The organism is Sphingomonas insulae (assembly GCF_010450875.1).
Taxonomy (GTDB): domain Bacteria; phylum Pseudomonadota; class Alphaproteobacteria; order Sphingomonadales; family Sphingomonadaceae; genus Sphingomonas; species Sphingomonas insulae.
Genome location: NZ_CP048422.1, coordinates 475,997 through 591,339, shown reverse-complemented (window position 1 = coordinate 591,339; position 115,343 = coordinate 475,997). Strand labels below are relative to the sequence as shown.

Below are 115,343 nucleotides of genomic sequence, written 5' to 3'. Positions count from 1 at the left end.
GTTGGCCTGTGCCGGGGCGAACACCACGCGGGTCGCCGGCTTCGATTCCACCGCGCGCACCTCGACGAAATCGCCTGCGCCGACGCCGGCATTGGCGCGTTGCAGGCCGTCGATGCGCAGCACCTCGATGCCCTCGTCCTCGGGATAGGGGCCGACGCAGCGCGCCGGCGTCGACTGCTTGCCGACGATCTCGATCACGTCGCCCTCGCCCACGCCCAGCGCCGCCATAAGGCTGCGCGGCAGGTGGGCGAGGCCCCGGCCGGAATCCTCCGGACGGCTGTTCGCCACCTGGATCTTGCGGGTAGGGGTGTCGCTGTCGGCCATCAAATTCGTTCCTCGAAGGTCCTTCGAAGCGCGCGAGATAGGGAGCGGGTTCCGGCTGTGCCATGGCGCGCGGCGATCGGCCGGCGCAAAAAAAGGGCCGGTGCATGATGCGCCGGCCCGTGAAAGTTTTAGGAGAGGATGCCTGAAAGGCACGGACTTTTTGTCGTCGGCAGCTTTATGTTGCAAGTGCGAAAAGATGCAGTACGATTGCAGAAGTTGCATTCGCTAGCCCGCAAGAGGGACGAGGAGGAGAGTGATGCGCAGGCTGCCGCCGCTGGGCGCGATCGAAGCCTTCGTACAGGTGGCCCGGCTGGGATCGGTGAAGGCCGCCGCCACCGAACTGGCGCTGTCGGCCCCCGCGCTCAGCCGCCGCGTCCAGGCCCTCGAACGCTTCATCGACCGTCCGCTGTTCGAACGCCGGCACCAGGCGATGGTGCTCAACAGCGACGGCGAACGCCTGCTGGCGCAGATCGCGCCGGTGCTCGACAGCCTGTCCGACGCGGTGGAGGCGATGACCGGCACCATCGACGTGCTGCGCCTGCGGCTCGGCATCCTGCCATTGTTCGCCTCGCAGCGCCTGTTTCCACGTTTGGGCGAATTGCGCAGTACGCATCCAGAACTACACCTGGACATAGACACCGCCGGCCATGGCGTCGCGCGATTGGGCGAGGGGCTGGATGCGGTGATCGCCCTGTCGCGCGAGATCGAGCCGTCGCTGTACGCCAAGCGGCTCGATCGCAATTCGGTCTATGTGATCGGTGCGAAGACGCTGCTCGACGGGCCGGACCCGGTCACCCGGCCCGAACAGCTCGCCGGCCTCACCGCGCTGATCCATCGCGAGATGCCCGACAATTTTACGGCGTGGCGCGACGCGGCGGGAATCGATCCATCGATCGAGCCGCTGGCGATAGACTATTTCGATTCGGGTGCGCTGATGCTGGAGGCTGCGGCGCAGGGCATCGGCGTCGCCTTCATGCACGAAAGCCATTTCCAAGACGCTCGCGACCCGCGGCTGGTGCGCCTGTTCGATATCGTCGTGGAAAGCCCGTACAGCTATTGGTTCGTCTGCCGCCCGCGGGCACTACAGCAACGCCCGGTGCGGATGTTCCACGACTGGCTGATCAAGACATTGGGCGAGGTGTGACGTCGCCTGCCCCGTCATCCCGGCGAAAGCCGGGATGACGGAAGTCCAGGCGATTATTCCGCCTTCGCCTTGACGATCTTGCCCGGGCTGCGCGGCGGCTCGCCCTTGGGCAGTGCGTCGATCAGCTCCATGCCCGACGTCACTTCGCCCCACACGGTATATTGGTTGTCGAGGAAGCGCGCATCGTCGAACACGATGAAGAACTGGCTGTTCGCCGAATTGGGATCGCTGGTACGCGCCATCGAACAGATGCCGCGCACGTGCGGCTCCTTGCTGAATTCCTGCGTCAGGTTGGGCTTGCTCGACCCGCCCGTGCCATCGCCGCGGCCGCCATCGCCGCCCTGTGCCATGAAGCCGGGGATCACGCGGTGGAAGGGAACGCCGTCGTAAAAGCCCTCGTTGGCAAGCTCGGCGATGCGTGCGACGTGGTTCGGCGCCAGGTCGTCGCGTAGCTTGATGACGACATCGCCGTCGTCCAGCGTCAGCGTGAGGGTTTTGAAGGTATCGGCCATGCTCTGTCCTTTTGTGGTTGATGCGCAGTTAGTGTCGGTCGGGCAGAAGGGCAAATGCACGAGGGTGGCCAATCGTGCCGCAGCGCGGTAGACGCGCCGTTCGAACGCCATACCGGGAAGGAGCAGCGATGAGCGAGACCGAGCTTCCCGACGCGCCCGCCAACGAACAGGACGAGCTGGACGAGGACGACCGGCTGCGGCCCGAATTCGTCCGCGCGGTGCTCGACGCGGTCGAGGACGGCAACGACGAGGCGGCACGTGCGCTGGTCGAACCGCTGCACCCCGCCGACATCGCCGATCTGTTCGAACTGACCCCGCACGAGGATCGCGGGCCGCTTGCCAAGGCGCTGAAGGACCTGCTCGACGGCGATGTCTTCGCCGAGATGAACGATTATGTTCGCGAAGACCTCATCGATGCGCTGACCCCGACGCAGGTCGCCGACCTCGCCTCCGAACTCGATACCGACGACGCCGTCGCCATCATCGAGGATATGGAGGAAGCGGACCAGCGGGCCGTGCTGCGCGCGCTCGACCCCGACGATCGCGCCGCGATCGAAGAGGCGCTGTCCTATCCCGAGGAATCCGCCGGCCGCCTGATGCAGCGCGAGCTGATCGCGGTGCCGGACCATTGGACGGTCGGCGACGTGATCGACTTCATGCGCCATCACGAGGAACTCACCACCGATTTCTGGGAGATATTCGTCGTCGACGCCGGCCACCACCCGGTCGGCACCTGTCAGCTGTCGTGGATCCTGCGCACCCCGCGCGGCATCGCGATCGGCGATGTGATGAAGCGCGAACAGACCCTGATCCCGGTCGACATGGACCAGGAAGAGGTCGCGCTGCGCTTCCAGAAATACGCGCTCATCAGCGCTGCGGTGGTGGATGCCGCCAATCGCCTGGTCGGCATGATCACCGTCGACGACATCGTCCACATCATCCAGGAAGAGGCGGGCGAGGATACGCTGCTGCTGTCCGGCGCGGGCGACGGTGACATCAACGAACCCATCCGCCTGACCGTGCGGACGCGGCTGATGTGGCTGGTCGTCAACCTCGGCACCGCGATGATCGCCTCGTCGGTGGTCGGGCTGTTCGAAAGCACCATCGCCGGCTTCGCGACGCTCGCCATCCTGATGCCGATCGTGTCCGGCATGGGCGGCAATGCGGGGACGCAGACGCTGGCGGTGGTCGTCCGCGCCATCGCCACCAACCAGCTGACCGATTCGAACACGCGCTGGATGGTGCTGCGCGAACTGCGGATCGCCTGCGCCAACGGCGCCGCGCTCGGGGTGCTGATCGGGATCGGCACCTTCCTGATCTTCGGTCGCGCCGATCTGGCGCTGGTGATCGGGACGGCGATGTTCACCAACAACATCACCGCCGGATTGGGCGGCGTGCTCGTACCGGTGACGCTCGACAGGATGAACATCGATCCGGCGGTGTCGTCCGCCGTTTTCGTGACGACGCTGACCGACACGATGGGCTTCTTCTCGTTCCTCGGCCTCGCGACCTTGTGGGGACTGCACGCCTGACCCACATGCGGCAGGTGACGTTGCACCTGACGAAAGTGGCCTTTGGCGCGACCAGCGTCGAACATCTCGCCGAACGACTGACCCTGCGCGCCGCCGATGGCCCGGTGTTCCTGACCACCCGCTATCTACCGAAACGGCATGAGGAAGTGGCAGGGCAGGGGTCGCTGTTCTGGATCCTCAAGCACCAGTTGGTGGCCCGCTCGCCCATCCTCGGCTTCGGGGAGGCGGAGGGCGGCCGTGTCGCGATCAACATCGATCCGCTGCTGGTGCTGGTCCAGGCCCGCCCCAAGCGCGCGCATCAGGGCTGGCGCTACCTCGAGGACGCGGACGCTCCCGCCGATCTCGGCGGCGAGGTGGACGGGCTCGCCGCCATGCCCCCGGCCCTCGTGGGCAAGCTTGCGGAACTCGCGCTGATCTGACGCCCGTCGATCGCTATTGCGCCGCGCCGCAGGTCACCGGCGCGCCGGCGATGGCGGTGACGCGGCATTTCGGCCGGCCGGCGATGGTTATCGTCCCTAAGCCGGTGTTCGACACCTGCGCAGTGTAGCGCGCACGCGCCGTGACCGATCCCAGCCCGTCCAGGTGTACCGCAAGGTCGCCGACCTCCAGACCGGCGGCGTCGATCGTGCCCGCGCCGTTGGCGAGCAATCGCGCGGTGGCGGCCTTGCCGGCGACGCTGATCTTGCCCTCGCCGATCAGCTGGGCGGTGAGCTGATCGCCCTCCACCGCGCCGACCGTGATCGCACCGGCGCCGGTCGCGGCCAGGTCGATCCGCGGCGCCGCCAGCCGGGATACCGCGATCCGGCTGCCGCCGACCACCGCTACACTCGCCAGCCGTGGCGTCGTCAACACGATCGCGACCGGCCGGGTCGTCGCGGCCTGCCCCTGTTCGCTCCAGCGACCGTTGGGGTTGCGCCGCACGATCAACGTCGCACCTTCGGTATGCAGGTCGATATCGCCGATCGCGGCGCGATCGCCCGTCACCGTCGCGCCGGGCGATCCGCCGGTGGTCACGGTGACGTCGAACGCACCGCTGACGCGCAGTTTCTCGAAACTGCCGACGTTGACGCGGCGCTCCTCCGCCGATGCGACGGCGGGACAGAGCAGGGCGAGCGCGATCAGGATACGGAGCATGGCCCGCAGCGTCGCACCCGCGCGTGGCGGAGGCAAGCGGCGGGTGCGGCGTCGCCCGTTCCCGACCGCCCGTTCCCGACCGCCCGTTCCCCAACCGCATCGTCACCTTCCACCGCCATCGGGAAAGCGCGAACGGCGCGCGCGCCGCCGCGTCAGCGGCCGCAGCGGACCGAACCCGATCCCATCTTCGACACCTTGCACGTGGCCTGAGCGCCCAGGTTGACGTCGCCCGATCCCATCAGCTCGACCTCGGCCGCGCCGGTCACCGTCGCCCGCACGTCGCCCGATCCGGCGATCGAGACCTTGGCGCGTTCGGCGCGCAGCCCGGCGGCATCGACGCTGCCCGATCCGGCGATGCTCGCCTCCAGCACCTTCACCGCACCGCCGGCGCGCATGTTGCCCGAACCCGCGATCGACACCTCCGCCGCGTCCGTCGCGAGTGCCGCGATGTTGAGGTCCCCCGATCCGGCGATGTCCGCCCCGAAGCTGTGGCCCTCGATGCGGTCGACCGCCATCGTGCCGGACCCGGCGACGGTCGCCTTGGTCAGGCGCGGCAGGGTGACATAGACCTTGACCTTGTCGTGGCTGCCGAATTCGAAGCTGTTGCGTTTGCGACCGATTTCCAGCGTGTCGCCGTCCATGGCGATACGCAGCCGGTCGAGCTGGTCCGCCGGTCCCTCGGCGCGTACCGAAAAGCCGGTACCGGCGCGGACGTCGACGTCGTCGCTGCCGGTCAGGTCGATCTGGCTGAACCCGTCCACGGCATAGCTGCGCGTCGGGCCACTGCCGGTCGGCGCGACGCCCGGACTGTCATCGTTGCCGCTCGAACAGGCCGACAGCAGCGCGCCCGCCGCCAGCATCACGATCGCTCCGTAGCGCATGTCCGCTCCCTCCGGTTGTGTATTGTTTTAATAACACACATCCGGAGAGCTCGGCAAGCGCGGACGTCAGCCGCCGCAGCGCACCTTGCCGCTGCCCGACTTGCTGACCGTGCAATGCGCCTGCGGCCCCAGGTCGACGCTGCCGCTGCCCGCGATCGAGACATCGGCCTCGCCCGACACCATGGCGCGGACGCTGCCCGATCCGCCGATCGACACGTCGGCGCGGGATGCGCGCAGGTTCGGCGCGGCGATGTCGCCCGATCCGCCGACACTCGCATTCAATGCCCCGACCGTGCCCGCCGCGGCGATATCGCCCGACCCGCCGATGCTCAGCTCCGCCGTCCGCGCATCCAGCCGCGCGACCCGCAACGCGCCCGATCCGCCGACCATACCGGCAAAGCGCGCACCGCCGGCGCGATCGGCGTCGATGCTGCCCGATCCACCGACGCTCGCCGCGGTCAGCGCCGGCAGCGTGACATGCACGACCAGGCGCGCATCGGCGGGCTTCGACGGACGTCCTTCGTACCGCTGGCCGACACGCAGCGTATGTCCGTCCAGCGCGACGCGGAAGTTCTCGAACGCCTCCGCCGGTCCCTCTGCGGTGACGGCAAACTGCGGTCCGCTCCGCACGATCACGTGCTGCGGGCCGCCCAGGCTCACCGCGTCGAAGTCGCGCACCACATAGACCAGCGCCGGGCCACGGTGCTGTCCGACGATCCCGGGTCCGCGATCCCGTTCCGCCGCGATGGCGCCGGCTGCGGCGAGCGGGATCAGGGCAAGGGCGAGATACTTCATCGGGGCATCCTCAGCTGTTGTAGTCGAACACTACAGCGCCCCGTTCACAGTTGTAAACACAGATATTGAGCGGTCGGCTTCCGTGGCCTCCGGGACCCGCACCAGCCAAATCTACCCGGCGCACTCGGGATCCCGGCATCGCCGCCCGCCGACGATGGATGGCGGCGGCGCCGGCATCACGGCTCCCAATCCCGGTCCCCGCCGGCGCGGCGGATGCGGCCACGCCCCCCGCCACCAACGAAAAGGGGCGGCCCCGCAGGACCGCCCCCTTCCGACGTCGCAAGGACGGGCCCGGCGTTAGGCCGGCACCTTGTCCTTGTTGTAGATCGCGGCGGCGGCGCGGAGGATGTCGAGGATCTTCTCCTGGGCCTTGGGCTCGTCGACCTCTTCCATCGCGGCCAGTTCGCGCGCCAGGCGGCTGCACGCCGCCTCGAAGATCTGGCGCTCCGAATAGCTCTGCTCGGGCTGGTCGTCGGCGCGGAACAGGTCGCGGACCACTTCGGCGATCGACGCGAGGTCGCCCGAATTGATCTTCGCCTCATATTCCTGCGCGCGGCGCGACCACATGGTGCGCTTGACCTTGGGCTTGCCCTTCAGCGTTTCCATCGCCTCGCGCATCGTCTTGTCCGACGACAGCTTGCGCATGCCGACCGACTCGGCCTTGTTGGTGGGGACGCGGAGCGTCATGCGCTCCTTCTCGAAGCGGAGCACATACAGCTCCAGGCTGGTTCCGGCGATCTCCTGCTTCTGCAGCTCGATCACACGGCCCACGCCATGCTTCGGATAAACAACGTAATCACCGACATCGAAGGACAATGCCTTGGCAGCCATGAACGGGCCTTTCTGGGTCGCATCGCTCGTCATGGACGGTCCGTGGCGGCAAACCGCTGTCCGGGACCGACGAGGATGGTTGGTACGAGTGTCTCCTGAGCAGGCATGACTCGTCATGCCCGTCATGGACCCATTTAACACACTCGTAATAAAATTACCAGCACGGATTGGACAGTCAAACTGACACAAGCCGCGATTTTCCTGCGAATCGCGGCGTCCGAATATGGTGGCCGGTCCGACGCTTAGTCGCCGGCGCCCGGTTCGGGTGAGAAGAACTGGTCGTATTTGTTCTCGACCCCCTTCATCGCGTCCGCGTCCGGCGGCGTCTGGTCCAGCTTGCGCGTCACGTTCGGCCATTGCGCGGAGAAGGTCGTGTTGAGCTCCAGCCACTGCTCCAGCCCGCTCTCGGTGTCGGGCAGGATCGCCTCGGCCGGGCATTCGGGCTCGCACACGCCGCAGTCGATGCATTCGCTGGGGTTGATCACGAGCATGTTCTCGCCTTCGTAGAAGCAGTCGACCGGACACACCTCGACGCAGTCCATATACTTGCAGCGGATGCAGGCATCGGTGACGACGTAGGTCATGGGCTTTCCTTGCGGCCTTGGTCATGGGCTCCCTGCGGAGCCGGGGATCATGGGCTCCATCCGGAGCCGGGGGAAACAGGCTTCACGGGGAAGCCGGACGTGAACGCGAGGCTGCTATGCCCCGTTCCCCCTCACGTCAATCGATAGGGGCGGGTTGCGAGACGTTTGCAACCAGCTCCTGGTAGCAGCCCTGCGCCTCGGGCGCCGGCCCGCGCCGGGTCGGCAGCGCCTCGACCCGCAGCACGCGCACCCGGTCGCCCAGCGCAAAGGTCAGGATGTTGCCGATCCGTACCGGCGCCGCGGCGCGCTCGACCACGCGCCCGTCGATTCGCATCCGCCCGTCGCAGGCGATTTCCTGCGCCCGTTGCCGCGTCTTGGCGATCCGCACGAACCACAGGAACCGGTCCAGCCGCATGCTCGCCTCAGCCATGGCGCCATTCCGCCAGCGCGGCAAAGGCGCCCGTCGGCGGCGGCGCGGGCCGGTCGTCGCGCTTGGGCGCCCGTCGTCCGTGCCATACCCAGGCGGGCGCCACCTGTCCCGCACCCCGCACGGTACGAAAGCCGAGTTCCGCCATCAGCCGCTCGAACGTCGCCGGCTCCACCCCCATCGACGTGGCGAGCGCGGGGTCGGGCGCGAACGGCTTGCGGCCCTGTCGCGCATCGTGCGCGGCCCGGGCGATCCGTTCGACCAGGTCGACGCGCACCGCCTGCGCCGCCAGCGGGCGGAATCCGGCGGCAAGCAGTGCGCCCGGCGCCCCGCGCGGCAGCACGCTCGCTCCCTCGCGTGGCAACGCCGGCACCGCCCCCCGACCCACGGCCCGCACCGTCAGCAACGCCAGCCGCCAACGCGCAGCGGCGGGCTTCAGCAACCGCGGGTCGAACAGGTCGAGCGCGCCGATCGTCACACCGATCCTGCGCAACCGCTTGCGCTCGTCCTGGTCCAGCGCATCGAGCGGCTCGCGCAGCGCCAGCCGCGGGAACAGCCCGGCCGCCGCCTCGAGCTCGCCGGCGACCACGCGCAGCGCCGGCGTCGCCTGTGGATCGCGCGCGGCGTCGGCCAGCGCGGCCAGCGCCGGCACATGCCGCGTCATCATCGCCGCCAACCAGCGCGCCAGCCGCGCCTGCACGCTTTCGCGCTGCGCCTTGCTGAGGCAATCGAGGTCGCGTTCCAGCCTGATCTGCGGCCGCGCCAGCGACGGCCCCGGCGTCAGCTGCGCCACCGCATGCCCGGCCCACAGGATCCGTGGCCCGTCCAGCGCGAACGCCGCATCCTCCGCGCCGGCCAGTGCCTCGGCACGGCGCGTACGCTCGCCCGTCAGCCGCTTCTCCGCGGCGGCGAGCAGCAGCCGGCGATCGCCGGCCCGCGCCGCGGGGTCGACGGTGAAGCGGAACCCGTCCAGCCGCCCGATCGGGTGATCCTCGACCAGCACCTCGCCCTCCGGCCCGATCACCACCGGCAGCAGCGATGCATCGGCACCGATCTGGCGGATCAGCGCCGTGGTGCGCTTGTCGACGAAGCGCTGCGTCAGGCTGGCGTGCAACCCGTCCGACAGCCGCTCCTCGATCGCCTTGGTCCGTTCCGCGCCGGCGGCGGGGTCGGCCAGCCAGTCCGGCCGCTGCGCGATATAGGCCCAACTGCGGATCGCCGCGATCCGCCCCGCGATCGTCTCGACGTCGCCGGCGATCGTGTCGAGCCGCGACACCTCGTCGGCGAACCACTGGTTCGGCAACACGCCGCGCCCTTCGGACAGATAGCCGAACACGCGGGATACGAACCGGGCATGCGGGTCGATGCCCAATTTGCGGAAATCGGGCAGGCCGCACGCCGCCCACAGCCGTTTGACCATCGCCGGCGACCGCGCCCGGTCGCGCACCCAATGTTCGTCCGCCAGCCGTTTCAGGACCGCCAGATCGGTCGATTGCGGCGCCGCGATCAGCACCCCCGGCTCCGGCCGGCGCTCCAGGCTGGCGATCAGCGCGTCGACGCTGGTGTAATCCGGCTCGCCGTTCCTCCAGTAGAGATGCTCGATCCGCGGAAAGCGGTGCTCCTCGATCGCGAAGACCTCTTCTGGCAGGAATGCGCCCGGTCCCTCCTCGACCACGCCGCCGAACGTCCCGTCGCGCTGGTGCCGTCCGGCGCGCCCGGCGATCTGCGCCATCTCGGCGACGGTCAGCCGCCGGTTGCGCCGCCCGTCGAACTTGTTCAGCCCGGCGAAGGCGACATGCGCGACATCCATGTTCAGCCCCATGCCGATCGCATCGGTCGCGACCAGATAATCGACCTCGCCCGCCTGGAACATCGCGACCTGTGCGTTGCGGGTGCGCGGGGACAGCGCGCCCATCACCACCGCGGCGCCGCCGCGCAACCGCCGCAGCATCTCGGCGACGGCATAGACCTCCTCGGCGCTGAACGCGACGATCGCCGACCGTTTGGGCAGCCGGCTGATCTTCCTTGCCCCGGCATAGGTCAGCTTGGAAAACCGCGGCCGCCCGATGATCTCGGCCTCCGGTACCAGGTCGCGGATCATCGGGCGCAGCGCCTCCGATCCCAGGATCATCGTTTCCTCGCGCCCGCGCCGCCGCAGCAGCCGATCGGTGAAGACGTGGCCGCGCTCGGCGTCGGTACCCAGTTGCGCCTCGTCCAGCGCGACGAAGGCGGCATCCTGTTCGGGCATCGATTCGGCGGTGCACAGGAACCAGCGCGCGTTGGGCGGCATGATCTTCTCTTCGCCGGTCACCAGCGCGACCTGATCGGGCCCCTTCAGGCGGACGACGCGGTCATAGACCTCGCGGGCGAGCAGGCGCAGCGGAAAGCCCATGATCCCGCTCGAATGGGCACACATCCGCTCGACGGCGAGATGCGTCTTGCCGGTATTGGTCGGCCCGAGGACCGCGGTGACCGCCGCTTTCATGACCGCAACATCGGGACTCGCGCCGCCCGACGCAATGCGCTGGATCAACCCGTTCGTCGCGGCTGGATTGATTCACGCGAAGCCGCGAAGGGAAGAAGGGGGCACGCGTAGGCGCGGAGGCGCGGAGGGGGTTACGCTCCGGGCTGAAGGCCCGCTTGCACGACCCATGGATTTGCGTGGTGCCGGCGTGATCGGACGACACGGCTGCGCCGACCGCAACTCTCCGCGCCTCTGCGCCTCCGCGTGCACCCCCCTTCTTCGCGTGAACCCAACCCGACCCGACCGACCACCGCACCGGCAAAACGCCCTGTCGCAGCGTAACCCGCCACCGCCCGCGGTTAATTTGACTTTAGATATTGTCCCCCACAACGCTGCCACCCAGCGCCGGGGGGAAACGGCGAGCTGTATAAAAGAGGCGCCGTCCGCGTGTTCCTGCGCAACGATCAGGGTCTGGAACTGGCCGGCGGTGGCGCCGCACGCGGCCTCGGCGCGCGCCCATTCGGCCGGGCGACGGTGCCGGCCGCGGACCTTGCCCGCATCGACCGGTTGCGCGGCGCCGCCGCGGGCATCGATTGGGCCCCCGATCTCGGCGCACAGATCGGCAGCCGCGACTGGTGGCGCGGCCTTGCGACCTTCACCGCCTTGTGTGGCGCGGTCTGGGCATTGGCGCCCGGCCTGCCGCCGCTCGTCGGCGCCACGCCCGCCCCGCTTGACGGCACCGCCTGGGAAGAGGCGCGGGGGCAGGGCATCGCACCGCTCGCCTGGGGTGGCGACACCGGCCGGCGGATGGCGGCGAACGACCTCGTCGCGCCGCTTGCCGAGGCGCCGGAACGTCCCATCGTCGATCTCAGCGCGACGCTGGGCGAGGGCGACGATCTCGACCATGTGCTGATGCGCGCCGGCGTCGGCCGCGGCGATGCGCGCGCCGCCGCCGGGCTGGTGTCGCAGGCGGTGGCGCTCGGCGACATCCGGCCCGGCACCCGCATCGCGCTGACCCTGGGCCGCCGCCCGGCGAAGACGGTGGCGCGCCCGCTCGAAAAGCTCAGCCTGCGCGCCCGTTTCGACCTCGCGCTCAGCCTCGATCGTGCCGGCAGCAGCCTGGTGATGACGCGCCAGCCGATCGCGATCGATGCCACGCCGCTGCGCATCCAGGGCCTCGTCGGCTCCAGCCTCTACCGGTCCGCCCGCGCCGCCGGCGCGCCCGCCCGCGTCGTCGAATCGTATATCAAGGCGCTGGCGACGCGGCTGTCGATCGGCCGCGACATCGCCGCCGCCGACAGCTTCGACCTGATCGTCGAACAGGAACGCGCCGCGACTGGCGAAACCCGGATTGGCGACCTGCTGTTCGCCGGCATCGACCAGGGCCGCCACCGGGTGCAGCTGGTCCGCTGGGATGACGACGGCAAGCTCGCCTGGTTCGATGCCAAGGGGCAGAGCGAACGCCGCGGCTTCATGGGTATGCCCGTCGCCGGCCGCATCACCTCGTCGTTCGGCTATCGCATGCATCCGCTGCTCGGCTATCTCAAGATGCACAAGGGGCTCGATATCGCCGCGCCCTACGGCTCGCCGATCTACGCCGCGCTCGATGGCGTCGTGCAGGGCGCGGGGCGATCCGGCGGCTATGGCAATTTCGTCAAGCTGATCCACGGCGGCGGCCTCGCCAGCGGCTATGGCCACATGAGCCGCATCGCCGTCGCGCGCGGCCAGCATGTCCGCCAAGGGCAGGTGATCGGCTATGTCGGCTCGACCGGCATGTCGACCGGCCCGCATCTGCATTGGGAGGTCTGGCGCAACGGCCAGACGATCAATCCGCGCTCGATCAGCTTCGCCAGCGTCGCCGCGCTGTCCGGCGACGCGCTGCGCCGATTCAAGGCGCGGGTGGCGGGACTGCTCGCGGTCAAGGTCGGCGCCCATCCCTGATCCTTGGGATCGAAATAGGATGCGACGTCCACTATCGCACTGACGGGCAAGGTTAAAAGCGGTCGCCTGTCCTACGCGGCCGTCATCCGCTACCGCCCGTCCTCCAGCGCGCGACTCAGTCTTGAATGGTACCAAAACGGAAACGATCGGCCGCGATCATTTCCTCACGAGTGCCCACGTTGTTCACGTTGCTCATGTTGCCCGCTTAACGGCCCTGCGCCCGCCACCGCATGATCGTGCGGTGGATGATCGCATCTTCCCCGCCGACATCGCGCCACAGGGTGGAGAACAGGGGATCGCCCGACGCCGGCCGCTTGGCCTCCTCCAGTCCGTCGAAGCTCACCCGGATCGGCACCGCGACGCCTTCGCCGCAGATGATGCATTCGCGATTGCGCAGCGCGGGGATCGAATCGAGGAACCCGCGCGCGCCCTCCGGCATCGCCGCGCGGACGAACGCCTGGTCGCGTTCGTTGTTGAGGCGCATGGCGATGATCGTGCCGCATTGCGACAGCACGCCTTCCTCCAGGTCGGACGGCCGCTGCGTGATCAGGCCCAGGCTGACGCCGTATTTGCGCCCTTCCTTGGCGATGCGGCTGAGGATCCGTCCGACCGAGGCGTTGCGGCCGTCGGTGCTGGCGGTACTGGGGATGTAGCGGTGCGCCTCCTCGCAGACGAGCAGGATCGGCCGCTGCGGCTCGTTGCGCGACCAGATCGCGAAGTCGAACGTCATCCGGCTCAGCACCGCGACCACCACCGACGTGATCTCCGACGGCACGCCGGACACGTCGACGATCGAGATCGGGCGGCCATCGCCCGGCATGCGAAAGATGCGGGCGAGGAAATCCGCCATCGTGTCGGCGACCAGCATACCCGAAAACATGAAGCCATAGCGCGGGTCGGCCTTGATCTCGTCGATCTTGGTCTTGAGGCGCAGATAGGGCGCGGTGTCGCCGGCGCGATCCATCTTGCCCATCTCCAGCCCGATCAGGTTGGTCAGGTCGCTCAGCAGATAGGGGATCGGCGCATCGACGGTCAGCTTGGCGATCTCCTGCCCCAGCCGGTTCTTGGCGCGCGCCATCAGCAGGCATTTGGCGAGGATGTCGGCATCCTTCTGCCGCTCTGCACCGCTGGAGGTGACGAACACCTCGCAATGCTCCTCGAAGTTCATCAGCCAATAGGGCATCTGCAGGTTGTTGACGTCGTAGATCGCGCCGTTGCCGCGGAACGCCGCGGCATATTCGCCATGCGGATCGATCATCACCACATGGCCCTGCGGTGCCAGGTCGCAGATGCGGTGGAGGATCAGCGCGGCGCTGGTCGACTTGCCGGTGCCGGTCGATCCGACCAAGGCGAAATGCTTGCCCAGCATCGCATCGACGTACAGCGATGCGCGCACGTCGCGGGTCGGATAGACGGTGCCGATCTGGATATGTGGCTGGTCGGCGGCGGAATATATCTGCGTCAGGTCGATCGTCGCGATCGGAAACACCTCGCAGCCGGGAATCGGATAGCGGGTGACGCCGCGGCGGAAGTTGTACAGCTTGCCGGTCAGCCGCTCCTCGTCGCCTTCGCCCAGGAAATCGATGTCGGCGACGACCCAGTCGGTGTTGCCGTCCTGCAAGGCCAGGCTGCGGACGTTGGCGACCAGCCACGATCCGCCGACGCGCATCTTGATCTGTCCGCCGACCTGACCCGCGCTCGCGACGACGGGATCGGCATCCTGCGCGACGAGGTCCAGCGCGTGCCGGTCGAACAGCACGCGGCTGCTGCCGCCCGCGACGGCCAGCACGCAGCCGACCGGCGTCGGGCCGAGGTTCAATCCGGCGATCTGCCCTGCGGCAAGCGGCGTCGCGCCTGCGAACGCACCCGGCCCCGGCATGTCGGTCATCACGGCAGATCCCTGTCCATCAGACCGAAGGGTCTAGGCGGCGGCGGTTAACATACCGTCAGCACGCCGTTAAACACGTCGCGCGATCCACCCGGCAGCCAGCCCGAGGCCGACGGACAGGGCGACCGCGACCAATCCGTAGACGATCGCATCGCGATCCGCGGCGCGGGCGACGAATCGCTCGAACCCCGATTTGCGGATGTCGATGTCGCGCACCGCCGCGGCGAGCACGCGGCCGTCGCGGATCAGAAACGTCTCCGCGGTGAACCGCCCGACCGGCACGCGCGCCGGAATCGTCAGCCGCGCGCGATACAGCACGCCATCGGTGATCTCGACCGCATGCGGCACCTCGACGTACAGGCCGGCACGGCGCTTCAGGTCGACGAGGCCCTGCTGGAACCGATGCTCGACCGTGCTGATCGCGCTCGACCCGGGCGACAATTGCAGGCTGTCGAGCCCCAGTTCGTAGATCGCGCGGGTCCGCTCGTCGACGATCCGCCCGATCGGCCGCGACGATGCCAGCGCATAGAAACTGGGCGCCGAGCTGTAGCGCTGGTGCTCGGCATTGACCCAGATGCCGGCGACCTTCCGCTTCTCGCGCACCAGCACCGGCTGCGTCGGTCCTTTGACTACGACGACGATATCGGTCGGTGCCTCGCCGCGGGGCAGCCGCCCGCCGGGATACAGGATCGCGCCGAACAGCAGCAGTTCGGCACCGGTGAAGCTGTACGCGATCTCGATGTCGCGCTGCGACACGTCCGGCACCAGCACCGGCTTGGGCGCATCCCGCGGCGCCTGCGCCATGGCCAGCGGCGCGAGCAGTAGCAGCGGCAGTCGGCGCGTCACGTCAGCTCGACCGTGAAGATCTCCTCCGGCCGCCAGACGAGGCCGAGCAGGATGCGGGTTCCGACCAGCAACACCATCACCGCCAGCGCGAGGCGCAGATACTCGGGCTTCACCTTGGTCGCGAACCGCGCGCCCAGCTGCGCGCCGATCACCGATCCCACCAGCAGCAGGCCGGCGAGGACGATGTCGACCGCCTTGGTCGTGGTCGCATGGACCATCGTTGCTACCGCGGTGACGAACAGCGTCTGGAACAGCGACGTGCCGACCACCACGCTGGTCGCCATGCCGAGTAGGTAGATCATCGCCGGGACCAGGATGAAGCCGCCGCCGATGCCGAGCAGGATGGTGAGAATGCCCGTGCCGAAGCCGAGCAGCAGCGGCGCGAGCGGCGAGATGTACAGGCCCGATGCGTAAAAGCGCGTCCGCAGCGGCAGCGCGGCGACGAGCGGGTGATGGCGGCGCTTGCGCGGCTTGGCGACCCGCCGCCCGCGCGCCACGCCGATCGCGACGATCGATTCATACGCCATCATCGACCCGATCGATCCGAGCAGCACGACATAGACGACGCCGATCACGGTATCGATCTGGCCGCTCGCCTGCAGCAGGCGAAAGATCCAGGCGCCTGCGAAACTGCCGAGGATGCCGCCCACGACCAGCACGCCGCCCATCTTGGTATCGACGCCGTTGCGGTGGAAATGCGCGATCACGCCCGATACGCTGGCGCCCGTCACCTGGCTGGCCGACGATGCGGCGGCGACGGTCGGCGGGATGCCATAGATGATCAGCAGTGGCGTGGTCAGGAACCCGCCGCCGATCCCGAACATGCCGGACAGCAGGCCGACGCCGCCGCCCAGCAGCACGATGACGATCGCGTTGACCGACAGGTTGGCGATGGGAAGGTACAGGTCCACGATGTGGCGTTATAGGCCGCTGGCCGCCGCGGACCAGTGCGCTTCGCACCGGTCGTCGCGTTCAGAAGTTGGTGCCGATCGACAGGGCGGGGCCGGAACCGGGGCGCGAGGTCCCGGCGATCCGCTGGCGCCAATCCGCGGTCAGCCGGATCGCGCCGTGTCCGGCCGGCACCACCACGCCGATCGACGGACCCACGTCGACCCGCGCGGCGCTCCGCTGCGCCCCGCCCCAGATCCCGGCCCCGATATCCACGCGCAAGGCACCGATCGCGGACAGCGGATGCGATGCGCGCAACGCGCCGTCGGCGAAGCCTTCGCCGCCGCCGCGCACGATCACCCCCGCCTGGCCATAGCCCTCCAGTTGCAGCCCGCGCGCGACCATGGCCGGTCCGAAGCCGCCGACCACGCCCAGCATCGCGCCGCCGCGCCCTCCGTCCAGGGCGAAACGCTGTTCGGCGACGATGTGGATCGGCGCCCGTATGGGTTGCCAGTCGAAGCCGATCGCCGCTTCCTTGCCGCGCCCGGCCAGGGGCGCCGATACCCTCGCGGCAAGGGCGACACGGCGGCCGCTGCCAAGGGCATAGGTGATCCGCGCGCCCGCCTGCGATGCGCCGAGCTGGCTGCCCGAGACGCTCGCCGTCGACCCGCCCCGCGCGATCAGCCAGGCGCTGCCCGCCAACCGCGGGCCGGATCGGACGATCGATGGCGGCAGCACCGCCGGCGACAGCAGCGGCGATGGCGACGAACGCGGGGGGATGCTCTGCCCATCCATGACGGATGGCGCCGGAACCGCCCGGTCGGCCCGCGCCGCGGCAAGGCGTGCGTGGGGCAGTCCGGGGCCCGCCGGCATCGCGATCGTCCTTGCCGCCCGGCGTGGACTGTTGGTGATTCCCACCGGCAGCGGCGCGGCATCGGCGGCGGTACTCCCCAGCGACGCGATCACGCGCGCGACCGGCGCGATCCAGTGCGGCAACGCGACTGCTGCGCCATTGTAGATGTCGATGCCCCGCGCCGTCGCCCAGCCGCTCAGCAGGATCGCCAGGAAACGCAAGGGGCGGCCACCGGTCATGTCGGCGTGACGGCGGCTTGGTCGGGGAATACGTGCGCGGTCTTGTCCCATACCACCGCCTCGCCGCGCAGCAGTCGCAGGTAACGGTGCAGGGCGCGGGGCGCGGCGATCAGCGACACGAGGTTGCCGACGAAGAAGCGCGGCAGCGCCCAACATGCCTCGCGCCAGCCATAGGCGCTGCCGGTGCAGGCGATGCGGATCGACAGGCGCCACACGAGCAGTAGCGACGTCGTCGTCAACAGCCAGTCCGCCAGCCGGTCGTCCGCCGCCGGCATCGAGCGGACCCAGCGCAGCCCGGCGCTCATCGGCCACAGCAGCACCGCCGCATAGGCGACCGCCAGCACCAGCACCGACACCAGCGCCCGCCGATCGCGCATCCGCATCCAATGGTCGGCGATCGCGTGGCGTCGCCCCCACCCGGTCCGGTCCCACCCGGCAAGCGCGATGCCGGTCATCCAGCGCGCCTTCTGCCGGGTCGCGGCGGGCAGGCTGTCGGGGAAATAGGCGCGGACGGCGACCAGCGTGTCGTCGCGGGGATCGTGGACCCGGGCGAAACGGCTGGTGCCGCCGCGCTCGGCGACATGTAGTCCCAGCTCGTAATCCTCGGTCAGGCTGCTCGCGTCGAACGGAGCGCCACCGCGTTCGGCGGCGATGCCGCGCAGCATCGCGGTCGCGATGGCACAGCCGGTGCCGGCGAGCGGCATCGCCGCACCCAGCATGGCGCGCACCGGTTGCTGGATGCTGTGCGCATAGGCGAATTCATCGGCATAATGGCCCGACACCAACGATCCGCGGCGGATCAGCGGCAACACCGGCAGCTGTACCAGGTCGTGGTCGTCGATCAGCGCGTCGAACACCGTCAGTTCGGCCGGATGGACGACATCCTCGGCATCGTGCAGCACCACCGCGCGGGTGACACGGCCCGCGCACTCATCCCGCATCAGCGCCTGCCACAACGTATTGAGGCAATCCGCCTTGGTCGTCGGCCCGTCGCGGTCACCGACGATCACGCGGACGCGGCGGTCGGTCGCGGCGACGGCCTGCGCGGCGGCGATCGTCCCCGGATCGTTCGGATAGACGCCGACGTAGAGCAGGTAATCCGGATAATCGAACCGCCGCACCGCGGTTGCCAGCATCTCGCCGATCACGGCCTCCTCGTCCCACGCGGCGACGAAGACCGCGAACGATGCCGGCGTGGCGGTTTGGGGCAGGGTGTCGACGCTCAGCCGTGCGGCGCGTCCCGACAGGCGGTGGACGATGAAGCACAGGTCGACGATCAGATCGTCGATCCCGCCGATCAGCAGGCCGGCCGCGGCGAACAGCATGGTTTCGCGTGCCGCTGCACCCAGTATCGCTGTCAGTAGATCCACGCGCATCCATTCCGCCGATTGCGCCAAGGTCCATTGTGGACGAACATCGCGCAAGCGTTTCCGGGCAAGTCGTTACGTCGGGCCGACTTTGCCGTATCGCCGATGGTGCGCGACGCCGGACTTTCCACCGAATCGGTGCAATGCCGCGGTGCGTCGCCGCCCATCTTCCCGCTGGATTCGCGTGCGCGGGACGACTAGCCTCGATACGCTACGGGGAGAGGGTGGATGCGCGGGGCGATGCGGTGGGCAGTGCTGGCATTGGCGCTCGCCCCGGTGGCGGCGTTCGGCGACAACAGCCCGCAGGTCGTGCTCGCGCAGCCGGGCATCGGCGGCGCGGCGGGCGCGGTCGAACGCTATACGATCCGCTTCAACCAGCCGATGGTGCCGTTGGGTGATCCACGCGCGCCTGCGCCGTTCACCACCGCTTGTGCCGGCACCGGCCGCTGGGTCGACCAGCAGACCTGGGTCTTCGACTTCGCCGCGCCGCTGGCGGGCGATGCGCGGTGCAGCTTCGAAGCGGCAAAGGGGCTCAAGAGCGTCGCCGGTTACGCGCTGAACGGTCGCACCGGCTATTCGGTCGACGCCGGCGGGCCATCGGCACGGGCGGTGCTGCCCTCCGGTGACGGCGACGAGATCGAGGAGGACCAGGTCTTCCTCGTCGCCGCGACACTGGCCCCCACCCGCGCCTCGGTCGCCGCCAATGCCTATTGCGCGGTCGATGGTATCGGCGAAAAGATTCCGGTCGACGTCCTGTCCGCCGACCTGCCCGCCAGGCTGATCGGCGAGATGGGGACGCAGAACTGGTCGGTGCGCAGCTTCCTCGACCGCGCGGGCCTGCCGGAGGCGATTCCCGAAAAGCCGGCCGATCGTCAGGCGCTGTACACCGGTGTCACCGCGCTGAAATGCCGCCGCGCGCTGCCGCCGGGCCGCGACATGGCGCTGGTCTGGCCGCAGGGCATCGCTTCCGCCACCGGGCGGCTTGCCGGCAGCGACCAGCGCTTCGACTATACCGTCCGCAAGCCGTTCGCCGCGCGTTTCGAATGCAGCCGCACCAATCCGCAGGCGGGCTGCAGCCCGGTCCAGCCCGCCTACGTCCGCTTCACCGCGCCCGTGCCGATGAGCCAGGCCGCCGCGATCCGCCTGACGATGGCCGATGGCCGGCAGATCACGCCGACCTTCGATGACGACGACAAGAAGAAGGCCACGATCGCCGACGTCACCTTCAAGGCGCCGCTGCCCCACGAAACCACGGCGAAGCTGACGCTGCCCGCTGGCCTGAAGGACGAGAGCGGGCGGGCGCTGTCCAACGCCGAACGCTTCCCGCTCGACGTGCGCTTCGATGCCGCACCACCGCTGGTGAAGTTCGCCGCCGGCTTCGGCATCCTCGAAGCGGCGCAGGGCGGCGTGCTGCCGGTCACCGTCCGCAACGTCGAACCCGCATTGCAGGGCAAGAGCCTGCCGATCGGCGGGCGCACGCTGAAGGTCGGCGACAGCGACGCGGCGGTCGCCGAATGGCTGCGCACCGTCGATGCGGCGGACGAGACGAACATCGAGGACGTCAAGCGCGGCGATGAGGTCGTGCGCCGGATCAATCACACCGGCGACCGTTCGATCCTGGGCAATCAAGGCACCGGCATGACGATCGGCCTGCCCGGCAAGGGCCGCGATTTCGAGGTCGTCGGCATCCCGCTCGGCAAGCCCGGCTTCTACGTCGTCGAACTCGCCAGCCCCGCCCTGGGCCGTGCGCTGCTGGGACGCGACGCACCCCGCTACGTCGCCACCGCGGCGCTGGTCACCAACATGGCGGTGCATTTCAAATGGGGCCGCGAACGCAGCCTCGCCTGGGTGACGTCGCTCGACACCGGCAAGCCCGTCGCCAACGCGAGCGTGCAGATCAGCGACAGCTGTTCCGGCCGGCTGCTCGCGCGCGGCGCGACCGATCGCAGCGGCGGGCTGATGATCCCGGCGGGCCTGCCCGAACCCGAAACCTACGGCAGCTGCAACGACACTTCGACCGCGCACCCGCTGATGATCTCGGCGCGCAGCGGCGACGATTTCAGCTTCGCGCTGACCAGCTGGGGCGACGGCATCCGGCCCTATGACTTCGAATTGCCCTATGGCTATTCCGCGCCGTCCGAGACGTTCCACACCGTCTTCGACCGCGCGCTCGTCCGTCAGGGCGAGACGATCCACATGAAGCATATCGTCCGTCGTCCCAACGGCAACGGCTTTGCGATCCCCGCCGGCTTCACTGGCACGCTACGCCTTGCACACCGGGGTTCGGATACGCAGTTCGACCTGCCGCTGACCATCGATGCGCGTGGGCGGGGCGAGACGACATGGACGGCGCCGCAGGGCGCGCCGATGGGCGATTACGACCTGCGCATCGTACGCGGCGACGACGTGACCTTCACCGACCAGTCGTTCAAGGTTGACGAATACAAATTGCCGACGATGCGTGCGAGCGTCACCGGGCCAAAGGCGGCGGCGGTGCGGCCCAGGTCGCTGCCGCTTGACCTCTACGTCGGCTATCTGTCCGGCGGCGGCGCGGGCGGCCTGCCCGTCGACGTGCGCGTCGGCTGGTTCGCGCACGGCGCCACGCCGGCGGGCTATGACGGCTATACCTTCGGCGGCGCGCGTGTGGAGGAAGGCGTCAAGCCGATGAACGGCGACGGCGACGACCAGCAGACGCCGCTGCCGCCGACCCAGACGCTGCCGGTGACGCTCGGCGCGGGCGGTACCGCGCGGACCAGCGTCGACGTGCCGCCGCTCGACGGCCTCGCCGACATGCGGGTCGAAATGGATTATCAGGATGCCAATGGCGAGGTGCTGACCGCCAGCCGCAACGTCCCCATCTACGCCTCCGCCGTGCAGTTGGGCGTCAAGACCGACGGCTGGCTGATGAAGCAGGACGACCTGCGCCTCCGCTTCGTCGCGCTCGATACCGGTGGCAAGCCGCTGAAGAACCAGAAGGTCTCGGTCGCGCTCTACAGCCGCCAGATTCTCACCGCGCGGCGACGCCTGATCGGCGGCTTCTACGCCTATGACAACCAGATGCGCACGACGCGGCTCGATGCGTCCTGCACCGCGACCACCGACGCCCAGGGCCTCGCGCAATGCAGCGTCGATCCCGGCGTATCGGGCGAGGTCTATGTGGTCGCCACTGCGGCGGATGGCGACGGCAACGTCGCGCGCGCCGTGCGATCGGTTTGGCTGGCGGGCGATGACGCCTGGTGGTTCGGCGGCGACAACGGCGACCGGATGGACGTCGTGCCCGAACGCAACGCCTACAAGGCGGGCGAAACCGCGCGCTTCCAGGTGCGCATGCCGTTCCGGTCCGCCACCGCGCTGGTGACGGTGGAGCGCGAGGGCGTGTTGTCCAGCTTCGTCACGCAGCTCAGTGGCACCGATCCGGTGGTCGAGGTGCCGATGCCGGGCAGCTATGCGCCCGACGTCTATGTCTCGGTGATGGTCGTGCGCGGCCGGGTGGAAAGCGGCTGGACGAGCTGGCTGCGCGGCATCGGCCAGCGCCTGGGGCTGGTCAAACAGGAACCGGCGCCCGAACCCACCGCGCTGGTCGACCTGTCCAAGCCCGCCTACCGCCTCGGTATCGCCAGGGTGAAGGTCGGTTGGGAAGGCCATACCCTCGGCGTGGCGGTGCAGGCGGATCACGAACGCTTCTCGCCCCGCGGCACCGCCAACGTCGCATTGCAGGTCCGTCGGCCGGACGGCAGCGCAGCATCCGATGCCGATGCCGATGTCGCCTTCGTCGCGGTGGACGAGGCGCTGCTGCAACTTGCCCCCAACGACAGCTGGGACGTGCTCACTGCGATGATGGGCGACCGGCCGCTGTCGGTCCTCACCTCGACCGCACAGATGCAGGTCGTCGGCAAGCGCCATTACGGCCGCAAGGCGGTGGAGGCCGGCGGTGGCGGCGGTGGTGCCGCGGCGGCGCTCAACCGCGAGAATTTCCAGCCGGTGCTGCTGTGGAAGGGACGCGTCGCGCTCGATGCGCAAGGGCGCGCCCGCCTGTCGGTGCCGCTGTCCGATGCCCTGTCCTCGTTCAAGCTGGTCGCGATCGCCACCGACGGCGACGGCCTGTTCGGCACCGGCAGCACCGCGATCCGTACCGCGCAGGACCTGTCGGTCTATGCCGGCCTGCCGCCGCTGGTGCGCAGCGGCGACTGGTATGCGGCGGGCTTCACCCTGCGCAACGGCAGCGACCGGCCGATGACCGTCACTGCCAACGTCGAGGTCTTCCCGCGCATCGCGCAGGGCAAGCCGCTGACCGTCACGATTCCCGCGGGTGGCGCCGCGCCGGTGGCGTGGAACCTTACCGCACCGCAGGCCAGCGGCACGCTGCGCTGGCAGGTCACCGCCCGCAGCGCGGACGGCAAGGCGACCGATCGGCTGACGGCCACCCAGGACGTGGTCCCCGCAATACCGGTCGAGACATGGGCGGCAGCGCTGACCCGCGTCGGCGCCGCCGCCCTGCCGATCGCGCCGCCCGCCGGCGCGCTGCCGGCACGCGGGTCGGTCGACGTCCAGCTCACCGACACGCTCGCACCGCCGTTGACCGGGGTGCGGCGCTACATGGCGGACTATCCGTACAATTGCTTCGAACAGCAGCTGAGCCGCATCGTCGCGCTCGGCGACACCGTAAAATGGACCGCGCTGGCGGGTGCGATCCCGACCTATCAGGCGCCCGACGGCCTGCTGCGCTATTGGCCGAGCGAATCGCTGGAGGGGTCGGAGGCGCTGACCGCCTATGTCCTGTCGCTGACCAGCGAAGCCGGCCTGCCGCTGCCGCCCGCACCGCGCGCGCGGATGGTCGAGGGGCTGAAGGCGGTGCTCGACGGCCGGCTGCGCCACGAAAGCTACGGCGATCCCCGCCAGCAACGCCTGGTTGCCTTCGCCGCGCTGGCCCGCGCGGGTGAGGCGACCCCGGCGATGCTGGGGCAGGTCGGCTTGGCCGCGCAGGACATGCCGACCGCGCTGCTGGCCGATTACATCGCCGCGCTCGATCGGGTGGGGCTCGCCAATGCCGCCGCGCTCAAGGGGCAGGCGGAGGGCGTGCTGCGCAGCCGCCTCGTCTACGAAGGCACCCGGCTCGATCTGTCCGATGCATCGGCGGCGCCATGGTGGCTGATGTCGTCCGCCGACGAATCGTCGATCAAGGCGCTGCTGGTGACGCTCGGTCGCCCCGGCTGGCAGGGCGAGGCGGCGAAGATGATGGTCGGCGTCGCCTCACGCCAGTCGCGCGGCCATTGGGACACCACCACCGCCAACGCCTGGGGTGCGGTCGCGGTGCGCAAGTTTGCAGGGCTGTACCCGGCGCAGGCGATCGCCGGCACGACCACGCTGCAACTGGGCGCCACCAGCGTCTCGCGCGCCTGGCCCCTCGGCCCGCAGGCGCGCTTGGTCAGCCTGCCGCTGCCCGCCGCCACGACCCCGCTGCTGCTGAGCCAGAGCGGCGGCAGCGGCCCATGGGCGATGGTGTCGGTCCGCGCCGCGGTGCCGCTGAAGGCGCCGCTGTTCGCCGGCTATCGCGCCACCCGCACCGTCACGCCGGTACAGGTGCGTAACGTCGGGCAGTGGACGCGCGGCGACGTGCTGCGCGTGACGATCACCGTCGACGCCACCGCAGAGCGCAACTGGGTGGTCGTCAGCGATCCGATCCCGGCGGGCGCCACGATCGTCGGCGACATGGCCAACCAGTCGCAGATGCTGGGCGAAGGCGGGCAGGGCGAGGGCGTCCAGCCCTCCTATGTCGAGCGCGGCAACGACGGCTGGCGCGGCTTTTTCGCCTGGGTGCCGCGTGGGCGCTTCACGGTCAGCTATGCGGTCCGCCTCAACGGCGCCGGCCGCTTCAGCCTGCCGCCGACCCGGGTCGAGGCGATGTATGCGCCAAGCATCCGCGCACAGGTGCCGAACGCGCCGATGGTGATCGCGCAACGATGAGCGCGGGCGACCATCCCGTTCCCACCATCGCCATCCCCGCGAACGCCGGGACCCACGGACACGGTGGGTTGGTGGCGTTCGGATCGGCAGCGGCAGCACGTCCAAGGCTCCCGGCGTCGCCCGGAAGGACGAGGGCAATGTCATCCGACCTGCATCACCCGCCGCTCTCTCTCCCAACCATCGTCATCCCCGCGCAGGCGGCGACCCAGATACGCCAGGGTCGCTGATGGATTCTCAAGGCCAGCCAGTGTGCATCCCCGCCTGCGCAGGGATGACGCTGCGTGATTCGAAACGCGCGAACGGGACGAGCCGACGCCATCGCGAATCCCGTCGTCGCCGCCCTATCGTCATCCCGGCGAACGCCGGGACCCACGGACACGGTTGGTCGGTGGCGTTCGGATCGGCAGCGGCAGCACGTCCAAGGCTCCCGGCGTCGCCCGGAAGGACGAGAGTAACGTCCTCTGGCCTGTATCACCGGCCGCTCCTTCTCTTCCGATCACCGTCATCCCCGCGCAGGCGGGGATCCAGATACGCCACGGTCGCCGGCGGACTCACGAGGCCAGCCGGTCCAGATCCCCGCCTGCGCGGGAATGACGAACCGTATTTCTGTGGCTCCGATACCCCACCGCGCCACCCGGTATGATCGCCACTCCCGCCCGCGCCATCGCCCTTGTCGCCGGGCTCGGCATCGCCGCAGGCACGCTCGACTATGCCACCCGGCCGCCGGTGCTGCCCGATTACGCCACCGTCCGCGCCCGCTGGCAGCCGTCGGAATCGTGGCTCTACGACCGCCACGGCACGCTCATCGACAGCGCCCGCGTCGATTTCGCCGCCCGTCGCCTCGCCTGGACGCCGCTCGACCAGATCGCGCCCGCCGCCCGCGACACCATCGTCGCGGCGGAGGACCGCCGCTTCCGCTCGCATGCCGGCGTCGACTGGCTCGCCGTCGGCGGCGCTGCCCGCGACCGGATCGAACGCAACCGCCCCCGCGGCGCCTCGACGTTGTCGATGCAGGTCGCCGCCTTCCTCTCCCCGGCACTCGCCCGCCCCGGCGCCCGCGGCTGGTTCGACAAGCTGCGCCAGATCCGCGCCGGTCGCGCGCTCGAAGACCGGTGGAGCAAGGACCAGATCCTCGAAGCCTATCTCAATCTCGCCGGTTACCGGGGCGAGGCGCAGGGCATCGGCGCCGCCGCGCTCGGCCTGTTCGGCAAGACGCCCGCCAGCCTGTCGCACGACGATGCGCTGTTGCTTGCCGCCCTGCTGCCCGATCCGCGCGCCGATGCCGCGGCGATCGCACGCCGGGCGTGTGCGCTTGGGCGCGCGCGCGACTGCGCCCGCTTCCCCGCCGCCGTGGCCGCGATGCTCGGCCCGGCCCGCAGCCTCGCGCTCGATCCCGGCCTCGCCCCGCATCTGTCGGAGCGGCTGCTCACCCGGCCCGGCCTGCGAATCACCACCACGCTCGATGCCGGCCTGCAACGCCTCGCCGCCGCGGCGCTGCGTCGCCAGCTGCTCGGCCTCGGCGGCACGCGTGCCCGCGACGGTGCGGTCGTCGTGCTCGACAATGCGAGCGGCGACGTGCTCGCCTATGTCGGCGGGATCGGCGGCGCGTCCACCGCCCCCGCCGTCGACAACGCCGCCAGCTACCGCCAGGCCGGATCGACGCTGAAACCGTTCCTCTACGCGCAGGCGATCGAACGGCGCTATCTCACCCCCGCCTCGATCCTCGACGATTCGCCGGTGCAGCTCGACACCGCCTCGGGCCTCTACGTGCCGCAGAATTACGATCGCGGCTTCAAGGGTCCGGTATCGGCGCGCACGGCGCTGGCCGGGTCGCTCAACGTCCCCGCGGTGCGCACGCTGCTGCTCGTCGGGGTCGAACCGTTCCGCGACCGGCTGTGGGACCTCGGCTATCGCGGGCTGGTCGAGGACGGCGCCTATTACGGCTTCTCGCTTGCCCTCGGCTCGGCCGAGGTGACGCTGCTGGAACAGGCGGCGGCGTACCGCGCGCTGGCGGAACGGGGGCGCTGGAGCGCCCCGCGGCTGACGCTGGCCCAGCCCGCATCACCGTCACGCGCCATCGTCTCGCCGGCGGCGGCATGGATCGTCGGCGACATGATCGCGGATCCCAACGCCCGCGCCGCGACCTTCGGCCTCGATTCGGCGCTGCGCCTGCCGTTCTGGGCGGCGGTGAAGACCGGCACGTCCAAGGCGATGCGCGACAATTGGTGCATCGGCTATTCCGACCGTTTCACCGTCGCCGTATGGGTCGGCAATGCAGAGGGCGATCCGATGCGCGCGGTGTCGGGCACCAGCGGCGCCGCACCGGTCTGGCGCGACATGATGATGGCGCTCCATGCCCGCTCCGTCGGCCGCGAACCGCCGCCACCGGCCGACGTGCAGGCGAGCCGCATCGCCTTCGCCGACGGCACCGAAGAGCCGCGTCGCGAATATTTCCTGCGCGGCACCGCCCAGACGATGATCGCCGCCGCGCCGGCCGCCGCCCGCCGCCCCCGCTTCACCAATCCGGTCGCCGGCAGCGTCTATGCGCTCGACCCGGATATCCCGATCGATCGCCAGCGCCTCAGCATCGGTGTCAGCGGTGCGGCGGCGGCGCATCGCGTGCTGCTCGACCGGCGCGACCTGGGGCCGGCGGATCACGCGCCGATGATCCTGCCGGGACCGGGTGCGCATCGGTTGCGATTGGTCGACTTCGCCGGCCGCGTCGTCGATCAGGTCATGTTTACAATGCGTTGAACGGCGGCTCCGGGCGGGCCTGTCCTACAGCGCGCCGCTGTGCCAGGCCCTGCGGCAACCGATTCGCACGGTCGCTCTTTCACTCCCCGGCGGGGACCCGGCCTCTTCTCACGAATGAGACTTTCGTGACTTTCGACGCACGCGGCATCCTCCACGGCGGGCATCGCCGTTCCCGGGTCGGCACCGCGGCGTAAAAACACAACCTCGGTCGGCGTGGCGGCGAACCATTCCCACCATGGCGCGTTTGCCGTCACTGATCCCTTTTCCCCTTTCGGGATCAGTGCCGGTCCAAGCACGGCACGGCCGCGTCGATGCGTAGCATGCGACGCGGCCAACCGCGGCTTGGTACCATACCCGCTCAGCACACAGTCGCGCCGAGGCGCCTGACTGACGACGAACACTCTCGCGATCATCTGTCGATGGCGACCGGCCGCCGCGACCCGGCCGCCATACCGCCGTGTCCATTCACCCTTCCGCTGCGCCCGATAGTATCGCGCGGCCGCCTTACGGCGTGTCGCGCCCGCCGCCGCCACCGCCGCCCGGACCACCGGCGCCCGCCGCGCCGACGGTGCCGATGTTGCCGAACAGATCCTCGAAGAAGCCGCGCTTCTTGCCCAGCGTCGGCGTCGTCTTGCCGAAGGTGTCGACTTTGGCGATCTGCTCCACGCCGGTCCGCGTCACCGACTTCACCGTGCCGCTGGGATCGAAGCTGATCTTCAGCGTGATCTGCTCCTTGGGCTTGGGCTTCTGGAAATTGAGGTTGCGGCTGTCGCGTGCGACATAATACCAATCCTCCGCGCCGAACTGGCTGGCGATCGTCGGGCGGCCCAGCACCTGCGCCACCGACTGGCGGTTGTCGACGCCCGGCTGCACCGAATTCACCAGATCGGCGTCGATGATATAGCCCTGGTGCGAACGCAGCGGTGCGCAGGCCCCGCTCGCGACGGTCAGCCCGAGGCCCAGGATCAGGCCTGCACGGGCAAAGGATACGCTCATCACTATCTCCAGCGGCATCGGCGCGCATGGTCGATTGCATCGCCCGCCGATCGCCTCGATATGCGAGGATCGAATGGGCATCAAGCGCCGGCTGCGGCGGCGCGCAGGACGGGGACGCGACGTGGGCTGGTGGGGACGGTTGTTCGGCGAGACGCGCGACGAGGCGCTGCCGCTCTATAATGCGGTGGTGATGCGCGGCCGGGCGGAGCATTGGTACCTCGACGGCGCGGTCCCCGACACCGTCGACGGCCGCTTCGACATGATCGCCGCGGTGCTCTCGATGGTATTGCTGCGGCTTGAGGCGCAGGCCGGGGCGGCACCGCTGTCGGCGCACCTCACCGAACGGTTCGTCGACGACATGGACGGCCAGCTGCGTCAGATGGGCATGGGCGACATCGTCGTCGGCAAGCATATCGGCAAGATGATGAGCATGCTCGGCGGGCGACTGGGTGCCTATCGCGACGGTCTGGCGGCGGGCGACCTCGCACCGGCGCTGGTCCGCAACCTCTACCGCGGCGATGCGCCGGCGCCGGCCGCGGTCGCCCATGTCGCCGCCGCGCTGGTCGCGTTGCATACCGATCTGGACGCGGTGCCGCTCGACCGACTGACCGCAGGAGAGCTGGCATGACCCCCGAATTCAGCCGCCCGGAACGGCTCGACGCGATCGGCGCCGGCGAACGCGAGGTACGGATCGCCGCCGACGAAGGCGAACGGACGGCATTGGCCAGGCGCTTCGGCGTGCTGTCGGTGGAGCGGCTGGCGGCGGTGCTGACCATTCGCCGCGAGGCGGCTGGCATCGCGGTGCGCGGTCAGGTCACCGGCGCGGTGGTGCAGGCATGCTCGGTCACCGGCGCGCCGCTCGACGCGGCGATCGACGAACCGGTCGCATTGTTGTTCGTCGAGGCGCTGGACGAACAGGAAGAGGTCGAACTCGACTCCGGCGCGCTCGACGTTGTGGAGATCGAGGGCGGTGCGGTCGATCTGGGCGAGGCTGCCGCCGAGACGATGGCGCTGGCGCTCGACCCTTTCCCCCGCGGGCCCGAGGCGGAAGCGACGCTGCGTGCGGCGGGCGTCATCAGCGAGGACGAACACCGCCCGATCGGCGCGCTGCACGGGCTGAAGGCGCTGCTCGACAAGCGCTGACGGGATCAGCCGCCGGGATCGGTGCGTGGCGCATCGGCGGCGTCGGGATTGGCGATCCGTCGCCCCTCGCGCTGCTCGGTCAGGATCTGCCACCCGGCGATGAAGAGCGCTGCGACCACCGGCCCGACGACGATGCCGCTGAGGCCGGCGACCTCGATCCCCCCGAGCGTCGTTACCAGCACCAGCCAGTCGGGAATGCCGGTGTCGCGCCCGACCAGGATCGGCCGCAGGATATTGTCGGCAAGGCCGATCACCGCGACGCCCGACACGATCACGACGACGCCCTGCCATACCGCTCCCGTGGCGAGCAGGTACACCGCGACCGGAACCCAGACGATCGCCGGCCCGACCGCGGGCAGCAACGACACCAGCGCCATCAACAGGCCCCATAGCAGGGCGGCCGGCAGCCCGACGATCCAGAACGTGATCGCGCCCAGCGCACCCTGCACCAGCCCGACGACGACCGATCCCTTGATCGTGGCACGAACCACGGCCACGAACTTGCCCAGCAGCCGGTCCGCCACCGACCGTTCCAGCGGCAGCGCATCGCGGATTTTGGTCGCCAGCGTCTCGCCGTCGCGCAGCAGGAAATAGGTGACGTACAGGCCGACGCCGAACGCCAGCAGGAACGCGGCGGCATTGCGCCCGATCGACAGCGCCTGCGCCGCGATCGAACGGAAGCTGTTGCGGAACCCTTCGGCGATCCGGGCCTGCGCCCGGTCGAAACTGCCAAGGCCCGCCCGGTCGAGCGGCCGCTGGACCCAGTCGGGCAGGGCGTCGTGGACCTGCCGGAAATAGGTCGCGAAATCGATCTGGCCGCTTTGCACCTTGGCATAGACGCCGGCGGACTGGTCGACGACCATGCCGGCGATCGCCAGCGTCGGGATGATGACCGCCACCAGAATGATGAGCAGGGTTGCGGCGGCGGCGCGATTGCGGTGTCCCGGCCAGCGGGTCAGCAACCACTGGAACAGCGACTGGAACAGGATCGCCGCCAGCACGGCCCACAGCAACGCCCCCGCAAAGGACGAGACGACCAGCATCAGCCCCAGCGTCACGAGCACCAGAAACGCGATGAGCCCGCCCGACTCGAGCCGCCGTCTGTCGATCACCTATGTCCCCCTCGCGCAGTCCTTGCGTCGTCGGCAACACAACACATCGGCGCCGTTTCGGGTCCGTTACGCCGAACGTCCGCCGGGAAGGGGTGCGGCACGTCGCCGACGGGTTCCAAGCGACACCGACATTGCGGCCGAGGGGAACCGACGCCGAAACCATCCATCCTTGGCACGTGCGGAGCGCACCGCTGGCTCAGTCTTCGTCCGGCCCCAGCGTAGCATCAAGGTCGCGCGGGCGGATATAGCGCGTCAGCCTCGCCGCGCCGACCGCCACGCCTTCCCAGCCGCCGATATCCAGCGTCATCTCCGCCAGCGTCGCGGTCGGATATTTCTGCTCCACCAGGGCGCGTAGGTCATCGTCCGCCATCTCCGGGACCAGCATCAGCACCAGATCTTCCAGCCCGGGATTATGACCGACCAGCAGCACGCGATCCGCATCGGTCGGCAGTTCGTGAATGACGTCGAGCAGTGTCGCCGCCGATGCCAGATAGATCCGCCGCTCCCACACCGGCGCCAGTTTGCGGCCATAACCCGCCTCGATCGCGTCCAGTGTCTCGCCGACGCGGATCGCGGGCGACGCGACGATATGATCGAACGCCAGGTTGAGATCGCGCAGGTGGCGTCCGACGGTCTGTGCGGCGCGCTTGCCCTTTGCGTTGAGCGGGCGGTCGAAGTCGCGGGTCACCGGATCGTCCCAGCCGGACTTGGCGTGGCGCAGCAGCGTCAGCGTCTTCAACCGGCGTCTCCGTGATCGATCGCGAGGGGCGCCTCTTGCCCCATCGTCTGCGAGAAGGAAAGCCGCGCCTGCACCCGCGCGACCGCCTCGTCGAGAGTCACGCGCGTGATCCCCAACCCCGGGGGAAAGGCGGACAGCAGGCGCGACGGCATCGCCGCCGACAGCATCACGAACGCGCCGCGATCGTCGGCGCGCCGGATCAGCCGCCCGAACGCCTGCGCCAGCCGCGCCCGCACGATCCGGTCGTCATAGGTCGATCCGCCCCCCGCCAGCCGCCGTGCACCATGCAGCACGCTCGGTTTGGGCCAGGGCACGCCCTCCATCACCACCAGCCGCAGCGATGATCCGGGGACGTCGACCCCGTCGCGCAGCGCGTCGGTGCCGAGCAGCGAGGCATGCGGATCGTCGCGAAAGATATCGACGAGGGTGCCGGTGTCGATCGGATCGACATGTTGCGCATGCAGCGGCAGGCCTTCGCGCGCCAGCCGGTCGGCGATACGGCCATGCACGCCGCGCAACCGCCGGATCGCGGTGAACAGGCCCAGCGTCCCGCCGCCCGCCGCCACGATCAGCCGCGCATAGGCATTGGCGAGCGCCGGCAAGTCGCCGCGCTTGACGTCGGTGACGATCAGCACCTCCGCATGCGCGGGATAGTCGAACGGGCTCTTCGCCTCGAACCGTGATGGCGCACGGGCAAGGTGCGGCGCACCAACGCGCGCTTCCGCCGTCTCCCAATCCCCGCCGCCGGTCAGCGTGGCAGAGGTGACGAGCGCGCCATGCGCCGGCTTCAGCACGATGTCTGCGAACGGCCTGGTCGGGTCAAGCCAGTGGCGATGGAGGCCGATGTCATATTCCCGCCCCTCGGCGCGATCGACCGCAAGCCAGTCGACATGCGCGGGATCGACCGGGCCGCCGATACGGGCGAGCAGCGACAGCCACGCCGCCACCGTCTCCGCCCGCCAACCGATAGAGGCGATCGCCCCCTCGACGCGCGCCCGTGCCGGCCCGTCCATCCAGTCGGGCGCCTCGGCGAGCACCGCCTCCAGCCGCCGCCCCAGCGTCACCAGCGGGCGCACCAGGGCATCGAGCGCGGCGGCCGCGGGGGCGGCGGCCTCGATCAATTCGGGTGTCGGTTCGGCGAGTTCGGTCTCCAGGCCATAGCCCGCATCACCCGGCTGCTCGGCGCGGGCATAGGTGAGCCCGCGGACCGCGGCGAGCAGATGCTCGATCGGCCCGAACGGCGCGCCTTCCGCGATGCGGCCGAGCCAGCCATCGGCGGCAAGGTGCCGCGCCGCCTCGATCGCGTCCTGGATTGCGATGCCGCCCTGCTCGTCATAGCTGGCGACATCGGACAGCCTCGCCTGAAGGCCCCGCCGCCGCCCCCGGCCGCCGCTTTCCGGACCCAGGATCCAACGGCGCAGCTCGATCGTCTCCTGGCCGGTCAGTGCGGTGGCGAACATCGAATCGGCCGCCTCGAACAAATGATGGCCCTCGTCGAAGACGTAGCGGGTCGGTCGCGTCGTCGTTTCGCGGCCACGCGCGGCATTGACCATGACCAGCGCGTGATTGGCGATCACGACATCCGCTTCCGCACTGGCGCGGGCGGCGCGTTCGATGAAGCATTTCCGGTAATGCGGGCAGCCTGCATAGACGCATTCGCCCCGACGGTCGGTCAGCGCGGCGGGGCCGTTGCGCCGGAACAGCGTCGGCAGCCAGCCAGGCAGGTCGCCGCCGACCATGTCGCCGTCCGCGCTATACGCCGCCCAGCGCGCGACCAGCTGCGCGAGGATCGCGGCACGACCCGCGAACCCGCCCTGCAACGCATCTTCCAGATTGAGCAAACACAGATAATTCTCGCGGCCCTTGCGGGTGACGACTTTCCGCCGGCGAATCGCGGCATCGGGATAGACGCGCTCGGTTTCCTTCGACAGCTGGCGTTGCAGCGCCTTGGTATAGGTGCTGATCCATACCGCGCCGCCGGCCCGCTCCGCCCACAGCGACGCGGGCGCCAGATACCCAAGGGTCTTGCCGATCCCGGTCCCCGCCTCGGCCAGCACCAGATTGGGGGCGTCGCGCATCGCACGCGGATTGAACGCATCGGTCGCCGCGGCGGCGAAGGCACGCTGGCCCAGCCGTTCCTCGGCACCGTGGCCGGTCAGATCGGCCAGCCGTGCCTCGGCGTCCGCGGCGGCGATCGTCGTGGACAAAGGCGCGGGCCGCGGCGCCTGTTCCTCCCATTCGGGCAGTTTCGCGAACAGCCAGCGTTCGTTGACCTGCGGCTTGGCGAGCAGCGGCCCGATCGCCGGCGCCCAGGGCCAGCGCAGCCGGGTGAGCGACTGTACCGCGGTCCATGCCCCTTCGCGCTCGGCCCAGTCGCCCTGCGGCACCGCGAGCAGCGCCGCCGCCGCTTCGAGCAGGAAGGCGGCGACATCCTCGTCCTTCGCCGGCGGCGACAGATCAACCGCGCGCGCCAGCCCCCTGGGGTCGGCACCGCAAAGCGCGCCGGATGCAGGAAGGCGAACAGTTCGAGCAGGTCGAGCCCGGACAGCTCGGGATAGCCGAGCCGCTGTCCGATGAGGGCCGCGTTAAGCAGGATCACCGGCGTATCGGCGGCGATGCGGATCGCCTCGCCCCGCCCGATCGGCCGCGTGCCCTCCGCGTTGGCGATCCAGATGCCGCCATGGCTGGCGTGAATGGCGGGATAGGGCGATCCGGACATGGCAACGGATTAGATCGACGGAACAGAATGGCAACCGCAATCCACACGACAACCCCGCATTGTGTGTGTCGCTCACCATGCGCTAGGGCGCGGGCATCATGACCGACACCGACCTGCGCCCGGAAAGCCTCCGCACCGCCGCCCTCGACTCCAAGGCTTGGCCCTTCGAAGAGGCGCGCAAGCTGTTGAAGCGCTATCCCGCCGCTGCGAATGGGGCGGGGGACAAGCCCGGCGGCGCGCCGATCCTGTTCGAAACCGGCTATGGTCCATCGGGCCTGCCGCACATCGGCACGTTCAACGAGGTCCTGCGCACGACGATGGTGCGCAACGCCTTCCACGCGCTGTCCGACCAGCCGACGCGGCTGATCGCGTTCAGCGACGACATGGACGGGCTGCGCAAGGTGCCGGACAACGTCCCCAACGGCGACATTCTGCGCGAACATCTCGGCAAGCCGTTGACGCGCATCCCCGACCCGTTCGGCAAGTTCGACAGCTTTGCCGCGCACAACAATGCGATGCTGCGGCAATTCCTCGACCGCTTCGGGTTCGACTATGAATTCGCCTCGTCCACCGAATATTACGAAGGCGGGCGGTTCGACGACGCGATCCGCGGCGTGCTGCGCGCCTATCAGGGCATCCTCGACGTGATGCTGCCGACGTTGCGCGCCGAGCGGCGCGGTACCTATTCGCCGGTCCTGCCGGTCAGTCCGACCAGCGGTATCGTGTTGCAGGTGCCGGTCGAGGTCGTCGATGCCGATGCGGGCACGATCGCCTTCGTCGACGAAACCGGCGAACGGGTCGTCCAGTCCGCGCTCGGCGGCCTGTCCAAGCTCCAGTGGAAGGTCGACTGGGCGATGCGCTGGGTCGCGCTTGGCGTCGATTACGAGATGGCGGGCAAGGATCTGATCGATTCGGTCACCCAGTCGTCGAAGATCGCGCGCGTGCTTGGCGGTCGCCCGCCCGAGGGGTTCAACTATGAGATGTTCCTCGATGAAAAGGGCGAGAAGATCTCCAAGTCCAAGGGCAACGGCCTCAGCCTCGAACAATGGCTGACCTATGGTCCCGAGGAGAGCCTGGCGTTCTTCGCCTATCGCGAACCGAAGAAGGCGAAGGCGCTGCACTTCGGCGTCATTCCGCGCGCGGTGGACGATTACTGGCAGTTCCGCGGCAATTACCCGACGCAGGATGTGAAGCAGCAGCTCGGCAATCCGGTCCACCACATCCATGACGGCAAGGTGCCGGCCGCGACGTTGCCGGTGACGTTCGGCCTGTTGCTCAATCTCGTCGGCGTGATGGGAGAGGCGAGCAAGGAGCAGGTCTGGGGCTATCTGCGCAATTACGTGCCCGATGCGACCCCGGAACGCGATCCCGAACTCGACCGGCTGATCGGCTATGCGCTGGCCTATGCCCGCGATTTCGTCGCGCCGACGCTGCACCGCCGTGCGCCCGAGGGTGTGGAAGTGGCGGCCTTGCAGCGGCTGGATGCCGACCTTGCGGCGCTGCCAGCGGATGCCAGCGCCGAGGACATCCAGAATATCGTCTACGAGATCGGCAAGACCGGGGGCTTCGAGCAGCTGCGCGACTGGTTCAAGGCGCTGTACGAGACGCTGCTGGGATCGGAACAGGGGCCGCGGATGGGCAGCTTCATCGCCCTATACGGGGTGGCGAACACCCGCGTGCTGATCGGCGAGGCGCTGGCCAAAGCCGGCTGAAGCCGCGGCACCGGCGAGGCGCCGGCTGGGGATCAGCGGTTGGCGCCGGGTTGCCAGAGCACGTCGCCGGCCGCGCCCGCGTTCACCATGCGCGCAGCGACGAACAACCAGTCGGACAGACGATTGAGATAGGCCAGCGCAGGTGCGTTCAATCCACCCGCCGCCACCGCACTGCGTTCCGCCCGCCGCACGATCGCACGGGCCAAATGCAGCGCCGCCGCAGCCGGATCGCCGGCGGGCAGGATGAAGCTGGTCAGGGGCGACAGATTGGCGTTCATCACATCGATCTCCGCTTCCAGTCGGGCCACCTGCTCCGGCAGGATACGTAGCGCACCCTCGATGCCGTCCGGCGTCGCGATATCGGCGCCGAGATCGAACAGGTCGTTTTGAATGACCAGCAGCGGCACAGATGGGACACGGGCGCCGAGCGCGGCCAAGGCCACGCCGATCGCACTGTTCGCCTCGTCGACGTCGCCGATCGCGGCCATCACCGCCGCCGCCTTCGATACCCGCGAGCCGTCGACCAGGCCCGTCGTCCCGGCATCACCGGTTCGGGTGTAGATGCGGTTGAGCTTGACCATCGGAAACGATCAGGTGCGACCGGCCATGAACAGGATCAGCACCACGATCAGGATCGCCAGCGCCTGGAAGAAGATGCGCATCTGCATCATCTTGTTCGATTTCAGCGACGCCGCCGAGGGACCATCGCCATTGCGCACCTGTGCGTGGCTTTCCTGCAGGAAGGCGATGACGCCGCGGACCAGTGCGACCACCGTCGCCAGCATCGCCGCGATCAGCAGAATGACGAGGAAAGTGTTCATAATACCTATCTAGGCATCGCGCGCGGCAAAGCCAATGGGAAGCCGCCCGGCGCGCAGATCGCCGGCGAGGGCGACACCATCGCGCCCCGCCGCGCGCAGGTCGGCCAGCGCCGGCGCTCCGTCGCGCTTGGCGAGCCGCGCGCCGTCCGGCCCGGTCAACAGCTGGTGATGATGATAGACCGGCGTCGGCAACCCGAGCAGCGCCTGGAGCAGCCGATGGATATCGGTCGCGCGAAACAGGTCGCGGCCACGCACCACGTCGGTGACGTTCTGTGCGGCATCGTCCACCGTCACCGCGAGGTGATAGCTTGCCGGCGCATCCTTGCGCGCCAGCACCACGTCGCCGAACGCCAGCGGTTCGGCATGTTGCCGCCCGGCCGCGCGGTCGATCCAGTCGAGCGGCCCGCCGCGCCGCGCCGCCTCGTCCATCGCCAGCCGCCATGCATGCGGCGTTCCGGACGCGATCCGCGCAGCCGCCTGCCCGGAACCGAGCAATCGGCAGGTGCCGGGATAGATCACGCCGTCGGGGCCGTGATGTGGTGCGCTGACGCTCGCCGCGATATCGGCACGGGTACAGAAACAGGGATAGAGCAGGCCATCGTCGCGCAGCCGGGCCAGCGCATCGGCGTATCGCTCCAGGCGCATCGACTGGCGCACCACGGCGCCGTCCCACGTCAGTCCCAGCCAGGCGAGGTCCTCGACGATCCCGGCGACATGCTCCTCGCGGCTACGGGTACCGTCGATATCCTCGATCCGCAGCAGGAAGGTGCCTTTGGCGGCGCGGGCATGGTCGTGCGCCCGGATCGCGGCATAGGCATGGCCGAGGTGCAGCCGCCCCGTGGGGCTCGGTGCGAAGCGCGTGACGACCGGGATTGCCGCGTTCATCGGCGGAGAGCCCGGCGCCCGCCGCAGACCACTTGACCGACGTCCGCTGCCCGTGCTGTCATACCAGCGTCACTCTCGTGGGCGACATGGCCTGCGGGTAATCCGTGGGAGGAGCCGTGTTTCATCCCGATCTGATCCGTCACCCCGATAGCTGCCCCGCGCTGGTGCTCAACGCGGACTATACGCCTTTGTCCTATTATCCGCTCAGCGTGTGGCCATGGCAGACCGCGATCAAGGCGGTGTTCCTCGACCGCGTCGACATCGTCGCGCATTACGAACGCGCCGTGCGTAGCCCGACCGCCGAGATCAAGCTGCCGTCGGTCATCGCGCTCAAGCAATATGTCCGTCCATCGGCATTTCCGGCGTTCACCCGCTTCAACCTGTTCCTGCGCGATCGCTTCGCCTGCCAATATTGCGGCATCGGGCGCGACCTGACGTTCGACCATGTCGTACCACGCGCGCAAGGGGGAAGGACGACGTGGGAGAATGTCGTCACCGCCTGTGCGCCGTGCAACCTCAAGAAGGGCGGGCGGACGCCGAAACAGGCGCAGATGCCCTTGTACGTCGAACCGATCCGGCCGACCAACTGGCATCTGCAGGAGCATGGTCGCGCGTTCCCGCCCAACTATCTCCACGACACATGGCACGACTGGCTCTATTGGGACGTTGAATTGGAAGCATGACCGAAGACCGAAGGGGGCCGTTTTTGCGCAATCTGATGATCGTGGCCGCGCTGGCGGCGCTGGCCGGTTGCGGCAGCGGGCGCGAGGACAAGGCGGCGCAGGCGGATGCCAATGCCGCGGATTTCGTGCCGCCGGCGGTGACCAGCCGCGTCGACTTCTCGAGCGCGATGGAGCGCCGGTTCCGCGAGCTAGACCGCAACGGCGACGACCGGTTGGACAAGACCGAACTCCCCCGCCAGAACAGCCGTCTGATGAGCCTGGACCGCGACAAGGACGGCGAGATCAGCCTGATCGAATGGGGCGAAGGCACGATCAAGCGCTTCGACCAGATGGACCTCAACCACGACGGCACCGTGACGTCCGAGGAAGAGAGCGAATGGCGCGCTGCACGTGCCGCCGGCCGCACCCCCGCCGCCGTCCCGACCACGCCGGTGCTGGGCGATACGCTGAGCAACAGCGGGACGACCGCGCGGTAACCGGTACGCGCCTGACCGCCCTGTTCGGCGGTGCGGTGAACGGCGGGGCCCGGACACGGCACCGCCAGCGGCATTCGGGAGGGGCGGCGAGGTGGCGTGTGCCTCATGTCGGACCGATACGCGTCGACCTGGCCGCCCACGTCAAACTGTTCCCACGATCATCCGCGTGATGACTTGGAGATACCGTTCCGAAGGAGCGCCGCCGGACCGATTCTCGCGTAAACCCCGCTTCTTCCCCGGAAACGCCATCTGCGGTTGACCCCGTACCTGCCGCAGCGCAGCATACCGGCATGGCTACCGTCGACCCCGCTTCGCTTCCCCCGATCGCCAACAATCCGGATGTCCGGTTCTTGGGGGCCAAGCTGGGCGACGTTATCCGCGCCTATGGCGGCGATGCGCTGTTCGAGGCGACCGAGGCGATCCGCCGCGCATCGGTGGAGCGCCATCGCGGCACCGGCAACGCCGATGCGGTGCAGGGCCATCTGCAGGACCTGAGCCTCGATGAAACGCTCGACTTCGTCCGCGGCTTCATGCTGTTTTCGATGCTCGCCAACCTTGCCGAGGATCGCCAGGGCGTCGCCGCCGAACACGGTGCCGACGTGGCCGCCGCGCTGGCGAGATTGGCGGGCGAGGGGATCGATCGCACCGCGGTCCAGCAATTGCTCGCCCATGCGCTGATCGTCCCCGTCCTGACCGCGCATCCCACCGAGGTGCGGCGCAAGAGCATGATCGATCACCGCAATCGCATCGCGCAACTGATGACGCTGAAGGATGCCGGGCGCGACGAGACGCCGGACGGCGATCGGGTCGAGGATGCGATCACCCGGCAGATCGCGCTGCTGTGGCAGACGCGCGTGCTGCGCCGCGAGCGCCTGTACGTCACCGACGAGGTGGAAACGGCGCTGTCCTACATGCGCGATGTGTTCCTGCCCGCGTTGCCCGCGCTCTACCAGCGATGGGACCGCGCGTTCGGCGAACGGGTGCCGAGCTTCGTACGCCCGGGCAGCTGGATCGGCGGCGACCGCGACGGCAACCCCTTCGTCACCGCCGATTCGCTCCGCACCGCGCTGGGCCGCGCATGCGAGGCGGTGCTCGGGTTCTATCTCGACGCGGTGCATGCGCTGGGCGCGGAACTGTCGATCTCGACGCAGCACGTGCCGGTCGACGCCGCGGTCGAGGCGCTGGCGGAGGCGAGCGGCGACACCGCCGAAAGCCGTTCCGACGAACCCTATCGCCGCGCCCTGTCGGGCATCTACGCGCGCCTCGCCGCGACGCATGTCCGGCTGACCGGCAAGGCGCCGCCGCGCCCCGGCCATCTGACCGGCGAGGCCTATGCCGACCCGCAGGCCTTCCGGGCCGACCTCGTCGCGATCGCGCATGGCCTGTCCACCGCCGGCGCGCTCAAGACCGGCGGCGCGCTAGGCCGGCTGATCCGCGCGGTCGAGACGTTCGGCTTCCACCTCGCTACGCTCGACCTGCGGCAGAACAGCGCCGTCCACGAACGCGTCGTCGCCGAACTGCTGAAGACCGCGGGGTGGAGGCGGATTATCTGTCACTCGACGAGGATGCGCGGGTCGCCTTGCTGCGCGGCGAACTCGCCCACGCCCGCCCGCTCGCCAGCCGCTTCACGACCTATTCCGACGAAACCGATTCCGAACTGAAGATCGTCCTCGCCGCGGCGGAGGCGCACGCGAAATACGGGCCGGCGTGCATCACCAACTATATCGTCTCGATGGCGCAGTCGGTGTCCGACCTGCTCGAGATCAACCTGCTGTTGAAGGAGGTCGGGCTGTACCGACCCGGCGAGGAACCGGGCGCGGCGATCATGGCGGTGCCGCTGTTCGAGACGGTCGGCGATCTGGAGGCCGCGCCCGCCATCATGACCGCCTGGTTCGCCCTGCCCGAAATCGCCGCCATCGCCGCGGCACGCGGGCACCAGGAGGTGATGATCGGCTATTCGGACAGCAACAAGGACGGGGGTTACCTGACCTCGACGTGGCAGCTGTCCAAGGCCTCGACCGCGCTAAAGCCGGTGTTCGAGGCGGCGGGCGTCGGCATGCAGCTGTTCCATGGCCGCGGCGGCGCGGTCGGCCGCGGCGGCGGCAGCGCCTTTGCGGCGATCCGGGCGCAACCCGCCGGCACCGTGCAGGGGCGCATCCGCATCACCGAACAGGGCGAGGTGATCGCCGCCAAATATGGCACCCGCGACAGTGCGATGACCAATTTGGAGGCGATCGCGTCTGCCACCCTGCTCGCCAGTCTGGAACCCGAACGGCTGTCGAATGCGGAGAATGACGAATTCTGCGGCGCGATGGACCGGCTGTCCGACACCGCGTTCCACGCCTATCGCGACCTCGTCTACGGTACCGAGGGCTTCCGGACCTTCTTCCGCCAGATGACGCCGATCGGCGAGATCGCCGGGCTCAAGATCGGCAGCCGGCCCGCCAGCCGCAAGAAATCGGACGCGATCGAGGATCTGCGCGCCATCCCCTGGGTGTTCAGCTGGGCGCAGGCGCGCGTCATGCTGCCGGGCTGGTATGGCGTGGGGCAGGCGCTGTCGGCGTTCGAGGACAAGGGCCTGCTCAAGGAGATGGCGCAGGGCTGGCCGCTGTTCGCCTCCAGCCTCGCCAACATGGAGATGGTGCTGGCGAAGTCGGATATCGACATTGCGGGCCATTATGCCGAGCTGGTCGAGGATGCCGGACTGCGCACGCGCATCTTCACCCGCATACGCGATGCCTGGCACCAGACCCACGACGGGCTGCTGGAGGTGACGGGGCAGGGCCGGTTGCTGGAAAAGCATCCCGCGCTCGACGCCTCCATCCGATTGCGCCTGCCCTATATCGAACCGCTCAACCTGTTGCAGATCGAGCTGATGAAGCGCCACCGCGCAGGCGAGGACGATCCCCGCATCGGCGAAGGCATCCTGTTGTCGATCAACGCGGTCGCTACGGCGCTGCGCAACAGCGGATAGCGCGCCGTACCCGTTGCTCTCGCGTGACGGCGCGTTTCGGCTATTGCGCGATTGCGCCGCTCAGTGGAAATCCCGCGAAGGCGGCAACACGCGGACATCGCGCGGGTGGCGACCGCGGGGGTCCTGGCTCATGATCGGCTTGGGGCGGATCACCTCATCGACCGGCAGCAGCGGCGTTTCGGCGTTATAGTCGGACGACAGGCGCCGCAGTTCGTCGGTGCGGTCGTACGCCTTGACCGTCATCAGATGGACGACGCCTTCCTCGCTGCGCTGGATCACGCCTTCCAGCACCAATAGCCTGGCCGCCATCACCGCGCGCCGGTTCGCCTCGAAATCGCGCGCCCACATCAGGGCATTGGTGACGCCGGTCTCGTCCTCGACGGTGATAAAGATCGCATTGCCCTTGCCCGGACGCTGGCGGACCAGCACCACGCCCGCCACCTTGGCCCGTCGCCCGTCCTTCGCCCGTGCCGCCTGCGCGCTCGACAGCGCGCCTTCCGCCGCAAAGACGGGGCGCAGGAATCGCATCGGATGATCCTTCAGCGACAGGCGCGTCGTCTGGTAATCGGCCGCGACCTGCTCGCTCGGCGGCATCGCAGGCAGGCGAGCGTCGACCTCCTCGCCCAGTTCCGGCGCCTCCGTCGCGGCAAACAGCGCGAGTTGGCGGGGCGGGGTCCGCCGCACCTCCCACAATGCATCGCGCCGGGCGATGGCGATCGAGCCGAACGCATCGGCATCGGCGAGCAGGTTGAGCCCGCGCGTCGGCAGTCCGCCCCGCGCCGCCACCATTTCGATCCCCGCAAACGGTATGTCGCCGCGCGCCTCGACCAATGCCGTTGCCCAGCTTTCGCGAAAGCCGTCGATCTGCCGGAAGCCGAGCCGGATCGCGAGGCTACCGTCGTCCAGCCGCTCCAGCGCATTGTCCCAGACGCTGGCGTTGACGTCGATCGGTCGCACCACCACGCCATGCTCGCGCGCGTCCTGCACCAGCTGCGCCGGCGCGTAGAATCCCATCGGCTGCGCATTGAGGATGGCGCAGCAGAATACCGCGGGGTGGAAGCATTTGAGCCACGACGACACATACACCAGCCGCGCGAACGACAGTGCGTGGCTTTCGGGAAAGCCATAGCTGCCGAACCCCTCGATCTGCTTGTAGCAGCGTTCCGCAAAGTCGCGCTGGTAGCCGCGGCGGACCATGCCCTCGACCAGCTTCTCCTCGAAATTCTCCATGCCGCCGACATTGCGGAACGTCGCCATCGCGCGGCGCAGCTGGTTGGCCTCGGCGGCGGTAAAGGCCGCCGCGACCATCGCGAGCTTCATCGCCTGTTCCTGGAACAGCGGCACGCCATAGGTTTCCTTCAGCAGGTTGCGCAGCTCGTTCGGGTCATTTGGTGGCGCAGGCGATGGGAATTCCGGCTTCTCCTTGCCCGCGCGCCGGCGCAGATAGGGGTGGACCATGTCGCCCTCGATCGGTCCCGGTCGCACGATCGCCACCTGTACGACGAGGTCGTACAATTTGCGCGGGCGCAGGCGCGGCAGCATGTTGATCTGCGCACGGCTCTCGACCTGGAACACGCCGATGCTGTCGCCCTTGCACAGCATGTCATAGACGGCGGGATGTTCGTCGTTGGCGATGGTGTCGAGCAGATGCGTGCCCAGGCCATGGTGCTGCATCAGGTCGAACGCCTTGCGGATGCAGGTCAGCATGCCGAGCGCCAGGATATCGACCTTCATGATCTTCAGTTCGTCGATATCGTCCTTGTCCCATTCGATGAAGGTGCGATCCTCCATCGCCCCGTGATGGATCGGCACGGTCTCGTCGAGCCGCCCCTGCGTCAGCACGTAACCGCCGACATGCTGGGACAGGTGGCGGGGAAAGCGGAGCAGCTTGTCGACCACGTCGCGGAGCCGCGCGATTTCCGGATTGTCGGTGCTGAATCCGGTCTCGTCGAAGCGACGCTGTTCGAAACGCTGCGAAAAGCTGCCCCATACGGTGCTGGTCAGCCGCTGCGTCACATCCTCCGACAGGCCGAGCGCCTTGCCCGCCTCGCGCACCGCACTCCTTGGCCGATAATGAATGACGGTTGCCGCGATCGCCGCGCGGTGGCGGCCGTAGCGACGGTAGATATACTGCATCACCTCCTCGCGCCGCTCGTGCTCGAAATCGACGTCGATGTCGGGCGGCTCGTTGCGCTCGGCGGACACGAAGCGCGAGAACAGCAGATCGTAGCGCATTGGATCGACCGAGGTGATGCCAAGGACGTAACAGACCGCCGAATTGGCGGCCGAGCCACGCCCCTGACAAAGGATCGGCGGCTCCACGGTGCGCGCGAAACGAACGATGTCGTAGACGGTCAGAAAATAATGAGCGTAGCCGCGCTCTTCGATCAGCGCGAACTCCTCGCGCAGCAGGTCCAGCAGCTTGTCGGGAACCCAGCCGTCATACCGCTCGATCGCGCATTGCCAAGTCAGATGCTCAAGCCATTCCTGCGCGTCCCACCCCGCCGGCACCGGTTCGTGCGGATATTCGTAGGCGAGGTCGGTCAACGCGAAGTCGATCCGGTCGAGGATCGCGACGCTCTCCGCCACCGCCCAGGGCGCGTCGGCGAATAGCCGCGCCATCTCGCCGCCGGATTTGAGGTGGCGTTCGGCATTGGCGGCGAGCCGACGCCCCGCTGCCTGGATCGTGGTGCCTTCGCGAATACAGGTGAGCACGTCGTGGAGCGGCCGGTCGCCGGGGTCCGCGAACAGCGCATCGCCGGTGGCAAGCAGCGGCACGCCCGCATGCCCCGCGATTCCCGCATGACGATGCAGCCGCCGCCGGTCGCGGCCGTCGCGCGGCATCGTCACCCCCAGCCACACCCGCGCCGGCGCTGCCTTCCCCAGGCGGCGGAGTGTTTCGGCCAGCCCCGGATCGCTGCGCCGTGGCGGCAGCATCGCACCGCCATAGGGTCGCGCAGGCCGTGCGCTCGATGCGGTCAGCACGATCAGCAGCAGGTCGTCGGCATGGCGCAGCAGGTCGCCGAAGCCGAGGATGCAATCGCCCTTCTGGCTGCGCAGGTTGCCGGTGGTCAGCAACCGCGTCAGTCGACCCCAGCCAGCACGCGTCGCCGGATAGGCGACGATGTCGGGCGTGCCGTCGGCGAACACCAGCCGCGCGCCGACGACGAGCTTGAAATCGATCGTTCCGAACCCGCCCTCGATCGCGCGTTCGCGGATCTCGCGCAGCGCCTTGTGCGCACGCACCACGCCCGCGACGGTGTTGCGGTCGGCGATGCCGATCCCGGCATGCCCCAGCGCGATGGCCTGCGCGACCATGTCCTCGCCATGGCTCGCGCCCTCGAGGAACGAGAAATTGGTCGCGGCGACGAGTTCGGCGAAGGCGGTCATGGGGGAGGGGAGCGGTCCACCGACGCCCCAGGTCCTCCGTCACCCCGGACTTGGTCCGGGGTCCACCGTGCGGCCAGCATATCGTGCGAGCCTCTTGCCGTATGTCGCGCCGCAGAGTGGACCCCGGACCAAGTCCGGGGTGACAAAAAGAGCGAATGAGGCGTTCGTCCCCCATCGCCACCGTATTGGCCAACCTTTTCCCTCACGCGAACAGCCCGTGCAGATACCAGCGTGGATGCTCCTGCTCGTCATACAGGCCGTGGCGGAAGATCCAGAAGCGCCGCCCGCGCCGGTCCTCGACACGGTAATAATCACGCGTCGGGATGACGGTATCGTGCCGCCGCCACCATTCGCCCGCGATCCGCTCCGGCCCCTCAGACCGCGCCACCTCATGTACCCGCCGCCGCCAGCGGAAGCGATGCGGCGGGCCGTCCGGCACCTCGGCCATCACGCTTTCGATACGCTGTGGCGGATCGAACAGGTAGATCGGACGCAGCGCTGGCTCACCTGCCTCCGCCTGCGGCCAGACGCCCGCGGGGGCATCGGCGGCGGCGGGCAGCATCAGCTCGGCCTGTTCGGGAATATGGCTGTCGCGCGGGGCAAAGCGCCGCACCCGTTCGCGCCCCAGCCGCGTCGACAATTGGTCGACCAGCTGCGCGACCTGATCCTGTCTCGCCGCGCCTCCTTCCAGCCGCAGCTGCGCGGCATCGAGTCGCTCGGCAAGCGCCACGTCAAGCCGGATCAGGTCGTAGCCATATCCCGGATCGAGCGGATCGGCGAGCGTATCGATCCGTTCGGCGAACAGCCGCATCAGCAGCGGTACGTCGCGCGTCGGCATGCCGGTTTCGATGCGCAGCGACTGGATATGCCCGTCGCTGCGGAACAATCGCGCTTCCCAGCGTCGCCCGCCCTGATGCCGCTCGGCCAGCGTCGCCGCCGCCTCTGCTGCCAGTTCCTCGATCACGTCGAGCGCATAATCGGTGTGTGCGATCGGTTCGGCAAAGCGGCGCTCGACCGCCACCGGCGCCACCCGCACCCGCGCCCGTACCGGCGCCTTGTGATCGCCCGACAGCCGCCGCACCGCGGTCGCCGCCTCCTCGCCGAAGCGCGCGGCGATTCCCGCCAGCGGCCGCGCCATCACGTCGCCGACCGTCTTCAGCCCGGCACGCGCCAGCGCCACCGTCGCGTCGTCGTCCAGTTCCAGCGCCACGACGGGCAAGCGCTTCACCGCGCGCGACTCGTCGGGTGCGGGCGCGCCGGCATAGCGTGCGAGCGCACGCGCAATCTCGGGCGTGTCGCCGAAGGCATGGCGCGCCAGGATCCCGCGCCGCGCCATCCGCGCCTCGACATCGGCCGCCAGCGGCCGTTCCCCCTCGAAGGCGTGGATGCACCCCGCGATGTCGATCACCAGCGCATCGGGCGGCATCAGCGCGACCGTCGGGCTGTAGCGCGTGCAGCCGTCCGCCAGCCGCTCCAGCCAGTCCATGTCGGCATGTGGATCGGCGGGAAACACCTCAAGCTCCGGCACCCGCGCACGTGCATCGGCAAGCGTCAGCCCCGGCCCCAGGCCGGCGCGCGCCGCCGCAAGGTCAGTGGCGGTCAGCCGCACGGCGTTGCCGATCGTCTCGGTAAAGGCGACCGGCGTCTCACCCCGTCCGGCGAACAGGTGCGGCCGGGTGGCGCGCAGCCGCTCGATCGGAAGCCACGGAAAGACCAGCGCCAGATAGCGACGCTCCACGGAAACTCTTGGCATCACGATCCCATTCCACGCGCCAGCGCTGCCCCGCGGGGCCTCCACGTCGGCGCAGACATTCGACGTCGAAGGCGGGCATGCCGGGCGCACCCGCTCCCCCGCCCTGATCCAGTGCTATCGACGGCACGGCGGTTACGCCCCAGCGCGTTGTCGCGGCGCTCGGCGTCGGTTGCGCCCCGATGCGCAGCGACAGGATGGTGACGCCAGAGGCCTCGGCGGCCAGCACCAGCCGCCGTGTCGCGGTAAGGTCGAATCCCGGCGCTCGGCCGACGCTTTCGACCAGCACGGTGCCAAGGCCGGCGCAGCGTGCCGCATCCGCCGCCGCGCGCAGCAGCGCCGTATCGTCGGCGACGACGCCCAGCACCAGCGAATCGGCGGCGAGGCCCAATTCGATCAGGCCGATCGCATGCAGCCGGCCCTGGCTACGCTCGCATGCCTCGGTGCGCAGCCACAACAGCGGCATTGCCCCCGCGGCGAGTGCGGCGGCGATGCCGAAGCCGGCACCACTCGGCCCATCGTCGTCCTCTACGGCATAGATATCATGCAGTTGCGCCCGCCCCAGACCGTCCGTCAGCCAGGCGTCGGCCGGCGCGGCCACCGCTTGCGCGGGATCCGTGCCGGCGGCAAGGCGCCGCAACTGGGCGATCAGGGCAGACGAGTCGGACATACATGTTCTTGTAATGTTCTATTTATCGAGTCGCCAAGCCTGAATCGTGTTGCTGTATTTTTGACTTAGGGGTTGCGGCCCTCAAAACACGCGGTTAAGAGCGCCCCTCACCCACCGACCAGCCGGTCGGACAGGCGCCAGAGCGGGCGTAGCTCAGGGGTAGAGCACAACCTTGCCAAGGTTGGGGTCGAGGGTTCGAATCCCTTCGCCCGCTCCAGCGACTTCCAAACCATTGGAAGTCCTCGCAAAACCGTCGAAGCGACGGTCCGGCACCAAGATCGTCCCCACTGATCGTCTACACAATGATGCCGGTCGAGGTGTCTCAACTCCTCGCAAATGCTCGGGAAACCGTGGTCAGGGCGTCTACACAAGGCGTCTACACAATCGACCGATTGGGCTCTGCTCGAAGCGTGGCATTTTCCATTATCGACGACGGGTGCCGACCGTCCTCCTGACGGTATGGGGAGGTCGGGAAGTGTGGCGTTCGCTCGACACCGATAGTTATGCGATGGCGCTTCGGCGCATTCACCGGGTCGCCGCTGACGTCGAAGCCGAGTTCGAGCAGGCCCGCTGTTCAATCGGTCGCGCGGTCGATCCCAAGCTGCTCGCCACCACGGATGGCGATCCGGCGATTTCGATGCCATCGACTTCGATTGTCTCGCCGCCCGCACCGCCGCCGAGCACGCGCACCATCGGCGATGTCTATGATCGCTTCATAGCCGATCCAAAGCATCAATGGAGCAAGCGCACACAGATCGCGCACGCGACGACCCGAAAATGGGTCATCGAAGTGTTCGATGAAGACACGCCACTCACTGATATTACGCGCGAAGGTTGTCGCGACTTCGTGGCCCTCCTGCGAGAGATGCCGAGAAGCGCGCATCAGCGGTACCCGGACATGACGGTCAGGGAGGTGATCGCTGCCGCAAAGATAAAGGGCGAGCGCCGCCTGATCAGCACCGCGAACCTCAACGCCTACATCAATCGGTTTGGAGGAGTGATGAACTGGGCGATGAACGAGGGCTATCTCGATCGTAATCCGCTCAAGGGGCTCAAGCTTCCCGACCCGGTGAGGAAGCGCGACAAGCGCAACCCCTTCTCGCCCGAACAGCTTCGGCGCATCTTCAATGCGCCGATCTACACTGGATGTCGGGACGACATGAACGGCTATGCCGTCCCCGGCGACCAGCGCCCCCGCCGTGCTCGATTCTGGGTGCCGTTGATTGCCTTATTCAGCGGGCTGCGGCTCAATGAGATTTGCCAGCTTGAGGTTTCCGACATTCCCGAGATAGACGGAATCCCGTGCTTTCGCGTGGCCTCTGGAGTTAGCCTGACTGGCGATGAGAAACGCGTGAAGACGAACGCGAGTGAGCGCATTGTGCCGGTTCACGACGAACTGGTCCGGTGCGGTTTTCTGGCGTTCGCTGTCTCTCAACGCCTATGCGGCGAAACGAACCTGTTCCCGGAGCTTCCGTTCGGCCATCTGGGTTACCGCTCCACTACCATATCGAGATGGTTCACGCGCTTTCTTGAAAACGCCGGAGCCGCTGCGCCGCTGACCTGCTTTCACAGCTTCCGGCACAACTTCCGCGACGGATTGCGCGAGGCGAAGATTGATCGCGATGTCGCATTCCTGCTCGGGGGCTGGACGACCGATGGCAAGGGGACCGTTGTGGCCGACAACTACGGCAGCGGATATCACCCGCGCGCGCTGGCCGAGGCGCTGAATGCCGTGCGGTTCCCGGTGCTCAACCTCGATCACCTCGCGGTGCTCGGGCTACGAAGTGAATCGCGGGCGTGACCTACCTTACTACCGGCGATAAGCTAACCCCGAAATCAGCAACTTGCCGCACTCGATCGGGGGATCAGGATGAACAAAGTGACGGCGGCATTCGCCGCGATAGCGTGGTTGGCTACGCTCGCGCTGGCGTTTGTCATTGGACGTGAAACGGTAAGCTCGCACGCTCCCGATCCATTGCCGTCACCTACAGTCAGCGCCGCCGCTGCTGCACCGACACCTCCGCCGTCCCCAACGCCAACACCTACCGCTTCGCCGACACCGAGCTACCCTCGATACTCAAGCACGATTCCAAGCGCCTTTCGTGGGCGTTGGGATGAGATCGTCAGCGATGGATGCGCGGAACGTGAGGCCCGGTTCAATCTGTTGGCGGCTACGATGTTCAATTTTGAGGTTGAGCAGAACGTATCGAGGGTGAAGCTCTACTCGCCCACTGAGATTGACATCGACGTAACCGGCTACGACGACGATAAGAACCAGTATAATGATACATGGTCACTCAAGCTTATAGATGGTGGCAAAACACTCACGGGACGGAAGGCGGGCGCGTCTAACTTCCGCAAGTGCCCCCGCCATACAGCCTCATGAGCGAGATCACCGTCCATACTCTCATTTACACGAAAGCCGATCTCGACCGCGCCCCGCCCGATGAGCGGTTATTCTTCCTTATGGCGTCCAGCGTTGCCAACGATACCCAAATGTTCAATAAGACGCTGGCAGTGATCCTTGAACAGGACGATGCGGGGCACCGGCTCATTAACCAAGGCAACTCAGCGTTCGGGTTAATGATTCTGCGGATGCTTACTGGGCGGCTCAACGAGGCTTGGAAGCTCGTTTCTAAGTTCTCTCGCATGATCAAGGCTAATTATCAGGCCAATCTTAGCGATGAGGCCCGCGAAGGTTTCAACTCAATTCTTGCCTACTTTGGCGGCAAGCGAAGCCTCATCCTTGATGTGCGCGACGGAATGGCGTTCCATCATCTACCTGAGCACGTCGAGGCGGCTTATCAGTCGCTCGATCCCGACGCGGATATCGGCGACTACCTACACCGGAGCATTGGAAACACGCTTTTCTACACCATTGAAATGCTACAGTATGAGACGTTAAAAAATCTCGCTGGCATGGGTAATCATATAGCGGCGCTTCATCAGCTAATCACCGACACTCGCGTTCAGACGGTGAACTTCAACTCTTTTATCTTCGGCTTCACCCTTGAGTTTGCTAAGCGCTATCTGCCGCACGCCCTCGATAGGCTTGCCGATGAGGCAGAAACTATTCCAGTGCCGCGCTTCGATGAGCTAAGCCTCCCCTATTTCTCACTCCTACCGGGTGCGAAATGATCGCTGAGGGCACTATCGATTGGGCCGGTCGCCACCCGCAAGGGCAGGTTCACGGCAAACCCCTCCATGATGTCACCAGCGACATACACGAATGGATAAGACAGGTTCGCGGCGGCATCATGGCTGGCGCGTTCGCGGTTGAGCGGATGCTTAGCGCGGCGATCATTCATTACTTTCTTGGCGGCAGGATGCGCGATCTTGAGGTTCAAGAGGCGTTCGATGAGGGCATCCTTCAGCGCCTGACGTTTGAGCGCCGCATATCGCTGGCGCTCATCATCGCCGCTAATTTTCTTGACCCTGCCGATTACAAAGATTTTGACGGAAAGCTCACGTCACTTCGCACCTTACGGAACGCGATGGCGCACAACCCCTTTTGGTTTCATCCTGAGTTTGATGATCAAGGCACGCTCATCAACATCGTGCCTGTGATAAAGCGCGGTAGGGCCGTGGTGCCGCTCACGACGGCGTTTATCGAAGAGCAGAATGAGGAGATCAAGCGCACGATCGACCTCGCCCAACGGCTTGTCGTTGCCGTTGTAGAGAAAGTTCAGAGCGAGTTCGTCGCCAACCTCCTGCCCGGTGACAGCACCCTATGACGATCAAACAAGACGCCGCGCGCGAAGCCGTCATAACCTTGGGGCTCCTTACCCCCGATGCCATTCCGACGATCGCAAGCCTGCTTGCCAACGATCTCAGTGAGCATCCCCGCGCGATTGCGACCCACTACCGCAAGGAGGGTGAGCAGATATCCGATGCCGAGAAGAAGTCGCTTGGCATTCGCCGCAATGGCTTCCTCTCACGCGCCGCGCTTGCCGAGATTACACCCGCTGGCCTCGCCGAGCCGCTGGCGGCGCATGAGATCACCCTTCTACGCGCCACCTTCACCCGGTTACGCCATGACCGCGTTGCTCAGGGCGAAGCGATGCGTGCTCATGCTGGACGCGGCTTCGTCGGATACCTTCACGACACGTTACATCGTGAATGCCCCGCCTGTAATCGCCTTGACGGACTGGTGACGGACGCGGCGAACGCCAAGATCATGCCGCCAAGCGATTGCGTGCCGGGTTGCTCGGCAAATTACGGGATAGGGCCTAAGATCGATTGGTTTGCGGATATCGACTGAGCATCAAGGGGATCATAGATGCGTATCATGGGCGCGTCGTTGGCGCTGAGCTTCATGCTGGCCGGTTGTGGCGGCTCTGAGGAGGAACCGGACGCATCCACAACGAAGACGGCGCAGTCGCCCGTTGTCGCCGAATCTATAGATTTTGCCGACAAGGATTGCGCCGCTCAGGGGCTTCCAATCGCGCTGGTGCTCAAGAACAACGGTTCGGAGGCAACGCGCTCAGTGTCATGGCACTTCGCCGTCAACCGGGTGAACCACTCCGACAACCTAACCGGCCTCGACATGGCGACGCCATTCACGGACGCGAACCGGCGAACCGATCGGATCATCGCACCCGGCGAGAGTTTCAAGGTTTGCTCATCCGCGCCAAGTATCGAGGGCTACGCACCCGATTCGAAGGAACTGGAATATCGAGTGATCCTCGATACAAAGTGAGCGCTTGAGATACCGGGGGATGGATAGGATGCGTTTCATTGCTGCGCCATTGGCGCTGAGCTTCATGCTGACGGCTTGTGGTGGCTCACCGACGCCGACCTCGCGCAACGACGCCGAAACCGGCGATATCGGCAATCTCATGAGCGATCCGTTTGCGAACGGGACACCTCCCGCCACAACGGTGGCAGCAACCACACCCTACGCCGTGGAGGCATGTAAGGCCGCGATAGCCGCGCTCAACGGGCGCGATCCGGCGACGATGAAGGGCAAGAAGCTCGCCGACGATCTCGTTCACGTCTCCTATATCCGCCCCGATGACGGGAAGCGCTGGCAATCGCGGTGCCGCATCGATGATGCGAACCACCTTACGTGGGCTCAGTTTGACGCTTTCGGCGACGGGCAGCAAGGCCGCTGGCGCACTGAGGATACCGTTGAGTTTAGCGTTGAAGGGAAGAGCCTTCATGTGAAAGTTTCGACTGAGGGCGAGCTTATGAGCGATGAAACTTACCCGCTTTCAAAGCTGAGTTAAGCCGGTGCGCGGATCGATGCTGAGCCCCAAATTCGACCAACTTGCGTGGATCGAGCCGTGCAGTGATACCTGACCACGGTTTCCCGAGCATTTGCGAGGAGTTGAGACACCTCGACCGGCATCATTGTGTAGACGATCAGTGGGGACGATCTTGGTGCCGGACCGTCGCTTCGACGGTTTTGCGAGGACTTCCAATGGTTTGGAAGTCGCTGGAGCGGGCGAAGGGAACTCAACAGGGCGCTTTTGAGCACCATCGTCGTGAGCCTGGTTCGACGCTGTGCGGAGGGCTTTTAAGCGTTGTTCGAGGCGTGCATTTATGGTCCGGATCGACAGTCCTGGTTCATCGTCCTGGAGAGCATTCAGAAGCACTGCTGGTGTGTCGGAAACTTGGCTCATGCTGGTCTCACGATGCGGCGGGCTGTGGCGGGCGATGGTGGGGCGTCAGGTTGGGTCCGGGGAATGATGTCACGCCGAGGTCGGGCCATGTGATCCACCGTTTGAGACCATCGCGCTGTATTGCGGCCTGAACAGCATGGATGATCCACTCCCGACACGCGTCTGTTGGCGCGTCAGCTTCATCGAGAGCATCGGGGTGGTGGAAATTCGAGGTGTTGATGTTGACCTCGGCTGATGTTTCACCGGTTTCGATGTGGGGGATGTGCCATGCGATGACGGCGGGTGCGGCTCGGATCGAAATTCGCACTGGATTTGCCACTTCGATCTCCACAAAGATGACCCGATGACGAAGGGGACGACTGAGACCGGCTATCGGAACCGCAATGGCCAGATCGTCATTCGCAGGACGGACTTGTCGGGCAACGACCACAACCAGATGACCTACGTTCTACGTTGTGACGGCTGTGGTCACGAGTATGGTTCGAACGGCTCCGACATCTTCCAGCGACGCTGCCCGGCCCATGGGGGTGCTGCGGGCTTACCAATATCCTCCTAAATCATCCGACGAGAAGATATCCTCGCAGGCGGTGTGGAAGCTTCCGTGTATACGGATCACGTAGCTCTCGTGCCTTTGCGTCCCAGACCATCCAGTGATGATATTCGTCGCCATCATCGTTGAGCATGACGAAGACGAGTGCATCACCGGTAAGGTCGTCCAAGACGGTTGAGCCGAATGGTTTTCGACGGCCTGCGTCAGGCTGTCGGCCAAGCTTTACGAGGGCCTGACGTGACCCCAGTCTTTCATCCAGCTGCGACCAGAGACCGACCGGTGTTGTTGCGCATGAGCGCAGTTGAAGCAATGGGCGGGGTTAACCCCGCCCATTGCTGTTCGAGCCCGGCAGCGAACGCAGCCGGGGTAGCGTAGCCTAGCGACGAGTGCGGCCGCTCGGTGTTGTAGTCGTCGACCCAGCGCGCCAGGATCGAGCGGGCCTGGCGAACCGTGAAGAATAGCGTCTCGTTGAGCAGCTCGTCGCGCATGCGACCGTTGAAGCTCTCGACGAACCCGTTCTGCGTCGGCTTGCCCGGCGCGATGTAATGCCACTCGACGCCCGCGTCGCTGGACCAGGCAAGCACCGCGTTCGACGTCAGTTCGGTCCCGTTGTCGCTGACGATCATCTTTGGCCTGCCACGTTCCGCGATCAGATCGGTCAACTCGCGCACGACCCGCCGGCCCGAAATCGACGTGTCCACCACTGCCCGAAGGCACTCGCGCGTCACGTCGTCGACGATGTTGAGCACGCGGAACCGTCGGCCAGTGACGAGCTGGTCGTGCACGAAGTCCAGGCTCCAGCGCTGGTTGGGGAGCGCCAGCACCGGCGCAGGTGCCCGCGCGCCACCGGCGCGCCTTCGTCCCTTCCGGCGCCTGACCGTCAGCCCTTCCTCACGGTAGAGCCGCTGGGTCTTCTTGCGGTTGATCGTGATGCCGTCCCGGCGCAGCAGGATGTGCAGCCGTCGATAGCCGAACCGTCGGCGCTGCTGCGCCAGCTCGCGCAGACGCGACCGAAGGTCGCCATCATCTGCCCGGCACGAGCGATACCGCATGCTCGTGCGGTCCGCCCCGACGACAGCACACGCCCGCCGCTCGCTCATCCCCAACGTCGCCTGGAGATGCGCAACCGCTTGTCGCTTCGCGGCGGGCGTCACCACTTTTTTGACAGCAGGTCTTTCAACCCCGCGTTGTCCAGCATCGTGTCCGCAAGCAGCCGCTTGAGCCGCGCGTTCTCCTCTTCAAGCGACCTCAGACGCTTCGCGTCAGATACCTCCAGGCCGCCGAACTTCGCCTTCCATGCATAGTAGGTCGCGCTCGACATGCCGTGCTTGCGGCACAGTTCCGTCACCACCGCACCCGCCTCGGCCTCCTTCAGGATGCCGATGATCTGCTCTTCCGAAAACTGCTTCCGCTTCATTCCGTCCGTCCCTTCGAGGGGCCGGTCTCTAGGTCCAGGTGGATGAAGAAACGGGGGTCACGTCAGGCATCACGAAGGGCGTTCGTCTTCGTCTTTCCCACTCTCTTACCGTTGGGGAAGATGGCCTCGAGAGCTTTGTCATAAGCTACATCGGCGAGCATCGCGACACAGGCGACCCCGCAGTCGCATTCACCCCTCTGCTTGACGGTTTTCATGCAGCCAGCGCCCGGTAAACCGACGCGCGCCCAATCTTGAGGCGCTTGGCGATCTCGGTCGCGCCCAACCCCTCGGCCCGAAGCTGGCGAACATCGTCCTGGCTGATCGTGGCGGGCCGGCCCTTGTAAACATCACCTCGGGCCTTCGCGGCGTCGATGCCCCTGCGCTGCCGCGCCTTGATGAAGTGCTTCTCCATCATGCCAATCATGCCAAAGATGGTCAGCATAACCTCAGCCATCATGTCCGTGCCATCCAGCGTGATGGCCGGATCATAGATACGCAGGATTGCACTACGCTCGATGACGCGCTTGCCGATGGTGAGCAGATCGCCGGTGTCACGAGCGAGACGGTCGGGATGAAGGGCCAGAAGTTCATCGCCGGGTTCGAGCAGCCGGATTGCCGCCTCAAGCTGGGTCCGACCGTCCAGGGAAGATCCATTACCAATGTCGCTGAACACGACCACAGCACCAAGGCCTTCCAGCTTGGCCTTCTGGGTCTGAACGTCCTGGTCGTCCGTGCTCACCCTCGCGTAACCCAGCGTCTTCCCCATACCGACCGCCTTAGCCCTTAGCCGGAACGGTCTTCTCGACCTCCACGCAACGGAACTTCTGCGCCCGGAAGTCTTCTCCGGCCTTGTTGGTCATAAGTTCGCCGACCCGCCTGCACTCGACCTCGGTCGAGATGTTGTCGATGACGAATGCGCCAGTGCCCTGGTTTTGCAGCGTCATCATCAGCAGAACCCAAACCTTTACCGTCAGCATCTATACCCCCATTGTCTCATTTGCTTCTTAGACAGACTCGCTCCAGCCGTCTCTGAAGTCAAACGCCACCCACTCGGGACGCGGACGATGTCTCACTGATTGTGCCAGATAGGGTTACCCAAACGGGGCTCACACGGACACGAGCAGAGGGGACGACTGCTTCATTTGGAAGCGCGAAGCCGGCAGCCTTCAAGTCTCATTGGACTGAACGCCGTCGTTCAGATCGTCCGTCCATCGGCGGATTTGTTCATTTTGACACTCGAGCATCGCGTCGATCCTCGCCCTCGCGTGACGATCACCCTTGATCCACTGGCGCGCGATGTCGGCGGCTGACGCCCGGTAAATGCGCGATTTCGGTAAAGCATCTGTTTGGTCCGGGGTGTCTGTCATGATGTATTTAGCCGCTGGCCAGGTTGGATCGAGGGTTTTCACGTTGCGGCGGGGCCAGATGGATTCAACCATCCTGGTCTTCCTCGTCGTCCTCGTCGTAGAAGCCGACCCGGCTGGTAAGATCGCGAAGGGCCTCCCAGCGGCCTGGTGCTTTCTGGCGATCGCACCTCTCGAAGACTCCGTGGCTCGCGAGATACTCGAGAACCTCCGATCGGACCGCTGCACTCACGTTGCGGTTCTGTCGCCCATAAGCGCTCTCGAACATCCATTCTCCTCGGCGATTGAGCAGATGAACCACGACGTGCTGATCAACGTGTTCAAACTCGGCAAATGCCGCCTTCCCCTCCAGGACTGCCGCGAGATAGCGCTCGGAGCAGTTCCGAAAGCGCAAAGCCGACGCCTTCAACGCGTGGCCGTCTTGAATCGGCGCGTAGAAAGAGCTTGGCGGGACGGGGTGGCTCGGGAATGTCGTCTTCAGCGCCCAGCGCCGCCAGAACGCACTCAACTGCGAGCGGCTTTCGACTTTCACCAGCGCTCCGGTCAATGCGTCGCGATCAACGTTCGCACTGACGAGCAGATCGATGAGGGAGAGCGCAGATGTGACGTAATCGACATCACGCATGATCACCGCGAGCCGCCCATAAGCCAGATCTTCGGGAAGGCGCTTGAGCACGCGCAGCCTCGTGAGATCGATCTTGCCGATCTGCCCCAGTGCAGAAGCCAGCATCTGGTGGGGAGGGTTGGTCAGCAAGTCATGGAGGTAGCGGTAAAACCGGGGCTCGTGCGGCTGCCCCCCGGCTCGCGCCAGGGCTGGGCGCAGCCCCACAGGAACCTTACCAAAGGCTTCGATGAGAATGTGCTGATGGTCCGCTTTGAGTAGCAATTGGGCATGCTCGGTCATAGCCGAGCTTTCCATCACATCTACCTGAGGCATGCGCATGGCAAAATACGCGGCGATGACCTGTCGGCGCTCGTCGCTCGCACGAAAAAAGTAACCCGCGAACCCCATCGAGTGACGATCGAGTTCAACGGCAATATCTAGCGTCCATCCTTGGACTGATACAATTGATTTCATAAAGCGCTCCTATCTTCGTAGGAGCGGCTGGCCTTCTCGTGCGACTGTCTTCATGGACCGTATTATATCCGAGATTTGCGGAAAGCGGAAGAACGCGGTTTACCTGCGGCCTTTGCGCCGCCTCGCGATCTCACGTCGTGCATCGTCTCTCGCCTGCCGCACTTCGACGGGTATGGCTCCGGCGGGAAGTGCCGTGCTCGTGGTCGGCTTGCTACCCCGAGCCATATCCCGGTCAATCCGAAGTTCGACTTCCCGATCCGTCAGGTCGGGGCGCTGGTCCAATAGCTCTATCCGCTTACGTTGCCTTATCTCTCCCACTGAGATTGGAATATTCTCTACCCGGTTACGAGCCTTCATCGCTTGGACGATGTAACTTGAGCAAGTGCATCTGAGACGTGGTGGTTTTTTCATAGACGTATATTAGAGTTTCGGATACTCGTGAGTCTATATCTTCGACGGTTAGGCTAACTACGTGTTACCCACTCGCTCTAAAGAATACTCGTCATTATGATCTCGCGCCATTTTGTCCCGAGCCCGCTTTAACCTCTGCCGCTCGCGAGCTTGCGCCCGCTTTAGATCATTTTTTGCGGCCACTTCTGCCTCGGTCAGTTCACACTTTGGTCGGCCCGCCTTCGAATCGTATTTTTCGTCAATAAACCCAAGGTCCACCGGCAATAGTTCGACATCGATATATCCAGCATTAGAGAACATATCGAAGAGATAGTTGGCCTGGCCACTGTCGTATACGTATACATGCACCTCCCGTGAGGACGATGCGTCTCGGATGGAAGATCGCCCAACGAACTGATAGATTGTTTCATACTCGCGCGTTTCGATCGCCGTGTTGGGATCTATTCCGCACGCTTCTAGAATCTGGCACTCAGCAGGTTCGGGCTTTGCGGTGTAGAGAGCCGTTACCGCATCGACGTGTTGGTAGCGGTTGGAGCCCGCTTGCCGGGGAGCAAGCTTTACGCCGGGCATACGAGGGAGTGATGCTTTGTCGGCTTCATTACACATCCAAATGTGTCCATCGCTACCTCTGGATCGGGCGATCCATTTTGAAATTACCTCGAGGTTTCGCTTTCCCCTGACCGTATTGAACAGCCCCCGAGTCGCACGATGCGCCCGTGCAAAGAAGTGGATTTTCATCAATCGCCGGACAAACGTCCGGGTCGTGGGAAGTTCGTCACGCTGCCAAGCTAACTCCGGGTGCCGTGCTCGAAATACCGCATACGTCAGACTTCGATCGAATGCGTTCGCAAGAAACTTCACGCGTCGGAAGGATCCTAATTTCGCGGGGGACCAAAACGACGCCCAACGCCAACGTGGGTCCTCTGCCAGAGCATCCCACGCACATATATCCGCGAAAACGTCATATTGCGGACTCGCCACCCGGCGATGGAATGTCGCGAGGGCCGTGGCGAGGCTGTCGCGGCGAAAATCGGCGGTGGTCGCCTTGCTGGCTTCTCCAAGAACGACCCCGTTCAAATTGTCACCTGGGATGATCTGGAAATGGTCCCCAAGCCATTGCCATGTGAGCGCACTGGCTACAGATTTACTTTCGAAAACCGAAGGCACCTCATCGATGACGAGGTTCCATTTTTGAAATCCCGACAGATCCGCGTCCATCAGTCCGGCGTGGGTCACAAGAGCGATCACGTGCCCCGCTTCATACGTGCCGCACAGCGCCTCAATCTGCGCCTTTACCGATGGACCTCTCTTCGCCTCCATCATGCTTGCGAGGGATGAAGAGATCTCGACGATCTTTGGGCACGCACTAAGCTGCGCACTGATGTCATTAAGCATGGCAAGGCGCTCGGCCATTCCATTAATAAGTTCGACCGCCAAAATGTATAAACCTGAATGTCGGAGCATGTTATCGCACTCAGCATAGGTCTTACCTGCCCCTGCGGCGCGTGCGTCGTAAAAGAATCTCGTCTGCACACGTGAAATGTGGGGCGTCACGCCGGCGCTACTGTAACTCTGTTCGTATTGTGTCACTATTCAATCTTCTACTGTATAGGATTAAAGCGTGACATCACGATCTAATCCTTTCTGTAGCACTGACGTAGTTGGTGGACGGATCAGAAGTCGATTTGTTTGTCAGAGCGACATCGCCTCAGCGCTCATGGCGCGGTTCGATGGGCGCAGCGGCGCTGTGACAATCGAATTGCGGCTGACGCGTGGGCGGGTGCAAGTCGCCTGAGGGCGGCTTCGCCCTACGATCATCTTATGAGAAATGAACTGCGAACCGCTCTTGCGATCGGTCCACAGGCATCAAGCGAGTTCGACGCCATGGCGTTGCCATCACCTCGACTCGCTTGGCTGCCGCCTACTTCGTTCCCGCCCAAGAAGGACAATAGAACAGGCGCGAAGCGCCGCCGGAAATAGTAGCGCGACGTGACATCCCAACCTTTACGGTGCCGGTCTGCATGATCAAAAGCCAGCAGGGTTAGGCGATCGATGGCCAGTGGTCCGGACGCTCTCGGCGAGGTGCAAACCATGCTCCCGGTACAGTCTTGGTGAACGCATCGATCTCATGTTCCGTTACCCCAAACATCACGACCATGAGCGCAAATGGAGCTTGGTTGCCCTTGCCGCTGAGAGTTCCGAACGACAGTCGCCCTCGCAGGATCCAGATGTCGGCATGGTGGCGAAGGGTCGTGTGATAATAAGGCGCGTCGAGGCGAGCGGGCACGAGCGCAACGACCTTGCGGACGTTTCCACAACGAACTTGGTCCTCGGCCCGCCGAAGCCAACGAAGCAGGCCGGAAAATGGCGGATTTACATATGCGAAGTCGCCGCTCCAATCGTCCGTGAGACCATCACCACCATCAGCAAGCGTGATCTTGCGACCCGCAAGCACGGGGGACTGCGCGTGACCGCATGGGTCGAGATCGGGAATACCAAAAGCGGTGTAGACCCGCTCAAGGAACTCTGGGGGAGTGAATCGAACGTCTCGCTCGGTTAAAGGGTCGAGCGCCCAAAAGGCCCGCGTGGAAGGTTGTCTGGGGCGGGCGTCGGGGGCGAGGGCACGCAGCATCTTCAGGGCGCTGGCAACAGTTCCTTGGCCACCCTCAACAGCCGCGATGGTGGCAGGCGAAAGCCCCGCCCGTTTCCCCAGATCGGGTAGAGACCATTTTCGCCTAATGCGTGCCGCTCGGAGTTGCTGCGGTAGGGAAGCCGCGTGACCGACGCCAGCAAGGTGAAGATCCAACGCGACCATCGTGGCGACAAGGGTGGGCACATTTCCGATGCCAACTTCTAACCGTTTGATCGACTGAACATCGACCTGGATCGTCGCCGCAAGCTGTTCGCGCGTCAGCCCCTTTCGATTGCGAGCTTCCCGCAGATATTGAAGCAACATAAGACCCCGGTAGGGATCAGATTTTGCACGGACAAGGGGGCCGTGCTCAGCGGGGAGGCGCACCCGAGGATGCGGGTGCGCGCCCAACCTCACGTCGCTCGCACTGCAAGACCTCTTGCATCACACTCGGTAACCAGGTGGCGCGCATGATCTACAGGGTCCTCGTCTACGATCGTCGCTCCACGCGTCGCGACCGCAAAGAAATCTCCCTCGATTTGTGATGGGGGCGTGGCCTTGGTGTCAATGTCAGCCGTAACCGACCAAATACCGCCGTCAGCAAGCCGAAAGAAGCCAACACGAAGTTCGTGTTGTTGATTTTCACACTCTGCCAATTTTTCACTGGAGCGATGGGGCGCAGCCGCTACAAAACCCTGCCTGACGTATGCGGCTGCGTCACGAATAGTAAAGCCCTTTATTACAAGCGCCGCAATCGCGATCGTATCATTGTACGAAAAAACCTCCTTGATGCCTCGCCTGCTCCTTCCGCATCCAGAAAATGCGAATAAACCTACGTCGACGCGATTGGTGCAGTGATGTGCAATCGCTGGTTCGAGATAGCTCTTTAAATCTCGAGAGAGTGTGATCATGTCTTCTACTCCGAAAACCCAAAATTGGATTCACGTCTCGTAGATGGCTGATGATCCTAAAGTCGATATTTCTTGAATGCGTAAGTTCTACAGAAGGGTGATTGCGGCGACCCCGACAGACATCCACGCCGATGGTGAAACTGCTTAATCCAGGAAATTGGCGGAAATTGTTGACTGATTTCTGTCGAGCCAGTCCATTGGCTCCATGTAATTCGGCATGAGCGTTCCGAGCAACTGCCAAAAGGCAAGCTTGTGGGAGCGATGCCGAAGGTGCGCCATTTCGTGCACGACGACATATTCCAGCACTTTTTTTGGCGCAAAAATCAGGTGCCAGTCGATGATGATGTTGCCGTCTTTCCCGCAGGAGCCCCAGCCGCCCGCGAGTTCGGTGATGCGAACGGAGCGAGGGCTTAGATTAAAACGTCGACCGTAGGCCGCAGCGATCGCCCGCACGTCGCGTCTGGCGCGCTGCTTAAGCCATAGCTTTAATTCAGTGGCGACGAGCCGATCGGGATCGGCATCCGCCCACGCGGGCAGGTTAACCTGGAAGCCGTTTCGATAAGCGATCTCGATCCTCTCGGCATCGGTGCGCCGGACGGTGAGCGGCATTTTGCGGCCACGATACGGTATCTTCGAACCGGTCATGAACCGGGGCACGGCATGGCGGCTGGCTTCGATGCGTTCCATGTCGCGCATCGTATTGAACAGCCATTCGCGCTTGCGGTTGAGAAAGCGCGCGATGTCGTTGTCGCCGTCGGTGGCGAGAGCCATCACTTCGACGTGTCCGGGTGCGACCGTAATTCGACGCTCCGTGACGCACGCGCTGCGGCGAAGCTCGTAGGCGATCTCGGCCCGGCCAATCTGTATCGTGGGCATCAGGCCCCGCCGCCGTAGGCGTTGACCGCGAACTCCTCGACCTTCTCACGGATGGTCTTGGTCTCGCCGATGGCATGTTCGGTTAGGATGCGGCGGACCTGCTGGCGCAGCGACCGGAGGTAGGCTTCCATGTGCGCGAAGGCGGGCTGGGTCGCGGCGGCATCGGCATAGATCGCGCCGATGGCGATGGCGGCGGCCTGCAAGGTCTCATGCGCGGTGTCAGGGGCGATGGCCTCCATGATGCGTAGGATCGAGAAGGCGTTCTCGTCCATGCCGAGATCGGCGTGCGTGCCCTGCTCGGCCTGAATGTCGCCGGTCAGGCCTTTGAAATTGGCCAAGCCATCGGCGGCAGCGATCTGGCCGGCCTCGAAGCGGCGGATGATTTCCAGCACCCGTTCGGAAAAGCGCCCATACTGCGCGGGGTTCTTGTCCACCAGTTCGCGGGTAACGCGGCGAAGCTCGGCGGACTTGCGCACGAACGCCTCCTGCAACTCGGCTTCGGACTTCTCGTCCGTGTCGAAGTCGTCGGCAAAGTTGGGATCGGTCAGGTTGCGCAGCCGGATCGTGGTGGACAGGCCGGTGACGTGAACATGCGCTTCCAGCATGTCCCTGATCTTGCCGCTATAGCTGCGGTGATCGAGGCTCTCGTCCTTGGCGATGGCCTGCGTGGCGAGGCGCAGGAACGCTGCCGCCCACTTCACCTCGGCGGTGAAGTCCAGGATGGCGGGATCTGGCGACAGGTCGGCATAGACTTTGATGAAGGTCCGAGTGAGGCGCTGGAGATCGAACCATTCGTCCTCGCGGCCCTCGGCGGCGATGGCGGCAGCCGCGTAGGCGGCGGCCTTCTCGTCCATGCCGTCCAGCCCCATCGCGCGCTTCTGCGTGCGGTAGCGGGCGTGGGCTTCCTTGAGGTCGTTTCCCAGCACGGCGATGTCGCGCAGCGCGTTCTCCACGTCGTCGGCACGGTAGGACTTGAGCGCCTCGTCGAGATGGGTGGTGACGCCGATGTAATCGACGATCCGGCCATTGGGCTTCTCGATCTCGCCGCCATCGGGCTTCTTTATCGAGCAGGTGCGGTTGGTCCGGGCGATGGCTTGGAGCAGGTTGTGCTCCTTCAACGGCTTGTCGAGATACATGACGTGCTCGATGGGCGCGTCGAACCCGGTAAGCAGCTTGTCGCACACGATCAGGAAGCTGGGCTGCGCTCCGTATGCCTTGAACCGCTTCTTGACGTCCTTCTCGCCCTCCGCGTCGAGATAGAACGCCTCCAGCCCGTCGCGGAGCGCTTGCACTTCCACGTTCTCGCTGGGCTTGTTGTCCTCCTGGCTCTTGGAAAAGACGCAGGCGATCATCTCGTCGGCCTGCGACCGCGCAGCTTCGGCATCCGTGCCGCCGCGCACCAGATCGGCGGCGATCACCCCGGCAAGCGCGGCGCGGTAGAGGATCACCGCCTCGCGATCCACCACCACAATCTGCGCCTTGAAGCCGTCCGGCTGGCACACCTGCTTGAAGTGCTCCCATATGTCGAGGGCGATCAGGCGGATACGTTCGGGGTGCTTGGCGATGGTCGCCAGCGTCAGCCCCTTGCGTTTCAGTTCCTCGCGCTTGTCGTCGGGCAGATCGACGAACCAGCGGTCGAACAGGATGTCGATCTCGGCCTCGTTGATCGACCAGTCGGCTTTCCGGCCCTCATAGAGGATCGGCACCGTCGCCCCGTCGCGCACCGCGTCGTCGATGCCATACTTGTCGAGATAGCCTTCCCCAGCGATGCTGAACCGGGCGTAGGTGTCCTTGTCGGTCGATTTGATCGGCGTGCCGGTGAAGCCATAGAAGTGGGCATCGGGCAGCGTCGCTTGCAGGAACGCGCCCAAGTCCTTCTCCTGCGTGCGGTGGCATTCATCCACCAGCACGATCCAGTTGGCCGAGTTGGGGATTGCCTCCTTCGATCCGGCGAACTTGAAGATGGTCGAGAGCAGGATTTGCCCGTTGCCGCCCCGGTTCACCGCCTCACGCAACGCCGCCACCGATCCGCACTGCGCCGGATTGGGTAGGCCGCAAGCGACGAAGGTGTTGCTGATCTGGTTGTCGAGGTCGATCCGGTCGGTCAGCACAAGGATGTTCGGGTTGGTGAGGCTCGGCGCGTCGAGCGTGAGATGGGTTTTCAGCTTGAGTGCGAGGAACACCATCGTCAGGCTCTTGCCGCTGCCCTGCGTGTGCCAGATCAGGCCCTTGCGGTGCTCGCCTGCTGCAACGCGCTCAACGGCCTTGTTGACCGCGCGGAACTGCTGGTAGCGGCAGACCTTCTTGATCTTGCGGCCCGTCTCCGGGTCCACCTCGAACACGATGAAATGCGCCAGCAGGTCGAGCAGGCGCGACGGCTCACACAGACACCACAGGTCTTTCGACAGGTCGTCCGGGAAGTCAGCGCGGGTCCGGGGCCAAGCATCCGGCCACGGGGCATAGAACTGCGCCGGACTGCCCGTCGCGCCATAGAGCGTTGCCATGCCATCGGTGACGATGTTGAAGGCGTTCGGCGCGAACAGGCGCGGGATGTCGCGCTCATACTGCTTGATCTGCTCGAAGGCTTCCTCGGCCCGCGCCGTGGCTTTCAGCGGCGACTTGGCCTCGATCACCACCAGCGGGATGCCGTTCACGAACAGCACCACATCCGGGATGCGCGGGCGCTGGGCGGCGACGCGGAACTGGCGGGTGACGTGGAACTGGTTGCGGGCGGGGTTCTTGAAGTCGATCAGTGTGATCGGGCTGTCGCGGTTTTCGCCGGTCAGGCGGCGGGAGTAGCCACCGCGCAGCTTGCGCTGCCAGTCCTCGTTGTCGGACAGGGTGGCGAGGTCGGCGTAGATCGCCTCGGCATCGGCCTCGCCGATGCCGTTGAGGTCGCGCAGCGCCGCGATTAGCACGGGCTTGAGGATCACCCGGTTCTCTTCCACTCGCATCGCCAAGGCGTCGGCTGGCGACAGTTCCTGCCAGCCCATCGCCACCAGCGCATCGAGCGCGGGCTTCTCGGCAAGGCGATACTCGCTCACGCGGGCACCCGCACGCGACCGGACAGAAGGTCGGCAGACAGCGATGCCTTCAAGGATTGGAGACCTGCAACGGCCTGTTCAGAATGATCGAGCGCAAGATCAATGTCCGCCATGGCGGTTGCGATTGCTACCTGCGTTTCCATGTCCGGCACGGGCAACGGCAAGTTGCGAACGTCCCCAACCCGAACATGCCCAACCGTTGAGCCACCGGCCAAGCGAATGAGATGCTCCTGAACTCCGGCGCTCTGGAGCGCGTAGAGCAGATAGCCAGAATGCAGATCGCTTTGACGTGGGCGATACAGCATCATGCGCTGCCCGAGGCAAACCGGCTCATTGTGCGGGACTGCACACACCTCTCCGATGGGAGCTTCGCGGGTAATCAGAACATCGCCGACTTGCGGCTTTCCGCGCTTAGTCCATTCATCGAATGACAGCGTATCGGTGCGAGCAAGGTTCACCCGGACGAAGCGCCCACGACGAACATTCATCGTCCGCACGACGGCTGGACCTTCATCCGTCATTGGCGGCGTCCTATTCTTGCAGTCAATCACGGCGTCGCACACGGTATCCGCAGCGACTACCCGCCAACCAGCAGGCAACCGCCCGAGCACTGTCGTTTCCGCTTCCTCACCTCCCGAGGCAAGAAACAACTCGGCAAGTGCAAGCTCCCGTAATGACCACAGGTGCTTGGCAGTCGCAGCGTTCAATGCGAGTGCCTCATCCACCGACCGCAGCACCTCGGCGATCCGCCGCTGCTCGTCGAGCGGGGGGACAAGCAAGGGGATGGATCGCAAATCCTTGCCATTAATCGCGTCGAAGGTGCTTCCTTGCGACAGGCGCTCGAAGACCGGGGCCAGTCCGCCAAGTGCATAGTAAAGGAAGTCATGGTCACCGTCCTTAGGGCGCAGTCCCGCCAGCCCGCGTCCGATGCAGAGCCGCTCCGGTGCGACGTTAACCTCCCCTACCGGGGCACGCACACTCAACAGAATGTCCCCGCCTTCGACGACCTTGGGGCAGTCAGCCGCAAACTGTCGAGGTTTGGGATAGCGAGCGCCGAACTCTGCATTTCCTTGGATAAACGGAAGGCCGTCTCCGTCGTCGCTTACTGTGGATGATGGGGGAGATTGCCCCATCGTAATGGAGGCAATCTCTCCAACCTTTTTGACGGCCCAAGTGTCAAGCACATCACCCGACATAGCCAAGCCTCTTGAGGTGCCCGTACATTACGGCTTCCGCCTCGTTACGCTTGGCGATCAGGTCTTGCAGTTTGGCAACCTCCGCCGCGACATCGACCGCCTCGGCATCCGCGCTGGTCTGGACATAGCGGCTGATGTTGAGGTTGTGGCCGTTGGCGGCAATCTCCTCCACCGGCACCAAACGGGCCAGCTTGTTGATGTCGGCAAATCCGTGGACGGCATCGGCCAGTGTGGCGATATGGTCGTCGGTCAGAAAGTTCTGCGCCTTGCCAGGCGTGTAGGTGGCATCGCCGTTGACGATCAGCACCTTGCCGCGCCGGTCAGTGGGCTTCTTCTTGTGGCAGATCAGCAGGGCGGCAGGGATGCCCGCTCCGTAGAACAGGTTCGGGGCCAGCCCCACCACCGCCTCGATCACGTCTGCGGCCAGCATGGCCTCCCTGATGCGGCCCTCGGCCCCACCACGGAACAACACGCCGTGCGGCACCACCACCGCCAGCACGCCGCCATCCTTGAGGCTGGCCAGCATGTGCTGGACGAAGGCAAGGTCGCCATAGCCCTTGGGCGGGCAACCATATTCGTCGCGCCCGAACGGATCGCCGTTCTGCCAGATCTCGTAGCCCCACACCTTCTCCGAGAACGGCGGGTTGGCCAGCACCCGGTCATACGCGCCGATCCCTTCCACAAACTCGCGGGCCTTGGGGTCATATCGCTTGGGCGACAGGATCGTGTCGCCCTTGGCGATGAAGGCGTCGTCCACGTCGTGCAAGAACAGGTTGATCTCGGCGATGCCCCACGTGGCGAAGTTCTTCTCCTGCCCGTAGAGCGACAGGCTGCGCGCGTTCTCGCCCCGGTCTTTCAGATACTGGACCGCCTCCAGCAACATGCCCGCCGAACCGCAGGTGGGATCGTAAACCGACATGCCGGGGCGCGGCTCGATGATCTCGATCATCAGCCGGACGATGGAACGCGGAGTGTAGAACTCTCCGCCCTTCTTGCCCGCCCCCTCGGCGAACATCTTAATGAGGTAGAGGTAGGCGTCGCCGAGCATGTCGGCGGGGACATCGACGTTGCGAAGCCGATGCTTCTCGAAATGGGCGAGTAGCTTCTCCAAAAGGGCATCGGAGAAGCGATCCTGATTGGCGAAGTCAACCGATCCGAACACGCCGCGCAGCCGTAGGTTGGCATCTTCGACAGCGGCCAGCGCGTTGTTAAGCCGCTGACCGATCAGCGTGGACTGCTGGCGCACCGCTTCCCAGCGATGCTCGGGCGGTATGTGGAAACGGTGCTCGTCCGGGTCCGCCGCCTCGTCACGATCGCCCGTCTCCGCAAGCAGCGCGTCATATTCCTCCGCCCATACGTCGCAGAGCCGTTTGTAGAATAGGAGACCGAAGATGTATTGTTTGTAATCGCCGGCATCCACCGTCCCACGGAGGATGTCCGCCGCACCCCAGAGATGCCGTTCTAACTCGGTCTGTGTCAGCTTTTTCATTCCAACTCCCATGGTGCGCCGCCCGTAGGCGAGGGTGGGAGATGATAGAAGCCAATCTGTGTGTCGTGATGGCCGATTAGCGCGGTTCACCTCTTCTACCATCCCCATCACAGCCCCGTTTGGGTAACCCTATCTGGCACAATCAGTGAGACATCGTCCGCGTCCCGAGTGGGTGGCGTTTGACTTCAGAGACGGCTGGAGCGAGTCTGTCTAAGAAGCAAATGAGACAATGGGGGTATAGATGCTGACGGTAAAGGTTTGGGTTCTGCTGATGATGACGCTGCAAAACCAGGGCACTGGCGCATTCGTCATCGACAACATCTCGACCGAGGTCGAGTGCAGGCGGGTCGGCGAACTTATGACCAACAAGGCCGGAGAAGACTTCCGGGCGCAGAAGTTCCGTTGCGTGGAGGTCGAGAAGACCGTTCCGGCTAAGGGCTAAGGCGGTCGGTATGGGGAAGACGCTGGGTTACGCGAGGGTGAGCACGGACGACCAGGACGTTCAGACCCAGAAGGCCAAGCTGGAAGGCCTTGGTGCTGTGGTCGTGTTCAGCGACATTGGTAATGGATCTTCCCTGGACGGTCGGACCCAGCTTGAGGCGGCAATCCGGCTGCTCGAACCCGGCGATGAACTTCTGGCCCTTCATCCCGACCGTCTCGCTCGTGACACCGGCGATCTGCTCACCATCGGCAAGCGCGTCATCGAGCGTAGTGCAATCCTGCGTATCTATGATCCGGCCATCACGCTGGATGGCACGGACATGATGGCTGAGGTTATGCTGACCATCTTTGGCATGATTGGCATGATGGAGAAGCACTTCATCAAGGCGCGGCAGCGCAGGGGCATCGACGCCGCGAAGGCCCGAGGTGATGTTTACAAGGGCCGGCCCGCCACGATCAGCCAGGACGATGTTCGCCAGCTTCGGGCCGAGGGGTTGGGCGCGACCGAGATCGCCAAGCGCCTCAAGATTGGGCGCGCGTCGGTTTACCGGGCGCTGGCTGCATGAAAACCGTCAAGCAGAGGGGTGAATGCGACTGCGGGGTCGCCTGTGTCGCGATGCTCGCCGATGTAGCTTATGACAAAGCTCTCGAGGCCATCTTCCCCAACGGTAAGAGAGTGGGAAAGACGAAGACGAACGCCCTTCGTGATGCCCTCGTAAAGCTTGGCCGACAGCCTGACGCAGGCCGTCGAAAACCATTCGGCTCAACCGTCTTGGACGACCTTACCGGTGATGCACTCGTCTTCGTCATGCTCAACGATGATGGCGACGAATATCATCACTGGATGGTCTGGGACGCAAAGGCACGAGAGCTACGTGATCCGTATACACGGAAGCTTCCACACCGCCTGCGAGGATATCTTCTCGTCGGATGATTTAGGAGGATATTGGTAAGCCCGCAGCACCCCCATGGGCCGGGCAGCGTCGCTGGAAGATGTCGGAGCCGTTCGAACCATACTCGTGACCACAGCCGTCACAACGTAGAACGTAGGTCATCTGGTTGTGGTCGTTGCCCGACAAGTCCGTCCTGCGAATGACGATCTGGCCATTGCGGTTCCGATAGCCGGTCTCAGTCGTCCCCTTCGTCATCGGGTCATCTTTGTGGAGATCGAAGTGGCAAATCCAGTGCGAATTTCGATCCGAGCCGCACCCGCCGTCATCGCATGGCACATCCCCCACATCGAAACCGGTGAAACATCAGCCGAGGTCAACATCAACACCTCGAATTTCCACCACCCCGATGCTCTCGATGAAGCTGACGCGCCAACAGACGCGTGTCGGGAGTGGATCATCCATGCTGTTCAGGCCGCAATACAGCGCGATGGTCTCAAACGGTGGATCACATGGCCCGACCTCGGCGTGACATCATTCCCCGGACCCAACCTGACGCCCCACCATCGCCCGCCACAGCCCGCCGCATCGTGAGACCAGCATGAGCCAAGTTTCCGACACACCAGCAGTGCTTCTGAATGCTCTCCAGGACGATGAACCAGGACTGTCGATCCGGACCATAAATGCACGCCTCGAACAACGCTTAAAAGCCCTCCGCACAGCGTCGAACCAGGCTCACGACGATGGTGCTCAAAAGCGCCCTGTTGAGTTCCCTTCGCCCGCTCCAGTCTTCTCAAAGACTCACAGGCCGCTCGAGGTGGGAGTGATATCTCCCGAGCCTGCGAAGACCGCCACCGAACCGAAGATCAACGGTTACTCCCGCGATCTCGTCGTGCGGCCGCCCATCAGCGCACGCGGGGCACGGTCGACCGGTGCCGCCTACGCCCCGCAATCATCCCTCGTCAGAACCAGGCGCGCAATCCGGCAACGAATGCAAGCCCGCCGCCATCGTCGCCATCGGCGCGTGCGTAGCGCGCAGTCGCACCATAATTACGCTCCCACGACATTCCGATATAGGGTGCCAGTTCCCGTTTGAATTCGTAGCGAAGCCGCAGTCCGATCTCGGCGGTCGACAGGCCCGCGCCGATGCGGCTGCCCGGCATATCCTGCGCGGCAAGGTTCAGTTCGACGCGCGGCTGCAGGATCGCACGCTGGGTGAGGCGTTGATCGTACCATGCCTCGACCCGGGCGAGCACGTCGCCCTTGTCGGACAGGAACAGGGCGCCTTCGACATCGAACCAATAGGGTGCGAGCCCCTCGACCCCGATGGTGGCATAGCTCCGCCGCGCATCAGCCTCCAGATCCTGCCTGATGCCGGCCTGCAGATTCCAATATGGGTCCAGCGCGCGGGAATATACCGCCTGGACCTCGGCACGTTCGATCCGGTCGGCGAAAGCGCCTTCTCCTTCGCTCTTGACGACCAGTCGATGGATGTCGCCGCCGAACCAGGCCGCGCCATCCCAGCGATAGCCATCGCGACCGCTGCGCACCTGAACCTCGGCGAGATTGAAGAGGATCTGGTTCATCGGCATGCCGCCATGCTCGTCGCGCATCTTGCGGTTGGCCATCGCCATGACGGCGGGATCGTAGAATCGTGCCGCCGCCAGCGTGGTGGGCGGCGCGGGCGGGGGGGCATCGCCGGCGTCCTGATCGGTGCCGACCGGTTCTGGCACGGGATCGGACGCCATCGCCGCCGTGGTGCAATGACCCATCGCTGCATGCTCTGGCGGACATGGATCCGCGGCGGCGGGCATCGCCATGTGCGGCATGGTCGTTGCTGCCTGCGGCGATGCGGCGCCGCGGGCGGGGGTGACCTTCGCCGGTATCGTGGATGGCGCGGGCTTGCGCGGCGCGGCTCCTGCCGGTGCAGGCGTTCTGCGGGCGCGTTTGACCGGGGCCTGCTTGGCCGGCATCGTCATGTTCGGCATCGTCATGCCGCCCATGTCGTGCATCTGCGCCGCAGCAGGTGCCGCCGCCGCGATCGCCAGGGTCATGGCCAGTGTCGTCATGCCGCTTCCGTCTTGCCGTCGATGCCCGCGCCGTCCGGACGGACGGTGACGACCTGCATCATGCCCGCGTGCATGTGATAGAGCATGTGACAATGGAACGCCCAGTCGCCGACCGCGTCTGCGGTCAGGTCGAACGTCGCGGTGCCACCGGGGGCGACGTTGATCGTGTGTTTGCGGGGCGCATGGTCGCCGTGACCGGTCACCAGTTCGAAGAAATGGCCGTGCAGATGGATCGGATGCGCCATCATCGTATCGTTGACCAGCGTCACCCTGATCCGCTCGCCTTGCCGGAACGGGATCGGCGCCTTCACCTCGTTAAGCTTCACGCCGTCGAACGCCCACATGTAGCGTTCCATGTTGCCGGTAAGATGAATCTGCATGCGGCGCGATGGCGCGCGCGGATCGGGGTTGCTCTTCACCGCGACGAGGTCCCGGTATACCAATATTCGATGGCCAGCGTCGCCAAGTCCCTGCGGGGGTTCGCCGGTTCGATCGACCGGCATCGGTGCGACGGTCTGCACCGTCGGCGTCTTCGGCAGGCCCGGCGCGTTCGCGAAGTCGCGCATCCCATGGCTCATGCCGGCCATGGCGGCAGTGCCGCTCGCCCCGGCCCCGGGCGTGCAATGCCCCATCGCGGCGTGTTCGGGCGGGCATGCCGCGGCGGCGTCATCCGCCTTGGTCGCAGGATGCGCCATCGCCGGCATGTCATGCGATGACCCATGATCCATCCCGGCCATGGTGCCCATCCCCATGTCCGCCATGGTCGCGAGCGGGCGGTTGCGCAGCGCAGGGACGACGGCGGTCATGCCGACCCGCGGTGCCAGCGTCGCCCGTGCCATGCCCGATCGATCCCATGCTTCCGCGACCAGCGTGTAGGCGATGGATATGGTCGGCTCGACGATCACGTCATAGGTTTCGGCGACCGCGATCTGGAATTCGTCGACCGTCACCGGTTTCACGTCCTGACCATCGGCCTGCACGATGGTCAGCGTGAGGCCGGGGATGCGGACGTTGAAGTTGGTCATCGCGGATGCGTTGATGATGCGCAGCCTGACGCGTTCGCCCGGTGCGAACAAAGCGGTCCAATTGTCCCCCGGCCCATGCCCGTTGACCAGATAGGTATAGGTCGCGCCCGTCACGTCGGACACATCGGTCGGATCCATCCGCATGCCGCCCCACATCCGCCGTTCGCCGGCCGATTGGTCGCGCCCGGCAAGAAGGCTGCCGAGCGTCTGCTTCTGGTAATTGAAATAGCCGCCCTGAAGCTTCAGCTTGCGAAAGATGGTGTGCGGATGCAGCGGGCTGTGATCCGACAGGACGATCACATGTTCGCGGTCCGACCCGATCGGATCGGCGCCGGCTGGATCGATCACGATCGGGCCGTAATGCCCCATCTGCTCCTGCAATCCCGAGTGGCTGTGATACCAATAGGTCCCCGCCTGGATCACCGGAAACTCGTAGGTGAACGTCGAACGCGCCGGAATTCCGGGAAAGCTGATCCCCGGTACGCCGTCCATCTGAAACGGCACGAGCAGTCCGTGCCAGTGGATCGACGTTTCCTCGTCCAGATCGTTGGTGACCGTCAGACGTGCGGTCTGTCCTTGTCTCAGACGGATCAATGGGGCGGGGACGGTGCCGTTGATGCCGATCGCATGCGACGGCTTGCCATCGATCGTCATCATCTGATGCGCGACCCGGAGCGCGATGGTGTCGCCTGACAGGGTGGGAAGCGGCGTCGCAATACCCTGCGCGATCCCTGCCGAAACCGGCTGCGCCCAGCCGGGCAGCCAGGCGGCGGTGATCGCACCGCCGCCAAGCGTGGCATCGCGTAGGAAGCGGCGGCGGGTCAGTCGGGTCATGTAATCCTCGAACACGATGGCGGCGCTTGGCATCATAGGGCTGCGGGGCGTCGTTCCTTCCCCCGGCCAGCACTGTTCGCGCATGCCATCCGCGATCAGGCAGAGCGTTCGCGGCCGGCACGGGCGGGGGCGCCTACGCGTCGCTGACGACTCGACGCCGATGCCTAGCGCCTCGGAAGCCTTACCGACAAGACCCGGGGCCAAGGCCGTGTCGAACGCCTGACCCGGGATTTCCCCGTCTCCCAAGGAAACGGCAGGCGGGGGCGATCGAGCCCCGGATTGCGCCCGCCGCACCAGCCGACCGGATCATTCCATTTCGAGGATGATCTGGTCGACCGCCAGGCTGTCGCCCGCCACGGCGGAGACGGCCTTGACCCGTCCGGACTTCTCGGCGCGCAGGATGTTTTCCATCTTCATCGCCTCGACCACAGCGAGCGGCTGCCCCGCCTCGACCGCATCGCCTTCGCCGACATCGAGACGGACGAGCAGTCCCGGCATCGGCGCGATCAGGAAGCGCGACAGGTCGGGCGGCATCTTTTCGATCAGGTGCTGCGCGTAGGGCGCGATGTGTGCGGGCAGCACGCGTGCGACGTGGCTGGCGCCGCGCGTGGTCAGGCGAAAACCGCTGCGCACCGGTGCGATGCGGACGGAGAGATGGTCGTCCTCGCCGATCTCCGCCTCCACCATCCGGTCGCCGGGGGTGTATTCCAGTGCGATATCGACCGCTTCGCCGTCCACCACGATACCGTCGGTCGACACCTGCACGGCATGGTCGGTGCCCTCGATCCGCACGGCCCAGTCGCCGGGCGGTTGCAGGCGGTGACCCAATTGACCATCGATCCGGCGCGCGCGATCGGCATGCGCGGTGGCGGCGAAGGCTGCCACCGCGGCCAGCATGCGGGTCAGGTCGGCCGCGGCCGGCGCGCCATGGAACCCGTCGGGATATTCCTCGGCGATGAAGCCCGTCGTGATCGCGCCGCTGCGGAAGCGAGAGTGCTGCATCAGCGCCGACAGGAAGTCGATGTTGGTGCCCGGCCCCTCGATCTCGAACGCATCGAGCGCGGCGACCTGCGCATCGATCGCCGCTTCGCGGGTCGGCGCCCAGGTGACGAGCTTGGCGATCATCGGGTCGTAGAACATGCTGACCTCGCCGCCCTCGCGCACGCCGTCGTCGACGCGGACGCGCGCGTCCTCGGCGGTTGCGGCGACCGGCGGGTTGTAGCGCACCAGTCGGCCGATGCTCGGCAGGAAGCCGCGATAGGGATCCTCGGCATAGACGCGGTTCTCGATCGACCAGCCGTTGATACCGACCTGGTCCTGGTTAATTCCCAGCGGTTCGCCCGCGGCGACGCGGATCATCTGTTCGACCAGGTCGAGGCCGGTGATCTCCTCGGTCACCGGATGCTCGACCTGCAGCCGGGTGTTCATTTCGAGGAAGTAGAAGCCCTGACCGGTGGTGTCCGCGCCCGAGACGATCAGCTCGACCGTACCGGCACTGTAATAGCCGACCGCGCGCGCAAGGGCGACCGCCTGTTCGCCCATCGCCTTGCGCATCGCAGGCGTGACGAAGGGCGAGGGTGCCTCCTCGACCACCTTCTGGTGGCGGCGCTGGATCGAGCATTCGCGTTCGTTGAGGTACAGGATATTGCCGTGCTGGTCACCGAGCACCTGGATTTCGATATGGCGCGGCGATTCGATGAACTTCTCGATGAAGACGCGGTCGTCGCCGAAGCTCGCGAGGCCTTCGCGCTTTGTCGCCTCGAACCCCTCCCGCACGTCCTGCTCGCTGTAGGCGAGGCGCATGCCCTTGCCGCCGCCGCCGGCCGACGCCTTCATCATCACCGGATAGCCGATGTCGGACGCGATACGCACCGCCTCGTCGGTGTCGGCGATCTCACCCAGGAAACCGGGGACGACGTTGACGCCCGCGGCCTTGGCGAGCTTCTTCGATTCGATCTTGTCGCCCATCGCCGCGATCGCGTTCGGCGGTGGGCCGACGAAGGCGATGCCGGCGTCGGCGCAGGCGCGTGCGAAACTCTCACGTTCCGACAGGAAGCCGTAGCCGGGGTGGATGCAGTCGGCGCCGGTTTCCTTGGCGGCGAGCAGGATCAGCTCGGCCTTGAGGTAGCTCTCCGCCGCGGGTGCCGGCCCGAGGCGCACCGCCTCGTCCGCCATCAGCACGTGCGGCGCGCGGGCATCTGCGTCGGAATAGACCGCGACGGTCTTGATCCCCATCCGTTTCGCGGTGCGGAACACGCGGCAGGCGATTTCACCGCGATTGGCGACCAGGATTTTCTTGAACATGTGCGTTCCTTGATTGTCAGCGCGTGGCCGTGACGGCGGGGGCGCCGCGCAGCAGGCCATCGGTGCTCAGGTCCTCGTCGATGTCGGGCCAGTGGATGCCGTAGCCGGCACCCGCCTTTTCCCAATGCGCACGCTGTTCGGGCGTGGCGTGCAGCAGCCGTGGATACCAGGCGAGCGGCGCGGCGATGCTGCGGCCGTCCATCAGGTCGACGATCAGGCTGGCGGCGTCGAAGCGCACGTCGAGCACGCGTTCGTCGGTGATCCTAGCCGAAATATTCATGCCACGCCTCCAGCAAGCCGGTCCGGTGTTCCTCGACCATCGATAGCAGGTCGTTGATCTCGTGCGCGCGGAAGCCGCGGCTCTTTGCGACCTCCACGACGGTCAGCCACACCTTGATCGTGGCATCGCCGCGATCGATGTGGATATGCGGCGGTTCGTTGGGTTCGTGACTGTAGAAATAGAAACGAAATGCACCGATCCGCAGCACCGTCGGCATGTCACTCCGCCGCCTCGGCCAGCCGGCAGTCCGCCGCCATCGGCGTCATGCCCAGCTTGGCGAACAGTGCGGTATCCTTGTCGTCGCCGGCATTGCCTGCGGTCAGCAGCTTGTCGCCGGTGAAGATCGAATTGGCGCCGGCCATGAAGCACAGGGCCTGCGTCGATTCGGACATGCTCTCACGCCCCGCCGACAGGCGCACCATGCTTTCGGGCATGGTGATGCGCGCGACGGCGACGGTGCGGACGAATTCGATCTCGTCGATCCTGGCGAGCGGCGTGTCGGCGAGCATGTCGCCCAGCACCGTCCCCTTGACCGGCACGAGCGCGTTGACCGGCACGCTGCCCGGATGCTCCGGCAGGGTGGCGAGCGCATGGACGAAGCCCACGCGATCCTCGCGCGTCTCGCCCATGCCGACGATGCCGCCGCAGCACACGTTGATCCCGGCCGAACGCACCGCGTCCAGCGTGTCGAGCCGTTCCTGGAAGCTGCGCGTCGTGATGACATCGGCGTATCGTTCGGGCGATGTGTCGATGTTGTGGTTGTAGTAATCGAGGCCCGCGGCGGCGAGCTGCTTTGCCTGATGCGGCTCCAGCATGCCCAGCGTCATGCAGGTTTCCATACCCATGCCGCGCACGCCCTCGACCATCTGGACGATCGCGCCCATGTCGCGGTCCTTGGGGTTGCGCCACGCCGCGCCCATGCAGAAGCGGGTCGAGCCATTGTCCTTGGCCTGCGCCGCGGCCTGCAGGACCGCGCGCACGTCCATCAGCTTGGTCGCCTTGACGCCGCTGTCGGCGCTGACCGACTGCGAGCAATAGCCGCAATCCTCCGGGCAGCCGCCGGTCTTGATCGAGAGGAGCGTCGACAGCTGCACCTCGCTCGGCGCATGGTGCGCGCGATGCACGGTCTGCGCCTGGTACATCAGCTCGTCGAAGGGCAGATCGAACAGCGCGGCAATCTCGTCGCGGGTCCAGTCGGTACGGGTCATCGGTTCGTCCATAGAAGCTTGGCGAGCTGCGCCGTGCGCTCGCGGGTCAATCGGGTCTTGCACTGCGCATTGGCCAGCGGTTGCATCGATCCGCCGGCAAATTCGCCGCCCTCGATCGTGCATTGCGCGTCGCGAAAGGCAAGCCAGTCACGCTGGCTCGCCAGCGTCGCCGCGGCATAGCCGAAGCCGCCGCCGCGCGACCGGTCCTGCGCGTCGCGACCCTTCATATAGGCATAGGTGCGTTGCCATTGGCGGGTCATCGCGGCGTCGGCGGCCTTGTACTGGCTGCCCGCGGTCTGGTTCATCTGCGCCTGCGTCTGCGCGAACGCCGGGGTGGCGATCAGCAGTGCGGCCATTACGGTGATACGGATCATCCTGCGGCATCCTCCTGCGGGGGCATGTTGTGGCCGAGCAGGCGAAGGACATCCTCCGCCGCCTTAATGAGGTTCGTACCCGGTCCGAAGATTGCCTGCACCCCGGCATCGCGCAACGCCTGGTAGTCCTGCGCCGGGATGACGCCGCCGGCGATCACCTTGATATCGGCACGCCCCGCCTCGCGCAAATGGCCGATCAGTTCGGGAATCAACGTCTTGTGCCCCGCGGCAAGGCTGGAGGCGCCGACGACGTCGACGTCGCTCTCCAGCGCAAGGACGGCGGCTTCCTTCGGCGTCTGGAACAGCGGGCCTGGGACGACCTCGAATCCCAGATCGCCGAACATGCTGCTGACGAGGTTGGCGCCGCGATCATGCCCGTCCTGCCCCATCTTGGCGACGAGCATGCGCGGCTTGCGGCCGAGGCGCCGTTCCGTGGCGGCGACGCCGTCCGCCAGCCGTTCCCAGCGCACGTCGTCGGCATAGGCTCCGCCGTATACGCCCTTCACCGGCGTCGGCTGCGTCCCGAACCGGCCGAACACGTCTTCCATCGCGCTGCTGATCTCGCCCAGCGTGGCGCGGGCGCGCGCTGCATCGACCGCGAGCGCGAGCAGGTTGCCCGAACCGCGCGCGCCTTCGCGCAGTGCATCCAGCGCCGTCCGGCACGCCGCCGCGTCGCGGGTCGCCTTGACTCGCTCGATCCGCCGGATCTGCGCCTCACGGACCGCGACATTGTCGACGTCGAGGATGTCGATCGGGTCCTCGTCCGCCTTGCGGTATTTGTTGACGCCGACGATCACGTCCTCGCCCCGGTCGACGCGCGCGGCGCGTGCGGCGGAGGCCTCTTCGATCATTGCCTTGGGCCAGCCCGCGGCGACCGCCTTGGCCATGCCGCCCTCGGCCTGCACGCGCTCGATGATCTCCCATGCACCATCGACGAGGCTCTGCGTCAGGCTCTCGACGTAATAGGAGCCCCCCAGCGGATCGACGACCTTGGTCATCCCCGTCTCTTCCTGGATCACGATCTGCGTGTTGCGGGCGATGCGGGCGGAGAAATCGGTGGGCAGCGCGATCGCCTCGTCCAGCGCATTGGTGTGCAGCGACTGGGTACCGCCCAGCATCGCCGCCATCGCCTCGATCGTCGTGCGCATGACGTTGTTGTACGGGTCCTGCTCGGTCAGCGACACGCCCGACGTCTGGCAATGCGTGCGCAGCATCTTCGATCGCTCATCCTGCGCGCCCAATTGCGTCATCGCGCGATGCCACAGCACGCGCGCGGCGCGCAGCTTGGCGATCTCCATGAAGAAGTTCATGCCGATCGCAAAAAAGAAGCTGAGGCGCCCGGCGAATTTGTCGATGTCGAGGCCGGAGGCGACGCCGTATTTCACATATTCCATGCCGTCGGCGATGGTGAAGGCGAGCTCGTGGAGCTGCGTCGCTCCCGCCTCCTGCATGTGATAGCCGCTGATCGAGATGCTGTTGAACTTAGTCATCTCGCGGCTGGTGTAGCCGAAGATGTCGCTGATGATCCGCATGCTCGGTTCGGGCGGGTAGATATAGGTGTTGCGGACCATGAACTCCTTGAGGATGTCGTTCTGGATGGTCCCGTCGAGCAGCTTGCGGTCGACGCCCTGTTCCTCGCCCGCGACGATGAAGAAGGCGAGGATCGGGATCACCGCGCCGTTCATCGTCATGCTGACGCTCATCTGGTCGAGCGGAATTCCGTCGAACAGGATCTTCATGTCCTCGACCGAATCGATCGCGACGCCCGCCTTGCCGACGTCGCCGGTGACGCGCGGATGGTCGCTGTCGTAGCCGCGGTGCGTGGCGAGGTCGAACGCGACCGACAGCCCCTTCTGCCCGGCGGCAAGGTTGCGACGGTAGAAGGCGTTCGATTCCTCGGCGGTCGAGAAGCCGGCATATTGCCGCACCGTCCAAGGCCGCCCCGCATACATCGATGCGCGCACGCCGCGCGTGAAGGGCGCAAAGCCGGGCAGACCCGGGTCCACCGGGGCGTCTTCCGCCGTGTAGAGCGGCTTGACCGCGATCCCTTCGGGCGTATGCCACGTCAGGTCCTTGCCCTTCACCTCCTTGGCGGCGGCGGTCTGCCAGTCGGACAGCGTCGGATGCGGGGTCGGTTCGGGGGCGGGCGTGACCTTGGTGGTCGCGCCGCTATCCTCGCCGGTGTTGGTCTCAATGATCGCCATGCGGCGTCTCCATCAGTTCGACGAGCACGCCGCCCATGTCCTTCGGGTGGACGAACACGATCGGCGTGCCGTGCGCGCCGATGCGCGGTTCGCCGAGCACACGCGCACCCTTGGCTTTCAGGTCGGCGACCGCCGCGTGGATGTCGGGCACCTCGAAGCAGACATGATGCTGCCCGCCCGCAGGGTTGTTGCGCAGAAAACCGGCGATCGGCGAAGCGTCGTCATAGGGCTCGATCAGCTCGATCTGCGTGTTGGGCGTGTCGATGAAGCAGACCCTCACGCCCTGCGCGGGCAGGTCGAACGGCTCGCCGATCGCCTCCGCGCCGAGCAGGGTGCGGTAGGTGTCGATCGATTGGGCGATCGACGGCGTGGCGACGCCGACATGGTTGAGGCGGCCGAGGGTCATGCGGGTTTTCCTAAGTCCGTCATTGCGAGCGCAGCGAAGCAATCCAGGGCGTCCGGGTCCGGCTCTGGATTGCTTCGCTGCGCTCGCAATGACGGGGTGAAGGTGGGTTCAGCCATGCGCGATTTGCTCGTAAAGGTCGTGCCACTTGGGGTTCATCGCTTCGATCAGCGTGATCTTCTTCGCACGCGATCCGGCCTTGAGTTGCTTTTCACGCAGAATCGCCGCCTCCATCGTATCGGCCGCTTCGAACCACACGAGTAGCTTGCAGCCGTAACGCTTGGTGAAGCCGTCGCTGCTTCCTTCGCGATGTTCCCATGCGCGACGGGTCAGGTTCGAGGTCACGCCGACGTAGATCGTGCCGTTTCGCCCGTTCGCCATCATGTATATCGCTGGCCGCATCCTACCGCCCTTTCCGTCGTCATTGCGAGCGTAGCGAAGCAATCCAGAGCCCCACATCCGGACGCTGTGGATCGCGTCGCCTCGCCCGCGATGACGGGGTCAGAGCGGAATGTTGTCATGCTTTTTCCACGGATTCTCAAGCGTCTTGCCCTTGAGCTTCCGCAGCCCCAGCGCGATGCGCCGGCGGGTCGAGTGCGGCTGGATCACCTCGTCGATGAAGCCCTTGCTCGCCGCGACGAACGGGTTGGCGAAGCGCGCCTCATATTCCGCAGTGCGCTCGGCGATCTCCTCGAGCGTCTTCCCGCGGAAGATGATCTCCACCGCGCCCTTCGCGCCCATCACCGCGATCTCGGCGGTCGGCCAGGCGTAGTTCAGATCGCCGCGCAGGTGCTTCGACGCCATCACGTCATAGGCGCCACCATAGGCCTTGCGGGTGATGACGGTGATCTTGGGCACGGTCGCCTCGGCATAGGCGAACAGCAGCTTCGCGCCGTGCTTGATGATGCCGTTATGCTCCTGCGCCGTTCCGGGCAGGAAGCCCGGCACGTCGACGAAGGTCACGATCGGAATCTCGAACGCGTCGCAGAAGCGCACGAAACGCGCCGCCTTCTTCGAACTGTTGATGTCGAGCACACCCGCCAGCACCATCGGCTGGTTGGCGACGACGCCGACCGTGCGGCCCTCGATCCGGCCGAAGCCGGTGATGATGTTGCCCGCATGCGCCGGCTGCGTCTCGAAGAAATCGCCCTCGTCGACGACCTTCCGGATCAGCTCGTGCATGTCATAGGGCTGGTTCGCCGACGCGGGCACCAGCGTGTCGAGGCTCGGTTCCAGCCGGTCCCACGCATCCGCGGTTGGGCGTTCCGGCACGGGTTCGCGGTTCGAGGCGGGCAGGAAGTCGATGAAGTCGCGGGCCGCCAGCAGCGCCTCGATATCGTTCTCGAACGCATTGTCGGCGACCGACGTCTTGGTGGTGTGCGTCACCGCGCCGCCCAGCGCTTCCTGCGTCACCACCTCGTTCGTCACGGTCTTGACCACGTCGGGGCCGGTGACGAACATGTAGCTCGAATCCTTCACCATGAAGATGAAGTCGGTCATCGCGGGCGAATACACCGCGCCGCCCGCGCACGGCCCCATGATGAGGCTGAGCTGCGGCACCACGCCGCTCGCCAGCACGTTGCGCTGGAACACCTCGGCATAGCCGCCCAGCGATGCCACGCCTTCCTGGATGCGGGCGCCGCCGCTGTCGTTGAGGCCGATCACCGGCGCGCCGACCTTCAGCGCGGTATCCATCACCTTGCAGATCTTCTGCGCATGGCGTTCCGACAGCGATCCGCCGAACACGGTGAAATCCTGGCTGAAGACATAGACCAGGCGGCCGTTGATCGTCCCCGATCCGGTGACGACGCCGTCGCCGGGGATGATCTGCTCCGCCATGCCGAAATCGACGCAATTGTGCTCGACATACATGTCGATCTCTTCGAACGATCCTTCATCGAGCAGGATGTCCAGGCGTTCGCGCGCGGTCAGCTTGCCCTTGGCGTGCTGCGCGGCGACGCGTTTCTCGCCCCCTCCCGCGCGGGCGGCGGCACGGCGGCGTTCGAGTTCGTTCAGCTTCGATGACATAAGCGGCTCCTGCGCGTCTCTTCGCCCTGTGTAACCCGCGCTCGCAACTGTGGTTTTGCAAAATTGCAACGGGAGGGTTTGCAAACTACGGTCGGCCATGGCCAGTGTTCCGCCCCGCCCCCGTATCTTCGCCGGCGACCGCGTACGGGCGTTGCGCGCCCGCCTGTCGCTCAGCCAGACGGGGCTCAGCCGCCGGCTCGGCATCTCGACCAGCTATCTGTCGCAGATCGAAAGCGGCGACCGGCCGATCACCGGCGGCGTGCTCGGGGCGCTCGCCCGCGCCTTTCCGCTCGACTGGGTCGATGTCGCGCCCGAGGACGACAGCGCCGCACTCGTCGGGGCGCTGGAGGCGGGGACGGACCCGTCGGTGCCGGCGGCGCTGATGAACGAGGATGCGATCCTGCGCGGTCTCAAGCAACAGCCGCTGGTGACGCGGCGGATGACCGCGCTGCACGCGGCGCTGCGGCGGTCGCAGGAACAGTTGCGCGTCCTCGACGACCGCGTCGATGCCAGCCAGCCGACGCTGTTGCCCTGGGAGGAGGTGCGCGACTGGTTCCAGGGCAGCGGCAATTACATCGATCCGCTCGACCGGTTCGCGGAAGGACTGGCGGAACAATTGCCCGGCACCCGATCGACCGCGACCGTGCTGACCGAGCGGTTGCGCGACGCGCACGGCATCGCGGTGGTCGAGGATGGCAGCGCGCTACGCGCCTATGATGCCGAACGGGCGACGCTGCGCATCGATGGCGCGCAGCCGATCGAGACGCGGCACTTCCAGCTGGCGCACCAGTTGATCCGGCTGGAGGCGGACGCGCTGATCGAGGGGATCGTCGCCGCCGCGCCGCTGCGATCCGACGCGGCGCGGGAATTGCTCCGCGTCGGCCTCGCCAATTACGGTGCGGGGGCGCTGCTGTTGCCCTATGCGCGGTTTCGCAGCGAAGCGCGCGCCCGCCGCCACGACGTCGATGCGCTGCGCCAGCGGTTCGGCGTCAGCTTCGAACAGGTCTGCCACCGCCTGTCGACGCTCCAGCGGCCCGGCGCGCCCGGCGTGCCGTTCTTCTTCTGCCGCATCGACATGGCCGGCAACATCACCAAGCGCCATTCCGCCACCCGCCTGCAATTCGCGCAATATGGCGGCGCCTGCCCGCTATGGGTGGCGCACGAGGCGGTCGCGATCTCAGACCGCATCCTCGTCCAGGTCGCCGAGATGCCCGATGGCGCCCGCTACGTGTCGATGGCGAAGGGGCTGGTGAAGGCGACCGCCAGCTACCGCCGCACGCCGCGCCGCTACGCCGTGGTGCTGGGGTGCGAGGTCGAACAGGCGGCGGACTTTGTCTATGGCGACGGCCTCGACGTGACCGGTCCGGACAGCGCGACGCCGATCGGCCCGTCCTGCCGCATCTGCCCGCGCCGCGATTGCGATCAGCGCGCCTTCCCGCCCGCCGGCCGCGACCTGCTGATCGACCCCGACCGCCGCACGATCGTGCCCTATGCGTTCGAATAAGCGGCTAGGCTGTTTAGATGGCACCCCTGGCGACGGCGGCAATCCGTTCGGCAGCGCGCTCTGCGGCGGATTCGCGACGGACGATCGCACCGACCGTCGCTGCGTGAGCGGCGATCGCGGTATCCTCGACCACGCGCCGGATGGCCGCCAGCGCCGCCTCTCCGCGAAACGCGATTGGACGGATCGTAGCCCCGATTCCCAGCCGGGCGATTCGTGCGCCATTGTCGAATTGATCGCCGAAGAAAGGGACGATCAACTGCGGCACGCCTGCGTGCATCGCCTGCCCGGTGGTGCCAATGCCACCATGATGCACCACTGCCGCCGCACGCCCAAACACTTGTGAATGCGGCGCATAGCCTATGGTCATGACGTCGCCAGCATCGTCAGGCACATCCTGTGCACCGGTCAGCAGCACCGCACGCCGCCCCAACGTCCGTGCCGCTGCGACCGCGTCCGAATAGAATGCGCCTGGCGCATGGACAATGAATGATCCCAGCGTGAACACGATCGGTGCCGGGCCGCGGTCGAGAAACGCTGTCAGTCGAGGATCGAGCGGCGCAAGGGCGCCATGTTCGCGGTCGAACAGCGGAAAGCCGATCGCCTCTGTTCCCGGTGGTGCGTCGGGCTGTATCGGCGCGAGCACCGGCGAGTAACAGCAAAGCGTCGCCACTTGTGCCGCCACTGGATCGAACAGAGGCGTCGTACGATTTGGCGGCAGGCCGTGTGCGGCGCGGACGCGCGTCACGGCACCACCGTACCGTGCGCGTATGGCGAGGCGCAGCATCGTAAGCACTCCGGCGTTCCACCGCCGTCCGATCGGTCCGGTCGGGGCATGCACCATGATCGGCAATTCCGGCGTCACCGGCGGATCGCAGGCAGAAAGCAGCGCCATCGGTTGCAAGTTGAGCGAGACAAGCGGCAGGCCGCGTTTCTCGGCGACTATCCCCGCCGCCAGCGCAAACGTGGATCCGACGATAACATCGACGTCGCCGGCCAGCGCATCAAGAGCTGCGACGCTGTTCGCCAGCGAGGGCAGGATCACGGATTCCATCACGAAGCTGCGTTGCGTCAGTACCCGACGCGCGGCTTCGGCCGCATCGATCTCTAGTCGGGAGCAGATCGACGCGAAGCTTGGCAGTATCACGGCGGCGGCCAGCCCCGTTCCGTGCACTTTGTCGGCGTGATCGGCGGGTACCGCGAGCAGCACGTCGTGACCTTGCGTGTGCAGCGCCAGCCCGATCGCGATAAACGGGTGGAGATCGCCGAGCGATCCGATCGTGACCAGCAGCGCTTTCATCGCCATCCTCCCAAGCACGGTGGTACAGCGACTTCATGACAATACGAATCGGGATCGGCGGCTGGACCTACGAGCCGTGGCGCGGGACCTTCTATCCCGCCAAATGGCCGCAGAAGCGCGAGCTGGAATATGCCGCGTCGCAGCTTTCGTCGATCGAGATCAACGGCACCTATTATTCCAGCTTCAAGCCCGCCAGCTTCGCCAACTGGGCGGCGGCGGTGCCGGACGGCTTCGTCTTCGCGGTCAAGGCCTCGCGCTATTGCACCAACCGCAAGGTGCTGGCCGAGGCAGGTGAATCGATCGAGCGCTTCGTCGGGCAGGGCATCACCGAATTGGGCGACAAGCTCGGCCCGATCCTGTGGCAGTTCATGGCGACGAAAAAGTTCGACGCCGACGACATGGCCGCGTTCCTCAAGCTGTTGCCGGCATCGCACGCCGGCGTGGCCCTGCGGCACGCGGTGCAGGTGCGGCACGACAGCTTCGCCGATCCCGCCTTCGTCGCGATGGCGCGCGCCGCGAACGTCGCGATCGTCTATGCCGATTCGACCGACTATCCGGCCATTGCCGACGTCACCGCCGATTTCGTCTATGCCCGGCTGGAAGCGGCGGCGGAGGAAAACCCGGCCGGCTACACCAACGCCGCGCTGGATGACTGGGCGAAGGCGGCGCGGACATGGCAGGCCGGCGGATCGCCCGACGGCCTGCCCTACGTCACCCCCGATACGCCGGCCAAGGCACAGCGCGACACGTTCGTGTTCTTCATCAACGGCGCCAAGGTCCGTGCGCCGCACGGTGCGATGGCGCTGATCGAGCGGGTGTCCGGGTAACGATCATCCCGACCTGCCGGCCGGCTGTGCCGTGCCTACCCACCAAGACGCGCGCGGACCGGATCGACTGCAAGGAACCGTCGACCCGGACCGCACCATCCCCTCAATCCACCTTGAACAACCGCAGCGGTGACCCCTTCGGCAACGGCAGCGGCGTCAGCCAGGCCGGCACCGCGCCATGCGCCACCTGGTCGTAGAAGCCACCGGGATCGCGCGCCCGATAATTGGTCGATTCCGAATGGTTCGGGCAGAGCATCAGCATCGTCGCCCCGTGGCGGCGGATGATCGCATGCGCCTGATCGGCGGTCCCGCCAAAGGCATGCTGGACGTCGAGGATCGCATCGCCGTTGCGGTGATATGGTCCGGCGATGGCGTCGTGATGCGTGACCGTGATCAGCCGCGGCCCCAGGTCGACGAAGGTGAAGATCGTCTGCGCCGGATAGCGATCCAGCGCCTTCAGCACGGTGTAGCGGACGCAATTGCCGGTCGAGCCGTTGACCCGCTTGGTATAGGCGTTGGGGCGGTCGACGGGCAGGTATTTGATGATGAGCCCGGCGAACAGCCCGCTGACGATCAGGAACGCGACGACTGTACCGCCGACCCGCACCGGCATCGACCGGTGGTTGAGCAGCCAGGGCAGGATGATCCAGCCGAGCAACGTCGCGCCCGGCACTGCCAGCAGCTGCGCCGCCGGACCGGCGCGCACCTGCCACAGCAGCATCAGGCAGGCGAAGGTGACGAACAGCGCCACGGCGGTCCAGCCGATCAGCGCCCGCGTCCCTCGCGCCCGCCATGCCCCCAGCAGCACGCCGACGACGCCGACGATCGGCAGGGCCGCAATCGGAAAGCCGAGGCGGAAGGCGTGCTTGTAGATCGGCTTGGCCTCGCGGACGTTGTTCAGCCAGTTCTTCTCCAGCTCCGGCGACACGCCCTCGGGCCGGCCGAGGCATTGCGGGAAAAAGTGGACGAAGCTTGCGACGATGACCGCGCCCGCCAGCACCGACAGGGCGATGCGCAGGTTGCGCGCCGCCGGATCGATCCGTGCGAGCAGGAACAGCAGCGCCCCCGCCGCCACGCAGACGCTGAGCCACACCGGCGTCAACGCATCGCAGCGCATCGCGTAATTGGCGTTGGAGGCAAAGGCCGCGAAGCCGATCGCGCTGCCCCCGCCGAGGCTGAGGGCATAGGCCTGCAACCGCACCGCCTCCGCCCGGTCCCACACCCAGCGCAGCGCCAGGATGGCGCCGGCCATCGCGCAATAGGGCAGCATCTCGAGCCCGATCGACAGGCTGACTGCGCTGGCGAGGCCGACCATCAGCCCGCCGCGCGCACCCCTGGGGTCGCACAGCCCGGCCACGGTCAGGCTCAGCATCGCCAGCTGCCAGCCGTGGTGGTCGATCCGCTCGGGCAGGAACATCAGCATCGTCGCCGACGTGCCGAGCAGGAACACCAGCGCGAGCGGCCAGGCGCGCGGATCGATCAGCCGCCGCACGGTGGCGGCGACGCCCAGCATCGCGATCGACAGCGGGATCAGCGGCGCGATGCCGCACGCCAGTCGCTCCGCCCAGAAATTGCTGGTGAACAGGCGAAAGAACAGGATCAGCGCCGCCAGCGGCAGGTCGACGATGCGGCTCCAGTGGATGTCGAAACCGGCCGGCGGGTTCAGCCGATAGTTGCGCAGGTCGTACCACGGCTGTCCCCCAGCCACGCGCGCACCTGCATCAGCCGCATATTGTCGTCGGTGTCGCCCAGCGACAGCCAGCGCACCAGGTTCCAGTCGCTCCATACGTACCAGATCGCCACCGCGACCCAGGCGATCAGCGTCAGCGCGATCCAGTGCCGGTCGAGTTGGTCGGCCAGCCTGTTGCGTGCCTGCGGTACGGGAGCCTGAAGAGCGGCAGGAGGTGTGTTCAACTAAGCGACCCTTGAATTACCGTTCCGTTCCCGGCCCATTGCCTTTAGGGCGGGCAGGATGGCGAGGGAAGCACCGGCACGACTGGCGGAACTACGGGACAGCGGCATGCTCGGGCAAATCGTCCGCTTCGGCATCGCCGGGGGCATTTCCACGCTGATCTATTCCGCCGTGTACCTGCCACTGACCTTCTGGGTCTTTCCGCGCGAACACGCCGTCTATGCGGTGCCGTTCGCCTTCGCCGTCGCGGTCACCGCCGGCTACGTGCTGCACAGCCGCTGGAGTTTCAGGGGGCACGGCAGCCGCACGGCCGGCATGCGTCAGCAGGCGCAGTTCGTCGGCGTGCAGGCATCGGGCATGGCGCTGAACGCGGCGATCACCTGGATCGGTACCGCTTGGTTCGGCCTGCCCGCATGGGCGCCGCTGCTGCCCGCGGTCGCGCTCGCGACCATCTTCACCTTCATCCTCAACCGCTGGCTGGTATTCGCCTGATGGCCAAGGACTTCTAATGGACCGCATCGTCTACGACCGCATGGCCGCTCATGATTCCACCCATTGGTGGTATCGCGCGCGCCGCGACATCCTGAGCGACTATCTGACGCGCTACGCCAACGTGCCGAAGGGCGCGCGCATCCTGGAGATCGGCTGTGGCACCGGCCACAACCTGCCGATGCTCGCCGCGTTCGGCGACGTCGACGCGATCGAGATCGATCCCGCCGCCCGCGCCATCGCGAACGAACGGCTCGGCAAGCCGGTCGGCGATGCGCCGTTGCCCGATCTGCCCGGCGTGGCGCGAGGCAGCTACGACCTGGTCGCGGTGCTCGACGTGGTCGAGCATATCGAGGACGACGTCGCCGCGCTGAAGGGCATGGCGAGCCTGCTCAAGCCCGGCGGAAAGATCCTGGTCGCCGTTCCGGCGCATCAATGGCTGTGGAGCGCGCACGACGTCGTCAACCACCACCACCGCCGCTATTCGAAGGGGTCGCTGGTCAGGGCGATCGCGGCGGCCGGGTTGACACCCCGTAAGCTCACCTATTTCAATTCGCTGCTGTTCCCACTCGCGGCGGCGGCGCGGATCGCCGGCCGGCTGACCGGGCGCGACGACAGCGATGATTCGCCCCCCGCCAAGCCGCTCAACGCGCTGTTCGAAACGATCTTTCGGCTGGAACGCCATGCCGTGGGCCGCGTGCCGCTGACGCCGGGCGTGTCGATCGTGACGTTGGCGGAGCCCGCCGGCTGACGTCGATCGGCACGCGGGCCGGTTACGCGATCATCACGCGCTCTGGCCCGCCCGGTCCTCCTCGAACTCCGGCGACGGCTCGGCGGCATTGAATCCCAGGGTCGAATGGCCCTTCACCGGTCCGGCGATGTCGGCGACCAGATACAGCGGCCGCCGCTTCGATTCGATATACAGCCGGCCCAGATATTCGCCGATCATGCCCAGCACGAACATCTGCACCGCGCTCAGCACGGTGACGACCAGCATCGTCGAGGTCCAGCCCTGCACCGGCGATCCTTCGAAGAACCCCCACAGGATATAGAACAGCAGCAGCAGCGACGCGCCCGCCAGGATCACCGAGGCATGGCTGGCAAAGCGCAGTGGCGCGGTGGAAAAGCCGGTGACCGCATCGAAGGCGAGGCGCACCATCTTGCCCAGCGGATAATTGGTCTCTCCGGCATGCCGCTCGGCGCGATCGTACGGGAACGGCACCTGCCGGAACCCCACCCATGCCACCATCCCGCGGATGAAGCGCGCCTGTTCGGGCAGCGACAGCAGCGCGTCGAGCGCGCGGCGGCTCATGAGCCGGAAATCGCCGGTGTCGAGCGGGATCGGCGTGTCGGTGACGCGGTCGAGCACGCGATAGAAAGCGGCCGCGGTCGCCTTCTTGAAGATCGTCTCGCCCTCGCGCTTGCGGCGCACTGCATAGACGACGTCGGCGCCTTGCGCCGCCATCGTCGCGCGCATGTCGGTCAGCAGTTCCGGCGGGTCCTGCAAATCGGCATCGATGATGAGGATCTGCGCGCCCGAACACAGGTCCAGCCCCGCCGTCAGCGCCAGCTGGTGACCATGGTTGCGCGACAGGTTGATCGCCACCAGCCGCGGGTCCTGCGCGGCGAGGCGCTGCATCACCGCCCAGCTGTCGTCGCGGCTGCCGTCGTTGATCAGCACGATCTCGTGGTCGTCGCCCACCGCCGCGCGCGCCGCTGCGGCGACCCGCGCATGCAGCAGCTCCAGACACGCAGCCTCGTTGTAGCAGGGGATGACGACGGACAGGGCGGGGCGATACATGATGGGCCGCCTTAACGGGTCGTCGCCCCGTCATCCATATGTAACGTCGTACGCAGGTGTGTTTGGAAACGCTTCGCGCATTGCGGCGCTGCCTGCCCGCTCCGCCGCCCGGGAACGGGGGGAACGATCCCGCACCGCATCGCCAGCGGCGCGTTTTGCCGATGGCCCGATCCGTCCGCTAGCCCAGCAACGTGCTCAGCACGTCGGGATGGAACGCCCAGCCGGCAAAGCCGCACAGCGACAGGAACAGCCCGAACGCGGCAAAGCCCCAGGCCGCGACCAGCAGCCAGCCGCTCTCCGCCAGCGCCGCGACCGCGCAGATCGATATGGCGGTGGCGATCGCCGCCTCGCTGGCGTCGAACTGGTCGTCATGCACGTTCAGCGCGTCGTAGCGTTCGCTCGCCGCCTTGGCCTCGCCGGCCAGGTGCGGTGCCTCGCTGCGATAGCGTGCGGCGTCGGCGGCAAGCTGCACCGACGGCTGCGCGTGCATCGCGGTCAGTTGCAACTGCGCGATCTCGGTCACGCGCAGCTTGGTGCGCGTCGCCTGATATTCGTTCCACAGGTCGACCGACCGCGCCTGCGCCTGGTCCATCGCCTGGACGATGTTGCCGTCCTTGATGTTGCCGAGGCCCATCGCGACCGACAGGATGACCACGGTGACCGCGACCCGGCGGTTGAGGCGCTTGTCCTTGGCCTCGGCGCTGACCTCGAATTCCATGGCGCCGCCTCTGCCGCCGTGGCCCGGGCGGCGCCAGTGAATTGCGCGTCATCTGCGCGCGACGCCCCTGTCATTCGCCGGCTGTCATTGCATGCCCCGGCCGTCAGCTGTAGTCGCGCAATTCGTCGCCGGTGATGTGCACGACGTGCAGCACATTGGTCGATCCCGGCGTGCGGAACGGCACGCCCGCCATCACGATCACGCGGTCGCCCGCCTTGGCGATGCCGGTGCGCAGCGCCATCCGCTTGGCCTTGCCGACCATGTCCTCGAACGATTCGACGTCGCGGGTGTGGACCGCATGCGTCCCCACAGCAGCCCCAGCCGCCGCGCGGTCTCCTTGCTCGGCGTCAGCACCAGGATCGGCACCGACGGTCGCTCGCGCGCGATGCGCCGTGCCGTCGAACCCGATGTAGTGAAGCAGATGATCGCCGTCGCCGACGTGGTCTTGGCGATCTGCTTGGCGGCTTCCGCCAGCGCGTCGGCGGTCGTCGGGTCGGGCCGCATCACGGTGAAATGGACGCGGTCGCCGTGCATCGGGTCGCCCTCGACCGAAATGCCGATCGAATTCATCATCGCCACCGATTCGACCGGCCACGCCCCCGCCGCGCTCTCGGCGGACAGCATGATCGCATCCGCGCCGTCGTAGATCGCGGTGGCGACGTCGGACACCTCGGCGCGGGTCGGCGACGGGCTCTGGATCATCGATTCCAGCATCTGCGTCGCGACCACGACCGGGCGACCCAGGCGGCGTGCGGTCTCGACGATGCGCTTCTGCAGTGGCGGCACCGTCTGCGGCGGCAGCTCGACGCCCAGGTCGCCGCGCGCGACCATCACGCCGTCGCACATCTCGACGATCTCCTCCAGCCGGTCGATCGCCGCCGGCTTCTCGATCTTGGCGAGCAGCGCCGCCTTGCCGCCGATCAGCTTGCGCGCCTCCGCCAGATCCTCCGGCCGCTGCACGAACGACAGCGCGATCCAGTCGACGCCCTGTTCGACGGCGAAGGCGAGGTCGCTGCGGTCCTTCTCGGTCAGCGCCGCCATCGGCAGCACCACGTCGGGGACGTTCAGCCCCTTGTTGTTCGACAGCGGGCCGCCGACCTCGACCACCGTCTCGATCCGCTCGGGGCCGTGATCGGTGACGCGCAGCACCAGCTTGCCGTCGTCGAGCAGCAGGCGCGCACCCGGCTCGATCGCGGCGAAAATCTCCTTGTGCGGCAGTTCGACGCGGGTGGCATCGCCCGGCGTCTCGTCGCGGTCGAGCACGAAGGTGCTGCCGCTTTCCAGCATCGTCCTGCCGCCGTCGAACTTGCCGACGCGCAGCTTGGGGCCCTGCAGATCGGCGAGGATCGTCGTCGGTCGCACGAACTCGCGCTCCAGCCCGCGGATCGCCTGGATCACCGCGACCTTGGACTGCTGGTCGCCATGGCTCATGTTGATGCGAAAGGCGTCGGCGCCCGCCTGGAACAGGGTCGCGATCATCTCGGGGGTGTTGCTCGCCGGACCGAGGGTCGCGAGCACGCGCACCTTGCGTGATCGGGGCGCAATGGCAGTGGTCATGGGGAAAAGGCTCCTGGGGAATGGCCGCGCTCCCCTCTAAACCCTATCTATACGCGATCAACCTTTGGGGGAGCCTTACGTGACCGACAAACTCGATTCCCTGCCCGACGCGGTCGCGGCGCAGGCGTTCCGTCGCCTTGTCCGCCACCTGCGTCACCGCACCGACGCGCAGAACGTCGACCTGATGGGCCTGTCCGGTTTCTGCCGCAACTGCCTGTCGGACTGGATCGAGGAGGCGGGGGACCTGCCGAAGGCGGAGGCGCGCGAGACGATCTACGGCATGCCGCAGGCGACGTGGAAGGCGCGCTACCAGACCGAGGCGACGCCGGAACAGCTCGCCCGCATGGACGAGAGCGTGAAGCGCAACGCGCGGGATGACGCCCTGGACGAGGCGCTCGACGACAGCTTTCCCGCCAGCGATCCGCCCGCGATGACCGAACCGGGCCGGGGGTGAGGGCCGGGGTTGAGCCGGACGTGGTAAACGCCTAGACGCCCGCCCCTACCGGTCGCGACCGGTATCCTTTCAGCGAATCATATGAGGGCCGCGGGGTGCCTGCGGCGGGGTGGGACAATGGCGGACGAACGGCAAGAAGGCATGGGCGGCGGTCAGGTCGCAGCAGACGAACTGCGCCTGCTGATCGAGCGCGCCGAGCGCCTCGAGGAAGAGAAGAAGGGGATCACGGACGACATCAAGGACGTGATGGCCGAAGCGAAGGGGCGCGGCTACGATCCCAAGGCGATCCGCAAGATCCTGTCGATCCGCAAGAAGAAGAAGGAAGAATATCAGGAGGAGGAAGCGATCCTCGAAGTGTACATGCAGGCGCTCGGCATGATCTGATTCGATGGCGGCTTGACCGGCCGTCCGGCGCTGTATTAATCGCATAAGTCACGCTGCGATGGAGCCTGCGCCGATGACCGCCCGTCTTGCCGCCGTCCTGATCTGCGCGGCGGTCGCCTCGCCCGCGACCGCGCGCGTTGCCGATACCGCGGCGGTGGAGCGGGTCGTCGACCGCTTCAACGCCGCCCGTGCGGCCTTCGACCCTGCCGCGCTCGCCGACACGCTGGCGCCGGATTACGAGGAAATCTCACCGGTCGGGGATGTCGACGATCGGGCCAAGGTCCTTGGCTTCTATCGGGCCGATCAGCGCAAGGCCGGGCCGGCGATCCAGAGCAGCGATCGCCGCAGCGCGATCCACGGCCCGTTCGGGATCGCGACGGAGCGGCTGTCCTTCACCATGACGCGCCCCGACGGCACGACGCTGGCCCGCTCGCTCCGCGTCCGCTACGTCGCGGTGCGCAGCGGTGCGGGATGGAAGCTGGTGTCTGCGCAATATACCCCGATGCCACCGGCGAAATGACGATCGGGTGACGATCCTCGCGCTTTCGCTCGGTTTCGTCGCGATCAATCTGCTGACGGTGTTCGCCTTTGCGCATGACAAGGCGCGGGCCGTCTCCGGTGGGTGGCGGGTGCGCGAATCGACCTTGCTGGGCCTCGCCATGGTCGGGGGATCGCCGGGCGCGGTGTGGGCGCGGCACCGTTTGCGCCACAAGACCCGCAAGCAACCCTTCGCGACCTGTCTCGACCTCATCGCCATGGTCCATGCCGGGCTCGCTGTCGGGCTGGCAACGCTGCTGATCGGGTAGATCCGGGCCGATCGTGATCGGAAAGGTCGGGGGGCTACGCCGCCTCGCTCGCCGCCGTCGTCCAGCCCAGCCGCGGGATCGTGATCGATCGCTTGCCCGACAGGTCCACCCGCGCCACGAACAGCTCGCGGCTCTCGATATAGCCGATCAGGCGGCGCACCCGGCCCAGCGAACTGGTGCCGTACGTCTCCGCCAGCGCCGTGTCCGACGGGCAAGGCTCGCCGCCCCGCGCGGCGCGGGCGACCAGCAGGAACGCGCCGATCATGTCGTCGGGCAGGGTGTTGGCCAATGCCATCGCCTCCGCCCATTCCGGATCGGTGACGTCGAAGATGCCTGCCCGCGCCGCCGACAGCCGCCGGGTGAAACCGGGCAGGTCGAGCGGCGGTTTGGCCAGTCCCGCCATCCGGCAGCGCACCTGGAAATCCTGGAACAGCACCGACGGCGGCCGCAGCGCCGAATCGCGATCGGCGACGATCGCCTCCAGCACCCCGGCATAGATCGCCTCGACCTCGCCGTCCGACTTGTCGGGCAGCGGCGCCAGCGTCGCGGGCGGCGCCGGGCGTTCGATCGTGTCGATCAGTTCGTCGGTCGGCACCCGGCGCGGCCGCGATTCGAAACTCATCGGCAATTGTGGCGCTTCGTCCGGCGGCGGTGCGAAGATCAATTGCTGCAGGTTTTCGGCAGGCGCGCTCGGCAGCGGCGTCAGCTTGGGGCTGCCGCTGCGTGCCGAGGTCGCGACCTGGCCGATCTTGACCGTGATCGGCCGCCGCGACACCGCCGGCCCCAGCGCCAGGAAGGTGCCGCGCGCCAGATCGCGAATCGATTCGGCCTGGCGTCGCTCCATCCCGAGCAGGTCGGCGGCGCGCGCCATGTCGATGTCGAGGAAGGTGCGGCCCATCAAAAAGTTCGACGCCTCCGCCGCGACGTTCTTGGCAAGCTTCGCCAGCCGTTGCGTCGCGATCACGCCCGCCAGGCCGCGCTTGCGCCCGCGGCACATCAGGTTGGTCATCGCCGACAGCGATGCGCGTCGCACCTCTTCGGCGACCTCGCCACCGGTGGTGGGCGCGAACAGCTGCGCCTCGTCCACCACGACCAGCGCCGGATACCAATGTTCGCGCGGCGCATCGAACAGCGCCGACAGGAACGCGGCGGCGCAGCGCATCTGCCCTTCCGCCTCCAGCCCCTCCAGGCTCAGCACGACGGACGCCCGATGTTCGCGCAGCCGCGTCGCGATCCGCGCGATTTCGGGAACCGAATAATCGGCGGCCTCGATCACGACATGGCCATAGGGCCCGGCGAGCGTCACGAAATCGCCCTCCGGGTCGATCACCACCTGCTGGACCTGGCCCGCGGATCCTTCCAGCAGGCGGCGCAACAGGTGCGACTTGCCCGACCCCGAATTGCCCTGGACGAGCAACCGGGTGGCGAGCAGTTCCTCAAGGTCCATGGTCACGGGCGCGCCGCGGTCGTCGCTGCCCATGTCTACGCTGACGGTCATTGTGTCGCCGTGTGGCCGATGCAGGGGGCGGGGGCAAGCGGTTTGCGGCGGGCGCCCCGCCGGTTGCGGCCCCGGAACCGGTCGATTACGGCACCGCCCGACCACCGTTACCCCAAGGACGCATCCGATGGCCCAGCGCCCGCTCGCCGATTTTGCCCTGCGCCTGTTGCGCAAGCCCGCCCATGCGCTCGACGCCGAGGAGCGGCGGGTGCTCGACAGCATCGATTCCGGCACGATCGTCAGTCGCGATGCCGGGGACGAGGCGGATGCCCGCGCCAGCCTCGGCGACCGGCTGGCGGACCGGGTCGCGGCGATCGGCGGGTCGTGGGGCTTCATCATCACGTTTACCGTGGTGCTGCTCGGCTGGATGCTGCTCAATTCGGACGTGCTGGCGCATTTCGACGCGGCGTTCGATCCCTATCCCTACATCTTCCTCAACCTGATGCTGTCGACGCTCGCCGCGATCCAGGCGCCCGTCATCATGATGAGCCAGAACCGCCAGGCATCGAAGGACAGGCTGGCCGCCAGCCTCGACTATGAAACCAACCTGCGCGCCGAACTCGACATCCTGCGGCTGCACGAGAAGCTCGACACGCTGGTGCTCGACCGGCTCGCCGCGCTGGAAGCGAAGATCGACGGGCTGGCGATCCGGGCCGCCCCGCTCTAAAGACCGCCGATTACCGATTAGAGGCAGTCATGGCAGGCCATTCCAAGTTCAAGAACATCATGCACCGCAAGGGCGCGCAGGATAAGAAGCGTTCGGGCATGTTCTCCAAGCTCTCCCGCGAAATCACCGTCGCGGCCAAGATGGGCCTGCCCGATCCCGACATGAACCCGCGCCTGCGCGCCGCGGTGAACGCCGCCAAGGCGCAGTCGATGCCCAAGGACAACATCCAGCGCGCGATCGACAAGGCGTCGAAGGGCGACACCGAGAATTACGAGGAGATTCGCTACGAGGGCTTCGGCCCCGGCGGTGTCAGCCTGATCATCGAGGCGCTGTCAGACAACCGCAACCGCACCGCTACCAACGTGCGCACCGCGGTCGCGAAGAACGGCGGCAACCTCGGCGCCTCAGGATCGGTGAGCCATGCCTTCGACCGGATGGGCCTCATCAACTATCCCGCCAGCGTCGGCGATGCCGAGAAGGTGTTCGAGGCGGCGCTGGAAGCGGGCGCGGAGGACGTCAGCTCGACCGACGAGGGCCACGAGATCTGGACCGCGGTGAGCGACATGCACGAGGTCGCCAAGGCGCTGGAACCCGTGCTGGGCGAATATGAGGGCGCCAAGCTCGCCTGGCGCCCGCAGACGATGGTCGCGGTGAACGAGGACGAGGCGGCGACCTTGTTCAAGCTGATCGACACGCTGGACGACGATGACGACGTGCAGACCGTCTGGGGCAATTACGAGGTCTCCGACGAGGTGATGGAGAAGCTCGGCTGACCTTGTCCGATTCACGCGGAGGCGCGGAGGCGCGGAGGGTTGCGTGCGCGGCCCTCCCGTCCCGCGCCAGTGGGCCTTACCTCCCGGCGGCGATGTCGGACGACGGCAGCATCGGGCGCACCCTCTTCGCGTCCTCGCGTCTTCGCGCGAATCATCACCTCTCTTTCGCCGACGGTTCGGAAGAAGAGGGGATTCACACGAAGACGCGAAGACGCGAAGCGAACGAAGAGATTTGGCGGGCAGAGGCGTCGAGAGCGCGGAGGATGTCGGACTCGCGGCGAGCATATTCCGCTTCGGTGACCAGGGTCGCTGCCGCGGCCATCTCTTTTGCGCGCCTCCGTGTGACCCCATGATCATCCTCGGCCTCGACCCCGGGCTCGGCACGACCGGCTGGGGCGTCATCCATGCCGACGGCAACCGGCTGAAGCATATCGCCAACGGCCAGATCCGCACCGATCCGTCGATGCCGCTGCCGCGCCGGTTGTCGAACCTCCATGCTGCGCTGATCGACGTGATCCTCGCCGAGCGGCCCGATGGCGCAGCGGTGGAGGAGGTGCTGGGCAATACCAACGCGCAGTCGACGCTGAAGCTGGGGCAGGCGCGCGGCGTCGTGCTGCTCGCGGCGGCGGGTTCGGGGCTGCATATCGGCGAATACCATCCCTCGACCGTCAAGAAGGCGGTGGTCGGCACCGGCGGTGCTGAAAAGCGGCAGATTCAGGCGATGATGGCGGTGTTGCTGCCCGGCGCGAAGCTCGCCGGGCCCGATGCCGCCGATGCGCTGGCGGTGGCGATCACGCATGCGCATCATCTGGCGTCGGCGCAGGGCATGGCACGGCGGGCGAGGGTGACGGCATGATCGCGCATCTGAAGGGACGGCTCGATTCGACGGGGATCGACTATGCCGTGATCGACGTCGGCGGCGTCGGCTATTTCGTCGGCGCCTCCGCGCGGACGCTGGCGGCGATCGGCCCGGTGGGCGAGGCGGCGATGCTGCACACCGAGATGCTGGTGTCGGAGGATTCGATCCGCCTCGTCGGCTTCGCCCGTGCCGAGGAACGCGACTGGTTCCGCCTGCTGACCGGGGTGCAGGGGGTCGGTTCGCGGGTCGCGCTGGCCATCCTGTCGGCGCTCGACACGCAGGAGATCGCCCGGGCGGTGTCGGCACAGGACAAGGCGACCGTCGCCCGCGCCAACGGCGTCGGTCCGAAGCTTGCCGAACGGATCGTGCGCGAACTGAAGGACAAGGTCGGCACGATGGCGTTCGGCGGCGGCGCCCTCGGCCCGGCGGCCGCCGCGCAGGCGATGCCGGTCGGCGCCGCCGCCGACGCCGTATCCGCCCTCCTCAACCTCGGCTTCCGCCCGGCGGAGGCGGCCAGCGCCGTCGGCGCTGCGGAGGAGGACCTGGGGCCGGCCGCGACGCTGGATGCGTTGGTACGACTGGCACTGCGCAAGGCGGCAAAGTAGCACCCGGCCTCGCTGGACGCTCCGGCGAAACGGGACTATATCGGGAACATGGCGCAGCTCAACGTCTCCCTTCCGGCCGATCTCCAGCGCTATGTCGACGGGCGGGTGTCCGATGCGGGGTTCGCGGATTCGGACGATTACGTCCGCGCGCTGATCGAACGTGATCAGCACCGCTACGCGGATGATGTGCTGCGTGTACGGCGTCTGGTCCAGGAAGGTATCGATTCGGGGGTTATCGATCGCGAGCCCGATGATATCTTGGACGATATCATCGCCGACATTCGCGCCGCCGATGATTAGGCTGCGCGTCAGCGCGCAAGCGCGTCGCGACCTTCAAATGATCGGCACGGACGGGCGTCGGCGTTACGGTCGTACGGCAGCCGAATCGCACATCGAGGGATTTCGGCGCCTGTTCGCCTTGTTGCGCGATCGCCCCTTTGCCGGCCAGGCGTGGCCGGATCTCGAGCTCGACGTGCGGTCGCTGTCGCATCGTCCCCATCGTATCCTATATCGGGTGATCGGCGATGTGGTCGTCATCGATCGAATCATTCATCAGGCGCGCGACATCCGTTCCGCCCTTCCGGAAGCGCAATGACCGACGACCGCCTCCTCACCGCCAGCCGCCGTCCCGAGGATGTCGACGCGGCGCTGCGTCCGCGCAGCCTCGACGAATTCGTCGGGCAGCAGGCGGCGCGCGAGAACCTGCGCGTCTTCATCGAAGCGGCACGCGGGCGTGGCGATGCGCTCGACCATGTGCTGTTCTTCGGTCCGCCGGGTCTCGGCAAGACGACGCTGGCGCAGATCATCGCGCGCGAGATGGGCGTCGGCTTCCGCGCCACGTCTGGCCCCGTCATCGCTAAATCGGGCGACCTCGCCGCGCTGCTGACCAACCTCGAGGACGGCGACGTGCTGTTCATCGATGAAATTCACCGCCTGCAGCCTGCGGTGGAGGAGGTGCTGTACCCGGCGATGGAGGATCGCGCGCTCGACCTGATGATCGGCGAAGGCCCGTCGGCACGCAGCGTCCGCATCGACCTGCCTAAGTTCACGCTCGTCGGCGCGACGACCCGGCAGGGCCTCCTCACCACGCCGCTGCGCGACCGGTTCGGCATTCCCGTCCGCCTGCAATTCTACACCGTCGAGGAACTGACCCGCGTCGTCACCCGCGCCGCCGGACTGCTCGACCTCGGCATCGCCCCCGACGGCGCCAGCGAGATCGCGCGTCGCGCGCGGGGCACGCCGCGCATCGCCGGGCGATTGCTGCGCCGGGTGCGGGATTTCGCCAATGTCGCCGGCACGCCCACCGTCGACCGCGCCGCCGCCGACCGCGCGCTCAACCGGCTGGAGGTCGATTCGCTCGGGTTGGACGCGATGGATCGCCGCTACCTCCACATGATCGCCGACATCTATCGCGGCGGGCCGGTCGGCGTCGAGACGCTCGCCGCCGGCCTGTCCGAACCCCGCGACACGATCGAGGAGGTGATCGAGCCGTATCTGATCCAACTCGGCCTGGTGGCGCGAACGGCGCGCGGCCGGGTCCTCAACGCCGGCGGGTGGAAACATCTGGGATTGAATCCGCCGGCCGGGTCGCAGGACGGATTGTTCGACTGATCGCGATCCGTCGCCGCTTTGCGCCCGGCGGCGGGATATGGTCTACCTCGCGGATCGACGATGACGCGGGAGCCGATCGATGCCGTTCACGACGAAAGCCGGAAACATGCTGGCGATGGCGATGCTGCTCTCGCCCGTCGCCTGGGCGCCGGGCGCTACCGCGCAGGCGAGGTTCCAGGGGGCCGGCCAGACCTCCCGGATCGATTGCGACGGGGGCGAGGCGCATATCGAGGGTGCCAGCAACACGATCGTCGTCGATGGGCCGTGCACATTGCTGTCGGTGCAGGGCGCAGGCAACGTCGTCACCGTGGATCTGGCGGTCAAATCGACCATCCGCGTGGTCGGCAGCAGCAATCGCGTCACCTGGCGGGCGCCCGGCAAGGCCCGTCCGCGCGTGTCGAGCAGCGGCGCCGACAATCACATCCGCCCCGCGCCGTGACGGCGGGCGGCGATGACCCGGTCGCAATGCTTCGCTAGCGGCATTGCGCCATCGCGCGCCTTTTGTTGCGTGGCACTCGGCGCTGGCGTCTGATAGCTAACGCTTATGCCCGTGTCCGCCGCCGCCTCCGCTCGCGAAATCCTCACCCGTCTCCACGACGTCATGGCCGGGCGCAACCCGGCGCAGGCCAAGCTGAACGCCGTCGTCGGCATCATCGCCGAGGCGATGGATAGCGAGGTCTGCTCGATCTATCTGCTGCGCGAGGGGGTGCTGGAACTGTTCGCCACCCGCGGCCTCGACCAGGCGGCGGTGCACGTCACCAAGCTAGCGCTTGGCGAGGGCCTCGTCGGCACGATCGCCGAGGATGTCGAGGTGCTCAACCTCGACGAAGCCGCAAGCCACCCCGATTTCGCCTACAAGCCCGAAACGGGCGAGGAACGCTATCACAGCTTCGCCGGCGTTCCGATCATCCGCCGCGAACGGGCGGTCGGCGTGCTCGCCGTGCAGCATAGCGAACAGCGCAAATATCAGGACGTCGAGATCGAGGCGTTGCAGACGGTCGCGATGGTGCTGTCCGAACTGATCGCCAACGCCGGCCTGATCGACACAGGGCAGACCGGCGAGAACCGGCCGCAGTCGACCGCCGCGGTCCGCCTGCTCGGCCAGAAGCTGGTGGAGGGCATGGGGTCGGGCTATGCCGTATTCCACCAGCCGCGCATCGTCGTCGAACACACCGTGGCCGAGGATACCGACGCGGAGCGCCACCGCGTCTACGCCGCCTTCGACAAGATGCGCGAACAGATCGACCGGATGACGCGCGAGGCGGAGTTTGGCGTCGGCGGCGAGCATGAGGAGGTGCTGCAGACCTACAAGATGTTCGCCTACGACGAAGGCTGGGGGCGGCGGATCAACGAGGCGATCGACAGCGGCCTGACCGCGGAGGCGGCGATCGAGCGCGTGCAGCAGCGCACCCGCCAGCGCATGCGCCAGATCGACGATCCGCTGCTCGCCGACCGGATGCACGACCTCGAGGATCTGGCGAACCGGCTGCTGCGCATCGTCTCGGGCCAGATGGGGACCGCGGCGCAGATGGGGCTGCGCCAGGATACGATCCTGATCGCTCGTAACCTTGGTCCCGCCGAACTCCTCGAATACGACAAGCGGCGGCTGAAGGGGGTGATCCTCGAGGAAGGGTCGCTGACCGCGCACGTCACCATCGTTGCCCGCGCGATGGGCGTGCCGGTACTCGGCCGCGTCCGCGACGTGCGCCGCCTGATCGCCGAGGGCGACCTGCTGCTGCTCGATTCGGTCGCGGGCAACGTCTTCGTCCGGCCCTCGTCGGGCATGGAGGAGGCGTTCGAGGCGAAGCTGGCGCTCCGCCAGAAGCGCAAGGCCGCCTTCGCCGCGCTGCGCGACGTGCCGCCGGTGACGAAGGACGGCCAGCGCATCACGCTGATGGTCAATGCCGGGCTGCGCGACGACGTCGCGGCGCTCGATGTCACCGGCGCCGACGGCATCGGCCTGTTCCGGACCGAATTCCAGTTCCTCGTCTCGGCGACGCTGCCGCAGCGCGAACGCCAGCAGCGGTTGTACAAGGAGGTGCTGGACGCCGCGGGGGATCGTCCGGTGATCTTCCGCACCGTCGACATCGGCGGCGACAAGGCGCTGCCCTATCTCAACAAGGCGGATGCCGACGAAGAGAACCCGGCGATGGGCTGGCGCGCGCTGCGCCTGGCGCTCGACCGTGACGGCCTGATGAAGGTGCAGGCGCGCGCGCTGATCGAGGCGGCGGCGGGGCGCACGCTCAACGTCATGTTCCCGATGGTGTCGGAAGCGTGGGAGTTCGCCGAGGCGAAGGCGCTGTTCGAAGCGCAGCGGGCATGGCTCGCGGCGCGCGGTCGCCGCCTGCCGCTCGACGTCCGCTACGGGGCGATGCTGGAGGTGCCCGCGCTCGCCGAACAGCTCGACCTGCTGCTGCCCGACATCGACTTCCTGTCGGTCGGCACCAACGACCTGACGCAATTCCTGTTCGCCGCGGATCGCGCCAACCCGCGGCTCGCCGAGCGGTACGACTGGCTCAGCCCGTCGATCCTGCGCTTCCTCGCGCGGGTCGTCGCCCCGTGTCGTGCGGCGGGGGTCGACCTCGGCGTCTGCGGCGAGATGGGCGGACGGCCGGTGGAGGCGATGGCGCTGATCGGCCTCGGCATCGATCGCCTCTCGATCACGCCGGCCGCGATCGGTCCGATCAAGGCGATGGTCCGCAGCCTCGATCATGCCGCCTGCCGGGCGTTCGTCGCCGATCTCATCGCGCGGCCACCGCGCGACATGCGGGGCGCGCTGACCGACTGGGCGGTGCAGAGCGGCGTCGATCTGGCCTGAAACGCCGTTCAACCGGGCTGCGGCCACGTTGACTTGCAGCAAGGCATCGGGGAATGTCGCCACCGTCAGCGATCCGCAGCACTCCCTTGGAGATACGAATGGACGAGGTCGATCCCGGCCAGCCCAACCCGAATTCCGTACCCCCGGCCCGGCCGGGGGACCGGTTGCGCGATGCGCGGGAAAGCAGGGGACTGAGTTTGGCGGAGGTCGCCGCCCGCACGCGCGTGCCGCAGCGCCATCTCGAGGCGCTGGAAACGGGCGATTATGCCGCATTGCCGTCCCCGACCTATGCCATGGGCTTTGCCAAGGCCTATGCCCGCGCCGTTGGCGTCGACGAGGTGGTCGTCGCGCAGGACGTGCGCCGCGACCTCGACCGGCTGGGACCGCGTCGCCCCGAATATGTGCCGTATGAAACCGCCGATCCGGCGCGCGTGCCGTCCCGCGGCGTGGCGGTTCTCGGTGTCGGCATCGCGCTCGCCGTCCTGATCCTGGTCGGCCTGTGGTACGGCACCAACCTGTTCCAGCCAGGCAACGGTACGACCGCCACCGGCGACAGCGTCGTGGCACAGACCATCGCACCCACGCCGACCCCTGCGGCCACCCCGGCGGCACCGACGGGTGGCCAGGTGGTGCTGACCGCCAGCGACGACGTCTGGCTGCGCGTCTACGATGCCGACAACAAGACGCTGTACCTCGGCACGATGAAGCCGGGCGAGCGGTTCGAGGTGCCGGCCGGCGCGAAGGATCCGATGATCAACGTCGGTCGCCCGGACAAGCTGGCGGTGACGCTCAACGGCTCGTCGATCCCGCCGCTGGGCGATGGATCGCGTGCGATCAAGGACGTCCGTGTCAGCGGCGAGGCCATCGCCGCGCGCCTGGCGGGACAGCCTGCGCCCACCGCCTCGCCCGCCGCTACCCCGACGACCGCCCGCACCGCATCGCGGGGCACGGCCGCGCGAACCGCGGGGCGTTCGGGCCGGGCGCCGCTCAGCGAGACCCAGCGTGCCAACCTCCAGTCGGCGCAGGATCCTGCGCCGACCGGAAATTCGTCCGCGCCTTAAGGCTGGCGACAGGTGGGCGGATGCAGCTATGACGGCGCCTCGTTAACCAACCACGCGCCGGGGGGTGCCTAAGACCATGCGTACGATCATCTGGGCGCTCGTCGCCGCCACTATCCTGGTTCCCGCCGCCGCCTTGGCGCAGAGCAACGTCGAGGGCCGCGTCGGCAAGCTCGAAAGCGAAATGCGCGCGGTGCAGCGCAAGGTGTTTCCCGGCGGCGCCGGCCAGTACCTCCAGCCCGAGATCACGCGTCCCGATGCGCCGCAGGCCGTCGGCGGCAGCCCTGCCACCAGCGCCGTCGCCGACCTGACCAGCCGCGTCACCGCGCTGGAACAGCAGATGGCCGGCATGACCGACCAGATCGAACAGACCGGCTACAAGGTCCGCCAGTTGCAGGACCAGTTCGACGCCTACAAGCGCAGCACGGATGCAAAGCTGTCCGGCCTCGCCGCGACGCCGGCGCTGGCGACCACGCCTGCCTCCACCCCGCTCCCCGCCACCCGGCTGGGCGAGGACGAGGCGGCAAGCGGTGCGACCCGCCCGTCCCGCACGCCGGCGCGTGGCACCGCCGCCACCCGGCCCGTCGCGACCCCGGTGGCCGCCGTCGACGGCGCGGACGATGCGGAGCCGGCCTCCGCGACCAGGGTCGACAAGCCTGCGACCGGCGACACGCCGGAGGATGAATATCTCTACGGCTATCGCCTGTGGGCGGCGAAGCAATATCCGCAGGCGGAAGCGCAGCTGAAGAAGATGGTCGCCGCCTATCCCAAGCATCGCCGCGCCAGCTATGCGCAGAACCTGCTTGGCCGCGCCTATCTCGACGAGGGCAAGCCCAGCCTCGCCTCGATGGCCTTCTACGACAATTACAAGAAGATGCCGGACGGCGAACGCGCGCCCGACAGCCTCTATTATCTCGCCCAGGCGCTGATGAAGCTCAACAAGCCCGCCGACGCCTGCAAGGTATACGGCGAACTCACCGACGTTTACGGTGCCAAGGTTTCCGGACAGATGAAGGCCGATGTCGAGAAGGGCCGTACCGCCGCCAAGTGCAAGTGAACCGCTGGCCCAGCAGGCCGAGCGTTTCCGTCACGACCTGATCCGCACCCTGGGGCATGATCCCCGGGGCGTGGTGCTGTGCGCCGTGTCGGGCGGTCCCGACAGCATGGCGATGCTGACGCTGGCCGCCACCGCCTTTCCCGGCCACATCCACGCCGCCACGGTGGATCACCGGTTGCGCGCCGATGCCGCGGCAGAGGCGGCGATGGTCGCCGGCCATTGCGCCCGCCTGGGCGTGCCGCACGCCACGCTCGTGCCCGTCGAACCGATCGCCGGCGCCAGCATCCAGGCGGCGGCGCGCCAGGTTCGCTACGCGCTGCTCGCCGGGTACGCCCGCACGATCGATGCCGGCGCGCTGGCGACCGCGCATCACATCGACGATCAGGCCGAAACCTTCCTGATGCGGGCCGCGCGCGGATCGGGCATCGCGGGCCTTGCCGGGGTTCGCCCGCGTACGATGAGCGGTACGGTCACGGTGATTCGCCCGCTGCTCGAATGGCGCCGCGCCGAACTGCGTGCGATCGTCCGCCGTGCCGAGGTGCCGTTCGTCGATGATCCCTCCAATCACGATCCCGCGCACGATCGCACCCGCTTCCGCCGGCTGCTCGATGCCAACGAATGGCTCGGACCACCGCAGATCGCCCGTTCGGCAGCCGCGCTGGCGGAGGCGGACGAGGATGTCCGTGCGATCGTCGAATGGCTCTGGACCACCCGCGCCTCCGTCGCCGGTGGGACGGTCCGCATCGACGTCGCCGGCCTGCCGCGCGAACTCACCCGTCGCCTCGCCCGCCGCGCCATCGGACTGGTGATCGACACCGCCGGCATCGCCGCGCCCAAATGGAGCGAATCGGCCAACGTCGAACCGCTGCTCGACGCGCTCGCGACCGGCCGCCGCGCGACCCAGGCGGGCGTCGTCGTCAGCCCGCACGCGACCGAATGGCGCTTCCGCCCGGCGCCTGCGCGCCGCCCGGCCTGACCGCCCGCCGCCGCGGGAAAGCCGCCCCGGAATCCGGCCTGGAATCCGCCTCGGTCAGGGTGCCGCGCAGGCGTTGCGGACCGTGCTGCCGGCGTCGGACGCGCTCGGCGCCGCCGAACCGCCCTGAATCGTCGTCGGCGCTGACGAATCCGCAGGTCCGTTCCATTGCCATTAACCCCGGTGCGCTTATCTTGGCCACATGAACGACAACGACAAGCAGCCCCCGAACGGCAGCGGGAACGACGGCGGCAATGGCGGCGGCAGCCCTTGGATGAAAAGCCTGCTCATCTGGGTCGGCATTCTGCTCGCGCTTGCCCTGTTCGTGCAGCTGTTCAACGGGCCGACCAGCGCCGGCGCCAGCAACACCGTCGCCTATTCGAAATTCCTCGATCAGGTCGACGAGGGTACGGTGAAGGACGTCGCGATCGGTCGCGACATGATCACCGGCACCTATTCCAGCGGCGACAAGTTCCGGACCTATCCGATCCAGGATTCGACGCTCGTCCCGCACCTGCGCAGCAAGAACGTGACGATCGCGGCGAAGCCGGACGAGGGCACGTCGATGTGGATGCTGCTGCTCTACCAGTCGCTGCCGTTCCTGCTGTTCCTCGGCATCGCCTTCTTCGTCATCAAGCAGATGCAGAAGAACACCGGCGGTGGCGCGATGGGCTTCGGCAAGAGCCGCGCCCGCATGCTGACGCAGAAGGAGGGCAAGGTGACCTTCGACGACGTCGCCGGCATCGACGAGGCGCGCAGCGAGCTGACCGAGATCGTCGACTTCCTGAAGGATCCGACCAAGTTCGCGCGCCTCGGCGGCAAGATCCCGAAGGGCGCGCTGCTCGTCGGTTCGCCCGGCACCGGCAAGACATTGCTCGCCCGCGCGATCGCGGGCGAGGCGGGCGTGCCGTTCTTCACCATTTCGGGCTCGGACTTCGTCGAGATGTTCGTCGGCGTCGGCGCCAGCCGCGTGCGCGACATGTTCGAACAGGCCAAGAAGTCGGCGCCGTGCATCGTCTTCATTGATGAAATCGACGCGGTCGGTCGTCATCGCGGTGCCGGCCTCGGCAACGGCAACGACGAACGCGAACAGACGCTCAACCAGCTGCTGGTCGAAATGGACGGGTTCGAGGCGAACGAGGGCATCATCATCGTCGCGGCAACCAACCGCCCCGACGTGCTCGACCCCGCCTTGCTGCGTCCGGGTCGCTTCGATCGTCAGGTCGTCGTGCCGCGCCCGGATATCGAGGGGCGGATCAAGATCCTCGAAGTGCATATGAAGAAGGTGCCGCTGGCGCCCGACGTCGATGCGCGCGTGATCGCACGCGGCACGCCGGGCTTCTCCGGCGCCGATCTCGCCAACCTCGTCAACGAAGCGGCGCTGACCGGCGCGCGCAAGGGCAAGCGTCTCGTTGCGATGGCCGAATTCGAAGAGGCCAAGGACAAGGTCATGATGGGCGCAGAGCGCCGCAGCATGGTGATGACCGAGGACGAGAAGCGGATGACCGCTTATCACGAGGCGGGCCATGCGATCGTTTCGATCCACGAACAGGCGTCCGATCCGATCCACAAGGCGACGATCATCCCGCGCGGCCGTGCTCTGGGTATGGTGATGCGCCTGCCGGAACGCGATTCCTACAGCTACCACCGCGACAAGATGTACGCGAACCTCGCCGTGGCGATGGGCGGCCGCGTCGCCGAAGAGATCATCTTCGGCTATGACAAGGTGTCGTCGGGCGCGAGTGGCGACATCCAGTACGCCACCGGTCTCGCCCGTGACATGGTCACCAAATGGGGCATGTCGGACAAGGTCGGCCCGGTGGAATACGCCCAGCCGGAGGGCGAATCGTTCCTCGGCTATTCCTCGTCGCAGCCGGTGCGCATGTCGAATGCGACCGCGCAGCTGATCGACGACGAGATCAAGGGCATCGTCGAGGGCGGCCTCACCCGCGCCAAGCATCTGCTGACCGAGCATGTCGACCAGCTCCACCTGCTCGCCGGTGCGCTGCTCGAATATGAGACGCTGTCGGGCGACGAGATCAAGAAGCTGATCGCCGGCGAAGAGATCGGCCGGCCCGATCCGTCGGGGCCGAAATCGAACGTGCCGCGGGCCGGCACGTCGATACCGAAGACCCGGCGTCCCGGCGGACCGTTCGGCAATCCCGCGCCGCTCGGTGCCTGACCCTGGCCTTAACCTCAGCCGACGGGGCGGTTCATCACCCCGTCAGCGACGATCGACTAATCGGCGGCATTCCATCCGGAGTGTCGCCGATGTCGCGTAAATCCCTGATCGCCCGCTGTTTTGTGATGGGCGCATTGTCGCTTGCCGCCGCAACGTCCGCCTCTGCGGCGATGACCGTCGGCACCTTCCTCGCCAAGGCCGCACCGCTTCGCGCCAACCCGTTCACCGCGCTGACCAACCCTGATTATCAGGTACTGAAGGCGGAGGCCGATGCGGCGACCCGCGAACTCCGGGCCGAGGGCGCGGCGCGCCAGGCCGCCGGCAAGCCGCCGATCGCCTGCATGCCCGATGGTGAAAAGATCGGCATCCTCCAGATGCTCGGCGGCCTCGACGCATTGTCGCCTGCTGACAAGAAGCTTCCGCTCAAGCAGGGCTATGCCAAGGTGCTCAGCCGGACCTACCCCTGCTAGCCGCTGTTGGATCACTTGGGCGGCGGCAGGCGATGTAGCGCCGTCGCTTCAAGGACTTGCGCCGCTGTCGAGACGCCGCTGTCCTATCTGGTCCGGACGTGGAAGGTTGCGATCGCTCGTGTCGGGCCGTGATCCGGGGCACGCAGGTGATCGTCGCAAGGTGCCGCCGCTCGCCGTGGCCCGCCGGCCGCAGGAGTGAGACTTTCGTGACTTTCAGTGCTGCCGTTCAGTCGGTCAGCCCATGCAGGGTCAGCAGCAGGACGAACGCGAGCAGCGCCGTCCAGGCGAACACCAGCAGCACCACCGTCCGCCACAATGCCGATCGCTTGCGCAGCGAATAGGCGCCGCGCAGCTGCCGGAACATGTGCAGCGGCGGCACCGCAAAGACCGCGAGCACGATCCACCCTCCGGGGACGCCGGCCACGCCGACCAGCATCAGCGTGATGACCATCAGCATCATGAACGCCAGGCTGTACGTCACGAAGATCGCATGATCGTACAGCGTGAAGCGCCGCCGCCACAGGAAGAGCAGCGCCACGAACGGCGTCGAGATCGGGATCAGCAGCCAACTGTATTTGTACGCGCTCGTCTGCAGCTTGTAGAGCGCCAGTCCGGGATTGTCGTTCGCCTTGGCCAGGCCATGGTCCAGCGCCGCCCAGCCGGTCTTGGCATTGGTCAGCGTGAATTGGGTGTCGTCATCGCGCTTGCCCCCCGCCTGCGTCCGCTTCAGCGCGGCGATCGCGGTCTGCAGCGATGCGATCTCGGCATCGACATCCTTCGTCGACCGGTTGGCGGCGACCAGCGCGGCGCGCTGGGCCTGGCTTTTCTCCAGGCTCTTCTGCACCTTGTCGACCGCGCCGACGGCGCTGATGAGGTTGCTGTTCAGCCGGTCGCGCGACACCGCCTCGGTGATGTCGCCGCCCAGCGCACTGATCGTCGCGAACATCAGGAACACGGTGAACAGGAACAGCGCCAGCGGCGAGACGAAGCGCGCACGTTCGCCGGCGACATAGCGGCGGGTCAGGTCGCCGGGCCGCCACAGCAGCATGGGCAGCGTGCGCCAGATCTTGCCTTCGAAATGGAACACGCCGTGGGCGATCTCATGCCCGATCGCGCCGATCGATCGATGGACATGCCCCGACTGCCCGCAGGCATGGCAATGCGCCCCGATCAGCCGCGTTCCGCAATTGAGGCACAAGCCATCATGCGCGTGACCCGTCCCTTCCCCGGCATGCGGCTCCACCGTCCGCGCGCCCAGCGCGCCGGTGATGAGGTCCGCTGCTGCTGTGATATCCCCCGACATGTCGGGCAGCCTAGCAACCCTTCGATCATGGCGCGAGTGGCTTCGCTATGGTAACGATCCGTATGGCCGACGCTGACAATCCGACCGAAATGATCGCCGATATCGGCCGCCGGGCCCGGCACGCCGCGCGCACGCTAGCCGGCCTGCCCACCGCGGCGAAGGCGGCGGGCCTGCGCGCCGCCGCCGCCCGGCTGCGCGGGGCGGAAGGGGATATTCTCGCCGCCAACGCCCGCGACATGGCGGCCGGCGAAGCGCGCGGCCTTGGCGCTGCATTGCTCGATCGCCTGCGGCTCGATCCGCCCGGGTCGCCGGCATGGCGGCCGGCGTCGATGCTGTCGCGGGGCTTCCCGACCCGGTCGGCCAGACGATCGACCGCGTCGAACGGCCGAACGGCCTCCGGCTGTCCCGCGTGCGCGTGCCGATCGGCGTCATCGGCATCGTCTACGAATCGCGACCGAACGTCACCGCCGACGCCGGCGTGCTGTGCGTCATGGCCGGCAATGCCGCGATCCTGCGGGGCGGGTCTGAGGCGGTGCACAGCAACCGGGCGATCCACGCCGCGCTCGCCGCCGGCTTCGCGGATGCGGGCCTGCCCGCCGACGCCGTGCAGCTGGTGCCGACCACCGACCGCGCCGCCGTGGGCGCTATGCTCGCCGCCGATGGCGCGATCGACCTCATCATACCGCGCGGCGGCAAGAGCCTCGTCGCCCGTGTCCAGGCCGAGGCGCGCGTGCCGGTGCTCGCCCATCTGGACGGCATCAACCACGTCTATGTCGATGCGTCCGCCGACCCGGACATGGCTGCCCGGGTCGTCGTCGATGCCAAGATGCGCCGGACCGGTATCTGCGGATCGATGGAGACGTTGCTGATCGACCGTGCCTATCCGCATGGTCGGGCGCTGGTTGCCGCGCTCGCGGCGGCCGGTTGCGAAATCCGCGGCGATGCTGCGACGGTGTCGCTCGCCGGGGTGGCGGCGGCCGGTCCGGAGGATTGGGATACCGAATATCTCGACGCCATCGCCTCGGTCGCGCTGGTCGACGGCGTCGATGGCGCGATGGCCCATATCGCCCGCCACGGCTCGCACCATACCGACGCGATCGTCGCGGCGGATGCGGCGATCGCCGAACGCTTCCTCGCCGGCGTCGACAGCGCGATCGTGCTGTGGAACGCCTCCACCCAGTTCGCCGACGGCGGCGAATTCGGTCTGGGCGCGGAAATCGGCATCGCCACCGGCCGCCTCCACGCCCGTGGCCCGGTCGCGCTGGAAGGGCTGACGACCTACAAATGGATCGGCCGCGGTACGGGGCAGGTCCGCGGTTGAAGCGGTCCGGCGGCCCGTGTACGTTCCGACGATGAACGCTCCGGCTTCCATCACCGCCCCGCTCGATGCCGCCACCCTGGCGATGATTGAGGAATTGGCGCGGGCGCGCGGGATGACGGGCGAACAATTCGCTGCTGCCGCCATCCGCAAAGCGATGGAACACGATGTCGAATGGCGGGCCTTCGTTCAGGCCGGCGTCGATTCCGCCGATCGCGGCGAATTGATCACGCAGGAAGAGATGGAAGCCTGGTTCGAGGAACGCGTCGCCGCTCGTCGCCCGGCATGACGCGCGCTGCCTGGACTCGTCGTGCGCGCGCCGATCTTGCCCGCATCGATGACTTCAACAGGCCGCACGATCCCTTGCACGCCACCGCCATGGGCCGAGCAGCGATCGCGGCTGGCAAATTTCTGGCCCGTCACCCCCATGCCGGGCCGGGGCTGGATGATGGCGAGCGCAAATGGTTGGTCCCGCAAACCGAATACATCCTGATCTATCGGATCGACGTGGACGGCGTGCAGATTCTTCGGCTCTACCACGGGCGAGAGGACTGGCGTAGCCTATGACCCCCACCGGCCTGCTCGGCGGATCGTTCAATCCCGCGCATCGTGGCCACCGCGGCATCACGATCGCGGCGATTCGCGCCCTCGATCTGGACGAGGCATGGTGGTTGGTGTCGCCGGGCAATCCGCTGAAGGACGGCGTCCCGGACATGGCGCCGCTTGCCGCGCGGCTCGCTTCGGCCCGGGCGATGGCGCGCCGCGCGCCGATCCGCGCCACCGATATCGAGGCGCGGTTGCACACCCGGTACACGCTCGACACCCTGCGCAAGCTCCAGCGCCGCTACCCTCGGCGGCAATTCATCTGGCTGATGGGTGCCGACAATCTGGCGCAATTCCACCGGTGGCGCGGATGGCGGGATATCGCGCGTACGATGCCGATTGCGGTGATCGCGCGTCCGGGGTATGAACGCGGTGCCCGTGCGAGTGTCGCGATGGGTTGGCTGCGACGCTTCCAACGGCCCGCATGCCAGGCGAAGCATTGGACGACGTGGAGATTGCCGGCACTCGTGCTGTTGCGCTTCCGCCCCGACCCTACCTCCGCAACCGCGGCCCGAGCGGCCGATCCCGACTGGCACCGGCGCCACCCGGCCCAGCAACCCAGGAGTCACCTTGGCGAGTAACCCCCAAGCCGTTCGACCGGCCGACCCGGCCGAAGTCGAGGCTTTGCATCGGCTCATCATGGCGTCGCTCGACGACGACCAGGCGGAGGAGATCGTGACGATCCCGCTCGCCGGCAAATCGTCGATCGCCGATCACATGGTCATTGCCAGCGGCCGTTCGACGCGCCAGGTCGCATCGATGGCGCACAAGCTCGCCGAGAAGATCAAGGCTGAATTCGGTCGCAGCGTGCGGATCGAGGGACTGCAGACCGCGGACTGGGTGCTGATCGACGCCAACGACGTCATCATCCACCTGTTCCGGCCGGAGGTGCGCACCTTCTACAACCTCGAACGGATGTGGCAGTTCGGCGATACCGTATCGTCGTCGCTGAAGCCGCTTCCGCCGACCGCCGAGGCGTAACATCCTCCTCCACATCGTGGCGCGTGGGCGGATCGGGCGGTCGCCCGAATCGGAACTGGTCGACCGCTACCTCAAGCGGATCGTCTGGCCGACACGCGTCACCGAACTGCCGGATACCGGCGGCAAGCTGCCCGCGCTCGATCCCCAAACGGTTCGCGTCCTCCTCGACGAAAAGGGCGAGGTGCTGGGATCGATGGACTTCGCCCGCCGTCTGGAGCGCTGGCGGGACACTGGCACGCGCGAGATGCGCTTCATGATCGGCGCGGCCGATGGCTTCGACGATGCCGATCGCGCCGGGGCCGACCTGCTGCTGTCGTTCGGTCGCGCGACCTGGCCGCATATGCTGGCGCGCGCGATGCTGGCCGAACAATTGTTCCGCGCGACGGCGATCCTGGCTGGCCACCCGTATCACCGGGAGGGGTGATGGCGACCGCCACGCTCCTGTCCTCGTCGATCGTGTCTTTCCGTCCCGTCTTGGCCGGGCCGCCGGCGCAAGCGGCCCGGCCTGCCCCCGGCCGGGGGCGACGCGCTGCCCTTGCCGCCGTCGCGCTTCTCGCCCTGACGCTGCCGGTGCAAGGCCAAACGCGTGCCGACCCGCGCCAGCGCCTCGCCGCTGCCAAGCGCGATGCTGCGGTCGCGACGCGTCAGGCCGACGCGCTCGCCCGCCGCGCCGCCGCCGAACGCAACGCCGCCGACAAAGCGCGGGCGGAGGAAACGGCGCTGGCCGCGCGGGTCACCGCAGCCGAGGCCACGCTCGCCGTCGCCCAGGCCCGTGGCGCCATCGTCGCTCGCCTGCTGGCCGCACAGCAGCAGGCGCTTGGGACGATGCAGGCGCCGGTCGCTCGCCTGCTAGCGGCGCTGACCGAGCTTGCCCGCCGACCCACGGTGGTGGCGATCGCGCAACCCGGTTCGGTGGACGATCTCGTCCACGTCCGTGCCGTGCTCGGCGGCGCGCTGCCGATCGTGCGGGCGAGGACACAGCAGGTGCGCGAGCAGATCGCCCGTACCCACGCACTGCAATCCGACGCCATGCTGGCCGCCGCCGCACTCCGCCAGGGCCGCGCGCAACTGGAATCGAATCGCGTCGCACTGGCACGGCTGGAGGCGGCGCATCGCCGGCGGAGTCAGGCGCTCGGTCGCGATGCGATGAGCGAATCGGACCGTGCACTGGCGCTGGGGGAACGCGCCCGCGACCTGGTCGACCTGCTCGATGCGGGCGATGCGGAACAGGCGACGGCGAACGACCTCGCCAGCTTGCCCGGTCCGCTGCCACGGCCGCTCGCGCCCGGCACGACCGCCCCGTCCCGGCGGACGGGGGTGTATCGCCTGCCGGTCAGGGGGCGGCTCGTCACCGGGCTGGACGAGATGTCCGAAGCGGGCGTGCGATCGCGCGGCCTGACGTTCGCGGTGGCGTCGGGCGCACGCGTGGTCGCCCCGGCGGCCGGCATCGTGCGCTATGCCCGATCGTTCCGCGGCTATGGCGTCATCGTCATCATCGATCATGCCGATGGCTGGACGACCCTCGTCACCGGCCTCGCGCGGGCGCAGGTGTCGCGCGGGCGCAGCATTGCCGCGGGGGATCCGATCGGGATTGCCGGCAGTGGCGAAGACCCGCGCGTCACCGTCGAACTGCGCCGGCGGGGTCGTCCGGTGGACATCGCCGCCCTGCTCGGTTGAGCGGCCTGCCGGCGGTCGGCGGGGTTAGCCTGCATTCAGCGTCGCTGCGCTTTGCTCCGGCCCGATAAACCGGCTAAACGCACACAGTTTTCCCGCCTTCAGGATGTTCGATGGCCCGTCCGCTGCTTACTGCGACCGCAATCCTCGGCTCGCTGTCCCTCATCCCGCTCGCGACGCAGGCGATGGCGGCGGTGGACACCGACACCTATCGCGAATTCGACCAGTTCCTCGATGTCTTCAACCGCATCAAGGCGGACTATGTCGACAAGGTCGATGACCAGAAGCTCATCAAGGGGGCGATCCAGGGCATGCTGTCCAGCCTCGACCCGCATTCGAGCTATGTCGACGCGCTCGACTATGACAATCTGCGTATCCAGACCGAGGGCAATTACGGCGGCCTCGGCCTGACCGTCCAGATGGAGGATGGCGCCGTCAAGGTCGTGGCGCCGCAGGAGGATACGCCCGCCTATCGTGCCGGGGTGAAGTCGGGCGATTACATCACCCATATCGACGGCAAGCTGATCTACGGCGAGACGCTGGACGAGGCGATCGGCCTGATGCGCGGCAAGCCCGGCACCAGGATCAGCCTGACGCTGGTCCGCCCGGGGCAGGACAAGCCGGTCGAGGTGACGATGAACCGCGAGGTCATCATCCAGAAGCCGGTGAAGTGGGAAGTGCGCGGCGATGTCGGCTACATCAACATCAACACCTTCTCGGAAAGCACCGGCGCCGACACCCGCGCCGCGATCATGGCGATCGACAAGAGCCTGGGCCATCGCCCGCTCGGCTATGTCATCGACCTGCGCGACAACGGCGGCGGCCTGCTGACGCAGGCGATCGCGGTCAGCGATGCCTTCCTCGACCATGGCGAGATCGTATCGCAGCGCGGTCGCGAAAAGGCGGATATCGAACGCTACTTCGCCAAGCCCGGTGACGACGCCCATGGCCTGCCCGTCGTCGTGCTGACCAATCCCGGCACCGCCTCCGCGTCCGAGATCGTCGCCGGCGCCTTGCAGGACCATCACCGCGCGCTGGTGATGGGGGAACGCAG

General features: G+C 66.8%; 103 protein-coding genes, 1 tRNA gene and 5 pseudogenes (2 of these 109 running past the window's edge). 54 read left to right on the top strand and 55 right to left on the bottom strand.

Annotated features, from left to right (window positions below):
- Positions 1–324, bottom strand: partial view of a CDC48 family AAA ATPase gene (locus GTH33_RS04325; RefSeq protein WP_163957247.1) — the 5' portion only. Its footprint begins 1,968 nt before the window's first position; 324 of the gene's 2,292 nt are visible here — the first part of the coding sequence; it begins with the start codon at positions 322–324; its stop codon lies beyond the left edge, outside the window.
- Between the two features lie 256 nt (positions 325–580).
- Between GTH33_RS04325 and GTH33_RS04320 the strand changes: the two genes are divergently transcribed.
- Complete coding sequence (locus tag GTH33_RS04320) at positions 581–1,468, top strand: LysR substrate-binding domain-containing protein (protein ID WP_163957246.1); 888 nt, start codon at positions 581–583, stop codon at positions 1,466–1,468.
- A gap of 53 nt (positions 1,469–1,521) precedes the next feature.
- On the opposite strand, the gene GTH33_RS04315 is transcribed toward GTH33_RS04320, so the two are convergent.
- Positions 1,522–1,980: a peptidylprolyl isomerase gene (locus GTH33_RS04315; RefSeq protein WP_163957245.1), complete on the bottom strand. Its 459-nt coding sequence runs from the start codon at positions 1,978–1,980 to the stop codon at positions 1,522–1,524.
- A 128-nt stretch (positions 1,981–2,108) separates the two neighbouring features.
- Here GTH33_RS04315 and mgtE point away from each other — a divergent pair, with 128 nt between their 5' ends.
- Together mgtE and GTH33_RS04305 are read left to right on the top strand one after the other, a co-directional pair.
- Positions 2,109–3,512 (top strand): magnesium transporter, encoded by a 1,404-nt coding sequence (gene mgtE, locus GTH33_RS04310; protein ID WP_163957244.1) that lies wholly within the window; start codon positions 2,109–2,111, stop codon positions 3,510–3,512.
- Positions 3,513–3,517: 5 nt separating this feature from the next.
- Entirely contained in the window at positions 3,518–3,931 is a 414-nt protein-coding gene (locus GTH33_RS04305) for a DUF1489 family protein (RefSeq protein ID WP_163957243.1), read from the top strand.
- A gap of 13 nt (positions 3,932–3,944) precedes the next feature.
- Here the strand turns inward: GTH33_RS04305 and GTH33_RS04300 are convergent, their stop codons facing one another.
- From GTH33_RS04300 to GTH33_RS04270, 7 genes are all read right to left on the bottom strand, one after another.
- Positions 3,945–4,646, bottom strand: a complete 702-nt coding sequence (locus GTH33_RS04300; protein ID WP_163957242.1) for a GIN domain-containing protein — start codon at positions 4,644–4,646, stop codon at positions 3,945–3,947.
- Positions 4,647–4,798: 152 nt separating this feature from the next.
- Complete coding sequence (locus tag GTH33_RS04295; protein WP_163957241.1) at positions 4,799–5,527, bottom strand: head GIN domain-containing protein; 729 nt, start codon at positions 5,525–5,527, stop codon at positions 4,799–4,801.
- A gap of 66 nt (positions 5,528–5,593) precedes the next feature.
- Complete coding sequence (locus tag GTH33_RS04290) at positions 5,594–6,322, bottom strand: head GIN domain-containing protein (RefSeq protein ID WP_163957240.1); 729 nt, start codon at positions 6,320–6,322, stop codon at positions 5,594–5,596.
- A 297-nt stretch (positions 6,323–6,619) separates the two neighbouring features.
- Positions 6,620–7,153: a CarD family transcriptional regulator gene (locus GTH33_RS04285; protein ID WP_163959585.1), complete on the bottom strand. Its 534-nt coding sequence runs from the start codon at positions 7,151–7,153 to the stop codon at positions 6,620–6,622.
- 242 nt (positions 7,154–7,395) lie between these two features.
- A complete protein-coding gene (fdxA, locus tag GTH33_RS04280; RefSeq protein ID WP_163957239.1) occupies positions 7,396–7,737 on the bottom strand; it encodes a ferredoxin FdxA in 342 nt (113 codons plus the stop codon).
- A 136-nt stretch (positions 7,738–7,873) separates the two neighbouring features.
- Positions 7,874–8,167, bottom strand: a complete 294-nt coding sequence (locus tag GTH33_RS04275; RefSeq protein ID WP_163957238.1) for an RNA-binding S4 domain-containing protein — start codon at positions 8,165–8,167, stop codon at positions 7,874–7,876.
- Positions 8,160–10,649 carry a helicase-related protein gene (locus GTH33_RS04270; protein ID WP_163957237.1) on the bottom strand — a complete coding sequence of 830 codons (2,490 nt, stop codon included), beginning with the start codon at positions 10,647–10,649 and terminating at the stop codon, positions 8,160–8,162. Before GTH33_RS04270 ends, GTH33_RS04275 begins: the two co-directional genes overlap by 8 nt.
- Before the next feature lie 426 nt (positions 10,650–11,075).
- On the opposite strand from GTH33_RS04270, the gene GTH33_RS04265 reads away from it, so the two are divergent.
- Positions 11,076–12,569: a M23 family metallopeptidase gene (locus tag GTH33_RS04265; RefSeq protein WP_163957236.1), complete on the top strand. Its 1,494-nt coding sequence runs from the start codon at positions 11,076–11,078 to the stop codon at positions 12,567–12,569.
- A gap of 205 nt (positions 12,570–12,774) precedes the next feature.
- On the opposite strand, the gene GTH33_RS04260 is transcribed toward GTH33_RS04265, so the two are convergent.
- From GTH33_RS04260 to GTH33_RS04240, 5 genes are all read right to left on the bottom strand, one after another.
- Positions 12,775–14,457, bottom strand: coding sequence for an ATP-binding protein (locus GTH33_RS04260; protein ID WP_163957235.1), 1,683 nt, complete (start codon positions 14,455–14,457; stop codon positions 12,775–12,777).
- Between the two features lie 69 nt (positions 14,458–14,526).
- On the bottom strand, positions 14,527–15,261 hold the full coding sequence (locus tag GTH33_RS04255; RefSeq protein ID WP_166753190.1) for a TIGR02186 family protein: 735 nt from the start codon (positions 15,259–15,261) through the stop codon (positions 14,527–14,529).
- Between the two features lie 38 nt (positions 15,262–15,299).
- Entirely contained in the window at positions 15,300–16,214 is a 915-nt protein-coding gene (locus GTH33_RS04250; protein WP_163957233.1) for a sulfite exporter TauE/SafE family protein, read from the bottom strand.
- 61 nt (positions 16,215–16,275) lie between these two features.
- Positions 16,276–17,283 carry a hypothetical protein gene (locus GTH33_RS04245; protein WP_163957232.1) on the bottom strand — a complete coding sequence of 336 codons (1,008 nt, stop codon included), beginning with the start codon at positions 17,281–17,283 and terminating at the stop codon, positions 16,276–16,278.
- Positions 17,280–18,659 carry a glycosyl transferase family protein gene (locus GTH33_RS04240; protein ID WP_163957231.1) on the bottom strand — a complete coding sequence of 460 codons (1,380 nt, stop codon included), beginning with the start codon at positions 18,657–18,659 and terminating at the stop codon, positions 17,280–17,282. Before GTH33_RS04240 ends, GTH33_RS04245 begins: the two co-directional genes overlap by 4 nt.
- Before the next feature lie 231 nt (positions 18,660–18,890).
- Here GTH33_RS04240 and GTH33_RS04235 point away from each other — a divergent pair, with 231 nt between their 5' ends.
- Positions 18,891–24,614 carry an alpha-2-macroglobulin family protein gene (locus tag GTH33_RS04235; RefSeq protein WP_243848350.1) on the top strand — a complete coding sequence of 1,908 codons (5,724 nt, stop codon included), beginning with the start codon at positions 18,891–18,893 and terminating at the stop codon, positions 24,612–24,614.
- Positions 24,615–25,253: 639 nt separating this feature from the next.
- Entirely contained in the window at positions 25,254–27,368 is a 2,115-nt protein-coding gene (gene pbpC, locus GTH33_RS04230) for a penicillin-binding protein 1C (RefSeq protein ID WP_163957229.1), read from the top strand.
- A 504-nt stretch (positions 27,369–27,872) separates the two neighbouring features.
- Here pbpC and GTH33_RS04225 read toward each other — a convergent pair.
- On the bottom strand, positions 27,873–28,382 hold the full coding sequence (locus tag GTH33_RS04225) for an outer membrane protein assembly factor BamE (protein WP_163957228.1): 510 nt from the start codon (positions 28,380–28,382) through the stop codon (positions 27,873–27,875).
- A 55-nt stretch (positions 28,383–28,437) separates the two neighbouring features.
- On the opposite strand from GTH33_RS04225, the gene GTH33_RS04220 reads away from it, so the two are divergent.
- Positions 28,438–28,992 (top strand): ubiquinol-cytochrome C chaperone family protein, encoded by a 555-nt coding sequence (locus GTH33_RS04220; protein WP_208404105.1) that lies wholly within the window; start codon positions 28,438–28,440, stop codon positions 28,990–28,992.
- Entirely contained in the window at positions 28,989–29,507 is a 519-nt protein-coding gene (locus GTH33_RS04215) for a DUF177 domain-containing protein (protein ID WP_163957227.1), read from the top strand. The genes GTH33_RS04220 and GTH33_RS04215 overlap by 4 nt, the downstream gene beginning before the upstream one ends.
- Positions 29,508–29,512: 5 nt before the next feature.
- On the opposite strand, the gene GTH33_RS04210 is transcribed toward GTH33_RS04215, so the two are convergent.
- The 3 genes and pseudogenes from GTH33_RS04210 to GTH33_RS04200 form a co-directional block, all read right to left on the bottom strand.
- Complete coding sequence (locus GTH33_RS04210; RefSeq protein WP_163957226.1) at positions 29,513–30,619, bottom strand: AI-2E family transporter; 1,107 nt, start codon at positions 30,617–30,619, stop codon at positions 29,513–29,515.
- A gap of 196 nt (positions 30,620–30,815) precedes the next feature.
- Positions 30,816–31,358 carry a SixA phosphatase family protein gene (locus GTH33_RS04205; RefSeq protein WP_163957225.1) on the bottom strand — a complete coding sequence of 181 codons (543 nt, stop codon included), beginning with the start codon at positions 31,356–31,358 and terminating at the stop codon, positions 30,816–30,818.
- Positions 31,355–33,975 (bottom strand): annotated as a pseudogene (locus GTH33_RS04200) (ATP-dependent DNA helicase). Before GTH33_RS04200 ends, GTH33_RS04205 begins: the two are co-directional and overlap by 4 nt.
- Positions 33,976–34,175: 200 nt before the next feature.
- Between GTH33_RS04200 and GTH33_RS04195 the strand changes: the two are divergent.
- Positions 34,176–35,789 (top strand): lysine--tRNA ligase, encoded by a 1,614-nt coding sequence (locus GTH33_RS04195; protein ID WP_163957224.1) that lies wholly within the window; start codon positions 34,176–34,178, stop codon positions 35,787–35,789.
- Positions 35,790–35,821: 32 nt separating this feature from the next.
- On the opposite strand, the gene GTH33_RS04190 is transcribed toward GTH33_RS04195, so the two are convergent.
- From GTH33_RS04190 to gluQRS, 3 genes are read right to left on the bottom strand one after another with little or no spacing between them, the layout of a single operon-like run.
- A complete protein-coding gene (locus GTH33_RS04190) occupies positions 35,822–36,370 on the bottom strand; it encodes a cob(I)yrinic acid a,c-diamide adenosyltransferase (protein WP_163957223.1) in 549 nt (182 codons plus the stop codon).
- Positions 36,371–36,379: 9 nt separating this feature from the next.
- Positions 36,380–36,610 (bottom strand): twin transmembrane helix small protein, encoded by a 231-nt coding sequence (locus GTH33_RS04185; protein ID WP_163957222.1) that lies wholly within the window; start codon positions 36,608–36,610, stop codon positions 36,380–36,382.
- A 9-nt stretch (positions 36,611–36,619) separates the two neighbouring features.
- On the bottom strand, positions 36,620–37,495 hold the full coding sequence (gene gluQRS, locus GTH33_RS04180) for a tRNA glutamyl-Q(34) synthetase GluQRS (protein WP_163957221.1): 876 nt from the start codon (positions 37,493–37,495) through the stop codon (positions 36,620–36,622).
- Positions 37,496–37,611: 116 nt separating this feature from the next.
- On the opposite strand from gluQRS, the gene GTH33_RS04175 reads away from it, so the two are divergent.
- From GTH33_RS04175 to ppc, 3 genes and pseudogenes are all read left to right on the top strand, one after another.
- Positions 37,612–38,178, top strand: a complete 567-nt coding sequence (locus tag GTH33_RS04175) for an HNH endonuclease (RefSeq protein WP_163957220.1) — start codon at positions 37,612–37,614, stop codon at positions 38,176–38,178.
- On the top strand, positions 38,175–38,654 hold the full coding sequence (locus GTH33_RS04170) for a CREC-EF hand family protein (RefSeq protein WP_243848348.1): 480 nt from the start codon (positions 38,175–38,177) through the stop codon (positions 38,652–38,654). The genes GTH33_RS04175 and GTH33_RS04170 overlap by 4 nt, the downstream gene beginning before the upstream one ends.
- Positions 38,655–38,944: 290 nt before the next feature.
- Positions 38,945–41,628 (top strand): annotated as a pseudogene (ppc, locus tag GTH33_RS04165) (phosphoenolpyruvate carboxylase).
- 60 nt (positions 41,629–41,688) lie between these two features.
- On the opposite strand, the gene GTH33_RS04160 reads toward ppc, so the two are convergent.
- The 3 genes from GTH33_RS04160 to GTH33_RS04150 form a co-directional block, all read right to left on the bottom strand.
- Positions 41,689–45,018: an error-prone DNA polymerase gene (locus tag GTH33_RS04160; RefSeq protein WP_163957219.1), complete on the bottom strand. Its 3,330-nt coding sequence runs from the start codon at positions 45,016–45,018 to the stop codon at positions 41,689–41,691.
- Between the two features lie 202 nt (positions 45,019–45,220).
- A complete protein-coding gene (locus GTH33_RS04155; RefSeq protein ID WP_208404104.1) occupies positions 45,221–46,771 on the bottom strand; it encodes a Y-family DNA polymerase in 1,551 nt (516 codons plus the stop codon).
- Positions 46,665–47,438 (bottom strand): hypothetical protein, encoded by a 774-nt coding sequence (locus GTH33_RS04150; protein WP_163957218.1) that lies wholly within the window; start codon positions 47,436–47,438, stop codon positions 46,665–46,667. The genes GTH33_RS04155 and GTH33_RS04150 overlap by 107 nt, the downstream gene beginning before the upstream one ends.
- Positions 47,439–47,580: 142 nt before the next feature.
- Between GTH33_RS04150 and GTH33_RS04145 the strand changes: the two genes are divergently transcribed.
- From GTH33_RS04145 to GTH33_RS04110, 8 genes are all read left to right on the top strand, one after another.
- Positions 47,581–47,655 (top strand) — tRNA-Gly (locus tag GTH33_RS04145).
- A gap of 219 nt (positions 47,656–47,874) precedes the next feature.
- Positions 47,875–49,239: a site-specific integrase gene (locus GTH33_RS04140; RefSeq protein ID WP_163957217.1), complete on the top strand. Its 1,365-nt coding sequence runs from the start codon at positions 47,875–47,877 to the stop codon at positions 49,237–49,239.
- A gap of 69 nt (positions 49,240–49,308) precedes the next feature.
- A complete protein-coding gene (locus tag GTH33_RS04135) occupies positions 49,309–49,824 on the top strand; it encodes a hypothetical protein (protein WP_163957216.1) in 516 nt (171 codons plus the stop codon).
- On the top strand, positions 49,821–50,576 hold the full coding sequence (locus GTH33_RS04130) for a hypothetical protein (protein WP_163957215.1): 756 nt from the start codon (positions 49,821–49,823) through the stop codon (positions 50,574–50,576). The genes GTH33_RS04135 and GTH33_RS04130 overlap by 4 nt, the downstream gene beginning before the upstream one ends.
- Positions 50,573–51,172 carry a hypothetical protein gene (locus tag GTH33_RS04125; protein ID WP_163957214.1) on the top strand — a complete coding sequence of 200 codons (600 nt, stop codon included), beginning with the start codon at positions 50,573–50,575 and terminating at the stop codon, positions 51,170–51,172. Before GTH33_RS04130 ends, GTH33_RS04125 begins: the two co-directional genes overlap by 4 nt.
- The gene (locus GTH33_RS04120) at positions 51,169–51,699 is read left to right on the top strand and encodes a hypothetical protein (protein WP_163957213.1); all 531 of its coding nucleotides are present in this window, start codon (positions 51,169–51,171) and stop codon (positions 51,697–51,699) included. The genes GTH33_RS04125 and GTH33_RS04120 overlap by 4 nt, the downstream gene beginning before the upstream one ends.
- Before the next feature lie 18 nt (positions 51,700–51,717).
- Positions 51,718–52,137: a hypothetical protein gene (locus GTH33_RS04115; protein ID WP_163957212.1), complete on the top strand. Its 420-nt coding sequence runs from the start codon at positions 51,718–51,720 to the stop codon at positions 52,135–52,137.
- Positions 52,138–52,165: 28 nt separating this feature from the next.
- Complete coding sequence (locus GTH33_RS04110) at positions 52,166–52,666, top strand: hypothetical protein (protein WP_163957211.1); 501 nt, start codon at positions 52,166–52,168, stop codon at positions 52,664–52,666.
- Between the two features lie 403 nt (positions 52,667–53,069).
- Here the strand turns inward: GTH33_RS04110 and GTH33_RS04105 are convergent, their stop codons facing one another.
- The 13 genes from GTH33_RS04105 to GTH33_RS04045 form a co-directional block, all read right to left on the bottom strand.
- The gene (locus tag GTH33_RS04105) at positions 53,070–53,393 is read right to left on the bottom strand and encodes a hypothetical protein (protein WP_163957199.1); all 324 of its coding nucleotides are present in this window, start codon (positions 53,391–53,393) and stop codon (positions 53,070–53,072) included.
- 470 nt (positions 53,394–53,863) lie between these two features.
- A protein-coding gene (locus GTH33_RS04100; protein WP_163957038.1) for an IS3 family transposase occupies positions 53,864–55,029 on the bottom strand; the annotation gives its coding sequence in 2 pieces (ribosomal slippage) (positions 53,864–54,768 and positions 54,768–55,029; 1,167 coding nt in all).
- Between the two features lie 211 nt (positions 55,030–55,240).
- A complete protein-coding gene (locus GTH33_RS04095) occupies positions 55,241–55,795 on the bottom strand; it encodes a recombinase family protein (protein WP_163957201.1) in 555 nt (184 codons plus the stop codon).
- A 10-nt stretch (positions 55,796–55,805) separates the two neighbouring features.
- A complete protein-coding gene (locus GTH33_RS04090) occupies positions 55,806–56,006 on the bottom strand; it encodes a hypothetical protein (protein WP_163957202.1) in 201 nt (66 codons plus the stop codon).
- 189 nt (positions 56,007–56,195) lie between these two features.
- Positions 56,196–56,468, bottom strand: a complete 273-nt coding sequence (locus tag GTH33_RS04085; RefSeq protein WP_163957210.1) for a hypothetical protein — start codon at positions 56,466–56,468, stop codon at positions 56,196–56,198.
- On the bottom strand, positions 56,461–57,471 hold the full coding sequence (locus GTH33_RS04080) for a hypothetical protein (RefSeq protein ID WP_163957209.1): 1,011 nt from the start codon (positions 57,469–57,471) through the stop codon (positions 56,461–56,463). The genes GTH33_RS04085 and GTH33_RS04080 overlap by 8 nt, the downstream gene beginning before the upstream one ends.
- Before the next feature lie 468 nt (positions 57,472–57,939).
- The gene (locus GTH33_RS04075) at positions 57,940–59,415 is read right to left on the bottom strand and encodes a hypothetical protein (RefSeq protein WP_163957208.1); all 1,476 of its coding nucleotides are present in this window, start codon (positions 59,413–59,415) and stop codon (positions 57,940–57,942) included.
- A 508-nt stretch (positions 59,416–59,923) separates the two neighbouring features.
- Complete coding sequence (locus GTH33_RS04070) at positions 59,924–60,838, bottom strand: DNA N-6-adenine-methyltransferase (RefSeq protein ID WP_163957207.1); 915 nt, start codon at positions 60,836–60,838, stop codon at positions 59,924–59,926.
- Between the two features lie 89 nt (positions 60,839–60,927).
- Positions 60,928–61,425 carry a hypothetical protein gene (locus GTH33_RS04065; protein ID WP_163957206.1) on the bottom strand — a complete coding sequence of 166 codons (498 nt, stop codon included), beginning with the start codon at positions 61,423–61,425 and terminating at the stop codon, positions 60,928–60,930.
- Positions 61,426–61,569: 144 nt separating this feature from the next.
- Positions 61,570–62,301, bottom strand: coding sequence for a M48 family metallopeptidase (locus GTH33_RS04060; RefSeq protein WP_163957205.1), 732 nt, complete (start codon positions 62,299–62,301; stop codon positions 61,570–61,572).
- Complete coding sequence (locus GTH33_RS04055) at positions 62,301–65,345, bottom strand: type I restriction endonuclease subunit R (RefSeq protein WP_163957204.1); 3,045 nt, start codon at positions 65,343–65,345, stop codon at positions 62,301–62,303. Before GTH33_RS04055 ends, GTH33_RS04060 begins: the two co-directional genes overlap by 1 nt.
- Positions 65,342–66,541 (bottom strand): restriction endonuclease subunit S, encoded by a 1,200-nt coding sequence (locus GTH33_RS04050; protein WP_163957203.1) that lies wholly within the window; start codon positions 66,539–66,541, stop codon positions 65,342–65,344. Before GTH33_RS04050 ends, GTH33_RS04055 begins: the two co-directional genes overlap by 4 nt.
- Positions 66,531–68,138 carry a type I restriction-modification system subunit M gene (locus tag GTH33_RS04045; protein WP_212592679.1) on the bottom strand — a complete coding sequence of 536 codons (1,608 nt, stop codon included), beginning with the start codon at positions 68,136–68,138 and terminating at the stop codon, positions 66,531–66,533. The genes GTH33_RS04050 and GTH33_RS04045 overlap by 11 nt, the downstream gene beginning before the upstream one ends.
- Positions 68,139–68,271: 133 nt before the next feature.
- Here GTH33_RS04045 and GTH33_RS04040 point away from each other — a divergent pair, with 133 nt between their 5' ends.
- From GTH33_RS04040 to GTH33_RS04025, 4 genes are all read left to right on the top strand, one after another.
- The gene (locus tag GTH33_RS04040; RefSeq protein ID WP_163957202.1) at positions 68,272–68,472 is read left to right on the top strand and encodes a hypothetical protein; all 201 of its coding nucleotides are present in this window, start codon (positions 68,272–68,274) and stop codon (positions 68,470–68,472) included.
- Positions 68,473–68,482: 10 nt separating this feature from the next.
- On the top strand, positions 68,483–69,037 hold the full coding sequence (locus GTH33_RS04035) for a recombinase family protein (RefSeq protein WP_163957201.1): 555 nt from the start codon (positions 68,483–68,485) through the stop codon (positions 69,035–69,037).
- The gene (locus GTH33_RS04030) at positions 69,034–69,405 is read left to right on the top strand and encodes a cysteine peptidase family C39 domain-containing protein (protein ID WP_163957200.1); all 372 of its coding nucleotides are present in this window, start codon (positions 69,034–69,036) and stop codon (positions 69,403–69,405) included. The genes GTH33_RS04035 and GTH33_RS04030 overlap by 4 nt, the downstream gene beginning before the upstream one ends.
- A gap of 226 nt (positions 69,406–69,631) precedes the next feature.
- The gene (locus GTH33_RS04025) at positions 69,632–69,955 is read left to right on the top strand and encodes a hypothetical protein (RefSeq protein ID WP_163957199.1); all 324 of its coding nucleotides are present in this window, start codon (positions 69,632–69,634) and stop codon (positions 69,953–69,955) included.
- Positions 69,956–70,323: 368 nt separating this feature from the next.
- Here GTH33_RS04025 and GTH33_RS04020 read toward each other — a convergent pair whose 3' ends face one another.
- From GTH33_RS04020 to GTH33_RS03970, 11 genes are all read right to left on the bottom strand, one after another.
- The gene (locus tag GTH33_RS04020) at positions 70,324–71,430 is read right to left on the bottom strand and encodes a copper resistance protein B (RefSeq protein WP_163957198.1); all 1,107 of its coding nucleotides are present in this window, start codon (positions 71,428–71,430) and stop codon (positions 70,324–70,326) included.
- Entirely contained in the window at positions 71,427–73,325 is a 1,899-nt protein-coding gene (locus tag GTH33_RS04015) for a copper resistance system multicopper oxidase (RefSeq protein ID WP_420877067.1), read from the bottom strand. Before GTH33_RS04015 ends, GTH33_RS04020 begins: the two co-directional genes overlap by 4 nt.
- A 270-nt stretch (positions 73,326–73,595) precedes the next feature.
- The gene (locus GTH33_RS04010; protein ID WP_163957197.1) at positions 73,596–75,593 is read right to left on the bottom strand and encodes an acetyl-CoA carboxylase biotin carboxylase subunit; all 1,998 of its coding nucleotides are present in this window, start codon (positions 75,591–75,593) and stop codon (positions 73,596–73,598) included.
- A gap of 16 nt (positions 75,594–75,609) precedes the next feature.
- Positions 75,610–75,873, bottom strand: a complete 264-nt coding sequence (locus tag GTH33_RS04005) for a DUF2442 domain-containing protein (RefSeq protein WP_163957196.1) — start codon at positions 75,871–75,873, stop codon at positions 75,610–75,612.
- On the bottom strand, positions 75,857–76,090 hold the full coding sequence (locus tag GTH33_RS04000) for a DUF4160 domain-containing protein (protein WP_163957195.1): 234 nt from the start codon (positions 76,088–76,090) through the stop codon (positions 75,857–75,859). The genes GTH33_RS04005 and GTH33_RS04000 overlap by 17 nt, the downstream gene beginning before the upstream one ends.
- 1 nt (position 76,091) lies before the next feature.
- The gene (bioB, locus tag GTH33_RS03995) at positions 76,092–77,081 is read right to left on the bottom strand and encodes a biotin synthase BioB (protein ID WP_249054995.1); all 990 of its coding nucleotides are present in this window, start codon (positions 77,079–77,081) and stop codon (positions 76,092–76,094) included.
- On the bottom strand, positions 77,078–77,455 hold the full coding sequence (locus GTH33_RS03990) for a lysozyme inhibitor LprI family protein (RefSeq protein ID WP_163957193.1): 378 nt from the start codon (positions 77,453–77,455) through the stop codon (positions 77,078–77,080). Before GTH33_RS03990 ends, bioB begins: the two co-directional genes overlap by 4 nt.
- Positions 77,452–79,659: a methylmalonyl-CoA mutase gene (scpA, locus tag GTH33_RS03985; RefSeq protein ID WP_243848496.1), complete on the bottom strand. Its 2,208-nt coding sequence runs from the start codon at positions 79,657–79,659 to the stop codon at positions 77,452–77,454. Before scpA ends, GTH33_RS03990 begins: the two co-directional genes overlap by 4 nt.
- The gene (mce, locus tag GTH33_RS03980; RefSeq protein ID WP_163957192.1) at positions 79,646–80,065 is read right to left on the bottom strand and encodes a methylmalonyl-CoA epimerase; all 420 of its coding nucleotides are present in this window, start codon (positions 80,063–80,065) and stop codon (positions 79,646–79,648) included. Before mce ends, scpA begins: the two co-directional genes overlap by 14 nt.
- Before the next feature lie 108 nt (positions 80,066–80,173).
- Positions 80,174–80,464: a GIY-YIG nuclease family protein gene (locus GTH33_RS03975; protein ID WP_163957191.1), complete on the bottom strand. Its 291-nt coding sequence runs from the start codon at positions 80,462–80,464 to the stop codon at positions 80,174–80,176.
- A 99-nt stretch (positions 80,465–80,563) separates the two neighbouring features.
- Positions 80,564–82,090, bottom strand: coding sequence for an acyl-CoA carboxylase subunit beta (locus tag GTH33_RS03970; RefSeq protein ID WP_163957190.1), 1,527 nt, complete (start codon positions 82,088–82,090; stop codon positions 80,564–80,566).
- A 97-nt stretch (positions 82,091–82,187) separates the two neighbouring features.
- Here GTH33_RS03970 and GTH33_RS03965 point away from each other — a divergent pair, with 97 nt between their 5' ends.
- Complete coding sequence (locus GTH33_RS03965) at positions 82,188–83,594, top strand: helix-turn-helix domain-containing protein (RefSeq protein ID WP_163957189.1); 1,407 nt, start codon at positions 82,188–82,190, stop codon at positions 83,592–83,594.
- A 13-nt stretch (positions 83,595–83,607) separates the two neighbouring features.
- Here GTH33_RS03965 and GTH33_RS03960 read toward each other — a convergent pair whose 3' ends face one another.
- The gene (locus GTH33_RS03960; RefSeq protein WP_163957188.1) at positions 83,608–84,891 is read right to left on the bottom strand and encodes a glycosyltransferase; all 1,284 of its coding nucleotides are present in this window, start codon (positions 84,889–84,891) and stop codon (positions 83,608–83,610) included.
- A gap of 35 nt (positions 84,892–84,926) precedes the next feature.
- Here GTH33_RS03960 and GTH33_RS03955 point away from each other — a divergent pair, with 35 nt between their 5' ends.
- The gene (locus GTH33_RS03955) at positions 84,927–85,718 is read left to right on the top strand and encodes a DUF72 domain-containing protein (protein WP_163957187.1); all 792 of its coding nucleotides are present in this window, start codon (positions 84,927–84,929) and stop codon (positions 85,716–85,718) included.
- A gap of 103 nt (positions 85,719–85,821) precedes the next feature.
- Here GTH33_RS03955 and GTH33_RS03950 read toward each other — a convergent pair.
- Positions 85,822–87,578 (bottom strand): annotated as a pseudogene (locus GTH33_RS03950) (AcrB/AcrD/AcrF family protein).
- Between the two features lie 112 nt (positions 87,579–87,690).
- On the opposite strand from GTH33_RS03950, the gene GTH33_RS03945 reads away from it, so the two are divergent.
- Both GTH33_RS03945 and GTH33_RS03940 read left to right on the top strand, forming a co-directional pair.
- Positions 87,691–88,122: a GtrA family protein gene (locus GTH33_RS03945; protein WP_163957186.1), complete on the top strand. Its 432-nt coding sequence runs from the start codon at positions 87,691–87,693 to the stop codon at positions 88,120–88,122.
- Positions 88,123–88,138: 16 nt separating this feature from the next.
- Entirely contained in the window at positions 88,139–88,870 is a 732-nt protein-coding gene (locus GTH33_RS03940; protein WP_163957185.1) for a class I SAM-dependent methyltransferase, read from the top strand.
- A 33-nt stretch (positions 88,871–88,903) separates the two neighbouring features.
- Here the strand turns inward: GTH33_RS03940 and GTH33_RS03935 are convergent, their stop codons facing one another.
- From GTH33_RS03935 to pyk, 3 genes and pseudogenes are all read right to left on the bottom strand, one after another.
- On the bottom strand, positions 88,904–89,920 hold the full coding sequence (locus GTH33_RS03935; RefSeq protein ID WP_163957184.1) for a glycosyltransferase family 2 protein: 1,017 nt from the start codon (positions 89,918–89,920) through the stop codon (positions 88,904–88,906).
- 178 nt (positions 89,921–90,098) lie between these two features.
- Complete coding sequence (locus GTH33_RS03930; protein WP_163957183.1) at positions 90,099–90,638, bottom strand: DUF4337 domain-containing protein; 540 nt, start codon at positions 90,636–90,638, stop codon at positions 90,099–90,101.
- Between the two features lie 103 nt (positions 90,639–90,741).
- Positions 90,742–92,195 (bottom strand): annotated as a pseudogene (gene pyk, locus GTH33_RS03925) (pyruvate kinase).
- Positions 92,196–92,274: 79 nt separating this feature from the next.
- On the opposite strand from pyk, the gene GTH33_RS03920 reads away from it, so the two are divergent.
- From GTH33_RS03920 to GTH33_RS03905, 4 genes are all read left to right on the top strand, one after another.
- Complete coding sequence (locus GTH33_RS03920; RefSeq protein ID WP_163957182.1) at positions 92,275–92,649, top strand: DUF1244 domain-containing protein; 375 nt, start codon at positions 92,275–92,277, stop codon at positions 92,647–92,649.
- A gap of 117 nt (positions 92,650–92,766) precedes the next feature.
- Positions 92,767–93,033 (top strand): DUF2312 domain-containing protein, encoded by a 267-nt coding sequence (locus tag GTH33_RS03915; protein ID WP_163957181.1) that lies wholly within the window; start codon positions 92,767–92,769, stop codon positions 93,031–93,033.
- Positions 93,034–93,106: 73 nt separating this feature from the next.
- Positions 93,107–93,553 (top strand): nuclear transport factor 2 family protein, encoded by a 447-nt coding sequence (locus GTH33_RS03910; RefSeq protein WP_163957180.1) that lies wholly within the window; start codon positions 93,107–93,109, stop codon positions 93,551–93,553.
- A gap of 7 nt (positions 93,554–93,560) precedes the next feature.
- Complete coding sequence (locus GTH33_RS03905) at positions 93,561–93,839, top strand: DUF1294 domain-containing protein (protein ID WP_163957179.1); 279 nt, start codon at positions 93,561–93,563, stop codon at positions 93,837–93,839.
- Between the two features lie 34 nt (positions 93,840–93,873).
- Here the strand turns inward: GTH33_RS03905 and GTH33_RS03900 are convergent, their stop codons facing one another.
- Complete coding sequence (locus GTH33_RS03900; RefSeq protein ID WP_163957178.1) at positions 93,874–95,337, bottom strand: ATP-binding protein; 1,464 nt, start codon at positions 95,335–95,337, stop codon at positions 93,874–93,876.
- A gap of 127 nt (positions 95,338–95,464) precedes the next feature.
- Between GTH33_RS03900 and GTH33_RS03895 the strand changes: the two genes are divergently transcribed.
- From GTH33_RS03895 to GTH33_RS03830, 14 genes are all read left to right on the top strand, one after another.
- Positions 95,465–96,004, top strand: coding sequence for a DUF1003 domain-containing protein (locus GTH33_RS03895; RefSeq protein WP_163957177.1), 540 nt, complete (start codon positions 95,465–95,467; stop codon positions 96,002–96,004).
- Positions 96,005–96,033: 29 nt separating this feature from the next.
- Positions 96,034–96,777, top strand: a complete 744-nt coding sequence (locus GTH33_RS03890; protein WP_163957176.1) for a YebC/PmpR family DNA-binding transcriptional regulator — start codon at positions 96,034–96,036, stop codon at positions 96,775–96,777.
- A 349-nt stretch (positions 96,778–97,126) separates the two neighbouring features.
- On the top strand, positions 97,127–97,633 hold the full coding sequence (gene ruvC, locus GTH33_RS03885; RefSeq protein ID WP_163957175.1) for a crossover junction endodeoxyribonuclease RuvC: 507 nt from the start codon (positions 97,127–97,129) through the stop codon (positions 97,631–97,633).
- Positions 97,630–98,241 (top strand): Holliday junction branch migration protein RuvA, encoded by a 612-nt coding sequence (gene ruvA / locus GTH33_RS03880; RefSeq protein WP_163957174.1) that lies wholly within the window; start codon positions 97,630–97,632, stop codon positions 98,239–98,241. Before ruvC ends, ruvA begins: the two co-directional genes overlap by 4 nt.
- A 48-nt stretch (positions 98,242–98,289) precedes the next feature.
- Positions 98,290–98,541 (top strand): ribbon-helix-helix domain-containing protein, encoded by a 252-nt coding sequence (locus GTH33_RS03875; RefSeq protein WP_163957173.1) that lies wholly within the window; start codon positions 98,290–98,292, stop codon positions 98,539–98,541.
- 37 nt (positions 98,542–98,578) lie between these two features.
- Entirely contained in the window at positions 98,579–98,836 is a 258-nt protein-coding gene (locus GTH33_RS03870; protein WP_163957172.1) for a type II toxin-antitoxin system RelE/ParE family toxin, read from the top strand.
- A complete protein-coding gene (ruvB, locus tag GTH33_RS03865) occupies positions 98,833–99,852 on the top strand; it encodes a Holliday junction branch migration DNA helicase RuvB (protein WP_163957171.1) in 1,020 nt (339 codons plus the stop codon). Before GTH33_RS03870 ends, ruvB begins: the two co-directional genes overlap by 4 nt.
- Before the next feature lie 79 nt (positions 99,853–99,931).
- Positions 99,932–100,291 (top strand): DUF3060 domain-containing protein, encoded by a 360-nt coding sequence (locus tag GTH33_RS03860; protein WP_163957170.1) that lies wholly within the window; start codon positions 99,932–99,934, stop codon positions 100,289–100,291.
- A 105-nt stretch (positions 100,292–100,396) separates the two neighbouring features.
- Positions 100,397–102,670, top strand: a complete 2,274-nt coding sequence (ptsP, locus tag GTH33_RS03855; protein WP_163957169.1) for a phosphoenolpyruvate--protein phosphotransferase — start codon at positions 100,397–100,399, stop codon at positions 102,668–102,670.
- 98 nt (positions 102,671–102,768) lie between these two features.
- The gene (locus GTH33_RS03850; RefSeq protein WP_163957168.1) at positions 102,769–103,731 is read left to right on the top strand and encodes a helix-turn-helix domain-containing protein; all 963 of its coding nucleotides are present in this window, start codon (positions 102,769–102,771) and stop codon (positions 103,729–103,731) included.
- Between the two features lie 76 nt (positions 103,732–103,807).
- On the top strand, positions 103,808–104,785 hold the full coding sequence (locus GTH33_RS03845; RefSeq protein WP_163957167.1) for a tetratricopeptide repeat protein: 978 nt from the start codon (positions 103,808–103,810) through the stop codon (positions 104,783–104,785).
- Positions 104,748–105,761, top strand: a complete 1,014-nt coding sequence (tilS, locus tag GTH33_RS03840; RefSeq protein WP_163957166.1) for a tRNA lysidine(34) synthetase TilS — start codon at positions 104,748–104,750, stop codon at positions 105,759–105,761. The genes GTH33_RS03845 and tilS overlap by 38 nt, the downstream gene beginning before the upstream one ends.
- 199 nt (positions 105,762–105,960) lie before the next feature.
- A complete protein-coding gene (gene ftsH, locus GTH33_RS03835) occupies positions 105,961–107,940 on the top strand; it encodes an ATP-dependent zinc metalloprotease FtsH (protein ID WP_163957165.1) in 1,980 nt (659 codons plus the stop codon).
- A gap of 89 nt (positions 107,941–108,029) precedes the next feature.
- On the top strand, positions 108,030–108,410 hold the full coding sequence (locus tag GTH33_RS03830; RefSeq protein ID WP_243848494.1) for a hypothetical protein: 381 nt from the start codon (positions 108,030–108,032) through the stop codon (positions 108,408–108,410).
- A gap of 226 nt (positions 108,411–108,636) precedes the next feature.
- Here GTH33_RS03830 and GTH33_RS03825 read toward each other — a convergent pair whose 3' ends face one another.
- Positions 108,637–109,713, bottom strand: coding sequence for a DUF3667 domain-containing protein (locus tag GTH33_RS03825; RefSeq protein WP_163957164.1), 1,077 nt, complete (start codon positions 109,711–109,713; stop codon positions 108,637–108,639).
- A gap of 62 nt (positions 109,714–109,775) precedes the next feature.
- Between GTH33_RS03825 and GTH33_RS03820 the strand changes: the two are divergent.
- The 8 genes and pseudogenes from GTH33_RS03820 to GTH33_RS03785 all read left to right on the top strand — a co-directional run.
- Positions 109,776–111,034 (top strand): annotated as a pseudogene (locus GTH33_RS03820) (glutamate-5-semialdehyde dehydrogenase).
- 31 nt (positions 111,035–111,065) lie between these two features.
- Complete coding sequence (locus GTH33_RS03815) at positions 111,066–111,320, top strand: hypothetical protein (protein ID WP_163957163.1); 255 nt, start codon at positions 111,066–111,068, stop codon at positions 111,318–111,320.
- Positions 111,317–111,598 (top strand): type II toxin-antitoxin system RelE/ParE family toxin, encoded by a 282-nt coding sequence (locus GTH33_RS03810; protein ID WP_163957162.1) that lies wholly within the window; start codon positions 111,317–111,319, stop codon positions 111,596–111,598. The genes GTH33_RS03815 and GTH33_RS03810 overlap by 4 nt, the downstream gene beginning before the upstream one ends.
- A complete protein-coding gene (locus GTH33_RS03805) occupies positions 111,595–112,215 on the top strand; it encodes a nicotinate-nucleotide adenylyltransferase (protein WP_163957161.1) in 621 nt (206 codons plus the stop codon). Before GTH33_RS03810 ends, GTH33_RS03805 begins: the two co-directional genes overlap by 4 nt.
- A 58-nt stretch (positions 112,216–112,273) precedes the next feature.
- Positions 112,274–112,615, top strand: a complete 342-nt coding sequence (gene rsfS, locus GTH33_RS03800; RefSeq protein ID WP_163957160.1) for a ribosome silencing factor — start codon at positions 112,274–112,276, stop codon at positions 112,613–112,615.
- Between the two features lies 1 nt (position 112,616).
- A complete protein-coding gene (locus GTH33_RS03795) occupies positions 112,617–113,039 on the top strand; it encodes a 23S rRNA (pseudouridine(1915)-N(3))-methyltransferase RlmH (protein ID WP_163959577.1) in 423 nt (140 codons plus the stop codon).
- Positions 113,039–114,292, top strand: a complete 1,254-nt coding sequence (locus tag GTH33_RS03790; RefSeq protein ID WP_163957159.1) for a murein hydrolase activator EnvC family protein — start codon at positions 113,039–113,041, stop codon at positions 114,290–114,292. The genes GTH33_RS03795 and GTH33_RS03790 overlap by 1 nt, the downstream gene beginning before the upstream one ends.
- A gap of 110 nt (positions 114,293–114,402) precedes the next feature.
- A protein-coding gene (locus GTH33_RS03785; protein ID WP_163957158.1) for a S41 family peptidase crosses the window boundary here: on the top strand, positions 114,403–115,343 show its 5' portion. It continues 394 nt past the right edge of the window; only the first 941 of its 1,335 coding nucleotides appear in the window; the start codon lies at positions 114,403–114,405; its stop codon lies off the right edge, out of view.

Coding starts and splice junctions, on each gene's coding strand:
- ftsH (WP_163957165.1), top strand. CDS start 105,961: ATGAACGACAACGACAAGCAGCCCCCGAACGGCAGCGGGAACGACGGC.
- GTH33_RS04110 (WP_163957211.1), top strand. CDS start 52,166: ATGCGTTTCATTGCTGCGCCATTGGCGCTGAGCTTCATGCTGACGGCT.
- GTH33_RS04070 (WP_163957207.1), bottom strand. CDS start 60,838: ATGTTGCTTCAATATCTGCGGGAAGCTCGCAATCGAAAGGGGCTGACG.
- GTH33_RS04125 (WP_163957214.1), top strand. CDS start 50,573: ATGATCGCTGAGGGCACTATCGATTGGGCCGGTCGCCACCCGCAAGGG.
- GTH33_RS04130 (WP_163957215.1), top strand. CDS start 49,821: ATGAGCGAGATCACCGTCCATACTCTCATTTACACGAAAGCCGATCTC.
- GTH33_RS04245 (WP_163957232.1), bottom strand. CDS start 17,283: ATGACCGGTGGCCGCCCCTTGCGTTTCCTGGCGATCCTGCTGAGCGGC.
- GTH33_RS04085 (WP_163957210.1), bottom strand. CDS start 56,468: ATGGTTGAATCCATCTGGCCCCGCCGCAACGTGAAAACCCTCGATCCA.
- gluQRS (WP_163957221.1), bottom strand. CDS start 37,495: ATGAACGCGGCAATCCCGGTCGTCACGCGCTTCGCACCGAGCCCCACG.
- GTH33_RS04300 (WP_163957242.1), bottom strand. CDS start 4,646: ATGCTCCGTATCCTGATCGCGCTCGCCCTGCTCTGTCCCGCCGTCGCA.
- GTH33_RS03970 (WP_163957190.1), bottom strand. CDS start 82,090: ATGTCATCGAAGCTGAACGAACTCGAACGCCGCCGTGCCGCCGCCCGC.
- GTH33_RS04000 (WP_163957195.1), bottom strand. CDS start 76,090: ATGCCGACGGTGCTGCGGATCGGTGCATTTCGTTTCTATTTCTACAGT.
- GTH33_RS03870 (WP_163957172.1), top strand. CDS start 98,579: ATGATCGGCACGGACGGGCGTCGGCGTTACGGTCGTACGGCAGCCGAA.
- ptsP (WP_163957169.1), top strand. CDS start 100,397: ATGCCCGTGTCCGCCGCCGCCTCCGCTCGCGAAATCCTCACCCGTCTC.
- GTH33_RS04170 (WP_243848348.1), top strand. CDS start 38,175: ATGACCGAAGACCGAAGGGGGCCGTTTTTGCGCAATCTGATGATCGTG.
- GTH33_RS04090 (WP_163957202.1), bottom strand. CDS start 56,006: ATGCTGACGGTAAAGGTTTGGGTTCTGCTGATGATGACGCTGCAAAAC.
- GTH33_RS04115 (WP_163957212.1), top strand. CDS start 51,718: ATGCGTATCATGGGCGCGTCGTTGGCGCTGAGCTTCATGCTGGCCGGT.
- GTH33_RS03825 (WP_163957164.1), bottom strand. CDS start 109,713: ATGTCGGGGGATATCACAGCAGCAGCGGACCTCATCACCGGCGCGCTG.
- GTH33_RS03965 (WP_163957189.1), top strand. CDS start 82,188: ATGGCCAGTGTTCCGCCCCGCCCCCGTATCTTCGCCGGCGACCGCGTA.
- ruvC (WP_163957175.1), top strand. CDS start 97,127: ATGATCATCCTCGGCCTCGACCCCGGGCTCGGCACGACCGGCTGGGGC.
- mce (WP_163957192.1), bottom strand. CDS start 80,065: ATGACCCTCGGCCGCCTCAACCATGTCGGCGTCGCCACGCCGTCGATC.
- GTH33_RS04285 (WP_163959585.1), bottom strand. CDS start 7,153: ATGGCTGCCAAGGCATTGTCCTTCGATGTCGGTGATTACGTTGTTTAT.
- GTH33_RS04120 (WP_163957213.1), top strand. CDS start 51,169: ATGACGATCAAACAAGACGCCGCGCGCGAAGCCGTCATAACCTTGGGG.
- GTH33_RS03975 (WP_163957191.1), bottom strand. CDS start 80,464: ATGCGGCCAGCGATATACATGATGGCGAACGGGCGAAACGGCACGATC.
- GTH33_RS03940 (WP_163957185.1), top strand. CDS start 88,139: ATGGACCGCATCGTCTACGACCGCATGGCCGCTCATGATTCCACCCAT.
- ruvB (WP_163957171.1), top strand. CDS start 98,833: ATGACCGACGACCGCCTCCTCACCGCCAGCCGCCGTCCCGAGGATGTC.
- fdxA (WP_163957239.1), bottom strand. CDS start 7,737: ATGACCTACGTCGTCACCGATGCCTGCATCCGCTGCAAGTATATGGAC.
- GTH33_RS04135 (WP_163957216.1), top strand. CDS start 49,309: ATGAACAAAGTGACGGCGGCATTCGCCGCGATAGCGTGGTTGGCTACG.
- GTH33_RS04050 (WP_163957203.1), bottom strand. CDS start 66,541: ATGTCGGGTGATGTGCTTGACACTTGGGCCGTCAAAAAGGTTGGAGAG.
- GTH33_RS04095 (WP_163957201.1), bottom strand. CDS start 55,795: ATGGGGAAGACGCTGGGTTACGCGAGGGTGAGCACGGACGACCAGGAC.
- GTH33_RS04295 (WP_163957241.1), bottom strand. CDS start 5,527: ATGCGCTACGGAGCGATCGTGATGCTGGCGGCGGGCGCGCTGCTGTCG.
- scpA (WP_243848496.1), bottom strand. CDS start 79,659: ATGGCGATCATTGAGACCAACACCGGCGAGGATAGCGGCGCGACCACC.
- GTH33_RS04270 (WP_163957237.1), bottom strand. CDS start 10,649: ATGAAAGCGGCGGTCACCGCGGTCCTCGGGCCGACCAATACCGGCAAG.
- GTH33_RS04240 (WP_163957231.1), bottom strand. CDS start 18,659: ATGCGCGTGGATCTACTGACAGCGATACTGGGTGCAGCGGCACGCGAA.
- GTH33_RS04030 (WP_163957200.1), top strand. CDS start 69,034: ATGAAAACCGTCAAGCAGAGGGGTGAATGCGACTGCGGGGTCGCCTGT.
- GTH33_RS04160 (WP_163957219.1), bottom strand. CDS start 45,018: ATGACCGCCTTCGCCGAACTCGTCGCCGCGACCAATTTCTCGTTCCTC.
- GTH33_RS03850 (WP_163957168.1), top strand. CDS start 102,769: ATGGACGAGGTCGATCCCGGCCAGCCCAACCCGAATTCCGTACCCCCG.
- GTH33_RS04305 (WP_163957243.1), top strand. CDS start 3,518: ATGCGGCAGGTGACGTTGCACCTGACGAAAGTGGCCTTTGGCGCGACC.
- GTH33_RS04080 (WP_163957209.1), bottom strand. CDS start 57,471: ATGAAATCAATTGTATCAGTCCAAGGATGGACGCTAGATATTGCCGTT.
- GTH33_RS04225 (WP_163957228.1), bottom strand. CDS start 28,382: ATGCCGCTGGAGATAGTGATGAGCGTATCCTTTGCCCGTGCAGGCCTG.
- GTH33_RS03935 (WP_163957184.1), bottom strand. CDS start 89,920: ATGTATCGCCCCGCCCTGTCCGTCGTCATCCCCTGCTACAACGAGGCT.
- GTH33_RS04005 (WP_163957196.1), bottom strand. CDS start 75,873: ATGAATATTTCGGCTAGGATCACCGACGAACGCGTGCTCGACGTGCGC.
- GTH33_RS04185 (WP_163957222.1), bottom strand. CDS start 36,610: ATGAACACTTTCCTCGTCATTCTGCTGATCGCGGCGATGCTGGCGACG.
- GTH33_RS03910 (WP_163957180.1), top strand. CDS start 93,107: ATGACCGCCCGTCTTGCCGCCGTCCTGATCTGCGCGGCGGTCGCCTCG.
- GTH33_RS04290 (WP_163957240.1), bottom strand. CDS start 6,322: ATGAAGTATCTCGCCCTTGCCCTGATCCCGCTCGCCGCAGCCGGCGCC.
- GTH33_RS04035 (WP_163957201.1), top strand. CDS start 68,483: ATGGGGAAGACGCTGGGTTACGCGAGGGTGAGCACGGACGACCAGGAC.
- mgtE (WP_163957244.1), top strand. CDS start 2,109: ATGAGCGAGACCGAGCTTCCCGACGCGCCCGCCAACGAACAGGACGAG.
- pbpC (WP_163957229.1), top strand. CDS start 25,254: ATGATCGCCACTCCCGCCCGCGCCATCGCCCTTGTCGCCGGGCTCGGC.
- GTH33_RS04020 (WP_163957198.1), bottom strand. CDS start 71,430: ATGACGACACTGGCCATGACCCTGGCGATCGCGGCGGCGGCACCTGCT.
- GTH33_RS04195 (WP_163957224.1), top strand. CDS start 34,176: ATGACCGACACCGACCTGCGCCCGGAAAGCCTCCGCACCGCCGCCCTC.
- GTH33_RS03900 (WP_163957178.1), bottom strand. CDS start 95,337: ATGACCGTCAGCGTAGACATGGGCAGCGACGACCGCGGCGCGCCCGTG.
- GTH33_RS03890 (WP_163957176.1), top strand. CDS start 96,034: ATGGCAGGCCATTCCAAGTTCAAGAACATCATGCACCGCAAGGGCGCG.
- GTH33_RS04220 (WP_208404105.1), top strand. CDS start 28,438: ATGGGCATCAAGCGCCGGCTGCGGCGGCGCGCAGGACGGGGACGCGAC.
- GTH33_RS03960 (WP_163957188.1), bottom strand. CDS start 84,891: ATGAAAGCGCTGCTGGTCACGATCGGATCGCTCGGCGATCTCCACCCG.
- GTH33_RS03845 (WP_163957167.1), top strand. CDS start 103,808: ATGCGTACGATCATCTGGGCGCTCGTCGCCGCCACTATCCTGGTTCCC.
- GTH33_RS03895 (WP_163957177.1), top strand. CDS start 95,465: ATGGCCCAGCGCCCGCTCGCCGATTTTGCCCTGCGCCTGTTGCGCAAG.
- bioB (WP_249054995.1), bottom strand. CDS start 77,081: ATGACCCGTACCGACTGGACCCGCGACGAGATTGCCGCGCTGTTCGAT.
- GTH33_RS04045 (WP_212592679.1), bottom strand. CDS start 68,138: ATGGGGATGGTAGAAGAGGTGAACCGCGCTAATCGGCCATCACGACAC.
- GTH33_RS03810 (WP_163957162.1), top strand. CDS start 111,317: ATGACGCGCGCTGCCTGGACTCGTCGTGCGCGCGCCGATCTTGCCCGC.
- GTH33_RS03790 (WP_163957159.1), top strand. CDS start 113,039: ATGGCGACCGCCACGCTCCTGTCCTCGTCGATCGTGTCTTTCCGTCCC.
- GTH33_RS04215 (WP_163957227.1), top strand. CDS start 28,989: ATGACCCCCGAATTCAGCCGCCCGGAACGGCTCGACGCGATCGGCGCC.
- GTH33_RS03930 (WP_163957183.1), bottom strand. CDS start 90,638: ATGGAATTCGAGGTCAGCGCCGAGGCCAAGGACAAGCGCCTCAACCGC.
- GTH33_RS03945 (WP_163957186.1), top strand. CDS start 87,691: ATGGCGAGGGAAGCACCGGCACGACTGGCGGAACTACGGGACAGCGGC.
- rsfS (WP_163957160.1), top strand. CDS start 112,274: ATGGCGTCGCTCGACGACGACCAGGCGGAGGAGATCGTGACGATCCCG.
- GTH33_RS03815 (WP_163957163.1), top strand. CDS start 111,066: ATGAACGCTCCGGCTTCCATCACCGCCCCGCTCGATGCCGCCACCCTG.
- GTH33_RS04015 (WP_420877067.1), bottom strand. CDS start 73,325: ATGATGCCAAGCGCCGCCATCGTGTTCGAGGATTACATGACCCGACTG.
- GTH33_RS04275 (WP_163957238.1), bottom strand. CDS start 8,167: ATGGCTGAGGCGAGCATGCGGCTGGACCGGTTCCTGTGGTTCGTGCGG.
- GTH33_RS03990 (WP_163957193.1), bottom strand. CDS start 77,455: ATGATCCGTATCACCGTAATGGCCGCACTGCTGATCGCCACCCCGGCG.
- GTH33_RS04260 (WP_163957235.1), bottom strand. CDS start 14,457: ATGACCGACATGCCGGGGCCGGGTGCGTTCGCAGGCGCGACGCCGCTT.
- GTH33_RS04060 (WP_163957205.1), bottom strand. CDS start 62,301: ATGCCCACGATACAGATTGGCCGGGCCGAGATCGCCTACGAGCTTCGC.
- GTH33_RS04190 (WP_163957223.1), bottom strand. CDS start 36,370: ATGGTCAAGCTCAACCGCATCTACACCCGAACCGGTGATGCCGGGACG.
- GTH33_RS03830 (WP_243848494.1), top strand. CDS start 108,030: ATGTCGCGTAAATCCCTGATCGCCCGCTGTTTTGTGATGGGCGCATTG.
- GTH33_RS03875 (WP_163957173.1), top strand. CDS start 98,290: ATGGCGCAGCTCAACGTCTCCCTTCCGGCCGATCTCCAGCGCTATGTC.
- ruvA (WP_163957174.1), top strand. CDS start 97,630: ATGATCGCGCATCTGAAGGGACGGCTCGATTCGACGGGGATCGACTAT.
- tilS (WP_163957166.1), top strand. CDS start 104,748: ATGTCGAGAAGGGCCGTACCGCCGCCAAGTGCAAGTGAACCGCTGGCC.
- GTH33_RS04255 (WP_166753190.1), bottom strand. CDS start 15,261: ATGGCGCAGGCGCCGCGGGATGCGCCCAAGCCGGTGCTGGTGCCGGAC.
- GTH33_RS04010 (WP_163957197.1), bottom strand. CDS start 75,593: ATGTTCAAGAAAATCCTGGTCGCCAATCGCGGTGAAATCGCCTGCCGC.
- GTH33_RS04320 (WP_163957246.1), top strand. CDS start 581: ATGCGCAGGCTGCCGCCGCTGGGCGCGATCGAAGCCTTCGTACAGGTG.
- GTH33_RS03860 (WP_163957170.1), top strand. CDS start 99,932: ATGCCGTTCACGACGAAAGCCGGAAACATGCTGGCGATGGCGATGCTG.
- GTH33_RS03805 (WP_163957161.1), top strand. CDS start 111,595: ATGACCCCCACCGGCCTGCTCGGCGGATCGTTCAATCCCGCGCATCGT.
- GTH33_RS04235 (WP_243848350.1), top strand. CDS start 18,891: ATGCGGTGGGCAGTGCTGGCATTGGCGCTCGCCCCGGTGGCGGCGTTC.
- GTH33_RS03955 (WP_163957187.1), top strand. CDS start 84,927: ATGACAATACGAATCGGGATCGGCGGCTGGACCTACGAGCCGTGGCGC.
- GTH33_RS04155 (WP_208404104.1), bottom strand. CDS start 46,771: ATGCCAAGAGTTTCCGTGGAGCGTCGCTATCTGGCGCTGGTCTTTCCG.
- GTH33_RS04040 (WP_163957202.1), top strand. CDS start 68,272: ATGCTGACGGTAAAGGTTTGGGTTCTGCTGATGATGACGCTGCAAAAC.
- GTH33_RS03915 (WP_163957181.1), top strand. CDS start 92,767: ATGGCGGACGAACGGCAAGAAGGCATGGGCGGCGGTCAGGTCGCAGCA.
- GTH33_RS04150 (WP_163957218.1), bottom strand. CDS start 47,438: ATGTCCGACTCGTCTGCCCTGATCGCCCAGTTGCGGCGCCTTGCCGCC.
- GTH33_RS04065 (WP_163957206.1), bottom strand. CDS start 61,425: ATGATCACACTCTCTCGAGATTTAAAGAGCTATCTCGAACCAGCGATT.
- GTH33_RS04315 (WP_163957245.1), bottom strand. CDS start 1,980: ATGGCCGATACCTTCAAAACCCTCACGCTGACGCTGGACGACGGCGAT.